General features: G+C 72.7%; 103 protein-coding genes, 7 tRNA genes and 1 pseudogene (2 of these 111 cut by a window edge). 77 read left to right on the top strand and 34 right to left on the bottom strand.

Annotation, left to right across the window (positions count from 1 at the left end):
• The 3 genes from OG556_RS06685 to OG556_RS06675 all read left to right on the top strand — a co-directional run.
• Positions 1-670, top strand: partial view of a nitronate monooxygenase gene (locus OG556_RS06685; protein WP_371516290.1) — the 3' portion only. The gene continues 353 nt to the left of window position 1, outside the view; 670 of the gene's 1,023 nt are visible here — the last part of the coding sequence; the start codon falls outside the window, past its left edge; it ends in the stop codon at positions 668-670.
• Positions 671-798: 128 nt separating this feature from the next.
• On the top strand, positions 799-1,143 hold the full coding sequence (locus tag OG556_RS06680) for a type II toxin-antitoxin system RelE/ParE family toxin (protein WP_371516289.1): 345 nt from the start codon (positions 799-801) through the stop codon (positions 1,141-1,143).
• On the top strand, positions 1,140-1,469 hold the full coding sequence (locus OG556_RS06675; RefSeq protein WP_371516288.1) for an XRE family transcriptional regulator: 330 nt from the start codon (positions 1,140-1,142) through the stop codon (positions 1,467-1,469). Before OG556_RS06680 ends, OG556_RS06675 begins: the two co-directional genes overlap by 4 nt.
• A gap of 22 nt (positions 1,470-1,491) precedes the next feature.
• Here the strand turns inward: OG556_RS06675 and OG556_RS06670 are convergent, their stop codons facing one another.
• Entirely contained in the window at positions 1,492-2,961 is a 1,470-nt protein-coding gene (locus OG556_RS06670) for an aminopeptidase P family protein (protein WP_371516287.1), read from the bottom strand.
• Between the two features lie 214 nt (positions 2,962-3,175).
• Here OG556_RS06670 and OG556_RS06665 point away from each other — a divergent pair, with 214 nt between their 5' ends.
• The 5 genes from OG556_RS06665 to OG556_RS06645 are packed head-to-tail and all read left to right on the top strand — an operon-like array spanning position 3,176 to position 8,887.
• Positions 3,176-4,927 (top strand): ABC transporter substrate-binding protein, encoded by a 1,752-nt coding sequence (locus OG556_RS06665; protein ID WP_371516286.1) that lies wholly within the window; start codon positions 3,176-3,178, stop codon positions 4,925-4,927.
• A 13-nt stretch (positions 4,928-4,940) separates the two neighbouring features.
• Complete coding sequence (locus tag OG556_RS06660) at positions 4,941-5,897, top strand: ABC transporter permease (protein ID WP_371516285.1); 957 nt, start codon at positions 4,941-4,943, stop codon at positions 5,895-5,897.
• A gap of 31 nt (positions 5,898-5,928) precedes the next feature.
• The gene (locus tag OG556_RS06655) at positions 5,929-6,915 is read left to right on the top strand and encodes an ABC transporter permease (RefSeq protein WP_371516284.1); all 987 of its coding nucleotides are present in this window, start codon (positions 5,929-5,931) and stop codon (positions 6,913-6,915) included.
• A complete protein-coding gene (locus tag OG556_RS06650) occupies positions 6,915-7,913 on the top strand; it encodes an ABC transporter ATP-binding protein (RefSeq protein WP_371516283.1) in 999 nt (332 codons plus the stop codon). The genes OG556_RS06655 and OG556_RS06650 overlap by 1 nt, the downstream gene beginning before the upstream one ends.
• Positions 7,910-8,887, top strand: a complete 978-nt coding sequence (locus tag OG556_RS06645) for an ABC transporter ATP-binding protein (RefSeq protein WP_371516282.1) — start codon at positions 7,910-7,912, stop codon at positions 8,885-8,887. Before OG556_RS06650 ends, OG556_RS06645 begins: the two co-directional genes overlap by 4 nt.
• Before the next feature lie 260 nt (positions 8,888-9,147).
• Here OG556_RS06645 and soxR read toward each other — a convergent pair whose 3' ends face one another.
• The 3 genes from soxR to OG556_RS06630 form a co-directional block, all read right to left on the bottom strand.
• Positions 9,148-9,639, bottom strand: a complete 492-nt coding sequence (soxR, locus tag OG556_RS06640; protein ID WP_371516281.1) for a redox-sensitive transcriptional activator SoxR — start codon at positions 9,637-9,639, stop codon at positions 9,148-9,150.
• Between the two features lie 254 nt (positions 9,640-9,893).
• Positions 9,894-12,254 (bottom strand): immune inhibitor A domain-containing protein, encoded by a 2,361-nt coding sequence (locus OG556_RS06635; protein ID WP_371516280.1) that lies wholly within the window; start codon positions 12,252-12,254, stop codon positions 9,894-9,896.
• Positions 12,255-12,445: 191 nt separating this feature from the next.
• Complete coding sequence (locus OG556_RS06630) at positions 12,446-14,536, bottom strand: prolyl oligopeptidase family serine peptidase (protein ID WP_371516279.1); 2,091 nt, start codon at positions 14,534-14,536, stop codon at positions 12,446-12,448.
• Between the two features lie 82 nt (positions 14,537-14,618).
• On the opposite strand from OG556_RS06630, the gene OG556_RS06625 reads away from it, so the two are divergent.
• Positions 14,619-15,791 carry an aminotransferase class V-fold PLP-dependent enzyme gene (locus OG556_RS06625; protein ID WP_371516278.1) on the top strand — a complete coding sequence of 391 codons (1,173 nt, stop codon included), beginning with the start codon at positions 14,619-14,621 and terminating at the stop codon, positions 15,789-15,791.
• Positions 15,792-15,894: 103 nt separating this feature from the next.
• On the opposite strand, the gene OG556_RS06620 is transcribed toward OG556_RS06625, so the two are convergent.
• Together OG556_RS06620 and OG556_RS06615 are read right to left on the bottom strand one after the other, a co-directional pair.
• Positions 15,895-16,272, bottom strand: a complete 378-nt coding sequence (locus OG556_RS06620) for an ArsR/SmtB family transcription factor (protein WP_371516277.1) — start codon at positions 16,270-16,272, stop codon at positions 15,895-15,897.
• Positions 16,273-16,301: 29 nt separating this feature from the next.
• Positions 16,302-16,676 carry a hypothetical protein gene (locus OG556_RS06615; RefSeq protein ID WP_350877952.1) on the bottom strand — a complete coding sequence of 125 codons (375 nt, stop codon included), beginning with the start codon at positions 16,674-16,676 and terminating at the stop codon, positions 16,302-16,304.
• Between the two features lie 355 nt (positions 16,677-17,031).
• Here OG556_RS06615 and OG556_RS06610 point away from each other — a divergent pair, with 355 nt between their 5' ends.
• Positions 17,032-19,884 (top strand): DEAD/DEAH box helicase, encoded by a 2,853-nt coding sequence (locus tag OG556_RS06610; protein WP_371522597.1) that lies wholly within the window; start codon positions 17,032-17,034, stop codon positions 19,882-19,884.
• A gap of 389 nt (positions 19,885-20,273) precedes the next feature.
• On the opposite strand, the gene OG556_RS06605 is transcribed toward OG556_RS06610, so the two are convergent.
• From OG556_RS06605 to OG556_RS06595, 3 genes are read right to left on the bottom strand one after another with little or no spacing between them, the layout of a single operon-like run.
• On the bottom strand, positions 20,274-20,960 hold the full coding sequence (locus tag OG556_RS06605) for a WbqC family protein (RefSeq protein WP_371522596.1): 687 nt from the start codon (positions 20,958-20,960) through the stop codon (positions 20,274-20,276).
• A 22-nt stretch (positions 20,961-20,982) separates the two neighbouring features.
• A complete protein-coding gene (locus OG556_RS06600) occupies positions 20,983-21,651 on the bottom strand; it encodes a YdcF family protein (RefSeq protein WP_371516276.1) in 669 nt (222 codons plus the stop codon).
• Between the two features lie 13 nt (positions 21,652-21,664).
• Entirely contained in the window at positions 21,665-22,750 is a 1,086-nt protein-coding gene (locus OG556_RS06595) for a hypothetical protein (protein WP_371516275.1), read from the bottom strand.
• A 156-nt stretch (positions 22,751-22,906) separates the two neighbouring features.
• Here OG556_RS06595 and OG556_RS06590 point away from each other — a divergent pair, with 156 nt between their 5' ends.
• The 6 genes from OG556_RS06590 (at position 22,907) to OG556_RS06565 (ending at position 27,237) form a co-directional block, all read left to right on the top strand.
• On the top strand, positions 22,907-23,227 hold the full coding sequence (locus OG556_RS06590) for a hypothetical protein (protein ID WP_371516274.1): 321 nt from the start codon (positions 22,907-22,909) through the stop codon (positions 23,225-23,227).
• A gap of 123 nt (positions 23,228-23,350) precedes the next feature.
• Positions 23,351-24,034 carry an ATP-binding protein gene (locus tag OG556_RS06585; protein ID WP_371516273.1) on the top strand — a complete coding sequence of 228 codons (684 nt, stop codon included), beginning with the start codon at positions 23,351-23,353 and terminating at the stop codon, positions 24,032-24,034.
• The gene (locus OG556_RS06580; RefSeq protein WP_371516272.1) at positions 24,031-24,978 is read left to right on the top strand and encodes a hypothetical protein; all 948 of its coding nucleotides are present in this window, start codon (positions 24,031-24,033) and stop codon (positions 24,976-24,978) included. The genes OG556_RS06585 and OG556_RS06580 overlap by 4 nt, the downstream gene beginning before the upstream one ends.
• A 22-nt stretch (positions 24,979-25,000) precedes the next feature.
• A complete protein-coding gene (locus OG556_RS06575) occupies positions 25,001-25,678 on the top strand; it encodes an AAA family ATPase (RefSeq protein WP_371516271.1) in 678 nt (225 codons plus the stop codon).
• Entirely contained in the window at positions 25,596-26,129 is a 534-nt protein-coding gene (locus OG556_RS06570) for a class IV adenylate cyclase (RefSeq protein WP_371516270.1), read from the top strand. Before OG556_RS06575 ends, OG556_RS06570 begins: the two co-directional genes overlap by 83 nt.
• A gap of 13 nt (positions 26,130-26,142) precedes the next feature.
• Positions 26,143-27,237, top strand: coding sequence for a radical SAM protein (locus tag OG556_RS06565; protein WP_371516269.1), 1,095 nt, complete (start codon positions 26,143-26,145; stop codon positions 27,235-27,237).
• 430 nt (positions 27,238-27,667) lie between these two features.
• Here OG556_RS06565 and OG556_RS06560 read toward each other — a convergent pair whose 3' ends face one another.
• The 5 genes from OG556_RS06560 to OG556_RS06540 all read right to left on the bottom strand — a co-directional run bounded on the left by OG556_RS06560 (position 27,668) and on the right by OG556_RS06540 (position 32,285).
• Positions 27,668-28,510, bottom strand: a complete 843-nt coding sequence (locus OG556_RS06560) for a helix-turn-helix domain-containing protein (protein WP_371516268.1) — start codon at positions 28,508-28,510, stop codon at positions 27,668-27,670.
• Positions 28,507-29,259 (bottom strand): DUF6879 family protein, encoded by a 753-nt coding sequence (locus tag OG556_RS06555; RefSeq protein ID WP_371516267.1) that lies wholly within the window; start codon positions 29,257-29,259, stop codon positions 28,507-28,509. The genes OG556_RS06560 and OG556_RS06555 overlap by 4 nt, the downstream gene beginning before the upstream one ends.
• Before the next feature lie 115 nt (positions 29,260-29,374).
• Positions 29,375-30,277 (bottom strand): 5'-3' exonuclease H3TH domain-containing protein, encoded by a 903-nt coding sequence (locus tag OG556_RS06550; protein ID WP_371522595.1) that lies wholly within the window; start codon positions 30,275-30,277, stop codon positions 29,375-29,377.
• A 58-nt stretch (positions 30,278-30,335) separates the two neighbouring features.
• On the bottom strand, positions 30,336-31,403 hold the full coding sequence (locus OG556_RS06545) for a cation diffusion facilitator family transporter (RefSeq protein ID WP_371516266.1): 1,068 nt from the start codon (positions 31,401-31,403) through the stop codon (positions 30,336-30,338).
• A gap of 153 nt (positions 31,404-31,556) precedes the next feature.
• Positions 31,557-32,285, bottom strand: a complete 729-nt coding sequence (locus OG556_RS06540; protein ID WP_371516265.1) for a gamma-glutamyl-gamma-aminobutyrate hydrolase family protein — start codon at positions 32,283-32,285, stop codon at positions 31,557-31,559.
• A 152-nt stretch (positions 32,286-32,437) separates the two neighbouring features.
• Between OG556_RS06540 and OG556_RS06535 the strand changes: the two genes are divergently transcribed.
• The 4 genes from OG556_RS06535 to OG556_RS06520 all read left to right on the top strand — a co-directional run bounded on the left by OG556_RS06535 (position 32,438) and on the right by OG556_RS06520 (position 37,346).
• Positions 32,438-33,823: a glutamine synthetase family protein gene (locus OG556_RS06535; RefSeq protein ID WP_371516264.1), complete on the top strand. Its 1,386-nt coding sequence runs from the start codon at positions 32,438-32,440 to the stop codon at positions 33,821-33,823.
• Between the two features lie 5 nt (positions 33,824-33,828).
• Positions 33,829-35,196, top strand: a complete 1,368-nt coding sequence (locus OG556_RS06530; RefSeq protein ID WP_371516263.1) for an aldehyde dehydrogenase — start codon at positions 33,829-33,831, stop codon at positions 35,194-35,196.
• A gap of 6 nt (positions 35,197-35,202) precedes the next feature.
• Complete coding sequence (locus OG556_RS06525) at positions 35,203-35,991, top strand: 3-oxoacyl-ACP reductase (protein WP_371516262.1); 789 nt, start codon at positions 35,203-35,205, stop codon at positions 35,989-35,991.
• A gap of 128 nt (positions 35,992-36,119) precedes the next feature.
• On the top strand, positions 36,120-37,346 hold the full coding sequence (locus tag OG556_RS06520; RefSeq protein ID WP_371516261.1) for a DUF2510 domain-containing protein: 1,227 nt from the start codon (positions 36,120-36,122) through the stop codon (positions 37,344-37,346).
• Positions 37,347-37,499: 153 nt separating this feature from the next.
• Here OG556_RS06520 and OG556_RS06515 read toward each other — a convergent pair whose 3' ends face one another.
• Both OG556_RS06515 and OG556_RS06510 read right to left on the bottom strand, forming a co-directional pair.
• Positions 37,500-38,423, bottom strand: coding sequence for a lytic polysaccharide monooxygenase (locus OG556_RS06515; protein ID WP_371516260.1), 924 nt, complete (start codon positions 38,421-38,423; stop codon positions 37,500-37,502).
• 292 nt (positions 38,424-38,715) lie between these two features.
• Positions 38,716-39,939 carry an alanine racemase gene (locus tag OG556_RS06510; protein ID WP_371516259.1) on the bottom strand — a complete coding sequence of 408 codons (1,224 nt, stop codon included), beginning with the start codon at positions 39,937-39,939 and terminating at the stop codon, positions 38,716-38,718.
• A gap of 91 nt (positions 39,940-40,030) precedes the next feature.
• Here OG556_RS06510 and OG556_RS06505 point away from each other — a divergent pair, with 91 nt between their 5' ends.
• Complete coding sequence (locus tag OG556_RS06505; RefSeq protein WP_371516258.1) at positions 40,031-40,804, top strand: SseB family protein; 774 nt, start codon at positions 40,031-40,033, stop codon at positions 40,802-40,804.
• Between the two features lie 78 nt (positions 40,805-40,882).
• Here OG556_RS06505 and OG556_RS06500 read toward each other — a convergent pair whose 3' ends face one another.
• Entirely contained in the window at positions 40,883-41,260 is a 378-nt protein-coding gene (locus OG556_RS06500) for a DUF1844 domain-containing protein (protein ID WP_350877933.1), read from the bottom strand.
• 482 nt (positions 41,261-41,742) lie between these two features.
• On the opposite strand from OG556_RS06500, the gene infC reads away from it, so the two are divergent.
• From infC to OG556_RS06460, 8 genes are all read left to right on the top strand, one after another.
• Positions 41,743-42,504 (top strand): translation initiation factor IF-3, encoded by a 762-nt coding sequence (gene infC / locus OG556_RS06495; protein ID WP_371522593.1) that lies wholly within the window; start codon positions 41,743-41,745, stop codon positions 42,502-42,504.
• 141 nt (positions 42,505-42,645) lie between these two features.
• A complete protein-coding gene (gene rpmI, locus OG556_RS06490) occupies positions 42,646-42,840 on the top strand; it encodes a 50S ribosomal protein L35 (RefSeq protein ID WP_030055648.1) in 195 nt (64 codons plus the stop codon).
• A gap of 109 nt (positions 42,841-42,949) precedes the next feature.
• The gene (gene rplT / locus OG556_RS06485) at positions 42,950-43,345 is read left to right on the top strand and encodes a 50S ribosomal protein L20 (protein WP_030055649.1); all 396 of its coding nucleotides are present in this window, start codon (positions 42,950-42,952) and stop codon (positions 43,343-43,345) included.
• 123 nt (positions 43,346-43,468) lie between these two features.
• Positions 43,469-44,335, top strand: a complete 867-nt coding sequence (locus OG556_RS06480; protein WP_350877932.1) for an RNA methyltransferase — start codon at positions 43,469-43,471, stop codon at positions 44,333-44,335.
• Positions 44,336-44,445: 110 nt separating this feature from the next.
• Positions 44,446-45,549, top strand: coding sequence for an ATP-binding protein (locus tag OG556_RS06475; protein ID WP_063346858.1), 1,104 nt, complete (start codon positions 44,446-44,448; stop codon positions 45,547-45,549).
• A gap of 258 nt (positions 45,550-45,807) precedes the next feature.
• On the top strand, positions 45,808-46,929 hold the full coding sequence (gene pheS / locus OG556_RS06470; protein WP_363372880.1) for a phenylalanine--tRNA ligase subunit alpha: 1,122 nt from the start codon (positions 45,808-45,810) through the stop codon (positions 46,927-46,929).
• Entirely contained in the window at positions 46,929-49,430 is a 2,502-nt protein-coding gene (gene pheT, locus OG556_RS06465; RefSeq protein WP_371516257.1) for a phenylalanine--tRNA ligase subunit beta, read from the top strand. Before pheS ends, pheT begins: the two co-directional genes overlap by 1 nt.
• Positions 49,431-49,637: 207 nt before the next feature.
• Positions 49,638-50,477: a chitosanase gene (locus OG556_RS06460; protein WP_350877928.1), complete on the top strand. Its 840-nt coding sequence runs from the start codon at positions 49,638-49,640 to the stop codon at positions 50,475-50,477.
• A 69-nt stretch (positions 50,478-50,546) separates the two neighbouring features.
• Here OG556_RS06460 and OG556_RS06455 read toward each other — a convergent pair whose 3' ends face one another.
• Positions 50,547-51,416, bottom strand: a complete 870-nt coding sequence (locus OG556_RS06455) for a 3-hydroxybutyryl-CoA dehydrogenase (RefSeq protein ID WP_363583810.1) — start codon at positions 51,414-51,416, stop codon at positions 50,547-50,549.
• 283 nt (positions 51,417-51,699) lie between these two features.
• Between OG556_RS06455 and OG556_RS06450 the strand changes: the two genes are divergently transcribed.
• Entirely contained in the window at positions 51,700-52,518 is an 819-nt protein-coding gene (locus tag OG556_RS06450) for an SDR family NAD(P)-dependent oxidoreductase (RefSeq protein WP_371516256.1), read from the top strand.
• 44 nt (positions 52,519-52,562) lie between these two features.
• On the opposite strand, the gene OG556_RS06445 is transcribed toward OG556_RS06450, so the two are convergent.
• On the bottom strand, positions 52,563-53,525 hold the full coding sequence (locus OG556_RS06445; protein WP_371516255.1) for a polysaccharide deacetylase family protein: 963 nt from the start codon (positions 53,523-53,525) through the stop codon (positions 52,563-52,565).
• A 277-nt stretch (positions 53,526-53,802) separates the two neighbouring features.
• Here OG556_RS06445 and OG556_RS06440 point away from each other — a divergent pair, with 277 nt between their 5' ends.
• Both OG556_RS06440 and OG556_RS06435 read left to right on the top strand, forming a co-directional pair.
• Positions 53,803-54,687 carry an SAM-dependent methyltransferase gene (locus tag OG556_RS06440; RefSeq protein ID WP_371516254.1) on the top strand — a complete coding sequence of 295 codons (885 nt, stop codon included), beginning with the start codon at positions 53,803-53,805 and terminating at the stop codon, positions 54,685-54,687.
• A 165-nt stretch (positions 54,688-54,852) separates the two neighbouring features.
• Positions 54,853-55,359 carry an FBP domain-containing protein gene (locus OG556_RS06435; protein ID WP_371516253.1) on the top strand — a complete coding sequence of 169 codons (507 nt, stop codon included), beginning with the start codon at positions 54,853-54,855 and terminating at the stop codon, positions 55,357-55,359.
• Between the two features lie 31 nt (positions 55,360-55,390).
• Here the strand turns inward: OG556_RS06435 and OG556_RS06430 are convergent, their stop codons facing one another.
• Positions 55,391-55,765, bottom strand: a complete 375-nt coding sequence (locus OG556_RS06430; RefSeq protein ID WP_371516252.1) for an RNA-binding S4 domain-containing protein — start codon at positions 55,763-55,765, stop codon at positions 55,391-55,393.
• 63 nt (positions 55,766-55,828) lie between these two features.
• Positions 55,829-56,254, bottom strand: a complete 426-nt coding sequence (locus OG556_RS06425) for a VOC family protein (protein WP_371516251.1) — start codon at positions 56,252-56,254, stop codon at positions 55,829-55,831.
• An 82-nt stretch (positions 56,255-56,336) separates the two neighbouring features.
• Here OG556_RS06425 and OG556_RS06420 point away from each other — a divergent pair, with 82 nt between their 5' ends.
• The 17 genes from OG556_RS06420 to cobA all read left to right on the top strand — a co-directional run bounded on the left by OG556_RS06420 (position 56,337) and on the right by cobA (position 78,348).
• A complete protein-coding gene (locus OG556_RS06420) occupies positions 56,337-57,539 on the top strand; it encodes a methyltransferase (protein WP_371516250.1) in 1,203 nt (400 codons plus the stop codon).
• Positions 57,540-57,701: 162 nt separating this feature from the next.
• A complete protein-coding gene (argC, locus tag OG556_RS06415) occupies positions 57,702-58,730 on the top strand; it encodes an N-acetyl-gamma-glutamyl-phosphate reductase (protein ID WP_371516249.1) in 1,029 nt (342 codons plus the stop codon).
• A 14-nt stretch (positions 58,731-58,744) separates the two neighbouring features.
• Positions 58,745-59,899, top strand: coding sequence for a bifunctional glutamate N-acetyltransferase/amino-acid acetyltransferase ArgJ (argJ, locus tag OG556_RS06410; RefSeq protein WP_371522591.1), 1,155 nt, complete (start codon positions 58,745-58,747; stop codon positions 59,897-59,899).
• 143 nt (positions 59,900-60,042) lie between these two features.
• The gene (argB, locus tag OG556_RS06405) at positions 60,043-60,918 is read left to right on the top strand and encodes an acetylglutamate kinase (protein ID WP_063350977.1); all 876 of its coding nucleotides are present in this window, start codon (positions 60,043-60,045) and stop codon (positions 60,916-60,918) included.
• Positions 60,915-62,120 carry an acetylornithine transaminase gene (locus OG556_RS06400; RefSeq protein ID WP_371516248.1) on the top strand — a complete coding sequence of 402 codons (1,206 nt, stop codon included), beginning with the start codon at positions 60,915-60,917 and terminating at the stop codon, positions 62,118-62,120. Before argB ends, OG556_RS06400 begins: the two co-directional genes overlap by 4 nt.
• A gap of 23 nt (positions 62,121-62,143) precedes the next feature.
• Positions 62,144-62,692 carry an arginine repressor gene (locus OG556_RS06395; RefSeq protein WP_063346843.1) on the top strand — a complete coding sequence of 183 codons (549 nt, stop codon included), beginning with the start codon at positions 62,144-62,146 and terminating at the stop codon, positions 62,690-62,692.
• 181 nt (positions 62,693-62,873) lie between these two features.
• Entirely contained in the window at positions 62,874-64,067 is a 1,194-nt protein-coding gene (locus tag OG556_RS06390; RefSeq protein WP_371516247.1) for an argininosuccinate synthase, read from the top strand.
• Between the two features lie 45 nt (positions 64,068-64,112).
• Positions 64,113-65,549 (top strand): argininosuccinate lyase, encoded by a 1,437-nt coding sequence (gene argH, locus OG556_RS06385; RefSeq protein ID WP_363618200.1) that lies wholly within the window; start codon positions 64,113-64,115, stop codon positions 65,547-65,549.
• 107 nt (positions 65,550-65,656) lie between these two features.
• Complete coding sequence (locus OG556_RS06380; protein ID WP_159398377.1) at positions 65,657-65,914, top strand: hypothetical protein; 258 nt, start codon at positions 65,657-65,659, stop codon at positions 65,912-65,914.
• A gap of 526 nt (positions 65,915-66,440) precedes the next feature.
• Positions 66,441-66,944: a GNAT family N-acetyltransferase gene (locus OG556_RS06375; protein ID WP_063346839.1), complete on the top strand. Its 504-nt coding sequence runs from the start codon at positions 66,441-66,443 to the stop codon at positions 66,942-66,944.
• Positions 66,945-67,523: 579 nt separating this feature from the next.
• The gene (locus tag OG556_RS06370; protein ID WP_063346838.1) at positions 67,524-68,549 is read left to right on the top strand and encodes a methionine ABC transporter ATP-binding protein; all 1,026 of its coding nucleotides are present in this window, start codon (positions 67,524-67,526) and stop codon (positions 68,547-68,549) included.
• Positions 68,546-69,283 carry a methionine ABC transporter permease gene (locus tag OG556_RS06365; RefSeq protein WP_350877913.1) on the top strand — a complete coding sequence of 246 codons (738 nt, stop codon included), beginning with the start codon at positions 68,546-68,548 and terminating at the stop codon, positions 69,281-69,283. The genes OG556_RS06370 and OG556_RS06365 overlap by 4 nt, the downstream gene beginning before the upstream one ends.
• Before the next feature lie 58 nt (positions 69,284-69,341).
• A complete protein-coding gene (locus OG556_RS06360; protein WP_371516246.1) occupies positions 69,342-70,166 on the top strand; it encodes a MetQ/NlpA family ABC transporter substrate-binding protein in 825 nt (274 codons plus the stop codon).
• A gap of 198 nt (positions 70,167-70,364) precedes the next feature.
• Entirely contained in the window at positions 70,365-71,015 is a 651-nt protein-coding gene (locus OG556_RS06355) for a GNAT family N-acetyltransferase (protein WP_371516245.1), read from the top strand.
• A 253-nt stretch (positions 71,016-71,268) separates the two neighbouring features.
• A complete protein-coding gene (gene cbiE / locus OG556_RS06350; protein WP_371516244.1) occupies positions 71,269-72,534 on the top strand; it encodes a precorrin-6y C5,15-methyltransferase (decarboxylating) subunit CbiE in 1,266 nt (421 codons plus the stop codon).
• 536 nt (positions 72,535-73,070) lie between these two features.
• The gene (gene cobT / locus OG556_RS06345) at positions 73,071-76,961 is read left to right on the top strand and encodes a nicotinate-nucleotide--dimethylbenzimidazole phosphoribosyltransferase (protein WP_371516243.1); all 3,891 of its coding nucleotides are present in this window, start codon (positions 73,071-73,073) and stop codon (positions 76,959-76,961) included.
• 109 nt (positions 76,962-77,070) lie between these two features.
• Positions 77,071-78,348, top strand: coding sequence for a uroporphyrinogen-III C-methyltransferase (gene cobA / locus OG556_RS06340; RefSeq protein ID WP_371516242.1), 1,278 nt, complete (start codon positions 77,071-77,073; stop codon positions 78,346-78,348).
• 85 nt (positions 78,349-78,433) lie between these two features.
• Here the strand turns inward: cobA and OG556_RS06335 are convergent, their stop codons facing one another.
• A complete protein-coding gene (locus OG556_RS06335; protein WP_371516241.1) occupies positions 78,434-81,037 on the bottom strand; it encodes a SpoIIE family protein phosphatase in 2,604 nt (867 codons plus the stop codon).
• Positions 81,038-81,275: 238 nt separating this feature from the next.
• Here OG556_RS06335 and OG556_RS06330 point away from each other — a divergent pair, with 238 nt between their 5' ends.
• On the top strand, positions 81,276-82,088 hold the full coding sequence (locus OG556_RS06330) for a TrmH family RNA methyltransferase (RefSeq protein WP_371516240.1): 813 nt from the start codon (positions 81,276-81,278) through the stop codon (positions 82,086-82,088).
• Positions 82,089-82,845: 757 nt separating this feature from the next.
• Here OG556_RS06330 and OG556_RS06325 read toward each other — a convergent pair.
• Positions 82,846-84,111, bottom strand: a pseudogene (locus tag OG556_RS06325) (serine/threonine-protein kinase); the annotation flags it as partial.
• Between the two features lie 408 nt (positions 84,112-84,519).
• On the opposite strand from OG556_RS06325, the gene OG556_RS06320 reads away from it, so the two are divergent.
• On the top strand, positions 84,520-84,717 hold the full coding sequence (locus OG556_RS06320; RefSeq protein WP_371516239.1) for a hypothetical protein: 198 nt from the start codon (positions 84,520-84,522) through the stop codon (positions 84,715-84,717).
• Positions 84,718-84,999: 282 nt separating this feature from the next.
• On the opposite strand, the gene OG556_RS06315 is transcribed toward OG556_RS06320, so the two are convergent.
• From OG556_RS06315 to OG556_RS06295, 5 genes are all read right to left on the bottom strand, one after another.
• A tRNA-Val gene (locus OG556_RS06315) sits at positions 85,000-85,071 on the bottom strand.
• 41 nt (positions 85,072-85,112) lie between these two features.
• Positions 85,113-85,184: transfer RNA gene (locus OG556_RS06310), tRNA-Val, on the bottom strand.
• Between the two features lie 41 nt (positions 85,185-85,225).
• Positions 85,226-85,297, bottom strand: a tRNA-Val gene (locus OG556_RS06305).
• Between the two features lie 38 nt (positions 85,298-85,335).
• A tRNA-Cys gene (locus tag OG556_RS06300) sits at positions 85,336-85,406 on the bottom strand.
• A 40-nt stretch (positions 85,407-85,446) separates the two neighbouring features.
• Positions 85,447-85,519 (bottom strand) — tRNA-Gly (locus tag OG556_RS06295).
• Positions 85,520-85,840: 321 nt separating this feature from the next.
• On the opposite strand from OG556_RS06295, the gene OG556_RS06290 reads away from it, so the two are divergent.
• The 4 genes from OG556_RS06290 to OG556_RS06275 all read left to right on the top strand — a co-directional run bounded on the left by OG556_RS06290 (position 85,841) and on the right by OG556_RS06275 (position 90,103).
• Complete coding sequence (locus tag OG556_RS06290; RefSeq protein ID WP_371516238.1) at positions 85,841-86,902, top strand: chorismate-binding protein; 1,062 nt, start codon at positions 85,841-85,843, stop codon at positions 86,900-86,902.
• Between the two features lie 82 nt (positions 86,903-86,984).
• On the top strand, positions 86,985-88,223 hold the full coding sequence (locus tag OG556_RS06285; protein ID WP_371516237.1) for an IS701 family transposase: 1,239 nt from the start codon (positions 86,985-86,987) through the stop codon (positions 88,221-88,223).
• A gap of 151 nt (positions 88,224-88,374) precedes the next feature.
• Positions 88,375-89,205, top strand: a complete 831-nt coding sequence (locus OG556_RS06280; RefSeq protein WP_371516236.1) for an aminotransferase class IV — start codon at positions 88,375-88,377, stop codon at positions 89,203-89,205.
• A gap of 55 nt (positions 89,206-89,260) precedes the next feature.
• A complete protein-coding gene (locus tag OG556_RS06275; protein WP_371516235.1) occupies positions 89,261-90,103 on the top strand; it encodes a GNAT family N-acetyltransferase in 843 nt (280 codons plus the stop codon).
• A 12-nt stretch (positions 90,104-90,115) separates the two neighbouring features.
• On the opposite strand, the gene OG556_RS06270 is transcribed toward OG556_RS06275, so the two are convergent.
• Positions 90,116-90,616: a DsbA family protein gene (locus OG556_RS06270; protein ID WP_371516234.1), complete on the bottom strand. Its 501-nt coding sequence runs from the start codon at positions 90,614-90,616 to the stop codon at positions 90,116-90,118.
• 110 nt (positions 90,617-90,726) lie between these two features.
• Here OG556_RS06270 and OG556_RS06265 point away from each other — a divergent pair, with 110 nt between their 5' ends.
• Positions 90,727-91,176, top strand: coding sequence for a hypothetical protein (locus OG556_RS06265; RefSeq protein ID WP_371516233.1), 450 nt, complete (start codon positions 90,727-90,729; stop codon positions 91,174-91,176).
• A 56-nt stretch (positions 91,177-91,232) separates the two neighbouring features.
• Here the strand turns inward: OG556_RS06265 and OG556_RS06260 are convergent, their stop codons facing one another.
• Positions 91,233-91,802, bottom strand: coding sequence for a CGNR zinc finger domain-containing protein (locus tag OG556_RS06260; RefSeq protein WP_371516232.1), 570 nt, complete (start codon positions 91,800-91,802; stop codon positions 91,233-91,235).
• Between the two features lie 373 nt (positions 91,803-92,175).
• Positions 92,176-92,589 carry an SsgA family sporulation/cell division regulator gene (locus OG556_RS06255; protein ID WP_030056266.1) on the bottom strand — a complete coding sequence of 138 codons (414 nt, stop codon included), beginning with the start codon at positions 92,587-92,589 and terminating at the stop codon, positions 92,176-92,178.
• Between the two features lie 195 nt (positions 92,590-92,784).
• On the opposite strand from OG556_RS06255, the gene OG556_RS06250 reads away from it, so the two are divergent.
• From OG556_RS06250 to OG556_RS06240, 3 genes are all read left to right on the top strand, one after another.
• A complete protein-coding gene (locus OG556_RS06250; RefSeq protein WP_371516231.1) occupies positions 92,785-93,222 on the top strand; it encodes a TIGR02611 family protein in 438 nt (145 codons plus the stop codon).
• A gap of 78 nt (positions 93,223-93,300) precedes the next feature.
• Positions 93,301-93,372, top strand: a tRNA-Val gene (locus OG556_RS06245).
• Positions 93,373-93,582: 210 nt separating this feature from the next.
• Positions 93,583-93,654: transfer RNA gene (locus OG556_RS06240), tRNA-Val, on the top strand.
• A gap of 78 nt (positions 93,655-93,732) precedes the next feature.
• On the opposite strand, the gene OG556_RS06235 is transcribed toward OG556_RS06240, so the two are convergent.
• Positions 93,733-94,500: an exonuclease domain-containing protein gene (locus OG556_RS06235; protein WP_371516230.1), complete on the bottom strand. Its 768-nt coding sequence runs from the start codon at positions 94,498-94,500 to the stop codon at positions 93,733-93,735.
• Between the two features lie 151 nt (positions 94,501-94,651).
• Here OG556_RS06235 and OG556_RS06230 point away from each other — a divergent pair, with 151 nt between their 5' ends.
• From OG556_RS06230 to OG556_RS06215, 4 genes are all read left to right on the top strand, one after another.
• Positions 94,652-95,206, top strand: coding sequence for a DUF4365 domain-containing protein (locus OG556_RS06230; protein WP_363583046.1), 555 nt, complete (start codon positions 94,652-94,654; stop codon positions 95,204-95,206).
• A gap of 43 nt (positions 95,207-95,249) precedes the next feature.
• A complete protein-coding gene (locus OG556_RS06225) occupies positions 95,250-96,437 on the top strand; it encodes a hypothetical protein (RefSeq protein ID WP_371516229.1) in 1,188 nt (395 codons plus the stop codon).
• A gap of 87 nt (positions 96,438-96,524) precedes the next feature.
• Entirely contained in the window at positions 96,525-98,504 is a 1,980-nt protein-coding gene (thrS, locus tag OG556_RS06220; RefSeq protein WP_371516228.1) for a threonine--tRNA ligase, read from the top strand.
• A 78-nt stretch (positions 98,505-98,582) separates the two neighbouring features.
• The gene (locus tag OG556_RS06215; RefSeq protein WP_371516227.1) at positions 98,583-99,143 is read left to right on the top strand and encodes an HIT domain-containing protein; all 561 of its coding nucleotides are present in this window, start codon (positions 98,583-98,585) and stop codon (positions 99,141-99,143) included.
• Positions 99,144-99,218: 75 nt separating this feature from the next.
• Here OG556_RS06215 and OG556_RS06210 read toward each other — a convergent pair whose 3' ends face one another.
• On the bottom strand, positions 99,219-100,859 hold the full coding sequence (locus OG556_RS06210) for a hypothetical protein (protein WP_371516226.1): 1,641 nt from the start codon (positions 100,857-100,859) through the stop codon (positions 99,219-99,221).
• Positions 100,860-101,066: 207 nt separating this feature from the next.
• On the opposite strand from OG556_RS06210, the gene OG556_RS06205 reads away from it, so the two are divergent.
• Entirely contained in the window at positions 101,067-101,492 is a 426-nt protein-coding gene (locus tag OG556_RS06205; protein ID WP_371516225.1) for a thiol-disulfide oxidoreductase DCC family protein, read from the top strand.
• On the opposite strand, the gene OG556_RS06200 is transcribed toward OG556_RS06205, so the two are convergent.
• Positions 101,480-103,528: an elongation factor G-like protein EF-G2 gene (locus OG556_RS06200; RefSeq protein ID WP_371516224.1), complete on the bottom strand. Its 2,049-nt coding sequence runs from the start codon at positions 103,526-103,528 to the stop codon at positions 101,480-101,482. The two genes, OG556_RS06205 and OG556_RS06200, sit on opposite strands and share 13 nt — an antisense overlap.
• 255 nt (positions 103,529-103,783) lie before the next feature.
• On the opposite strand from OG556_RS06200, the gene pgsA reads away from it, so the two are divergent.
• The 13 genes from pgsA to secD form a co-directional block, all read left to right on the top strand.
• Complete coding sequence (gene pgsA, locus OG556_RS06195; RefSeq protein WP_350877888.1) at positions 103,784-104,431, top strand: phosphatidylinositol phosphate synthase; 648 nt, start codon at positions 103,784-103,786, stop codon at positions 104,429-104,431.
• A 16-nt stretch (positions 104,432-104,447) separates the two neighbouring features.
• Positions 104,448-105,434, top strand: a complete 987-nt coding sequence (locus OG556_RS06190; RefSeq protein WP_371516223.1) for a phosphatidylinositol mannoside acyltransferase — start codon at positions 104,448-104,450, stop codon at positions 105,432-105,434.
• Between the two features lie 40 nt (positions 105,435-105,474).
• Positions 105,475-106,659, top strand: a complete 1,185-nt coding sequence (locus OG556_RS06185; RefSeq protein WP_371516222.1) for a glycosyltransferase family 4 protein — start codon at positions 105,475-105,477, stop codon at positions 106,657-106,659.
• A gap of 84 nt (positions 106,660-106,743) precedes the next feature.
• On the top strand, positions 106,744-107,109 hold the full coding sequence (locus OG556_RS06180) for a 5-carboxymethyl-2-hydroxymuconate Delta-isomerase (protein WP_371516221.1): 366 nt from the start codon (positions 106,744-106,746) through the stop codon (positions 107,107-107,109).
• Positions 107,110-107,183: 74 nt separating this feature from the next.
• Positions 107,184-107,684, top strand: a complete 501-nt coding sequence (locus OG556_RS06175) for a hypothetical protein (RefSeq protein ID WP_063350972.1) — start codon at positions 107,184-107,186, stop codon at positions 107,682-107,684.
• 128 nt (positions 107,685-107,812) lie between these two features.
• On the top strand, positions 107,813-108,724 hold the full coding sequence (gene pdxS / locus OG556_RS06170) for a pyridoxal 5'-phosphate synthase lyase subunit PdxS (RefSeq protein WP_063346811.1): 912 nt from the start codon (positions 107,813-107,815) through the stop codon (positions 108,722-108,724).
• Positions 108,725-108,814: 90 nt separating this feature from the next.
• Complete coding sequence (gene pdxT / locus OG556_RS06165; RefSeq protein ID WP_371516220.1) at positions 108,815-109,432, top strand: pyridoxal 5'-phosphate synthase glutaminase subunit PdxT; 618 nt, start codon at positions 108,815-108,817, stop codon at positions 109,430-109,432.
• 80 nt (positions 109,433-109,512) lie between these two features.
• Complete coding sequence (locus OG556_RS06160) at positions 109,513-110,271, top strand: YebC/PmpR family DNA-binding transcriptional regulator (RefSeq protein WP_350877883.1); 759 nt, start codon at positions 109,513-109,515, stop codon at positions 110,269-110,271.
• 165 nt (positions 110,272-110,436) lie between these two features.
• The gene (ruvC, locus tag OG556_RS06155; RefSeq protein WP_371516219.1) at positions 110,437-110,979 is read left to right on the top strand and encodes a crossover junction endodeoxyribonuclease RuvC; all 543 of its coding nucleotides are present in this window, start codon (positions 110,437-110,439) and stop codon (positions 110,977-110,979) included.
• On the top strand, positions 110,976-111,587 hold the full coding sequence (gene ruvA / locus OG556_RS06150; RefSeq protein WP_371516218.1) for a Holliday junction branch migration protein RuvA: 612 nt from the start codon (positions 110,976-110,978) through the stop codon (positions 111,585-111,587). The genes ruvC and ruvA overlap by 4 nt, the downstream gene beginning before the upstream one ends.
• A gap of 46 nt (positions 111,588-111,633) precedes the next feature.
• Positions 111,634-112,710: a Holliday junction branch migration DNA helicase RuvB gene (gene ruvB, locus OG556_RS06145; protein ID WP_371516217.1), complete on the top strand. Its 1,077-nt coding sequence runs from the start codon at positions 111,634-111,636 to the stop codon at positions 112,708-112,710.
• Positions 112,711-112,969: 259 nt separating this feature from the next.
• Positions 112,970-113,377 carry a preprotein translocase subunit YajC gene (gene yajC / locus OG556_RS06140; protein ID WP_363583076.1) on the top strand — a complete coding sequence of 136 codons (408 nt, stop codon included), beginning with the start codon at positions 112,970-112,972 and terminating at the stop codon, positions 113,375-113,377.
• Positions 113,378-113,523: 146 nt separating this feature from the next.
• Positions 113,524-114,672: the 5' portion of a protein translocase subunit SecD gene (gene secD / locus OG556_RS06135; RefSeq protein ID WP_371516216.1), read on the top strand. 642 nt of this gene lie beyond the right edge of the window; the window shows 1,149 of its 1,791 coding nt (coding positions 1-1,149); the start codon lies at positions 113,524-113,526; its stop codon lies off the right edge, out of view.

The raw sequence follows: 114,672 nt of genomic DNA, 5'->3' as shown, positions 1-114,672 counted from the left end.
GGAGCCGGTCCCGGTGGTCTCGTACACCTTCGGCCTGCCGACGCCGCAGGAGGCGGCGGCGGTCCGGGCGGCCGGGTCGTTCCAGGTCGGCACCGTCACCACGGCCGCGGAGGCGCGGGCGGCGGAGGCGGTCGGGATGGACGCGCTGTGCGTGCAGGGCCCGGAGTCCGGCGGGCACCGCGCCACCCACCGGATCGGGGACGAGCCCGGCGACGTCCCGCTGCTGGAGCTGCTGCCCGCCGTCCGGGCGGTGACGGCGCTGCCGCTGATCGCGGCCGGCGGGCTGGGCGACGGCCCGGCGGTCGCGGCGGCGCTGCGGGCCGGGGCGGCGGCGGCGCAGCTGGGGACGGCCCTGCTGCGCGCCGACGAGGCCGGCACCTCGGCCGCGCACCGGGCGGCGCTCACCGAACTCCCGGAGACGGCCGTCACCCGGGCCTTCACCGGCCGCCCGGCCCGCGGCCTGCGCAACGCCTTCATCGACCGCCACGGCCCGTACGCCCCGCCCGCCTACCCCGAGGTGCACCACCTCACCCAGCCGCTGCGCGCCGCCGCGACCCGCCGCGCCGACCTCCAGTCCATGCACCTCTGGGCCGGCACCGCCCACCGGAAGACCCGCACGGGCCCGGCGGCGGACCTGATCGCGGAGCTGTGGCGCTCCGCGCGGGGGTAGTGCGCCCGGCGCGCGCGAGGCCGTGGCGTGTCGTCCCTCGCCGGGGTGGATCAGGCCGGAAAGCGCGCGGTAACGTATAAGGGACAACTTAATTTTGCCCCATGTGGGAGATCACACTCGTTGGTCCAGTGAACGACTGGTTCCTGGACATCTGCGTCAAGGATCCGGACACCGCCAACCAGATTGCTGACGCGGTCACGCTGCTCGCCCGGAGAGGGCCGCTGCTCAGGCGCCCGATGGTCGACAGGATCCAGGGGAGCAAACTGCACAACCTCAAGGAACTCAGGCCTGGCTCGGCCGGGCAGTCCGAGATCCGGATGCTCTTCGTGTTCGACGCCGAGCGGGAGGCGATCATCCTGGTCGCCGGCGACAAGAACGGGGAGTGGTCCCGGTGGTACGACGTCAACATCCCGCTGGCAGAGGCCCGCTATGAGCAGTACGTCAACGAGAAGGACGAGGGAGTGCGCGCATGAAAGGCCGTAGTTGGACCGAGGTGTGGGCCGAGGCGCAGCGTCTCAACCCCGCGTTGGCGACGCCGGAGGCGGAGGCTGAGCGGGCGCGGATCCGGCAGGAGACGCTGGCGCGGATCCGTGGGTACGAGCTGGCTGAGCTGCGGAAGGGGGCCGGGCTGACGCAGAAGGAGGTGGCCGCGCTGATGGGGGTGAGTCAGGCGCGGGTGTCGCAGATCGAGCACGGGCAGGTGGACAGCCTGGACAACCTGCGGGCGTACGCCGCCGCGATCGGCGGGGAGGTCGAGGTGGCCGTTCGGCAGGGGGAGCGGACGATCAAGGTGGCTTGATCGTCCGCCCGGTTCGCACGGTTCAATCCAGCAGGCTCGCCATCCAGGATTCGATGGCGGGGGCGGTGCGGGGGAGGGCGTGGGACATGAGGTGGGCGCCGTCGGGGGTGATGACGAGGTCGTCCTCGATGCGGATGCCGAGGCCGCGGAGTTCGAGGGGGAGGGTTTCGTCGTCGGGCTGGAGGTAGAGGCCGGGTTCGACGGTGAGGACCATGCCGGCTTCCAGGGTGCCGTCGAGGTAGCGGTCGGCGCGGGCCCTGGCGCAGTCGTGGTAGTCGAGGCCGAGCATGTGGCCGCTGCCGCAGAGGGTGTAGCGGCGGTGGAGGCCGTTGTCCTCGGCGAGGGACTGTTCGGCGGGGATGCGCAGGACGCCCCAGTCGGCGAGGCCTTCGGCGATGACCCGCATGGCGGCGTTGTGGAAGTCGCGGAAGCGGGCGCCGGGGCGTAGCGCGGCGATGCCGGCGCTCTGGGCGGCGAGGACGAGGTCGTAGGCCTGCCGTTGGACGGGGGTGAAGGTGCCGCTGAGCGGGAGGGTGCGGGTGATGTCGGCGGCGTAGAGGGTGTCGGTTTCGACGCCGGCGTCCAGCAGGAGCAGGGAGTTCGGGTCGAGGGCGCCGTCGTTGCGGATCCAGTGCAGGACGCAGGCGTGGGCGCCGGAGGCGGCGATGGTGGTGTAGCTGGTGCCGTTGCCCTCGGCGCGGGCGCGCAGGTCGAAGACGCCCTCGATCCAGCGTTCGCCGCGGGGGTGGCGCAGGGCGGTGGGCAGGGCGCGGACGACGTCCTGGAAGCCGGTGACGGTGTGGTCGACGGCGAGTTGCAGCTGGTCGATCTCCCAGGTGTCCTTGACCAGGCGCAACTCGGCGAGGACGGCGGCGAGTTCGCCGTCCCGCGTGGTGTGGGCGCCGGGGCGTCCGGTGGCCTCGTCGACGAGGGGGTCGGCGCCGGCGAGGACGCGGGTGGGCGGCTGGGGGCCGGCGAGGAGTTTGTCGAGGTCGTCGAGGTGTTCGGTGCGCAGTCCGGTGAGCGCGGCGGCTTCGGCGAGGTCGGGGCGGCGGCCGACCCAGAACTCGCCGTAGCGGCGGTCGCGGTAGAACTCGGTGCCGTTGGCGTGCTGCCGGCCGCGGGGGGAGCGGGGGCGCAGGTACAGGACCGGCTCGTGGCCGTGGGGGCCGGCCGGTTCGAGGACGAGGACGTGGTCGGCCTGGTCCTCGCCGGTGAGGCCGGTGAGCCAGGCATAGGCGCTGTGCGGGCGGAAGCGGTAGTCGAGGTCGTTGCAGCGGACCTTCAGCCGGCCGGAGGGGACGATCAGCCGTTCGCCGGGGAAGGCGTCGGAGAGGCGTGCGTGGCGGCCGGGGAGGCGGTCGTGGCCGGGGGCGCGCTGGTCGGCGGGGAGGGGGGTGGCGGCCCAGCGGGTGCCCATGAAGGCGTCGAGGGCGGGGGAGACGGGGAGGTCGTGGCTCCCGGTGTTGAGGCCGGTCTGGCGGAGGGGCACCGGTGAACTCCTAGGTGGGGCGGTGGTGGTGTGGCCTGGACACAGCTCGGTAACGGGGGGCGTCACCTCTTGTGCAGTGCAATTTCACATTACTATGTTACGGGTCACACCGCGGGGCGGCCAGATCTCGAAGGTCGCCTCCCGGTCGGGTCCCGGATCACCTCCCGGGGCGGACCACGGGCTTCACGGCAGGCCCCCCACAGCGGAGTTGCACATGACCAGGCGCACCCACGCCGCCCTCGCGGCGGCCCTCGCGGCGACCCTCACCCTCGGCCTCGGGGCCTGCAAGAACGACAAGAGCGACAGCGGCACCGGCGCCGCGGCGGGCAGCACCAAGGGCCCGGGGGCGGAGTCCGGGTCGATCGTCGGCGGCACCCCGGTCAAGGGCGGCACCCTCACCGTCCTGTCCAACCAGGACTTCGCCCACCTCGACCCGGCCCGCAACTGGACCATGCCGAACATGGACTTCGGCATCCGGCTGCTCTACCGCACCCTGGTCACCTTCAAGGCCGAGCCGGGCGCCGCCGGCAGCGAGCTCGTCCCCGACCTCGCCACCGACCTCGGCCGCTCCTCCGACGGCGGGAAGACCTGGACCTTCACCCTCAAGGACGGCCTCAAGTACGAGGACGGGACGCCGATCAAGTCCGCCGACGTCAAGTACAACGTCGAGCGCTCCTTCGCCCCGGACCTCACCGGCGGCCCCGACTACGCCCAGCAGTACCTGGCCGGCGGCGAGAACTACAAGGGCCCGCTGAACGGCGAGCACCTGGCCAGCATCGAGACCCCGGACGAGAAGACCGTCGTCTTCCACCTGAAGCGCCCGGTCGCCGAGTTCTCCTCCACCGCGACGCTGCCGACCTTCGCCCCGGTGCCGCAGTCCCAGGACAAGGGCACCCAGTACGACCTGCGCCCGTTCTCCTCCGGCCCGTACAAGATCGAGACCTACGACCGAGGCAAGCAGCTGACGCTGGTCCGCAACACCAACTGGGACCAGTCCACCGACCCCGTCCGCAAGGCCTACCCGGACAAGATCGTCGTCGTCGAGGGGCTCAAGGCCGGCCAGATCGACGACCGGATCATCGCGAGCGAGGGCGAGGACGCCTCCACGATCGAGTGGGCGACGCTGCGCCCGGAGTCCATCTCCAAGGTGCTGCCGAAGCCGGACGTGAAGAGCCGGCTGATCGCGGAGCAGCAGGGCTGCACCGACATGCTCTACCCCAACACCTCCAAGGCGCCGTTCGACGACCCCAAGGTGCGCGAGGCCCTGATGTACGCGGTGGACCGGGACGCCCAGGTCACGGCGTTCGGCGGCCCGGCGACGGCCGACGTGGCCACCTCCTACCTGCCGCCCGCGCTGACCGGCGGCACCAAGCAGGACACCCTGAAGATCGCCCCGACCGGCGACCCGGAGAAGGCCAAGCAGCTGCTCAAGGAAGCCGGCAAGACCGACCTCAAGGTCTCGCTGACCGTCTCCTCCGGTGACAAGACCCGGGCCGAGGCCCTCCAGCAGTCGCTGGCCAAGGTCGGCATCCAGGTCACCATCACCACCGCCGACCCGTCGGTCTACTACGACACCATCGGCGACACCAAGAACGCGCCCGACCTGGCCATCCTCGGCTGGTGCCCGGACTACCCGTCGGGTGCCACCTTCCTGCCCCAGGTCTTCGACGGCCGCACCATCAAGGAGAAGGGCAACCAGGGCAACGTCGAGCAGTTCCGCGACCAGGCCACCTCGGACCGGATCGACCAGATCAACGCGATGAGCGACATCACCGAGGCCAACAAGGCCTGGATGCAGCTCAGCGACGACCTGCTGAAGAAGGCGCCCACCGTGCCGCTGCTCTGGCTGCGCCGCCCGCTGCTGGCCGGCACCAACGTGGCCGGCGCCTTCGGCCACCCGGTCTGGACCGGCCAGTGGGACTTCGCCACCATCGGCCTCAAGGACCCCTCGAAGAGCAAGGGCTGAGGGGCCGTCCACGATGAGCACACGCACTGAGCCCGCCGCGCCGGTCGCGGCGGCGGGCCCCGCGAAGGCCGCCGGCCGCGGGCCGTGGCGGCTGGTCTGGGACCAGCTGTGGGCCAGGGGCTCGGCCCGCTTCGGCCTGGTCACCGTCGCCCTCCTGGTCCTGCTGACCGCCCTGGCCGGACCGCTGAGCGCGCTCGGCGGCTGGACCCCCGACGAGTTCGACAAACGCGCGATCGACCCCTACCTCGGCGGCCTGCCGATCGGCGACTTCGGCGGGATCGGCACCCGGCACTGGCTGGGCGTCGAACCCGCGACCGGGCGCGACCTGTTCGCCCGGGTCCTGCACGGCGGCCAGACCTCGCTGCTGATCGCGTTCACCGCCACCGTGCTGGTCGTGGTCGCCGGCACCCTGACCGGCATCGCCGCCGGCTACTTCGGCGGCCGCACCGATGCCGTGCTCTCCCGGCTGATGGACCTCACCATGTCCTTCCCGTCCCTGATCTTCATGATCTCGATGATGTCGGTGGCCAAGGACGTCAACCGGATCCTGCTGATGACCCTGGTGATCGGCCTGTTCGGCTGGCCCGGCATCGCCCGGGTGGTCCGCGGCCAGACCCTCTCGCTCAAGCACCGCGAGTACGTCGACGCGGCCAAGGTCGGCGGCGCCCGCTCCTGGCGGATCCTCACCCGGGAGATCCTGCCGAACGTCTCCGGCCCGATCATCGCCTACACCACGCTGCTCGTCCCCGGCATGATCGCCACCGAGGCCGCGCTCAGCTACCTCGGCGTGGGCGTGCGCCCGCCGACCCCGTCCTGGGGCCAGATGATCGCCGAGAGCATCGTCCACTACGAGACCGACCCGACGTACTTCCTGATCCCGACGGTCTTCCTGTTCCTCGCCGTGCTCGCCTTCACCCTGCTCGGCGACGCGCTGCGCGACATCCTCGACCCCCGGGGAGGCCGGTCGTGACCCTCTCCCCCGACCTCCGAGGAGGCCGGCCGTGATCCTCTACCTCGGACGCCGACTGCTCGCCGCGGCCGGCATCCTGCTGGCCGTCTGCGCGATCACCTTCACCATCTTCTACCTGCTGCCCTCCGACCCGGCGGTGGCCGCCTGCGGCAAGACCTGCAGCCCCGAACGGGTCGCCGAGGTCAAGACGGCGATGGGCCTGGACAAGCCGGTCTGGGAGCAGTTCGCCACCTACCTCACCGGCATCTTCGCCGGGCGCGACTACGGCAGCGGCGCCAGCGCCACCCACTGCGGCTTCCCCTGCCTCGGCTACTCCTACGAGTACTCGCTGCCGGTCTGGGACCTGCTCACCGACCGCCTGCCGGTCTCCGTCTCGCTCGCCATCGGTGCGGCCGTGCTCTGGCTGGTCCTCGGCCTGGGCGCCGGCGTCACCTCGGCGCTGCGCAAGGGCGGGCTCACCGACCGGACGCTGATGGTGGCGTCGGTCGGCGCCGCGTCGCTGCCGGTCTACTTCACCTCGATCATGCTGATCTGGGGCGTCGTCCGGACAGCCGGCCTGCTGCCGTACCCGGCGTACCACGCGTTCACCGACGATCCGTTCGCCTGGGCCTCCAACCTGCTGCTGCCGTGGATCGCCCTGGCCCTGCTGTACGCGGCCATGTACGCCCGGCAGAGCCGCAACTCGATGATCGAGGCGATGGCCGAGCCGTACATCCGCACCGCCCGGGCCAAGGGCCTGCCGCCCGCCACCGTCGCCGTCAAGCACGGGCTGCGCTCCGGGATGACGCCGATCCTCACCATCTTCGGCATGGACCTCGGCGGCCTGCTGGCCGGCGCCGTCATCACCGAGTCCATCTTCGGCCTGCCCGGCGTCGGGCGGCTGTTCTACGACGCGCTGGTCCGCTCCGACCAGCCCGTCATCCTCGGCGTCACCCTGCTCGCGGCCTCCTTCATCGTCGCCGCGAACCTGCTGGTCGACCTGCTCTACGCGTACGTCGACCCGAGAGTGAGGTACTGATGACTCTGTTGGAGGTCGACGACCTCAGGGTCTCCTTCGACACGCCCCGGGGCGTCGTCCGGGCGGTGGACGGCATCTCCTTCGCCGTCGAGGCCGGGCGGACCCTCGGCCTGGTCGGCGAGTCCGGCAGCGGCAAGTCCGTCACCTCGCTCGCCGTCATGGGCCTGCACCGCGGCGCCGCCGTCACCGGCTCGATCCGGCTCGACGGGATGGAGCTCAACGGGCTCGGCGAACGGGAGTTGGGCACCGTCCGGGGCCGCCGGATCGCGATGATCTTCCAGGACCCGCTGTCCAGCCTGCACCCCTTCTACACCGTCGGCGAGCAGATCGCCGAGCACTACCGGGTGCACTTCAAGGCCAACCGCAAGGCGGGCCGCGCGCGGGCGGTCGAGATGCTGGCCGAGGTCGGCATCCCGGAGCCGGCCCGGCGGGTCGACGAGTACCCGCACCAGTTCTCCGGCGGCATGCGCCAGCGCGTCATGATCGCCATGGCCCTCGCCTGCGAGCCCGAACTGCTGATCGCCGACGAGCCCACCACGGCCCTCGACGTCACCGTCCAGGCGCAGATCCTCGACCTGATCGCCCGCATCCAGCAGGAGCGCGGCCTCGGCGTCGTCATGATCACCCACGACCTCGGCGTGGTCGCCCGGGTCGCCCACGAGGTGCTGGTCATGTACGGCGGCCGGGCCGCCGAACAGGCCTCGGTGGACCGGCTGTTCGCCGCCCCCGGGCACCCGTACACCCGCGGCCTGCTGGACTCGCTGCCGCGCCTGGACGACACCGACGACGCCCCGCTGCGGGCCATCCCCGGCAGCCCGCCGTCGCTGATCGCCCCCGCCCCCGGCTGCTCCTTCGCCCCGCGCTGCGCCCGCACCGACGCCGCCACCGCCGAGGAACACGCCCGCTGCCTGGCCGAACGACCCGAGCTCGGCCCGCTCGCCCCCGGCCACCAGGCCGCCTGCCACCTGCCGCTGGTGCCGGAAGGAGCCCGGCCATGACCGAAACCCTGTTGTCCGTGAGGGACTTGGTGAAGACCTTCCCCGGCCGGCGCGGGCGCACCGGCCGCGCCGGCGCCCTGGTCCGGGCGGTCGACGGCGTCAGCTTCGACGTCGGCAAGGGCGAGACGCTCGGCCTGGTCGGCGAGTCCGGCTGCGGCAAGTCCACCACCGGGCGGATGATCGTCCGGCTGCTCGACCCGACCTCGGGCACCGTCACCTTCGACGGCACCGAGATCGGCGGGCTCTCCCAGGCCCGGCTGCGACCGCACCGGCGGCACCTGCAGATGGTCTTCCAGGACCCGTACTCCTCGCTCAACCCCCGGCAGACGGTGGCCCGGATCATCTCCGAGCCGCTGATGCTCCAGGGGGCGGGCGCGGCCGACGCGCGCAAGCGGGCCGGCGAGCTGATGGAGCTGGTCGGGCTGATCCCCGAGCAGATCGACCGCTACCCGCACGAGTTCTCCGGCGGCCAGGCGCAGCGCATCGGCATCGCCCGCTCGCTCGCCACCTCGCCGAAGCTGGTCATCGCCGACGAGCCGGTCTCCGCGCTCGACGTCTCCATCCAGGCCCAGGTGGTCAACCTGATGGAGCGGCTCCAGCAGGAGCTCGGCCTGGCGTACGTGTTCATCGCGCACGACCTCTCGGTGGTCAAGCGGGTCTGCGACCGGGTGGCGGTGATGTACCTCGGGCGGATCGTCGAGATCGGCGACAAGGCCGAGGTGTACGGCAGCCCGGCGCACCCGTACACCAGGGCGCTGCTGTCCGCCGTCCCGCTGCCCGACCCGGCGGCGGAGCGCGCGCGGGAGCGGATCGTGCTGCTCGGCGACCCGCCGAGCCCGGCGAACCCGCCGTCCGGCTGCACCTTCCACCCGCGCTGCCCCAAGGCGCAGGAGATCTGCCGCACGGACCGCCCGCTGCTGCAGATCGCCGGGCCGGGCAGCCGGGAGGCGGCCTGCCACTTCCCGGAGGCCTGATTCCCGGAGGTCTTCGGGGAGCGACCGAGCCCGGCTGAGGCCGGGCACACAGAGCCGCCGTACCGCCCAGTTGCCCCCACGCCGGGCGGTACGGCACCCAACGGGCGAGGGACGCGATCCCTCGCCGCAGACGCCCGGTCGGGCGCGGCGGGGAACCTCACGAGGGCCGCGTCCGACCGGGTTCCGCCGTGTTCACGGTCGGGCCGTTCTCGCGGTCGGGCTGTTCTCATGGCCCGGCCGCTTTCGTGGCCCGGCCGTTCTCACGGTCCGGACGACCCGCTCGCCTCGCCCGCCGTGCCCGCCGTGCCCGGCAGCAGCCGGCGCGGGCCGGGCCCTTCGGCGGCCAGTTCGTCCCCGGGGTTGAGCACCCGGCAGCGGCGCAGCGACACGCAGCCGCAGCCGATGCAGCCGGTCAGCTCCTCCTCCAGTCGCTCCAACTCGGCACGCCGGGCGCGCAGTTGTTCGGCCCAGCGCCGTGAGATGCGGTCCCAGTCGTGCTTGCCCGGCATCCGGTCCTCGGGGAGCCCGGTGAACACCTCGGCCACCTCGGAGAGCGGGATGCCGAGCCGTTTGGCGACCAGGATGAGTGAGATCCGGCGCAGCACGTGCCGCCGGTAGCGGCGCTGGTTGCCCGGCGACCGCTCGGAGGAGATCAGCCCCTGGTCCTCGTAGAAGCGCACCGCCGAGGTGGCGATCCCGGCCCGCCGGGCCACCTCGCCGACGCTCAGCAGGTCGACCGGTGCGGTGTCCATGCCTGCTCCTCGACTCCTCGGCTTCTTGACTTCTTGACTTCAAGTCCTGTTGAAGATCCAGCGTACCGGACGTGGCCGTACCGGTCGCTGCGCAGAGCGTTACTGCCCTTTCTGAGCAGGACAGTTACCCTCTGGAGCCGGTGCCGAAAGGCCTCGCCGGAGGTCGGCGTGAACCGCTCGCCGGGTGGGCTGGGACCCATGAGCCGGCCCCGGGCCCCTTTTCGTCGGGGGCCCGGGGCCTTCGCCGCGGGTTCCTACGAGGCCGGGCCGACCCGGACGGTGGTGATCCGCCCGCCCTGGGACTCCCGGACGACCTCGATCCTGGTGTTGGTGTCCGGGACCTTCACCGCGAGCTGCGGGAGGGCCGGGTCGGTGTACGTGCCGGTGTGGTCGTTGAAGACCGGGACGGCCGGCTCGGACGGGATCCGCACCGCGACGCCGCCCTTGTGCAGGGTGAACGCCGTGGTCGGCTTGAGCGAGAACGGCGCGTCGTAGGTCTGCGCCCGCCCGTTGACCAGGGTGCCGTCGGCGAAGCGGACCGCGGCCGGGTGGGCGTCGATCGGCAGGATCAGCCCGCCGCCGGGGTGGTCCTTGGTGTTGTTGTCGCCGTACGCGGTGTCCCACAGCCAGAGCAGGACGCCCTCCTGGTACGGGTAGGTGTCGACGACGTCGGCCTTGCCCGCGACGCCGCTGTACCCGAAGTTGTACGGGCCGGTCTTCAGGAACGCGCCGTAGCCGGTGTAGCGGCGGTTCTCGGCGAGGTAGGCGCGCGGGTGCTGCTTGACGGCGGTGCGGCCGGTGATGACGGTGAAGCCGGTGGCGGTCCAGCCGTTGGCGCCGTTCTCGGCGCCGTCGGCGAAGAGCTCGGTGCCGCCGGCGGTGATCCTGACGGCGTCGACGAGCGCGCCCCGGCCGTGGGTGTTGTTGTCCGAGGTGGCGTGGAAGCGCAGCCGGACCTGCCGGCCGAGGTAGCCGTCCAGCGGGATGTGCAGCTTCCGGTAGGTGCCCGAACTGCCGCTGAGGCCGGGGGTGTTGGCGCTGGTGTTGCCGATCGGCGCGCCGTCGACGGTGCCGCCCAGGGCCGTCCAGTGCTTGCCCTGGTCGGTGGAGGCCTCGACGGTGAGGAAGTCGTAGTCCTGCTCGGTGTCGTACCAGGCGGCGGCGTCCAGGGCGGCCGGGCCGGTGGTGGTGCGCAGGTCGACGTCCCGGCTGAGCGAGTTGTCGAGGTTGTCGCCGGTGTCGCTCCACCACTGCCTGGCGCCCTCGTACGGGTCGGCGAGGTCGGTGCTGGTGGTGCTGTCCGGCAGGTGGACGAGCAGCGCCTGGGCCTGGTCGGTGTTGTAGCCGCTCACGCCGAGGGCGTGGCTGGACCGGGTGGCGGCCTGCGCCTCGTCGTAGTCGAGCCAGCCGAACTGGAGCTTGCTCCAGGCGTCGAGGTCGCCGGGGTAGCCGCCGGTGGTGTTCGGCCCCTTGCCGAGGTAGGAGCCGGAGGACATCAGCGACCAGAAGTTGACGCTGTTGTCGCCGCCGTTGGTGCTGTACAGGTCGGGCAGGCCGAGGTTGTGGCCGTACTCGTGGGCGAACAGGCCGACGCCGCTGTTCTCGCCGGCCTGGACGTAGTCGTAGACGTAGAGGCCGGTGTCGCCGACCGGTGCGCCGCCGATCTTGTTGCCCTCCGGGCCGGTCTGGCCGGTCGCGTCGGGGAAGGTCCAACTGCGGTGCGCCCACAGCGCGTCGGCCCCCTGGGCGCCGCCGCCCCAGGTCTCGTCGACGCCGGCGTGCACCACGATGACGTTGTCGAGGTAGCCGTCGGGCTGGTTGAACTCGCCGGTCTTGGTGTGGTCGTAGCGGTCGTAGGCGTCGTACTGGGCGAGCTGCGCCTTGATGTCGGCCACGCTGCGGCCCTTGGCGATCTCGCCGTCGTACCAGGCCTTGACGGCGTCCCGGATGAACTCCTGCCCCTGTGTCCAGGCGCCGGAGCCCTGCGGGCCCTTGTTGCTGCCGTATCGGGCCTCGTTGTACGGGACGGTGACCCAGTCGCTGACGGTGCCCTGGACGTCGTAGCGGCCGGAGGACTGGGTGCGGTAGTAGTTGCGCATGGACACGGCGCCGGGCGTGTCGTCGAAGAACATCTTCTGGTAGTAGTCGCGGCTGAAGTCCGGCTCCCACAGCGTGTGGTTGTCGCCCTTGCCCGGCTTGGGGATCTGGTCGTGGCGCGGGCCGGGGGTGCCGCCGTAGCGGGGCTGGCCGTTGTACTGGGTGGTGTTGTCGACCTGGTCGCCGAACTGGGCGAGGATCACGAAGACCTTGTCCGTGCGCTGGTGCGCCAGTTGGACGTAGTCGTTGCCGACCTTCACCTTGGCGGGGGCCCGCTTGCCGGCGGTCTTGGCGACGGCGCCCTGGTTGAGCTGTTCCAGGGCCTTGGTGCGGAGCGCCTGGCGCTCGCGCTCCTGGGGGGCGAGCGGTGCGGGCGGGGCTTCGGCACCCTGCTCCGCCGGGGCGGCGGCGATCGTGGCGGGGGCGGGGGCGGCGGCCTGGGCGGGGGTGCCCAGCAGGGTGGCGGCTATCGCGCTCGTGGTGAGCGCGGCCGCGAGAGCGGCGGACAGTCTGCGCAACTGACCGGTCCTTTCGGGGGGATGGGGTCTCGGGCTTCCGGGCTACCGGGCTTTCGGGCGGTCCGGGTGGGAGTAATCGTTCGGTGAAGCGCAGGTAATATTTCACATGTCACGGGTCACGTGGAAGAGGTGGAGGCAAGGCGAAGGGCGCCGCACCACCGGTGCGACGCCCTTGTCCGGAATCCGGCGAATCAGCCCAAGGATGCCCGCAGGAAGGCGAGTTCGGCCTGGGTGACCTGCTCGTTCACTCCGCCCGGGGTCATGTGGGTGACGCCCGGCAGCGGCAGCACGCTGTGCGGCCGGCCCGCCTTGGTGAGCGCCTCGGAGAGCAGCAGGGTGTGCGAGGGGTGGACGTTGTCGTCGGCCAGCCCGTGGATCAGCAGCAGCGGCCGGGTCAGCCCGGGCGCGTCGGTGACCAGGCAGTCGTCGGCGTAGCCCTCCGGGTTGTCCTGCGGCAGCGCGAGGTAGCGCTCGGTGTACGCGGTGTCGTAGTGCCGGAAGTCGGTGGGCGGGGCGCCCGCGCAGGCGGCGTGGAAGACGTCCGGGCGGCGCAGCACGGCGAGCGCCGCGAAGTACCCGCCGTACGACCAGCCGCGCACGCCGACCCGGTCGAGGTCGAGGTCGGGGTGCTGCCCGGCGAGCGCCTGCAGGGCGTTCACCTGGTCGTCCAGCGCCACCTGGGAGAAGCGGCGGAAGATCGCCCGGGTGAACTCCGGCGAGACGAACGGGGTGCCGCGGTTGTCGGTGGTGACGACGGCGAAGCCCTGGTCGGCCCACCACTGGCGGAGCTGCCAGCGGCGCGGTTCGGTCGCCACGGCCTGGAAGCCGGGCCCGCCGTAGACGTCCAGCAGCACCGGCAGCCGGCGGCCGGGGACGTGGTTGCGGGGGTACACCACGGCGGTGGGCAGGCCGAGTTCGGTGACCCGGGCGAGCCGTGGGCGCACCCGGTAGGGCAGGGCGGCGCTCAGGTCGGTGAGCGGCAGCGCGGGGCCGTCGGGCGAGGCGTCGAGCGAGCCGTCGCGCAGCAGTCGGCGCCGGATGCCGTCGGCGTCGGCGGTGGTGAGCAGCAGAGTGCGGCCGGCGGCGAGTGCGGAGTGCACGCCGGGGCCGGTGGTGACGGGTTCGGGTGCGCCGCCGTCCGGGTCGACCAGGTGGACGTACTGGTCGGCCGGGTCGCCCTGGCCGGTCTCGCAGAGCAGCCGGCCGTCCGACTGCCCGACCACCCGGCGGATCTGGAGCCTGGTGGTGTCCAGCGGCTTGCCGTCCAGGGCGAGGCCGCGGGCCTGCGGGCTGTCGTGGGCGGTGAGCAGTCGGCCGTCGGCCAGCCGGGCGGGGGTGCCGGGCAGGTCGTCGACCCAGAACTCGTCGGTGGTGCGGGAGAGTTCGCGGGTCTCGCCGGTGGCCGGGTCGGCGGTCAGCAGCAGGACGTGCTGCTGGAGCCGGTCGGCGACGGTGAGCAGCAGCTCCTGGTCGGAGGCCCAGGTGGCGGCGCAGAGGTACGGGAACGCAGCGGCGTCCCAGCGGAGCCGTACCCGGCTGCGGTCGAGGCCGAGCACCCAGAGCTGGACGTCCGCGTTGGGGCCGCCGGCCTGCGGGTAGGCGAAGTCCTCGGCGGGCTCGCCGGGGTGGGCGGGGTCGGCGAAGTAGCGCCGGGGGAGGGCGGATTCGTCCACCCGGGCGGCCAGCAGCGCGCCGCCGTCGGGGCGCCACCAGTGGCCGCGGGAGCGGCCGAGCTCCTCGGCGGCGGCGAACTCGGCGACGCCCCAGCGGGCGCCGTCGGCGGGGGAGAGCGGTTCGAGGTCGGGGGTGACGTACAGGGTGTCGTCGGCGACGTAGGCGACGCGTTCGCCGGCGGCGTCCGGACGGGGGTCGAACGCGGGCCCGGCGACGGGCAGTTCGGTGCCGGTGCCGGTGGCGGTGTCGATCCGGAACAGCCGGCCGTCGAGGACGAGGACGGCGGTCGCGAGGTCGGCGGTGGCCGCGTAGGTGCCGATGCCGGCGGCGACCAGGCGGGTGCGTTCGCGCAGCCGTCGTTCGACGGCGGGCAGGTCGTCGCGGCGGCCGGCGCGCCCGGGGGCGAGGACCGCCGGGTCGGCCACGAGTCGTTCCTCGCCGGTGGCGGTGTCGAGCAGGTGGAGGCGGTCGACCGGATCCTCGGAACCGGTCGAGCGGAGCAGCAGCAGCCGGGTACCGTCCTCGGCGAGGGTGAACGCGCGCGGCGCACCGAAGGTGAACCGGCCGGTGCGGGCGCTGAGCGACAGGAAGGGGTCGGTGATGGTCACGGCCCGATCGTCGTCTCGGGGCACGCCACCCGACCAGTACCCTGTCATGTGAAATGTCACACATCACAATGCGGAGGATGCCGTGATCGAGGACCTGTGGACCGCCGAACCCCCGGCCCCGCTGCCCGCGGCCGACGGGCTGTTCGGCGTCTCACCGGACGCGGCGCACCTGAACCACGGTTCGTTCGGCGCGGTGCCCGTCCCCGTGCAGCGGGCGCAGCAGCGGCTGCGCGCCGAACACGAGCTGGACCCGGACGGCTTCTTCGCCGACCTGCCGGCCCGGGTCGGGGCGGCGCGGACCAGGATCGCCGCCGACCTGGCCGTCGACCCGGACCGGCTCGCCCTGGTCTCCAACGTCACCGAGGCGGTCGCGATCGCCCTGGACACCATCCCGTTCGCGCCCGGCGACCGGATCCTGGTCACCGACCACGGCTACGGCGTGGTCACCCGGGCCGCCGAGCGCCGGGCCGCCGAGACCGGCGCCGAGGTGGTCGAGGTCGAACTGCCGCTGGACACCCCCGACGAGCAGGCCGTCCGGGAGGCGGTGCTCGCCGCCGTCGACGAGCGCGTCACCGTCGCGGTGCTGGACCAGATCACCTCGCCCACCGCCCGTCTGGTCGCCGGAGCGGGCCTGCTCGCCGACCTGCGCGAGCGCGGCGTGACCACCGTCGTGGACGGCGCTCACGCCCCCGGCATGCTGCCCGCCCCGGTCGACCCGAACGCCGACTTCTGGTTCGGCAACCTGCACAAGTGGGCCTTCGCCCCGCGCGGCACCGGCGTGCTCGCCGTCCGCCCGGAGTGGGTGGACCGGGTGCGCCCGCTCACCTTCTCCTGGGAGCACGACCGGGGCTTCCCGTGGAACGTCGAATGGCGCGGCACCTGCGACTACACGGGCTGGCTGGCCGCCCCGGCCGGGTTCGAGCTGCTGCGCGAGCTCGGCCCCGAGGCGGTGGCCGCGCACAACGCCGCGCTCGCCGGGTACGGCCAGCGGATGCTCGTCGAGCGGGCCGGCCTGTCGCCGCTGCCCGCGACGCCCGGAGTCTCGATGCGCTCCGTCCGGCTGCCGGCCGGGTGCGTCGAGGCCGAGCAGGACGTGAGACCGCTGCGGGACGAGGTGTGGCAGCGGCTCGGCACCCGGATCGCGATCCGGCCGTGGGCCGGCGGCGGGGTGCTGCGGGTCAGCGCGCAGCTGTACAACCGGCCGCGGGAGTACGAGCGGCTGGCGGACGGGCTGGCCGACCTGCTGAAGGGCTGACCGGCGCGCGGGGCCGGCCTGCGCGCGCGGCTGGTCCGGGCCGGTCCGCACGTGGCTGGTCCGGGCCGGTCCGCACGTGGCTGGTCCGGGCCGGTCCGTACGGCTACTCCGGGCCGGCCCGCTCGGAGTTGCCTCGGTCGGAGCCGGCCCGCTCGGAGCTGGCCCGCAGCTCGGCGAGCAGCAGGTTCTGGTCGGCGAGCAGCCCGGTGAGGATCCGCCGGGCCGCTCGCAGCAGGTCGGCGACGTCGCCGCCGGCCAGCGCGTACACCACCGTGCTGCCCTCCCGGGTGGCGGTGACGATGCCGGACCGGCGCAGCACCGCGAGCTGCTGGGAGAGGCTGGAGGGTTCGACCTCCAGCTCGGCGAGCAGCCCGCGGACGGGCGTCGGTCCGGCCTGGAGCAGTTCCAGCACCCGGATCCGGACGGGATGGCCGAGCATCCGGAAGAACTCGGCCTTGGCCTGGTAGAGCGCTACCGCCACGAGTCCCCCCTTCCCTGGTGTCGGTCCGCTCAGATCTCCAGCGAGAGTTCGATCCGCTTGAGCTGGTGGCGGGCCATCGCGAGGTTGGAGCGGCCGCGGTTGAGCGCCAGGAAGAGGAAGAGGCCGCGTCCGGTGGGCGTCGTGATCGGTCGGACCATGTGGTACTGGTTGGTGAGGCTGATCAGGATGTCCTCGATCTCGTTGTCGTGCAGGTTGAGCATCTCCATCGCCCGCATCTTGGCGCGGACCACGTCGGTGTTCCCGGCGGCGGCGACGTTGAGGTCCAGTTCGCCGCCGTCGCCGAGGCTGCCGAGCGCCATGCCGCTGCCGTAGTCGACCAGGGCCACGCCGATCGCCCCGTCGATCCCCATGGCCTCTTTGAGGGACGTCTCCAGGTTCGCCATCGTCGGTGTCCTCCCGTGAGTTGGTGGCGGTCGCTCCGCCGTGGCAACGACGGTAGGGAGACCGGCGGCGGTCCACCGGGGATGACCGGAGACGTCCGAAGCTGGTCGGACTCCGATCACTTGAAGATGTTTGCAACTATGGATGTGAGAGGAAAGCGATCCCGGAATGATCCCGCGGCCGATCCCGCCGTGCGGAAGCCCCACGGAAGCCGCACGGAAGCCGCAGGGAAAGCCGTACGGAAGCCGTGGGGAAGCCGCACGGAAAGTCGCACGGAAAAACGGTGCTATCGATGTCAGTGCCGCCGGGTAACCTCTCGCTGAGATGCGAGATCACACCAACCACACCCGGACGGCGATGAACACCCCTGAGCCCCAGCCCCACGACGACCAGGAGCTCAGCCCCGCCGAGGCGTACGCGGCCAGCCGCCGCCGGGCCAAGGAGCAGGCGACCGCGCTCCACGGCTTCCAGCAGCTGTACGACTTCCCGCTGGACGACTTCCAGCTGGAGGCCTGCGAGGCGCTGGAGGCCGGCTCGGGCGTCCTGGTCGCCGCGCCCACCGGCTCGGGCAAGACCATCGTCGGCGAGTTCGCCGTGCACCTGGCCCTCCTGGGCGGCCGCAAGTGCTTCTACACCACGCCCATCAAGGCGCTGTCCAACCAGAAGTACGGCGACCTGGTCAAGCGCTACGGCGCCGCCAAGGTCGGCCTGCTCACCGGCGACAACACCGTCAACGGTGACGCCCCCGTGGTGGTCATGACCACCGAGGTGCTGCGCAACATGCTCTACGCGGGCTCCAGCACCCTCGACGGCCTCGGCTACGTCGTCATGGACGAGGTGCACTACCTCGCCGACCGCTTCCGCGGCGCCGTCTGGGAGGAGGTCATCATCCACCTCCCCGAGTCGGTCACCCTCGTCTCGCTCTCCGCGACCGTCTCCAACGCCGAGGAGTTCGGCGACTGGCTGGACACCGTGCGCGGCGGCACCCGGGTGATCGTCTCCGAGACCAGGCCCGTGCCGCTGTGGCAGCACGTGATGGCCGGCAACCGGATGTACGACCTGTTCGCCAACCCCGACCGGGACGGCCGCCCCAAGGACGGCCCGCGCAACCCCGGCAAGGCCGTCAACCCCGAGCTGGTCCGGCTCGCCCGCTCCGAACTGGACCGCAACCCGCGCGACCGGTTCGGCCGCGGCCGGGGCCGCAGCATGCCCAACGGGCGCCCCGGCCGGGTCTGGACGCCGGGCCGGGTGGACGTCATCGACCGGCTCGACGCCGAGGGGCTGCTGCCCGCGATCACCTTCATCTTCAGCCGGGCCGGCTGCGAGGCCGCCGTCCAGCAGTGCCTCAGCTCCGGCCTGCGGCTCAACAAGGACGCCGACCGCGCCGTCGTCCGGGCCTTCGTCGAGGAGCGCTGCGCCGACATCCCCGACGAGGACCTGCACGTCCTCGGCTACTTCGAGTGGCTGGACGGGCTGGAGCGCGGCATCGCCGCCCACCACGCCGGGATGTTGCCGCGGTTCAAGGAGGTGGTCGAGGAGCTGTTCGTGAAGGGCCTGGTCAAGGCCGTCTTCGCGACCGAGACCCTGGCCCTCGGCATCAACATGCCCGCCCGCTCGGTGGTCATGGAGAAGCTGGTCAAGTGGAACGGCGAGACCCACGCCGACATCACCCCCGGCGAGTACACCCAGCTCACCGGCCGGGCCGGGCGCCGAGGCATCGACGTCGAGGGCCACGCCGTGGTGCTCTGGCAGCGCGGACTCGACCCGGAGGCGCTGGCCGGCCTGGCCGGCACCCGCACCTACCCGCTCAAGTCCTCGTTCCGGCCGTCCTACAACATGGCCGTCAACCTGGTCTCCCAGTTCGGCCGGCACCGCTCGCGCGAACTGCTGGAAACCTCCTTCGCCCAGTTCCAGGCCGACCGCTCGGTGGTCGGCATCGCCCGCCAGGTCCAGCGCAACGAGGAGGGGCTGGAGGGCTACCGCGAGTCGATGACCTGCCACCTCGGCGACTTCGACGCGTACATGGACCTGCGCCGCCGGCTCAAGGACCGCGAGAACGAACTCGCCCGCGAGGGCAGCAGCCAGCGCCGCGCGGCCGCCGTCGAGTCGATCGAGCACCTCAAGCCGGGCGACGTCATCCACGTCCCCACCGGCAAGTTCGCCGGCCTCGCCCTCGTCCTCGACCCGGGCCTGCCGCCGGTCAGCCGCAACGGCCGGGTCGGCCGCCACCCCGACTTCCAGGACGGGCCCCGCCCGGTGGTGCTCACCGCCGAGCGGCAGGTCAAGCGGCTCGCCATGATCGACTTCCCGTACCCGGTCGCCGCCGTCGAGCGGGTGCGCATCCCCAAGTCCTTCAACCCGCGCAGCCCGCAGTCCCGCCGGGACCTCGCCTCCGCGCTGCGCACCAAGGCCGGCCACCTCGAACCCGAGCGGTTCCGCCGGGGCCGCGCGGCCGCCGCCGACGACCAGGAGATCACCCGGCTGCGCACCGAACTGCGCCAGCACCCCTGCCACGGCTGCGACGAGCGCGAGGACCACGCCCGCTGGGCCGAGCGCTACCACCGCCTGCACCGCGACACCGAGGTGCTGGAACGCCGGATGCGCTCCCGCACCCACACCATCGCCCGCACCTTCGACCGGGTCTGCGGGCTGCTCACCGACCTCGGCTACCTGAGCGGCGACACCGTCACCGACGACGGCAAGCGCCTCGGCCGGCTCTACGGCGAACTCGACCTGCTCGCCTCCGAGTGCATCCGCGAAGGCGTCTGGAGCGGCCTGGACGCCGCCGAACTCGCCGCCTGCGCCTCGGCGTTGGTCTACGAGGCGCGCCAGTCCGACGACGCCACCGCCCCCCGGGTGCCGGAGGGCGCGGCCAAGGAGGCGCTCGGCCAGATGGTCCGGATCTGGGGCCACCTGGACGCCCTGGAGGAGCAGCACCGGATCAACACCGCCGAGGGCGTCGGCCAGCGCGAGCCCGACCTCGGCTTCGCCTGGGCCGCCCACCGCTGGGCCCTCGGCCACAGCCTGGACCAGGTGCTGCGCGACGCCGACATGCCGGCCGGCGACTTCGTCCGCTGGACCAAGCAACTGATCGACGTCCTCGGCCAGATCCAGGACGCGGCCGGCGAGGACGCCGAACTGCGCCGGACGGCCCGCAAGGCCGTCGACGGCCTGCGCCGCGGCATCATCGCCTACTCCTCGGTGGGCTGACCCCTCACCCCCGCAAGGGCCCGCCCGCTCCCCGAGCGCGCGGGCCCTCCGCTTTTCCACCTCCCTGACAACGAAGGTGGGGAAGCGCCAGGCCGTCGGCCACGGCGCTTCCCCACCCCCACCCCCCTGAGCGGCTTCGGCTTCGCCTCGCCGCCTGGGCTTCGACGACATTGCGTAGGAAGTCGGCCCAGCCGACTTCCTACGCAGAAGAAATGCTCCTGCCCCGCCGATGGCAGGGGCAGGAGCTTTCCGATGACGGAAGCGACACCGGGTTGGTGAGGGGTGCGTAGGAAGTCGATACGGTCAACTTCCCGTGGAGAAGAGGAACTCGACTGCCACGCTGAACCCCGGCGCCCTCGCTCCACCCGAGCGAGGGCGCCGAACACCTCTCATGCCATTTCGAGGGCCGCTTTCACCTTGTCGGGCCCGTGCACCATCAGGTTGTGCACTGCGCTGACCTGCCGGGCACCGGCCCACACGCCCGTGCTCGGTACGCCGAACTGTCGCAGCTCGACCCGTCCAGCCGTGAACAGGTCCGGCTCGACGTACCTGCTGCCGCCTGTGCCGCACAGGTACGTATCCGCGCCGACTGCCTGACACAGGTCCACGAGGCGCTGCGTCCGCCCGGAATCGGCGGACAGGGTGCTGCTGCGCACGGTCGCTCCCGACCAGCCGAGGACATGGAGCAGTAGCAGGGTGGATGCTTCGGCGATCTCCGCCGTCCGGTCGGTACTCCTGAAGAGCGTCAGGAGCCCCGGCAGGTCAGCCGCCAACCGAGGCCAGAAGGGACTGACCCCGTAATGCCGGCGGAGGACGTGTTCCACCCGGCGGATGCTGCGCGGGGCGTCGACGGTGCGGGCGTCGCGGATCAGTGTCGATCTTCCGTCCGGCAGGTGCGTGGGGACGGACAGCCACCGGGCCGGGCCAGTGCCGTCGACCGGCCCCGTCCTGGCCCGGTGCTGGTAGTCACGGCGGCTGAACTGGACATCGTCGAGGACCACCCAGACGTCCGCGGCGGCCAGCTTCGCCACGGTGGACAACCGGGGGAGGAAGTTGGGTTGGTGGACAGCGCACACCAGCCCGGAGGGCGGCGCCGCGTCAGTTGAGGGTCTTGCTGTCGAATCCGTCGGCCAGAAGCCGCTGGTACGCATCATGAACCGTCTCCGGGACCTCCTGGGCAACGGCGAACCCGCGCCTCGGGTACTCGATCACCCGCTGGAGGTCGCCCACGAGGCTGTCGATCACGAGCTTGTCGTCGCCGATGCTCTTCACGTAGTCGTTCAGGCTCATCGGGGTCGAGGCGCACACCACCTCGGCCTCCGGCCACACCTTGCGGCACGTCGCGAACGCCCGGCGCTCCATGTACGGCATGGTCACGAGCAGCACCGACCGTGCCTCGATGTCGGCGGCCTCCAGAACGTCACGGGAGAACTGGATGTTCTGCCCGGTGTTGCGGGCGCGGGGCTCCTGGTGGATCGCATGCTCGGGGACCCCGAGGGCGATGGCGTGCTCGGTGAAGTGCACGGCCTCACCTCGGGGGAAGAGCTCCGGCCGGGACGGGTTCGGCCCGCCCGTGAACACGATCCTCCGCACCAGGCCGTCCAGGTACAGGGCTGCCGTCTCGGCCGCCACTCCGAGGTCGTGGCAGCCCAGACCGATCGCCACATCGCACGGCCGACGCTCGTGCCCCATCTGGTGGTATTCCCAGATCAGCGTGGCGTCCGCCCACTGTCGGTCGGTGATCTCGCGCTGCTGAGTGTCCGCCACGTTCTTCTCCTGCTCACTGAAGGCACCGTTCCCGCTGGAATCCGGACCGGATGCCTCGGATGCTCCTCCGCTGGTGGGTCATACCGTACTTGTCCGCCATCACCTCGGCCCTTTCCAGCAGGGCGAGCCCCTCCCCGGCAGTCGCGCGGTCGGTCAGCAGAATGTGCCCGTGCGCGGTGGTCAGCCGGACGTCCTGCATCGGTGCCGAACCGTTGGTGTTCGTCCTCGCCACCTCGATCAACCGGACCGCCTCCCCGAGATTCCCTGCACCGCGGTACGCGAGAGCAAGCTTCTGGTTGCCTGTCGCCCAGTCGTCCGCCTCACCCAGGTTCTCGAACGCCCGGATCGCCGACTCGGCGATGCCGATGGCCTGTTCGTGTGAGCCCTGCTTGTCGAGCGAGGTTCCCACCCATAGGGCCGCCCGAGTCCGATCCCGTGCGCTGAGGCGAACGTCACCGGAAAGGTCCGAGTATCGATCCGCCGCAGCCGAGAGCTGTCCGGACATCTCAGTCACCACGGCCAACGCCAGGTCCAACTGAGCCGTCCGCCTGGGGATGTCGAGCTGGGTGTACAACAATCGGGCCTTGGCGTACGAGGCCGACGCTGACAGCGGGCCGAGCAGTGCGCCCTGATCACGGCGGAGGTCTCCCACCAAGGCCGTCGAGCGGGCCAGCAGGTAGAGGCCGCGGTCGTCGAGTTCGACCGTCGGCCAGCGTGACCGCCAACGTTCCAGCAGGACTCCCGCTGATGCGAACTCCTGCCGGGACGCCGCCAGAACCGCCCTCTCGATGTCCTCCGCCCACGTCTCGTACTCCCATGCCCGCGGCCCGGCCTGGATCTCCGCGAGCACCGGAGCGCCGACCTGTTGCGCCACCAGTGCCTCGAATCGCATACGAGCATCGGGATCGCACTGGCGCAGCACTGTGTCGAAGATCGCCTGGGTGTCCGGCCTCGGCCTGGTACTCACGCCCAGCTTCTCCCAGTTCGACACCGCGCGGACCGACATGCCCAACTGCGCTGCCCAGTCCCGGACGGACTTGCGGCACGCCAGCCGCAGAGCCCTCGCTTCGAGCCCGGTCCACACGATCACTGCCGCCATTGCCATACCTCCGCTCCGGGGTGCCATCGAAGCACCGCAGGTCGTGGTGGTGCGGCGAAACTGCCACGGAACTGCCACGGCACGCGATTCCGCGACGACGGAGCCTCCCGCAGTCTGGAAGCCGACAACCCCGCTGACCGGAAGGAACCGTCCAGCATGCTCACCGAGCAACTATCGGTCCCACCGCCCGTCGTCATTGGGCTGCTCCGCACAGCGGTCGCTGCGGGGCTACCTCGTCGGCGAGCTCTGACCGGGGTCCTCGACGCCTTCTGCGAGCGGCAGGAACTCCACCTCGTCGATGTGATCACCGATGAGGGTGCCGAGCCGGATGCCCTCATCACCGGCATCGAAGAGCAGCGCGATGTGTACGCCGTCGTATTGCCCACGATCGCGCACCTCGGCGACCAGGCTGCCGCCGACAGACGGCGCAAGCACCTTGAGGACGTCGGCATACGCCTCTTGGTCACTCGGACCTAGAAAACTGCCCCCCCCGGCCCCTGGCGCGGCGAGTCTCCGCGAGCACGCGATGACTGACCATCACTCGCCACCCCCGCCAACGGCCCGGGACCGTCTCCCCACGTCCAGCCCGGAGGAACAGCCATGCACCGTGTCCTGGAGGTCAAAGCCACAGTCACCACCGCGTCCCTCGGCGCGATGCGCGACCTGATGTCCGAGGAGGTCGCGAGAGTCGGCATCGTCCTCGACGAATCCCGGGCGTACGCGCTTCGCGTGTGTTCGTCGGAGTTCATCGACAACGCGATCAAGCACGCCACCGGTCCAGGACCCGGCGGTGAAGCCGAGCTGTCGATCGAGATCGACGTCGACTGGGAACGGGACCGTCTGCGAATCACCGTCACGGACCCGAGCGTGGTCGAACCGGCGATGAACAGCAGCATCGACGACCTCGACGCGACCAGCGGCCGCGGACTGGTGGTCGTCGACGGCTACGCGGACGACATCGGATGGCACCAGCGGATCGACCTTCAGGGGCGGCCCACCGGCTGGTCCGTCTGGTTCGAACTCGACGTGGAACCGGCGACCTTCGGCCAGGCCACCGCCGCTGAGGCGGAAGTGCAGCCGAAGACCGTCGTGCGGCCCCCCGAGCGTTGCCTGATGGTCGGCCCCGGGCACGCACCCGGGAATGCGCCGAGGCCGAACCGGCCGGCTCAACGGCATGGGGAGCGCACCGCCGTGCCGACGGCCGCGAGCCGACGTCTCCACGGGCCGGGCCGGGCCGCGACTCCCGTCCACCCTTCCACTCCGTACCCGAGGACTGCTCCGTGAGCGTCGGAACGCGCACCAGAGCGCTGCTCAAGACCATCGGCCCCGCCCGCAGACTGGACATCGCGGCCTCCTACGAGGCCCTGACGCAGGCCTGCGTGGCCACCGGCGACGACCCCGCGAAAGCCGAGTTGCTCAGCGACAGCCCGAATCACCTGTGGTCGCTCGGCTCGCGCGCACTCGCCATCGTCCACCCGGACGTGGACGAGGCCTGGGCGCTCATCAAGGGCGCGCAGTTCCTCCGGGAGCACCGACTCCCCGTCACCTCCGCCTACTACACCGAGGTTCGCGCGGCCGCCGACGGCCGGGCCGTGACCTTCTGGCAGGACCCCGGGAAGCCGAGCACCGACACATCCCTGTCCGCGTGGGTGACCGCCCTCACCCACCGCATCGTCCCCGGGACGGCGTTCTGGCTGCGAGAGCACGACCCGTTCGCCGGCTTGCTGGACGGCCTGGACGAAGCGCCGTTGGACGAATCCGCCCGCCGGTTCCTGCGCGAACGCGCCGCCCAACTGCGAGAAGAGTGGGACTACCTCGACTGGCCGACACGGGACACCGTCGTCCTCGGTGCCCTCGGCATGGTCCCCGTCCACGACGACGGCACCCACGTCGGACTCCTCCTGCGCCGCCCGCTCAGACGCGGCCACCGCGAGTGGGACCTCGTTGCCGCCCGCTGGCGCTCCGAACTGCTCACCGGCCCGCGTCAGGACCACCGCACCTACGCCGACACCTACCTCTCCTACGAGCGGGAGGACCGGCTCCCGGACCACCCCTATATCGGTGCCTGGTCCGGCTATCAGGTCGTGCGCGACATCGTCGTCCTCACCGCAGTGATGGACACGGTGCGCCGCGCCCACCTCGACGCCAACCTCCGCCAGAAGGCGGCCCACCGGGTCGCATGCCTGCGCGGTGCCCACCCGGCCCCGTGGAACTGGGGGCTGCGATGACAAGACCGAACGAGGAGTTCACATGGACGTGACCCGAGGGTTCTTCGTCACCGTCGACGGACTCAGCGCGAGCGGGAAGACCACCGTCGCCCCGCTGGTCGCCAGCCTTCTCGGTGGCGTTCACCTCACGGACGACACCTTGCCGACGTTCCCCCGCATGCGTGCGGAAGTCGACGCCGCCGACATCCTGCCGGCGCGGTTCCACTGGTGGATGATGGCCAACCACATCAAGTCCGAGACCGCCAGGGCGCTCATCGGGAGCGGTCGGACGGTGGTGGTCGAGTCCTACTTCCCGCGCACCATCGCCACACACAGGGCGATGGGTCACGGCTGCTTGCCGGAGTACCCGGAGGGAGCCCTCGTCCCGCACGTGCCGATTCTGCTGGAGGTGGACGAACGCGTCCGCCAGGAGCGGCTTCGTCGGCGGGCCGAGCTGGGAACGCTGAGCTCCTGGCACCGGCGGGAGGAGCTGAACGTGGCCGAAAGCTCCCGCGTGTACCGGGCGTTCGGACTGCTGCGGGTCGACGGCACCGGCCGCACGCCTGATGAGGTGGCTCGCAGCATCGCCGATACCGTGCGCTCATCTGCCCGTATCACGCTGAGGAAGGCAATTCCCCATGACCGCAACCGAGTTCGAAGCGAAGATCCTCAACGTCGATCCGGAGAAGATCCGCGTGCTCCTGACCGAGGCTGGGGCTGAGCATGTGGTCGACCGCTTCCAGCGCCGCTACGTCTACGACATCCCCGGCCGGCCGGGCGCGTGGGTCCGGCTGCGTGACACCGGTACCGACGTCACGTTGTGCGTCAAGGAGATCCACTCCGATGCGATCGACGGCGTGACCGAAACGGAGACGACGGTCGGTGGCTTCGACGCCACGAACACGCTCCTCGGCAAGCTCGGCTACCAGCCGAAGGCGTACCAGGAGAACCGTCGGTCCTCCTGGACGCTGGGCGGCGCGGCCGTCGAGATCGACCACTGGCCGCTGATCCCCCCGTACCTGGAGATCGAGGGCGACAGCGCCGAACACGTCCACGCGACCGCCCGCGCGCTCAAGCTTCCTCTGGAGGAGCTGACGAGCGAGAACACGACCAAGGTCTACCGCCGGTACGGGATCGACATCGACGCGATTCCCCGGCTCACGTTCGAATGACAGGAGACGAGCCTTGTCAGCTACCCAACGCCCGGCAGTCCGGGTCGTCCGGGACAGGACCATCCGCATCAAGGTGATCGACGACTGCGGGTTGGCCTGCACGTTCTGCCACAACGAGGGAACCCCGGTCACCGTCGACAATCAGGGCCGCGCCGAACTGCCCTTCGTCGCGGGCCCGGGCAGGACCGGGCGCGTGTCGATCTACAGTGAGACGAACGGCGTCGGTTTCCTCGCCGGCAGGATGGCCCCGGACATGGCCTTCCGGCGGGCGGTGCGAACCGTGGCGAGGGCGTTCGATGCCGACGAGGTTCATCTCACGGGAGGGGAGCCCACCCTCCACGCGGAGGTGCCCGCGCTGGTCGCGGCGCTCACCGGCATGGGGTTGAGCGTCGGGATGACCAGCAACGGGGAACGCGGTCGGCAGGTCATCCCGGAGTGTTCGGCGGCCGGCCTCAACCGGGTCAACATTTCGGTCTTCGGTACCACCGCCGAAGAACTCCAGGCCGTCCAGTCCGAGCGTTTCAGGTCGGCGGGCCTGGCCGAGGCGAAGATCCGGGCAGCGGAACAGACCGTCCGGTCCGCCGTCTCCAACGGTGTGAAGGTCTCCGTGAACATCGTCGTTCCCGGAATGGCCCACGTGGACCGGGTCGTCAACCTGGTCGAGTCGTACGGCCAGTTCGCCGACGTGCGGATGCTCACCAGCATCCAGGACGGCGCGGAGTCGATCGCGGCGATCTCCGAAGTGCTGGCCCGGGTCGGCGCGGAACCGGTGCTTCGGACGTTCACCGCCGGCACCTCCGACGAGCGCACCCTGTACCGGGCGCTCGGCGGCCGAGCGGTCTACGTGAAGCGGCTGCTGCCCGTAAGGCTCCCGTACACGTGCGCGTCGTGCCGGTTCAACAACGACACGGACTGCGAGGAAGGCTACTACGGCATCCGCCTGTACCTCGCCGAACAGGGGGAGTACATGCTCGGCGTCTGCATCCAGCGCATGGACCTCTGCGTCCCCGTGGCCGATCTGTCGGAGAGCGGGATCGTGGAAGAGGTGCGGGCCTTCAAGGACGCCGAAGTCCGGCGGTTGACGAGCGAGTACGGTGCCGCGGCCTGAGTCTCTGGCTGTCGGTCGGGTATCCAGGGCCCGCACGTTCGACTCGAACGTGCGGGCCCTTCGCATGTCCGGCGGCTTCCACCCCCACCCTGGCTTCGGCTGCGCCTCGCCGTCGTACGTCACTACCGTGTGGTACCTGAGGGCCGAGTCCTGGAGATGTATCAACGGAGTTAGGGAGTTGTGGCTGGTGGCCTCGCTCGGGTCGAGCGATCTCACGCAAGAACGTCGCCGACCGCCTTCCAGCGCTGCTGGTTGGCATCGACGCTCACTCCGACGTGTGAACCAGTCGCCAACCACTGCGAGTTCGTGATCATCACTCAACTCTCGTGCCGATCAAAGCCATCGGCAGGACGTTAAGCGGTCGAGATTCGCCGGCGGGAGCATGATTCTCGAATATTCCAGCCCTGGCAGCTTGGGTGCGTGGGAATTCTCAGGCAGAGCCGAGTGCCCTGCGGCAGCGCGTGATGATGCGGTGGGCGTCCGGTCCGTAGACGGCCGCGCCGGCCAGCATCTCCCAGGCACGCAGGTACAGCGATACGTTGTCGGGCTGGTCCAACCACAGCTCCGCGTGCCAGTCCTCGACGATGACAAGCCGTTCGTCATAGATCCAGAAGCCGTTGGCAGGAGGCAACTTGAGCGAGGCTTCGAACGGCACGATGCCCAGGCGGACGGTATCCAGTCCGATCACGCCGCTGAGTCGGTCAAGTTGTGCGGCCATCACGGCGGGCGGGCATACCAAGGCACGTAGCGTGGACTCCCACATGATGAAGTGGTACTGCTTGCCTGGCCGGTACAGGCTTTCCTGCCGCCGGACACGGGCGCGTACGGCATCCTCTACGTCGCGCGGTGACTGGTGGAGGTCTACGTACGCGCTGAAGACGTGCCGCGCGTAGTCGGCCGTCTGGAGCATGCCGACGATCATGGAATTCTGCCACGCGCGCATGACGCGTGAACGCTCGTGCTCGGCGGTCAGCGTGTCCTGCACCGGTTTGTGTCCGGCGGCCAACTGCCGTCGCCAGGTGCGGGTCCCCGACTCGAAGGCCCGCAGCCTGGCCGACAGCTCGGGTGCTGTGTGGGGTTGTCCGACGCCGTCGGCCCAGGCCTTGAGGTCCTCGTGGGTGGCCGTCTGTCGGCCGGTCTCCAGCTTGCTGACCTTGGATTGCGTCCAGCCCAGACGGTCGGCCAGCTGCCTGCCTGTGAGACCGCCCTCGGCGCGCAGCTCACGGAGCCGCAGACCGAGGGCGATTCTTGCCTGTTGGAAGTCGGTGCTCACACGGCGGACGGTACCTCAGCGCCGAATTCACGGCTCGGCATGGCGAAGTGCCAGGTAGCGTCCCGTACCTGGCAGGCGCGGGCCACCTGCGCAGGGTCGGTGATCAGTTCGATGCCGGTCAGGTCGTCGTCGGTGTCGAAGTGCAGCAGGGCGATGACGCGCGAGTCGAACAGCCAGGCGTCCTCCTGCGGAAGACCCAGGCGTTCGGCGTCGGCCCGCCAGAGGTACCGGATGTCCTCGCCGACGGAGTTGTTCCGCTCGGCGTTGTCGAGCAGGTACCGCTGCCCCGGGGTGGGCGGGTTGTCCATGATCCGCACCCGCTCGAACCGCTTGCCCAGGGCGGCCTGTTCGCGGCGCGAGCGGCACCAGGGGTCGTCCAGGTCCCATCCGGGCGCCAGCCCGGCAGCGAACCGGCGGTAGGTTTCGGTCTGCTCGTCGGAGCGGTACCGGCGGCGGGTCTCCAGCCGGAAGGCCGTGTGCTGGAAGCTCTTGAACATGTTCTCGAACTCTTCGTAGCCGATCAGCACGGGTGCTCGGTCCACGTCGCGCGGCGCGAAGTCGGCGAGCAGCGCGCGCGGCACGATCACGAACCCTTCGCCGGGCTTGATGTTGCGGAGCTGGGCGATCTCGTCGGGGTCGGTCACGACATCGCCCTGCACCAGCACCTCCCCGGTTTCGACGTCCTCGTAGAGCGTCGGGCATCCGTCGTTCCCTGAGGTGCTCCCGATGTACCGCAGTCGTCGGCTCACAGCCGCTCCCCTCGCCGTCGGTCAGGCGGAACCAGGATGCCCGGGGACCAACGCGGGGGGAGTGCCGATTCGCGAATATTCGCCTGGGGCAGCGAAAGGCCCCACCGCGTGGTGCTCAGCGGGTGGCGAGGGATTCCAGGAGGCGGTCCAGGGAGGTGCCGAGGCCCCAGCGGGTGGCGAGGTCCTCGAGGGTCATCGGGTCGAGCGGTTCGTGGGGGAGGGCCGGATCGAAGGGAGGGAGGGGGGCGTCGGGGGCGACGCGGACGACGGTGGGGGCGACGTCGAGGTAGGCGGCGCCTTCGACGAGGTTGTGGCGGCGGGCCGGGGTGAGTTTGGAGGAGAGGTCGAGGGCGGCGGCGCGGATGGTGGTGAGGTCGCCGTACTCGTTGATGAGCTGGGCGGCGGTCTTCTCGCCGATGCCCTTGATGCCGGGCAGGCCGTCGCTCGGGTCCCCGCGCAGGGCGGCCATGTCGGCGTACTGGGCGCCGCGCACGCCGTACTTCTCCAGGAGCAGCGCGTCGTCGGTGATCTGCAGGTTGCCCATGCCCTTGACCGGGTAGAGCACGGTGATCCCGCGGGCGTCGTCGACCAGTTGGAACAGGTCACGGTCGCCGGTGACGATCTGCACGGGCCCCTCGGCGCGGGCGGTGAGGGTGCCGATCACGTCGTCGGCCTCGTAGCCGGGGGAGCCGACGCGGGCGATGCCGAGCGCGTCCAGCACCTGTTCGATCACCGGGACCTGCGGGGCCAGCGTGTCGGGCACCTCCTCCTCGCCGTCCTGGGCCGCCTCGGCGACCCGGTGGGTCTTGTACGAGGGGAGGAGGTCCACCCGCCACTGCGGGCGCCAGTCGGCGTCCATGCAGGCGACGAGCTGGTCGGGGCGGTGGTCGTGGACGAGCCGGGCGATGAAGTCCAGCAGGCCGCGGACGGCGTTGACGGGTTCGCCCTGCGGGGAGCGCAGGGTGTCCGGCACGCCGTAGTAGGCCCGGAAGTACAGGCTGGCGGAGTCGAGGAGCATCAGTCGCGGTGCGGTCACGTGTCAGATCATGCCGCACCGCGACGACAGGAGGGCGGCTTCAGTGCTCGTGCGGGCCGGCGCGGTGGACCGGGCCGTGCGCGTCGGCGCAGTGTTCGGCGGGCTGTTCGCCGGGGGCGGCGATCTGGAGCAGGGCGCCGGCCTCGTCCTCGCCGACGTGGTCGACCTGGAGCGTGCTGTGGGTGATGCCGTACTCGTCGGCGAGTCCGCGCTGGAGTTCGCGCCGGACGGCGTGGCAGTCGCCGCCGGGGGTGACCAGGATGTGCGCGGACAGGGCCGGCTGGTTGGAGGTGATCTCCCAGATGTGCAGGTCGTGGATCTCCTCGACGAGCGGCTGGGCGACCATCCGGTCGGCCACCGCGTCCGGGTCGATGCCGGCCGGGGCGGCCTCCAGGAAGATCCGCCCGGAGTCGCGGACCAGGCCGATGCCGGCCTTGAGCATCAGCGCGACCACGATCAGCGAGGCGATCGCGTCGGCCCGGACGAAGCCGGTGGTCAGCATGACGGCGCCGGCGACGGCGGTGGCGATGAACGCGTACAGGTCGGTGAGCACGTGCTGGAAGGCGCCCTCGACGTTCAGCGAGCTGCGGTTGGCCTTCGACATGCACCAGGCGGCGGCCAGGTTGACCACGATCCCGATCAGCGCGGTGACCAGCACCAGCGAGCCGGCGACCTCCGGCGGCTCGAACAGCCGGGTGACGGCCTCGTAGCCCAGCCAGGCGGACAGCACCAGCAGGGTGACGCCGTTGGCCTGCGCGGACAGGATCTCGGCGCGCTTGAGGCCGTACGTGTAGCCGCCGCGGGCCGGGCGGGCGGCGAGGCGCATCGCGACCAGCGCGAGGACGATCGAGGCGGCGTCGGTGAGCATGTGCGCCGCGTCGGAGATCAGGGCCAGGGACTTCGCGGCGAAGCCGACCACGACCTCGCCGGCCATGAAGACGACGATGAGGGTGAGGGCGCCGAGCAGCCAGCGGCGGTCGGCGTCGGCGGCGACACCGTGCGAGTGGCCGCTGTGCCCGCCGTGTCCGCCGTGCCGGTGTCCGCCGTGGTCGTGCGCCTGCTTGTGGTCATGCGCATGATCAGTGTGGGAATGCTCGTGCCCGGCCATCGAAGTCCTCTCTGGACGCACGGGTGGGGAGGGGAGGGGCGCGATCGCCCTGCACCCGAAGTGAACCGCAGAACGGACAAAGATCCAAAGGCTGTACTGGTGACCGTTGTCGTTGCCGTTGAGCGGTCGTTCCGAGGGGCGGGCGCGCCTCGGCTACCCGATCAGCGCGGTGTCCAACTGCGCCGCGGTGGCCGCCCGCACCAGGGCCCGCATCACCCGCAGGTCGTCCCCCTGTTCCGGGTGCCACTGCACGCCCAGGGTGAAGCCCGGGCCCTCGACCGCCTCGACCGTCCCGTCCGGCGCGTGGGCCGAGACCCGCAGGCCCGCCCCGATCCGGTCGACGGCCTGGTGGTGGAAGGTCGGCACCTCCACCTCGCTCTCCGGCAGCAGCCCGCCGAGCAGCGTCCCCGGCACCGGCCGCACCAGGTGCGTTCCGTAGCCGCCGTCCGCGCCGCCGTGGACGTCCACCGGCACGACGTCCGGCAGGTGCTGGACGAGGGTCCCGCCGCAGACGACGTTGAGCACCTGCATGCCCCGGCAGATCCCCAGCAGCGGCATCCCGGCCGCCAGGGCCGCCCGCAGCAGGGCCGACTCCCACCGGTCCCGTTCGGGGGAGTCGACCTCGGTGCGGGGGTGGGCGGGCTGGCCGTAGTAGGCGGGGTCGATGTCGGGCCCGCCCGCGATGACGAGGGCGTCGAGCCGGGCGAGCACCTCGGGTGCGCGGTCGGGGGAGTCGGGCGGGAGCAGCACCGCGATCCCGCCGGACTCCTGGACGTACGCGGTGTACCGCTCGGGCACCAGGGCCACCCGGCGGCCCTGCCAGTTGCTCCAACTCGCGTCGACCAGGTAGGTGCTGACGCCGATGAAAGGCCTGCGATCCATGGCGGGCATTCTCCACCCGCACCGCCAGATCCCCCGTCAACCACGCATGTCGGCGCGCCACACCTGCCCGCCCTCTTCCGCGCCGTCCGCCGCAGGCCGTACGGTTCGCTGTGACCGCTTGAACTCGAAGAGTGATCGTGGAGGGTTCCGTCATGCCCGAGAACGCCGCCGCGGGCGTGCCGCCCCGGGCGCCGCTGACCCTGGACGAACTGCGCATGCTGGTGGACACCGGCGAGGTCCACACCGTGGCGCTGGCGTTCACGGACATGCAGGGGCGCTTGCAGGGCAAGCGCTTCGCCGCCCGCTTCTTCCTGGACGAGGTGGTCGAGCACGGCGCCGAGGCCTGCGACTACCTGCTCGCCGTGGACGTCGACCTGAACACCGTCGACGGCTACGCCTTCTCCTCCTGGGCCACCGGCTACGGCGACTTCGCGATGCGCCCCGACCTCGGCACCCTGCGGCTGACCCCCTGGCAGCCGGGCACCGCGCAGGTGACCGCGGACCTGGCCCGGCACGGCGGCCACCCGGTGGACGCGGCCCCCCGCCAGCTGCTGCGCCGCCAGATCGCGCGCCTGGCGGAGTACGGGCTGGCCGCCGACATCGGGACCGAGCTGGAGTTCCTGGTGTTCCGGGACACCTACGAGCAGGCCTGGCTGGGGGGTTACCGCGGCCTGACGCCGGCGAACCTGTACAACGTGGACTACTCGATGCTGGGCACCGCCCGGGTCGAGCCGCTGCTGTCCCGGATCCGCAACGAGATGGCGGGCGCCGGGCTGGTGGTGGAGTCGGCCAAGGGCGAGTGCAACCTCGGCCAGCACGAGATCGCCTTCCGCTACGCGGACGCGCTGACCACCTGCGACCAGCACAGCGTCTACAAGACGGGCGCGAAGGAGATCGCCGCGCAGCAGGGGTGCGCGCTGACCTTCATGGCCAAGTACAACGAGCGCGAGGGCAACAGCTGCCACATCCACCTGTCGCTGCGCGACGCGGTGGGCGCGCCAGCCTTCGCCGACCGGGACGGCCGGATGACCGACACCATGCGGCACTTCCTGGCCGGCCAGCTGACGGCGCTGCGCGAGTTCAGCCTGCTGTACGCGCCGAACATCAACTCCTACAAGCGCTACCGCCAGGGCTCGTTCGCCCCGACGGCGGTGGCGTGGGGTCGGGACAACCGGACCTGCGCCTACCGGGTGGTCGGCCACGGCCCGGGCCTGCGGATGGAGAACCGGGTGCCGGGCGGGGACGTCAACCCGTACCTGGCGGTGGCCGGGATGATCGCGGCCGGCCTGCACGGGCTGCAGCGGAAGCTGGAGCTTCCGGCGCCGTGCCTGGGCAACGCCTACGCCGTCGAGGAGTACGCCCGGGTGCCCGGTTCGCTGCGCGAGGCCGCGGAGTTGTGGTCGGACAGCGAGCTGGCCCGGGTGGCCTTCGGCGACGACGTGGTCGAGCACTACCTGAACATGGCCCGGGTGGAGCAGTGCGCCTTCGACGGCACCGTCACCGACTGGGAGCGCTACCGATCCTTCGAACGGATGTGAGGCCGATGACCGACCCCACCGTCAGCACCGTCCGCAATCCCGCCACCGGCGAGGTGCTCGCCACCGTCCCGGACACCACCGCGGGGCAGGTGGACGCGGCGGTCCAGCGCGCGTCGAAGGCCCAGCCGGCCTGGGCGGCGCTGGCACCGGGCGAACGGGCCCGGCTGCTGCGCCGGTTCGCCGACCAGGTCGAGGTGCACGTGCCGGAACTGGCCGCACTGGAGGTGCGCGAGGCCGGCCACACCGTGGCCAACGCCCGCTGGGAGGCCGGCAACGTCCGGGACCTGCTGGAGTACGCGGCCGGGGGAGTGGAACGCCTGACCGGCCGCCAGATCCCGGTGGCCGGCGGCCTGGACGTGACCTTCCACGAACCGGTCGGCGTGGTCGGGGTGATCGCGCCGTGGAACTTCCCGATGCCGATCGCCGCCTGGGGCTTCGCGCCGGCCCTGGCGGCGGGCAACGCCGTCCTGCTCAAGCCCGCCGAGGCGACCCCGCTCACCGCGCTGCGGCTGGCCGAACTCGCCCTGGCGGCAGGGCTGCCGGAGGGCCTGTTCCAGGTGCTGCCGGGCCCGGGCGGGACGACCGGCCGGGCCCTGGTGGACCACCCGGCGGTCCGCAAGATCGTCTTCACCGGCTCGACCGTGGTCGGCAAGGAGGTGGCCGCCCGCTGCGCGGCCCGGGCCAAGCGGGTCACCCTGGAGCTGGGCGGCAAGAGCCCCAGCATCGTCTTCGCCGACGCCGACCTCGCCCGCGCCGCGGACCCGATGTCCTTCGCCGACAACAGCGGCCAGGACTGCTGCGCCCGCAGCCGGATCCTGGTCCAGCGCGAGGCGTACGACGACTTCCTGGCGCTGCTGCTGCCCGCCGTCGAGGCGCTGCGCACCGGCGACCCGGCGGACCCGGAGACCCGGCTGGGCCCGCTGATCTCGGCCGCCCAGGTGCGCCGGGTCGCCTCCTACGTCACCCCGGACCTGCCGGTGCTGGCCCGCGGCGCGGTGCCGGACGGGCCCGGCTACTGGTACCCGCCGACGGTGGTCGCGCCGGCCGACCCGGAGGTGCCGGCGGTCACCGAGGAGATCTTCGGCCCGGTCGCCGCCGTGCTGCCGTTCACCGACGAGGCGGACGCGCTGCGGCTGGCCAACGCCACCCGCTACGGCCTGTCCGGCTCGATCTGGACCAGGGACCTCGGCCGGGCGCTGAGGCTGGCCCGCGGCGTCGCGGCGGGCAACCTGTCGGTCAACTCGCACTCCTCGGTGCGGTACTGGACGCCGTTCGGCGGCTACGGCGAGTCCGGGGTCGGCCGGGAGCTGGGGCCGGACGCGCTGCGCCACTTCACCGAGACCAAGAACGTCTTCATCCACAGCGAGGAGTAGCAGCCGATGACGGAGAACGACGCCCCGGTGTGCCGCCGCCTGGTCGGCCGCACCGCCGTGGTCACCGGCGCCGGCAGCGGGATCGGCCTGGCGGCCGCCCGCCGGCTCGCCTCGGAGGGCGCGAAGGTGGTCTGCGCGGACCTGGACGAGCAGTCCGGGCGGGCGGCCGCCAAGGAGGTCGGCGGCCTGTTCGTGCACACCGACGTCACCGACCCGTACATGGTCGAGGCGCTGTTCGACGAGGCGTACGAGACGTACGGGAGCGTGGACGTCGCGTTCAACAACGCGGGCATCTCGCCGCCGGAGGACGACTCGATCCTGACCACCGGCCTGGACGCCTGGCGCAAGGTCCAGGACGTCAACCTGACCTCGGTGTTCCTCTGTTGCAAGGCCGCGCTGCCGTACATGCGGCGGCACGGGCGGGGCTCGATCATCAACACGGCCAGCTTCGTGGCCCGGATGGGCGCGGCCACCTCGCAGATCTCGTACACCGCCTCCAAGGGCGGGGTGCTGGCGATGTCCCGGGAACTGGGCGTGCAGTTCGCCCGGGAGGGGATCCGGGTGAACGCGCTGTCACCGGGGCCGGTGGACACCCCGCTGCTGCGGGAGCTGTTCGCCACGGACCCGGAGCGGGCGGCCCGCCGACTGGTGCACATCCCGCTGGGCCGGTTCGCCCGGGCCGAGGAGATCGCCGCCGCGGTGGCCTTCCTGGCGAGCGACGACTCGTCCTTCATCACGGCGAGCGAGTTCCTGGTGGACGGCGGCATCTCGGGCGCCTACGTGACCCCGCTGTAGCCCCGGGCGGGCGCGGCGGTCCTGAGCGTGCCCGACGCACCCCTTCTCACCGTAATCTCATCGAAAACCACCGGAATTCGAGGCCGCGCTGATTTCGCGTTTATCCGCGTGCCTTTAGATTCTCTGTTGTGAGCGAGCAGATTCCCGCCGGGTGGTACCCGGACCCGAAGGACACCGGCGGCGACCCGAGGCCGCAGCGCTGGTGGGACGGCAGGGGTTGGACGGCCAGCACCCGGCCCGCACCCTCGGACGCCCCGGAGCCGGTGCCCCCGGCGGCCGGGGCTCCGGGGCCGGTGCCGGCCGACGAGCCCACGGTGCTGCAGGGCGAGGTGCTGGACAGCGGGCCGACCGTCCGCTACCCGGAGCCGCCGCCCTTCGGCACCGCCTACGGCTCCGAGGCGCCGCCGCCGCGCAAGCCCCGGCGCCGACCGTCCCCGATGGTGGTCGCCGCCACCGTCGCGGCGCTGCTCGGCCTGGGCGCCGGCTCCGGGATCACCTACCTGGCGATGAACGGCCACAGCGACAACCGCCCGCAGCGCAGTGCCCGGCAGGCCGTGCCGAACGGCGAGAACGGCCCCTGGAACGGCTTCCCGGGCCTCGGCGGCAACGGGAACGGCGGGAACGGGAACGGGAACGGCAACAACGGGAACGGCAACAACGGGAACGGGAACAACGGGAACGGCGGCAACAACAACGGCGGCAGCGGCGACGGCAGCAACGGGACCGGTGGCAACGGCGGGCCCGGTGGGAACGGCGGGAGCGGCGGCAACGGGAACGGCGGCAGCGGCAAGACCAGGCCCGGCGGCGGGCCCGCGATCGACCTGGTGAACGGGCTCACCCTGCCCGTCCCCTCCGGCTGGCAGGGCGGCTACACCCCCGACGGCTACGCCTCGGTCGTCGTCGGCTCGTACCAGTGTCCGGACGGCAACGGCTCGTGCAGCCTCGGCGGGGTGACCACCGGCCGGATCGACGGCGGCGGCACCGACGTCCAGGCGGCCGCCAAGGCCGACATCGAGAAGGCGGCCAAGGACTCGTACGGCGCCATCACCGGGCACCAGGAGCTGAAGTCCGAGGCGGTCAAGGTCAACGGCCAGGACGGCTACCTGGTCCGCTGGAAGGTCGACGCTCCCAAGGGCAACAACGGCTACGTGCAGACGGTGGTCTTCCCGTCCACCGACGGCAAGGCGCTGATCTCCGTGCACTTCGGCTTCGACATCGCCGACAAGGCGCCGGACCTCGGCCTGATGGACACCATCGTCAACGGCATCGCCGACTTCAAGGGCAAGCTGCCGTCCATCCCGGGCGGCGGGCTCCCCGGCGGCGCCACCGGTGGCACCGGCGGCACCAGCACCTGAGCGGCACCAGCACCTGAGCCACCCGCTCCTCACACGGCGGCGGCCCACCCGGAGAGCACTCTCCGGGTGGGCCGCCGCCGTTCGTTCCGGACGGGGTGGAGCCGCGGAACCGGGCCGGACGGGGGTTTGGCCGCCCCGGCCCCGCGTCCGGCGTCAGGAGTCGCGTCGAACAGCCTCGACGCGACGGCGCCGGAGTACCATGCCGGCCCAGCCGACGCTGATCGCGGCGGCGCCGGCCAGCAGCAGCGGGCCGGTGGCCGACGTGCCGACGGCCGCGGCGGCGGTCGGGATCACGGCGCCGGCCGGGGAGTTGGGGTCGCCGCCGTGGCCGTGGTGGGCGACCGTGGACTTGGGCGCGTCGGCCGCGATCTGCGCGTCGCTGGGCGCGGCCGGGGCCTGCGCGGCGAGCGCCGAGACCGCCGGGGCGCCGGCCGCGGTGGCCGCGCCGAAGTCGACGTCGGAGCAGCTGTAGAACGCCTCCGGGCTGTCGCTGCGCTGCCAGACCGTGTACAGCACCTGGCGGCCGGTGCGCTGCGGCAGGGTGCCGGCGTAGGTGTAGAAGCCGTTGGTGGCGGTGCGGTCGACCTGCACCTGGGCGACCGGCGTCGGGTCGAGGTCCGACCACTTCAGCGGCTTGGTGGGGTCGTAGCCCGGCTTGGTGATGTAGACGGTCTGGGTGCCCACGTGCGGCGCGGTGGTGCGGAACTGGAAGGTGAAGGCGCCCGCCTTGACCGCGGTGGCCGGCCAGTCGGTGCGCGGCCAGTCCAGGGCCTGGTACTTGTCGCGGTTGGCCGAGCAGAGCTTGCCGTCCGGGATCAGCGCCTTGTGGTTGCCGGCCGCGTTGGCGATGTTGACCTCGTTCCAGTCGTACAGCGGCTGGGTGCCGCTCGCGGCGACGAGATCCTTGCAGATCTGGGACACCGGGTGCTCGGGGCCCTCGGCGTAGCAGGCGGCGACCCGGCTGACCGGGTTGGTCATGGTGCCGTGGGCGCTGGCGGTGCCTGCGGTGGAAACGGCCACCGCGAGGGCCGCGGCGCCGACCGCGCCGACGGACAGGGCACTTCGCTTGATGGACATGGGGTGGGGACTCCTTGACCGTCGTTCCGGGCGGGTGTGGGGGGAGCGGACACGCCTGCCCGTTCGGGGGCCGCCGGCCCGGACCGCGGACCCCTGGCCAGAGCGTATGATTGGTCTGGACCAGCTGGCAATAGTCGCGCGTGCCACGCTTTCTGACGGACTGTAGGCGCCCGAACAGGGCAAAGGCCCGACGGAACGGCCGGGTTAGGCGTTCCATCGGGCCCGCTTAAGGCTCCGGAAAGGTCGTCGGACGGCCGTTCGGACGGTCAGGCCGCCGCCGGCCGCCGACCGCTCACAGGAACGCCTTCCCCTCGCCCCGGTACGTCGGGACGGTCCGGACGATCCGGTCGCCCTCGATCAGGTGCAGTTCGGCGAAGCGCTCGCACAGTTCGCCCGCCTTGGCGTGCCGGAACCAGACCCGGTCGCCGATCAGCAGGTCGTCCGCGGCCGCGCCGAGCAGCGGGGTCTGCACCTCCCCGGCGCCCTCCATTGGGTCGTAGCGCAGCCCCTGCGGCAGGTACGGCACCGGCGAGCGGTCCGGGCCGGCCGGCCCGGAGGCGGGGTAGCCGCCGCCGAGCACCGTCACCACGCCGACGCCGGGGCGGCGCACCACCGGCTGGCCGAACAGTGCGGCCGGACGGCCCTGGAACGAGCGGTAGTTGTCGAACAGCCGGGGCAGGTAGAGCCCGGAGCCGGCCGCGACCTCGGTGACCGCGCGCTCGGCCACGGTGGACTCCACGCTGCCGGTGCCGCCGCCGTTGACGAACTCCAGCTCGGCCACCCGCCGCAGCCGCCGGACCACGGCCGCCCGCCGCTCGGCCAGTTCGGTCCTGGCCCTGGCCTGCATCAGCCGGATCAGCTGCGAGCGCAGCGGCCGGCCGGGCACCCGGTCGCCCACCCCGGCGACGTGCCCCTCGTAGGCCATCAGGCCGACCACCCGGAAACCCCGGCGGTGCTGGACGAGTTCGGCGAAGGCGCCGAGGTCCTCGGGGGTGCGCAGCGGGGAGCGCCGGGCGCCCACCCGGACCCGCCCGCCGAGCAGGTGCAGCGCGGTGTCCAGCTCCAGGCAGACCCGCACCTCGGCGTCGCCGCCGCGGGCCTTGTCGATCAGGTCCAGCTGGGCGGGGTCGTCGAGGACGACGGTGACCTCGCGGGCGAGCGCCGGATCGGCGGTCAGCTCGGTGTACCCGGCCCGGTCGGCGGAGGGGTAGGCGAGCAGGACGTCGCGCACGCCGGTGCGGGCCAGCCAGAGCGACTCGTCGAGGGTGTAGCTCATCACCCCGGCGAAGCCGTCCACGGCCAGCGCGCGGTCCAGCAGCGCCCGGCAGCGCACCGACTTGCTGGCCACCCGGATCGGCTTGCCGGCGGCCCGGCGCACCAGGTCGGCGGCGTTGGCGTCGAAGGCGGCGAGGTCGACGACGGCCACCGGACCGTCCAGGTGCGCGGTGGCCCGGTCGTACCGGAGGCGGTCGGAGACCGGAGCGGGAGCGGTCGCGGGTGCGTCGAGGATCACCATGGGCGCAGGGTGCCACACCGCACTACCGGTGGGTAGGCCCCGCGTGCAGGGAAATGGGGCGGCTCGCACGCGGTGGCATAGGGTCGGGCGGGTGGACCGCAAAGACTTCTCCAACCCGGCGTTCGTCGGCAAGGGCATCCCGAACCCCGGCTTCTCCGACGACGACGGCACCGCCGACCCGGCGCTCGCCGAGGCCCTCGCCCGCTGGTCGCAGGACCGCGCGGCCGAGCCGGAGGTGCTGGCGGCGCTGACCCCCACCCGGCTGATGGTCCCGATCGTCGCGATCCTCGGCGAGGTCGAGGTGGACGAGCACGGGCACAAGCACGAGAAGACCAGCGACATGGCCGTCCCGGTGCTGGAGGCCCCGGACGGGCGCCGCGCGCTGCCGGCCTTCACCTCGCTCGACTCGCTCGCCCGCTGGCGTGCCGACGCCCGCCCGGCGCCGACGGCGGCCCCGCAGGCCGCGATGGTGGCCTTCTCCGAGCGCGCCGACACCCTGCTGGTCGACCCGGCCGGGCCGGTGCCGTTCCAGCTGAGCGGCGCCCGGCTGCGGGCGCTCGCGGAGAACCGCCCGTTCCTGCCGCCGGTCCGGGACCCGGAGGTGCGCGAGGCGGTCCGCGGGCTGCTGGCGGCCGAGCCGCAGGTGCTCACCGGGCTGCTGGCGGCCTCGGAGGGCTCGGACGGGGTGCTCGCGGTGGTGTTCGACCCGGCGCTGGACCAGGACGGGCTGCAGGCGGCCGTGCAGCGGGTCGGGCGGGCGGTGGCCGCCGACCCGGTGCTGCGGGTGCGGCTGGACCGGGGGCTGGACCTCGCGGTGCTGCCGGCGAGCGCGGAGCTGCCGGGGGAGCCGCTGTACCAGCGGTAGGAAACCCCGCTACGAGCGGTGGGAAAAGCGTCGGGGGCGGTGCGTCGTGTGACGCACCGCCCCCGAGTCGCGTCCGGGTCAGGAGTAGACCGGCCCGGTGAACTTCTCGCCCGGGCCCGTGCCCGGCGCGTCCGGGACGATGGAGGCCTCGCGGAAGGCCAGCTGCAGCGAGCGCAGGCCGTCCCGCAGCGGAGCCGCGTGGAAGTTGCTGATCTCCGGGGCGCCGGCGGTGACCAGTCCGGCCAGCGCGGTGATCAGCTTGCGGGCCTCGTCGAGGTCCTTGTCCTTGTCCCCGCCCTCGGCCAGGCCGCACTTGACCGCGGCGGCGCTCATCAGGTGCACCGCGACGGTGGTGATCACCTCGACGGCCGGGACCTCGGCGATGTCCCGGGTGAGGTCGTCGAAGCCGATCGCGTCGTCGTCCGCGCCGGGGGTCTTGGTGGGCTCGCTGCTCAAGGGGGGCTCGTTCCGTCGTGCCGGTGTCCGTACCCCTGGAGCGTACAAGGGCCCTTCCGGAGGCGGACAAAGGTGGTGAGGTGGGGCGGAATAGCGTTCGACTCCGCGGCGCTGTATGCTTCGAGACTGACCGGCCGGGATCCCGTATGGGCACCTGGCCAGCAAGAGGAGGCTCCACCCAGGAGGCCCGAGAGGGCAACCGCGAAAGTCTCCCACCTGGTCGACCTCAGGGTCGACGGGTCCCGGTCCGCGACGGGCGCCACGGCGCCGAGTCGCAGCAGCGCTCCTCACCAGGGTGTTGCCCCCGGATTGTGTGGAGCCCCGCTTGTACCGAGCGGGGCTTTTTTCGTGTCGCGGTGCACACGGTGCCGAACAGGTGCCGGGCAGCGCAGCACGAATGAAGCCCCGCCCAGTGGTCGAGTCCACTACGTGCGTCCGCCGTCCGACGGCCGCATCGCAGAAGGTGCAACCGAGGAGGCCCCATCAGCACCGAGCCCCGCATCAACGACCGGATTCGCGTCCCGGAGGTGCGACTCGTCGGTCCCAGCGGCGAGCAGGTCGGCATCGTGCCGCTTGCCAAGGCGCTGGAGCTCGCGCAGGAGTACGACCTCGACCTGGTCGAGGTCGCGGCGACCGCCCGGCCGCCGGTGTGCAAGCTCATGGACTACGGCAAGTTCAAGTACGAGTCGGCCATGAAGGCCCGTGAGGCGCGCAAGAACCAGGCGCACACGGTCATCAAGGAGATGAAGCTCCGGCCGAAGATCGACCCGCACGACTATGACACCAAGAAGGGTCACGTCGTCCGGTTCCTCAAGCAGGGCGACAAGGTCAAGATCACGATCATGTTCCGTGGTCGTGAGCAGTCCCGCCCCGAGCTGGGCTTCCGCCTGCTGCAGCGGCTCGCCGACGACGTCCAGGACCTGGGCTTCATCGAGTCGTCGCCGAAGCAGGACGGCCGAAACATGATCATGGTTCTTGGCCCGCACAAGAAGAAGACCGAGGCGATGGCCGAGGCCCGCGCCCTCGCCGACGCCCGCAAGGCCGAGCGTCAGGGCCGTACCCCCGGCTCCGACGCCGCCGCGGACGACGACCTGGCGGACGACGACCTGCTGGTCGACGACGAGGTCGCCGAGGACGAGGTCGCCGACGACGAGGCGACCGAGGCACAGGACGCCCCGGCCGAGGCGCCGGCCGTCGAGGCCGACGCTCCGGTCGAGCAGCCGGCCGCCTCCCAGGGCGCCTGAGCCTTCACCGGCCAGGGCGGCCCGGGAGACCGGCCCCAAGGTGACGGGGCGCCCCGCCCGGTCACACAGATCCATCCAGTTCACGCCCGCGTGGCGCAGGCCGCGCGGGCGCGGACGGGACCGACGAGGAGATACGGCGAAATGCCGAAGCAGAAGACGCACAGTGGCGCCAGCAAGCGCTTCAAGATCAGTGGCTCCGGCAAGGTGCTCCGCGAGCGCGCCGGCCGCCGCCACCTCCTGGAGCACAAGCCCTCGACGCTGACCCGCAAGCTGGCCGGGACCGTCGAGCTGGCCCCCGCTGACGCCAAGAAGATCAAGAAGCTTCTCGGCAAGTGATCGCCCTCCCGCCCGGCGCGAGCCGTGAGCGGGGCAGCTGATCCTTCCCGACCCATTCGAATGACGGACCACGTGAAGTAGTCCGTGGTCCAACCCAAGGAGTAATCAAGTGGCACGCGTCAAGCGGGCAGTCAACGCCCACAAGAAGCGCCGGGTCATCCTGGAGCGCGCCAGCGGCTACCGTGGCCAGCGCTCGCGCCTGTACCGCAAGGCCAAGGAGCAGGTCACCCACTCGCTGGTCTACAACTTCAACGACCGCAAGAAGCGCAAGGGCGACTTCCGTCAGCTGTGGATCCAGCGCATCAACGCTGCGGCCCGTGCCAACGGCATCACCTACAACCGCTTCGTGCAGGGCCTGAAGGCCGCCAGCGTCGAGATCGACCGCAAGATGCTGGCCGACCTGGCCGTCAACGACCCGGGCGCGTTCGCGTCGCTGGTCGAGGTCGCCCAGAAGGCGCTGCCGGCCGACGTGAACGCCCCCAAGGCTGCCGCCGACGCCGCCTGATCTTCCGAGATCAGTTGAGCTCTGACCGGACCCGCAGGCTCCCTGCGGGTCCGGTTCTGCGTTTCCCCGGATCTTCAGCGCCGCCCGCGATCCTCAGCGCCGCCTGCCACAGAGAACGAGACCATGCCGAGCACCGACACCCCCCTGCTCACCTCCCTGCGCTCGCCGCGCGTCGTCGCCGCCCGCCGGCTCGCCAAGCGGAACCAGCGCACCAAGGAACGCCGCTTCCTGGTCGAGGGCCCGCAGGCCGTCCGGGAGGCCGTCGCCTTCGGCCAGCTGCCGGGCTCGGCCGAGCACGCCGTGGTCGAGGTGTACGTGACCCCGGAGGCCGCCGAGCGGCACGCCGCCATCGTCGAGGCGACGCTGGCCGAGGGGCTGCCGGTGCTGACCGCCACCGACGAGGTGATCGCCGACATCTGCGACACGGTGACCCCGCAGGGCATCGTGGCGCTCTGCCGCTTCATCGACACCCCGTTCGCCGAGGTGCTCAAGGCCCGCCCCAAGCTCGTCGCGGTGCTCGCGCACGTCCGCGACCCCGGCAACGCCGGCACCGTGCTGCGCACCGCCGACGCGGCCGGCGCGGACGCCGTGGTGCTCACCGACGCCTCGGTGGACCTGTACAACCCGAAGGCCGTCCGGGCCTCCGTCGGCAGCCTGTTCCACCTGCCGGTGGCGGTCGGCGTGCCGGTCGAGGAGGCCGTCGCGCAGCTGCGCGCGGCCGGGGTCCGGGTGCTCGCCGCGGACGGCGCGGGGGAGCGCGACCTGGACCAGGAGCTCGACGAGGGCACCTTGGGCGCGCCCGGCGCGTGGGTGTTCGGCAACGAGGCCTGGGGGCTTCCGGAGGAGACCCGCGCGCTGGCCGACGAGGTCGTGCGCGTCCCGATCCACGGGCACGCCGAGAGCCTCAACCTGGCCACCGCCGCGGCCGTCTGCCTGTACGCCTCGGCCCGGGCGCAGCGCTCGCCCGGCGGCTGCCGCTCGAACGCCTGACCCGCACGCTCCCGGCGCCACCGGCCGAGGGCCTACTACAGGGGGCTGCGAGGCGCTAGGGTCTGCCTCTGTGGGGGGAACGGCACGGTGGGTAATCGGGGAGGACACCCATGGTCGGCAGCGGGCCAGAGCTCGACCCGGACGACCTACCGGACGGCCTGGTGGTCGCGGATGCGCTGGGCCGGGTGGTCTGCTTCAACCGGGCCGCGGCCCGGCTCACCGGCCTGCCCCCGGAGGCCGCGCTCGGTAGCGGGCTGGAGGACGTCCTCCCGCTGGAGGACCTGGACGGCCGCCGCTGGTGGCAGTTGACCGACCCGTACGGCGGCCTGGCCACCCGCACCGGCCAGCCGGAGCGCAACCTGCTGCTGCCCGGCGGCCGCGAGGTGCTGGTCTCCGCCCGGTACGTCCGGGACGTGCCGCTGGGGCCGCCGCAGCGGGTGGTGGTCGCGCTGCGCGGCACCGAGGCCCGGCGCCGCACCGAGCGCAGCCACGCCGAACTGATCGCCACCGTCGCCCACGAGCTGCGCTCGCCGCTCACCAGCGTCAAGGGCTTCACGGCGACGCTGCTGGCCAAGTGGGAGCGGTTCACCGACGGGCAGAAGCGGCTGATGCTGGAGACGGTGGACGCCGACGCCGACCGGGTCACCCGGCTGATCGCCGAGCTGCTGGACATCTCCCGGATCGACGCCGGGCGGCTGGAACTGCGCAAGCAGGTCGTCGACCTGGCCGCCGCGGTGCGCCGGCACGTCGAGCGCAAGGTCGCCACCGGCATCCCCGAGGAGCGCTTCGACGTCCGGATCAGCGAGTCGCTGACCGTCCTGTGGGCCGACCCGGACAAGGTCGACCAGGTGCTGGCCAACCTGCTGGAAAACGCGGTGCGCCACGGCGAGGGAACTGTCACGATCGAGGTGGCACCGGCCAAGGAGGTCGTCGAGGCGCCCCTCTGGGAGCGCTCGGGCACCCCTCCCCGCATCGTGGAAGGAACCGCGGTCACCGTGAGCGACGAAGGAAGCGGCATCCCCGAGGAGTCGATGCCGCGCGTCTTCACCCGCTTCTGGCGCGGCTCCAAGCGCGGCGGCACCGGCCTGGGCCTGTACATCGTCAAGGGCATCGTGGAGGCCCACGGCGGCTCGATCCGGGTCGACCGGGCCCCCTGCGGCGGCGCCCGGTTCCGATTCATCCTGCCCGCCAGCGTTCCGGACTTCATGCTCTGAAAGAGCATGAACGACAAGCAGAGCATGCTCTGAAAGAGCTCCGGGGTTCCGCTGGACGGGCTTCCAGACAGCCGCGCTACGCGCTGCGACTACACTCGACCTTTGGCGTCGTGGGACGCCCTGTGCGGCTGAGCCGCGGACACCCCTCTTCCCCGTCGTGCGGAGATCGGCTGCCCGTGCCCCGGCCACACCGGGCGTACCGCAGTGGAGAGCCACCCTTACCTGAGCACGGACGAGCAGGAGCACGGGAAGATAGAGATGTCGGCACCCAACAAGTCGTACGACCCGGTCGAGGTCGAGGCCCTCAAGCCCGAGGTGGTGGAGCAGGCGCGGGACGAGGCCGTCGCCGCCTTCGCCGCCGCCAGCACGCTCGACGAGCTGAAGGAGGCCAAGGTCGCCCACACCGGCGACCGTTCCGCGCTCTCCCTCGCCAACCGCGAGATCGGCGCCCTGCCCCCGCACGCCAAGGCCGCCGCCGGCAAGCTGATCGGCCAGGCCCGCGGCGCCGTCAACAAGGCCCTCGCCAAGCGGCAGGCCGAGCTGGAGGCGGAGCGCGACGCCCGCGTGCTGGTCGAGGAGGCGGTGGACGTCACGCTGCCGTACGACCGCGCCCCGCGCGGCGCCCGGCACCCGCTGACCACCCTGGCCGAGCGCATCGAGGACACCTTCGTCGCGATGGGCTACCAGGTCGCCGAGGGCCCCGAGGCCGAGGCCGAGTGGCTGAACTTCGACGCCCTCAACCTGGGCCCGGACCACCCGGCCCGCTCGATGCAGGACACCTTCTTCGTGCAGGCCCCGGACGGCTCCGCCGACTCCGGCGTGGTGATGCGCACCCAGACCTCCCCGGTCCAGGCCCGCACCCTGCTCGACCGCGAGCCCCCGGTCTACGTGGTCTGCCCCGGCCGTGTCTACCGCACCGACGAGCTGGACGCCACGCACACCCCGGTGTTCCGCCAGGTCGAGGGCCTCGCGGTGGACGAGGGCATCACCTTCGCCGACCTCAAGGGCACCATCGAGGTGCTGGTCGAGAAGCTGATCGGCGGCGGCCTGGAGCTGCGCTGGCGCCCCTCGTACTTCCCGTTCACCGAGCCGAGCGCCGAGATCGACCTGCAGTGCTTCGTGTGCCGCGGCGAGAGCGTCGGCAACCCGGACCGCCCCTGCCGGACCTGCTCCTCCGAGGGCTGGATCGAGCTCGGCGGCTGCGGCGTGGTCAACCCGCGCGTGCTGGTCGCCTGCGGCGTCGACCCCAACCGCTACAGCGGGTTCGCCTTCGGCCTGGGCCTGGAGCGGATCCTGATGAATCGTCACAACGTCGCCGACATGCGCGACATGGTCGAGGGTGACGTGCGCTTCACCCTCCCGTTCGGGATGGAGATCTGATGCGCGTCCCGCTTTCCTGGCTGCGTGAGTACGTCGACCTGCCGGCCGGCGAGACCGGCCGTGACGTGGCGGAGCGCCTGGTCCGGGCCGGCCTGGAGGTCGAGACCGTCGAGCAGCTCGGCGGCGACCTCAAGGGCCCGCTGGTGGTCGGCGAGGTGCTCTCCATCGAGCAGCTGACCGGCTTCAAGAAGCCGATCCGGCACTGCCTCGTCAACGTCGGCGACGCCAACGGCACCGGCGAGCCGCAGGAGATCGTCTGCGGCGCCAGCAACTTCGCCGTCGGCGACAAGGTCGTCGTGGTGCTCCCGGGCGCCGTGCTGCCCGGTCCCTTCCCGATCGCGGCCCGCCAGACCTACGGCCGCACCTCGGCCGGCATGATCTGCTCGGCCCGCGAGCTCGGCATGGGCGACGACCACGACGGCATCATCGTGCTCCCGCCGGAGTTCGAGCCCGGCACCGACGCGATCGAGCTGCTCCAGCTGGTCGACGAGGTGCTGGACATCGCCGTCACCCCGGACCGCGGCTACTGCCTGTCGCTGCGCGGCGTCGCCCGCGAGGCCGCCGCCGCGTACGGGCTGCCGCTGGCCGACCCGGCGCTGCTCGACGTGCCGCCGGCCAACTCCTTCGGCTACCTGGTCAAGGTCAACGACCCGGCCGGCTGCGACCGCTTCGTGGCCCGCACGGTCGTCGGCATCGACCCGACCGCCAAGTCCCCGATCTGGCTGCAGCGCCGCCTCCAGAAGGCCGGCATCCGCCCGATCTCGCTGACCGTCGACATCACCAACTACGTGATGCTGGAGGTCGGCCAGCCGCTGCACGCCTACGACAAGCAGCGCGTGAGCGGCCCGATCACGGTCCGCCGGGCGGAGCAGGGCGAGAGCCTCACCACCCTCGACGGCGTGCAGCGCAAGCTCTCCGCCGAGGACCTGCTGATCTGCGACAACAGCGGCCCGATCGGCCTGGCCGGCGTCATGGGCGGTGCCTCCACCGAGATCCTCGACCCGGCCGCCGGCCCGGGCACCACCGAGGTGATCATCGAGGCGGCGCACTTCGAGCCGGTCGCCATCGCCCGCGCCGCCAAGCGGCACAAGCTGCCCTCCGAGGCGTCCAAGCGCTTCGAGCGCGGCGTCGACCCGGAGGCCGCCCGCGCCGCCGCCCAGCGCGCCGTCGACCTGCTGGTCCTGATCGCCGGCGGCACCGCCGAGGCCGGGGTCACCGACATCGCCGCCCCGCACCCGGTGCGCACCATCACCATCTCCGCCGACCTGCCCGACCGGGTCGCCGGCACCGTGTACGGCCGCGAGACCGTGACCCGGCGCCTGCAGGAGATCGGCTGCTCGGTCGCCGGCGCCGACGTCCTGGAGGTCACCCCGCCGACCTGGCGCCCCGACCTCACCGACCCGTACGACCTCGCGGAGGAGGTCATCCGGCTGGAGGGCTACGACAACGTCCCCGCCCGGATGCCCAACGTGCCCCCGGGCAAGGGCCTGACCGAGGCCCAGCGCGTCCACCGCCGGATCGGCGTCGCGCTGGCCGGGGCCGGCTACGTCGAGGTCAACAACTACCCGTTCCTCGGCGAGAGCGCCTTCGAGGCGCTCGGCCTGGAGCCGGACGACCGGCGTCGGCGCACCGTCAAGCTGGTCAACCCGCTCAACGACGAGGAGCCGGCGCTGCGCACCACGCTGCTGCCGGGCCTGCTCGGCTCGCTGCGGCGCAACATCGGCCGCGGCAACACCGACCTGGCGATCTACGAGACCGGCACCGTCTTCCTGCCCAGGGACGAGCTGTCCGTGGCCCCGCGCCCGGCCGTCGACCGCCGGCCCAGCGCGGAGGAGCTGGCCGCGCTGGACGCCGCGCTGCCGGACCAGCCGCGCCGGATCGCCGTCGCCCTCGCGGGCGAGCGGCTGCCGTCCGGCTGGTGGGGCCAGGGCGCCGGGGCGTCCTGGGCGGACGCCGTCGAGGCGGCCCGTACGGTGGCCCGCGCGGCCGGCGTCGAGCTGACCGTCCGGCAGGGGCAGCGGGCGCCGTGGCACCCGGGCCGCTGCGCCGAGCTGGTCGTCACCGGCACCGACCGGGTGGTCGGCCACGCCGGTGAGCTGCACCCGCGCGTCGTCAAGGCGCTCGGTCTGCCGGCCCGCACCAGCGCGATGGAGATCGACGTCGACCTGCTCACCGCGGACGGCGCCGAGAAGGTCAACGGCCCTGCGGTCTCCGGCTTCCCGGTGGCCACCCAGGACGTCGCGCTGATCGTCGACGCCGCCGTGCCGGCCGCCGACGTGGAGGCCGCGCTGCGCTCCGGCGCGGGCGAACTGCTGGAGGCCATCCGGCTGTTCGACGTCTTCACCGGCGAGCAGGTCGGCGAGGGCCGCAAGTCGCTGGCGTACGCGCTGCGCTTCCGCGCCGCGGACCGCACGCTGACCGCCGACGAGGCGACCGCCGCCCGCGAGGCGGCCGTCGCCGAGGCCGTCGCCCGCACCGGCGCGGTGCTGCGCGGCGCCTGATCCCGCCAGGCCCGAAGGGCCCCGTCCGGACCTCGGTCCGGACGGGGCCCTTCGCGTTGTCCGGAGCCCGCCCCTGGGCCTGCGGTCTGACCTGCGTCTTTGAAGAGTCTTGAAGAGAGTTTGTCAAAACCCTTGCGGGGACGGGGAAGGAGGGCCTTAATTCTCGTTAGGAAAGTTTCCTAACCCCCCGAGGAAACGGAGCATCGTATGCGTCCCCAGCACCACCGTGCCCTCCGCATCGCCCTCGCCGCCGCCCTGGTGGCCGCGCCCCTCACGGTCGCGGCCGGCGCCGCCACCGCCGCGCCGACGTCCGCGACGTCCGTCCAGCTCAAGGGAGTCGGGCTGGACGACCCGCACAAGAAGGACATCGCGATGCAGCTGGTGTCCAGCGCGGAGAACTCCTCGCTGGACTGGAAGGCCCAGTACAAGTACATCGAGGACATCGGCGACGGGCGCGGCTACACCGCCGGCATCATCGGCTTCTGTTCCGGCACCGGCGACATGCTGGACCTCGTCCAGCACTACACCGACCTCAAGCCGGGCAACGTCCTCGCCAAGTACCTGCCGGCCCTGAAGAAGGTCAACGGCAGCGCCTCGCACACCGGCCTCGGCACCCCGTTCGTCAACGACTGGGCCGCCGCCGCCAAGGACACGGTCTTCCAGCAGGCCCAGAACGACGAGCGCGACCGGGTGTACTTCAACCCCGCCGTCAACCAGGCCAAGTCCGACGGCCTGCGCGCGCTCGGCCAGTTCGCCTACTACGACGCCATCGTCATGCACGGGCCCGGCAACAGCTCGGACAGCTTCGGCGGCATCCGCGCCGCCGCCCTGAAGAAGGCCAAGACCCCCGCCCAGGGCGGCGACGAGGCCACCTACCTCAAGGCCTTCCTGGACGCCCGCAAGGTGGTCATGAAGAAGGAGCAGGCCCACTCCGACACCAGCCGGGTCGACACCGAGCAGTCGGTCTTCCTCAACGCGAAGAACTTCGACCTCAACCCGCCGCTCAAGTGGAAGGTCTACGGCGACAGTTACGCCATCAACAGCTGACGGAACGCCGAGCGGGGCCCGGGAGCAGCACCTCGCTCCCGGGCCCCGCCGCCGTCCACCGGCCGGTGCTCAGGCGCTCGCGGTGTAGTCGTAGAAGCCGCGGCCGGACTTGCGGCCCAGCAGGCCCGCGTCGACCATCCGGGAGAGCAGCGGGGGAGCGGCGTACAGCGGCTCCTTGTACTCGTCGTACATCGACTCGGCGATCGAGACGATGGTGTCCAGGCCGATCAGGTCGCACAGCCGCAGCGGGCCCATCGGGTGGGCGCAGCCGGCCTCCATGCCCTTGTCGATGTCGGAGGCGGTGGCCACGCCCGACTCGAACATCCGCACCGCGGACAGCAGGTAGGGCACCAGCAGCGCGTTGACCACGAAGCCGGCCCGGTCGCGGGCGCGGATCGGCTCCTTGCCGAGCTCCTGGGAGGCGAAGGCCTCGACCCGCTCGGTGGTTACCGCCGAGGTGGTCAGCGTCGGGATGACCTCGACCAGCTTCTGCACCGGCGCCGGGTTGAAGAAGTGCAGGCCGATCACCTGCTCGGGGCGGGAGGTGGCGGCGGCCAGCTTCACGATCGGGATCGACGAGGTGTTGGAGGCGAGGATCGCGTCCCGGCGCTCGACCACCTGGTCCAGGGTCTGGAAGATCTTGACCTTGATGTCCTCGCGCTCGGCGACCGCCTCGACCACCAGGTCGCGGTCGGCGAAGTCGGACAGGTCCACGGTGAAGGTCAGCCGGGCCAGCGCCTCGTCCCGCAGCTCCGGGCTCAGCTTGCCGCGCTTGACCGCCGTGTCCAGGGAGTTGGTCAGCCGGGTGCGGCCGAACTCCAGCGCCTCGCCGCTGGCCTCCGCCACCAGGACGTCCAGCCCGGCCCGGGCGAAGACCTCCGCGATGCCCGACCCCATCAGGCCGCAGCCGATCACTCCGACGCGCGCGATGTCACTCACTCAGTTGCCCTTCGGTGGTGCTGGGGGTCGCCCAGCGAACTGGTGGCCCAGCGAGCTGCTGGTCAACGGGCCGGTGTGCCGGAATGGGTGCACCGGTCACCGTCCCGACGACGTTACTACTCCGTACCGGCCAGTAGGTCACCCCCTCCCCGGCCGGGTGCCAGTGCGAGACGTCGTCCGAACGGGTGAGGCCGGGCCCGCCGCCCGTGCGCCCGGGGCCGCGCCCGTGCGGCGGCCGGAAGAATGCCGCAGACGGGGGCCGGGGACGGGAAGGGAGCACACGGTGCCGACGGGATCGCTCGCAGGACAGGTCGCCCTGATCACCGGCGCGGGCCGGGGAATCGGCCGGGAGATCGCCATCGGCCTGGCCGCCGAGGGCATGGCCGTCGGCCTGGTCGGCCGCACCCACGGGACGCTGACCGACACCCTCAAGGAGTGCGCCCGGCACGGCTCCCGCGGCGTCGCCGTCACCGCCGACGTCACCCGTGCCGGCGCCGTCCGCGAGGCCGTCCGGGTCGTCGAACGCGACCTCGGCCCGATCGACCTGCTGATCAACAACGCCGGCCTGGTCGACCGCGCCGAGGTGCCGCTCTGGGAGACCGACGCCAACCAGTGGTGGCAGGTGATCGAGACCAACCTGCGCGGCCCCTACAACCTGCTGCGCTGCGTCCTGCCCGGCATGGTGTCCCGGGAGCGCGGCCGGGTGGTCAACCTCAACTCCGGCTTCGCCCTGCGCCCGGACGGCGACTACACCGCGTACGCCACCTCCAAGGGCGCGCTGCTCCAGCTCTCCGACAACATGGCGGACTCACTGGCCCGCCACGGCATCGTCATCCTCGACATCAGCCCCGGCGCGGTCGAGACCGACATGACCGCCGCGATGCCGATGTTCAAGGACACGACGACCTGGGGCTCCATCCCGTACATGGTCGCGGTCACCGTGGACGCCGCCCGGGGCCGCTTCGACGGCCTGCACGGCCGGTTCATCCACGCCGGGCGGGACGACCTGGAGGAGCTGGTCAACCGGGCCGCGGAGATCCGCGCGGCGGACGCCCGGACGCTGCGGATGCGCCCGTACAAGGCGGACGACCCGATGGGCTGAACGGGCCCCTCGGCCGGCGTGCTCCTCCCTGGTCCGCAGAGCGGTCAGGCGCACAGCTGACTGGCGGTCACCGGCTTCAGGCCCGCCTTGGCGAGGCCGTCCAGGATGCCCGGCAGCGCGTCCACCGTGCACTGGTGGCCCATGTGCAGGGCGACCACCGAACCGCCGCGCACCGACTTCAGCACCCGGCGCTGCAACTCGGCGGCCGACGGGTCGTTGTAGTCGCGCGGGTCGACGTCGAAGGACAGCACGTGCTCGTAGCCGACCGCCTTCGCCTGCTCGCGCACCGTCCGGGTGGCGTACTGGGCGGCGGACGGGCGGAACCAGCGGCCGATCGAGCCGGTGAGCCGCTGCAGCCGTTCGGCGCACTGGGCGATCTCGTCGTGCACCTGGGCGGCCGTCATCGTCGAGAGGTCGAGGTGGTTCTGGGTGTGGTTGCCCAACTCGTGGCCGGCGTCCAGGATCCGGCGGGCCATCTGCGGCTGCTGGTCGAGCCAGCTGCCGACCGCCATCACGGTCAGCTTGATGCCGCGCTGCTCGGCGGCCTCCAGCAGCGCGGTGGCCTGCTTCGGATCGCCGCTGCCGTGGCAGGTCAGCGCCACGAACTTGCTGGTGCGCGGCCCGTTCACCACCTCGACCGGGGTGCCGGCGGCGAGCGGCGGCAGCACCGGCGGGGTCGGAGGCGTCGGCGGTGTCGGCGGGGGCGTCGCGGCCCCGGCGGCCGGCTCCGCGCCGGTGGCCGGGTCGGTACCGCCGCTCGGGTCGGTGGTCCCGGTGGGCTGCGGCTCCGGCGGGGCGGACGGCACGGGGGAGGCCGGGCCCTCGCCGCCGTTCCAGGCCGGGTCGGTGGTGTGCTGCGGGTCGAGGGTGCCCGGGTGCACGGCGAGCACCCCGGCGTCGGCCCGGCGCGGGGCGCCGGAGGCACACGCGCTGAGGAACCCGCTGGCGGCGGTCAGGGCGGCCAGCTGGACGGCGGTGCGCAGTACGGTGCGGCGGTCGGCAGTCATCGGCAGTCAGCATAGAGACGGCGGCCACCCACGGCGATCCGAGGAGCGGCCCGGTACCGCCATTGACGTGCACACACACCACCGTCCGGGCGTTGCGTAAACCTGAACTGCCGGTGTTTCACCGGCGTGTCGTCGGATACGATCACGGCGCACCGCACGCCACGGGAGGGTGGCCGGGCCGGACGCGGGGTGACCCCCGTGGTACCGGGCGGGCCCGCCGGCCGCCGAGGCGGTGCCATCGACCGGCAGTGAGCACGGCAGAGGGGGGCGGAACAGGATGCACGAGGACAGCGCGACCGTCGGCGAGGCCACCGGCACCGACTGGGACTGGGCCAGAGCGGACGACTGGCAGCCGCCGAGCGAGCTCGACACCGGCGTCCCGCACACCGCCCGGATGTACGACTACTACCTGGGCGGCAAGGACAACTTCGAGGCCGACCGCAAGGCCGCCCAGGCCGCCATAGCGGCCTACCCCGCGCTGCCGCTGCTGGCCCGCACCAACCGGCAGTTCCTCGGCGACGCGGTGGAGTTCGCCGCCGGCCGGGGCATCCGCCAGTTCGTCGACATCGGCACCGGCATCCCGGCCGTCGGCTCCACCAGCGAGGTCGCCCAGCGGGTCGCCCCGGACGTCCGGGTGGTGTACGTCGACAACGACCCGATCGTCGCCACCCACGCCCGCGCCCTGCTGGCCGGCCACCCCGCCGGACACACCTCGGTCATCGAGGCCGACCTGCGCGACCCGGCCGCCATCCTCGGCCACCCGGGCCTGCTCGCCGCCGTCGACCTGTCCCGGCCGGTCGCGCTGATGCTCGTCGCCGTGCTGCACTTCATCCGCGACGAGGACGGCGCCCAGCAGATCGTCCGCACCCTGCGCGACGCGCTCGCCCCCGGCAGCGCGCTGATCCTCTCCCACGGCAGCCCCGACTTCGCCTCCCGGGAGAGCGCAGCCGAAGGCACCCGCATCTACCGCAGCGCCAGCGCCCCCCTGGTGCTGCGCCCGCGCGCCGGCGTCGAACCCTTCTTCGGCGACTTCGAGTTCGCCGGCCCCGGCCTGGTCCAACTCCCGCTCTGGCGCCCCACCCCCGGTCACGTCCCCAGCACCGAACTCCCCGAAGGCTGGCAGGACGTCTCCGCCTACGCGGGCGTCGCGTTCAAGCCGTAGCCCCGGTTCACGAGGCGTCGGCCCCGGCGCCTCCCTCCTACGCCGGGACCGGCCTCGCACACCACGAACCCTAGGCCCGGCCACTGACAGCCCGTCACCCTCCCCGGTGCGTACCGGGAGAAATTGGCACGACAGCGCGGGCGGGCCGGTGTTAGCTTCCGCGCCATGGAACCCCTGAGCGAGAACGAGATCCGCGCGTCCTTCGTCAACTGCTCCAAGGGCGAGGCCCGTCGGCTCAACCTCCCCCGGGGCATGGCGGAACTGCCCTGGGAGAACCTGGACTTCCTCGGCTGGCGGGACCAGGGCGCGCCCGACCGGGCCTACCTGGTGGCGCCGTACGGCGGCGAGCCGGTCGGCGTGACGCTGCGGGTGCCGACGGTCCGCCGCAGCCTCACCAAGACCAATGTCTGCTCGCTGTGCATCACCGCGCACGCGGGCTCCGGCGTCGCGCTGCTCGCCGCCCGCCGGGCCGGGGCGGCCGGGCGGGAGGGCAACACCGTCGGCACGTACATCTGCGCCGACCTCGCCTGCTCGCTGTACGTGCGCGGGCTGAAGAAGTCCGCCCTGGTGACCAGGCCCGACGAGTCGCTGCCGCTGGAGCGGCAGATCGACCGGACGGTGGGGAACCTGGCGGCCTTCCTCGCCAAGGTGCTCGCCGACACCGCGCACTGACGGGAGTCGCCGACAGCGCGGGCCGGCGGGATCAGTGCCCGCGCAGCTGGTCGAGGTCGCGCCGCTCCCGCTTGGTCGGGCGCCCGGCGCCCCGATCCCGCTCGCCGGCCGCTGCGACGAGTTCGCGCGGCGGCCGCGGCGGGCTGTTGTCGATCAGGCAGTCCGCCGCCACCGTCGCGCCGACCCGCTTGCGGATGAGCTTCTGCACCACGACGACCCGCTCGTAGCCCTCCTCGCGGACCCGCACCTCGTCCCCGGGGCGCAGCGCCTGGGCCGGCTTGACCCGTTCGCCGTTCACCCGCACGTGCCCGGCCCGACAGGCGGCCGCCGCCAGCGCCCGCGTCTTGGTGAGCCGGACCGACCAGATCCAGCTGTCCACCCGCACGCTTCCCTCGTGTTCAGCCATCCCTGGAGCCTACCCAAGCCGCCCGGACCGGCCCGGGTTCGGACCCGGGCCGGTCGGCGCCCGCTACGCCGCCTCCGGCACCCTGCGGGCCGCCTGCGGGGCCTCCTGGACCGCCCAGCCGTTGCCGTCCGGGTCGTTGAAGAACACGAAGGAGTTCCAGGCCTCGCCGTGCCCGTCCACCCGGCTGCCCGCCTCGAAGTGCTGGACCGGGCTGACCTCGACGCCCCGGGCCGCGAGTTCGGCATGCGCCTTGTCGATGTTCGGCACCACCAGCTGGAGTCCCTTCACGGATCCGGGCGGCGCCCCGATGACCCCGGCGCCCACCACGATGGAGCACGTCGAGCCCGGGGGAGTCAGCTGGACGACCCGGACCCCGTCGCGCAACCGGGTGTCGTGGTCGACCGTGAAGCCGACCCGCTCCTCGTAGAACAGCTTCGCGCGGTCCACGTCCGACACCGGGACCACCACGACTTCGAGCTTCCAGTCCATCGCCCTCACCCCTCTCGGCCGGGCTCTTCCAGTATCCGTCGAAACGGTTCCCCGTCGGGCCGTCGGATAGCCTGAGAACACGATGAATCCCGAGATCACGCCCGCCGCGGCGACCCAGTTCAGCACGCCGTGGGGCGCCTTCGACCTCACCCGCTTCCCCGAGGACCCGCGTGAGCGGCTGCGGGCCTGGGACGCGGCCGACGAGTACCTGCTGCGCCACCTCGCGGGCGAGGCGGACAGCGCCGCCGGCACCGCGACCGACCTGGCCGGCCGCCGGATCGTCGTCCTGGGCGACCGCTGGGGCGCGTTGACCACCGCGCTGGCCGCCCACGATCCGGTGCAGATCGTCGACTCCCACCTCGGCCGGCAGGCCACCCTGGCCAACCTGGCGCGGGCCGGCGCCACCGTCGACCCGGCCCGGCTGCTGACCACCCGGGACGCCCCGCCGGAGCGGATCGACGTCCTGCTGGTGCGCGTCCCCAAGAGCCTGGCCCTGCTGGAGGACCAGCTGCACCGGCTGGCCCCGGCCGTCCACCCGGGCACGGTGGTGGTCGGCACCGGCATGGTCGCCGAGATCCACACCTCCACGCTCCAGCTCTTCGAGCGGATCCTCGGCCCGACCCGCACCTCGCTCGCCGCCCGCAAGGCCCGGCTGATCTTCTGCACCCCGGATCCGGCGCTGGACCCCGGCCCCAGCCCGTGGCCGCACCGCTACGCGCTGCCGCCGGACGTCGGGGCGGTCTCCGGGCGCACGGTGGTCAACCACGCCGGCACGTTCTGCGCCGAGCGCCTCGACATCGGCACCCGCTTCTTCCTCGGCCACCTGCCGACCCCGGCGCCCGGGGCCCGGGTGGTCGACCTGGGCTGCGGCAACGGCGTGGTCGGCACGGCCGCCGCGCTGGCCGGGCCGGGTGCGGAGCTGGTGTTCGTCGACGAGTCCCACCAGGCGGTGGCCTCGGCCGAGGAGACCTTCCGCGCCAATCTGGGCCCGGACGCCCGGGCGGAGTTCCTGACCGCCGACGCGCTGGCGCCGGAGGTGGCGCCCCCGGGCTCGGTGGACCTCGTCCTGAACAACCCGCCGTTCCACTCGCACCAGGCCACCACGGACGCCACCGCTTGGCGGATGTTCACCGGTTCCCGGCGGGCGCTGCGGCCGGGCGGGGAGCTGTGGGTGGTCGGCAACCGCCATCTCGGCTACCACGTCAAGCTGCGGCGGCTCTTCGGGAACTGCCAGCTGGTGGCGGGCAACCCCAAGTTCGTGGTGCTGCGCGCGGTCAAGCGGTAGTCCGGCGTCCGCCCGGTCGGTGGCGGTTCGGTCGCGAGCCGGTGGCGGCCCGGCCGGGCGGACGCAGGGCGGTTTTCGGGCGTTCTTCGGGGTCCTGACCGCAGCTTCTTGCATGAATGTTCCGTGCTGCGTATATTCATGCCACAACAAAGGAGGAACGCCATGGCATTGCGAGTCGCCGTCGCCGGCGCGAGCGGATACGCGGGCGGCGAGGTGCTGCGTCTGCTGCTCGGCCACCCGGAGGTGGAGATCGGGGCGCTGACCGGCGGCTCGAACGCGGGCACCCGGCTGGGCGTGCTCCAGCCGCACCTGATCCCGCTCGCCGACCGCGTCCTCGAACCCACCACCCCCGAGGTGCTGGCCGGCCACGACGTGGTCTTCCTGGCGCTGCCGCACGGCCAGTCCGCCGCCGTCGCCGAGGCGCTCGGCGACGACGTCCTGGTGGTCGACTGCGGCGCCGACTTCCGGCTCCGCGCCGCCACCGACTGGGAGCAGTTCTACGGCTCCGCGCACGCCGGCACCTGGCCCTACGGCCTGCCCGAACTCCCCGGCCACCGGGCCGCGTTGAAGGGCAGCAACCGGATCGCCGTGCCCGGCTGCTACCCGACGGCCGTGTCCCTGGCGCTGTTCCCGGCGTACGCGGCCGGACTCGCCGAGCCGGAGGCCGTCGTGGTCGCCGCCTCCGGCACCTCCGGTGCGGGCAAGGCCGCCAAGACCCACCTGCTGGGCAGCGAGGTCATGGGCAACGTCAGCCCGTACGGCGTCGGCGGCGTGCACCGGCACACCCCGGAGATGGTGCAGAACCTCACCCCGGTCGCGGGCGAGCCCGTCACCGTCTCCTTCACGCCGACCCTCGTCCCGATGCCGCGCGGCATCCTCGCCACCTGCTCCGCCAAGGCGCGCCCCGGCGTGACCGCCGAGAGCCTGCGCGCCGCCTACGCCGAGGCGTTCGCGGACGAGCCGTTCGTCCACCTGCTGCCCGAGGGGCAGTGGCCGCAGACCAGCAGCGTCTACGGCGCCAACACCGCCCTCGTCCAGGTCGCGCTGGACGCCACCGCCGGGCGGATCATCGCGATCAGCGCGATCGACAACCTCGTGAAGGGCACCGCGGGCGGCGCGGTGCAGAGCATGAACATCGCCCTGGGCCTGCCCGAGGAGCTGGGCCTTCCCGTGAACGGAGTCGCACCGTGAGCAACAGTACGAACGTGGGCGTGACGGCAGCCAAGGGCTTCCGGGCCGCCGGCGTGACCGCGGGCATCAAGGCCTCCGGCACCCCGGACCTCGCCCTGGTGGTCAACGACGGCCCCGCGCTCGCCGCCGCCGGCGTCTTCACCGCCAACCGCGTCAAGGCCGCGCCGGTCGTCTGGTCCGAGCAGGTCCTCAAGGGCGGCCAGGTGTCCGCCGTGGTCCTCAACTCCGGCGGCGCCAACGCCTGCACCGGCCCGCTCGGCTTCCAGGACACCCACGCCACCGCGGAGAAGGTCGCCGAGGAGCTGGAGCTCAACGCCGGCGAGGTCGCCGTCGCCTCCACCGGCCTGATCGGCGAGCGCCTCCCGATGGACGTCCTGCTGCCCGGCGTCGCGCTGGCCGCCCGGGAGCTGAGCGCGACCGGCGGCGAGGCCGCCGCGATCGCCATCAAGACCACCGACACCGTGCACAAGACCGCCCAGGTCACCAGCCCGTCGGGCTGGACGGTCGGCGGCATGGCCAAGGGCGCGGGCATGCTCGCCCCGAGCCTGGCCACCATGCTGGTCGTGATCACCACCGACGCCGACCTGGACGCCGCCGCCCTGGACACCGCGCTGCGCGGCGCCACCCGCACCACCTTCGACCGGATCGACTCCGACGGCTGCATGTCCACCAACGACACCGTGCTGCTGCTGGCCTCGGCCGCCTCCGGCGTCGTCCCGGACGCGGCCGAGTTCGCCGAGGCGGTCCGCACCGTCAGCGCCGACCTGGCCCGCCAGTTGATCGCCGACGCCGAGGGCGCCAGCAAGGACATCCGGATCGACGTCACCGGCGCCGCCACCGAGCAGGAGGCCGTCGACGTCGCCCGGACGATCAGCCGCAACAACCTGCTCAAGTGCGCGATCCACGGCGAGGACCCCAACTGGGGCCGGGTGCTGGCCGCGATCGGCACCACCGACGCCGCCTTCGACCCGGACCGGCTGGACGTGGCCATCAACGGCGTCTGGGTCTGCAAGGACGGCAGCGTCGGCGAGGACCGCACCCTGGTGGACATGGCCGGCCGCGAGGTCGTCATCACCGCGAACCTCAACGCCGGTACGGCGAGCGCCTCGTTGTGGACCAACGACCTCACCGCCGACTACGTCCACGAGAACAGCGCCTACTCGACCTGATGCCCGACAGGTGACGCGCGCCACCGATGCGCGACACCTGACCCGCGACACCCGATGCGCGACACCCGTTCGGACGAGGGACACCCGTGAAGATCGCACCCAAGGGCGAACAGGCCCGCAACAACACCGCGTTGCCCAAGGCGATGACGCTGATCGAGGCGCTGCCGTGGCTGGAGCGCTTCCACGGCAAGACCGTCGTGATCAAGTTCGGCGGCAACGCCATGGTGGACGAGAGCCTCAAGTCGGCCTTCGCCCAGGACGTCGTCTTCCTCCGCTACGCCGGCCTGCACCCCGTCGTGGTGCACGGCGGCGGCCCGCAGATCAGCGCCCAGCTGGAGCGGCTCGGCCTGGAGTCCAGCTTCACCAACGGCCTGCGGGTCACCACCCCCGAGACCATGGACGTGGTCCGGATGGTGCTGGCCGGCCAGGTGCAGCGCGAGCTCGTCGGCCTGCTCAACGAGCACGGCCCGTTCGCGGTCGGCATGACCGGCGAGGACGCGCACACCATGACGGCGGTCAAGCGGTACGCGGTGGTGGACGGCGAGCAGGTCGACATCGGCCTGGTCGGCGACATCGTCAACATCGAGGCCGGCGCGGTGAAGGCGCTGATCGCCGACGGCCGGATCCCGGTCATCTCCTCGATCGCGCGCGGCGCCGACGGCCACGTCTACAACATCAACGCCGACACCGCCGCGGCCGCCCTGGCGGTCTCGCTGGGCGCCGAGATGCTGGTGGTCCTGACCGACGTCGAGGGCCTCTACGCGGACTGGCCGAACTCCGACGACGTGATCAGCCAACTCGCCGCGAGCGAGCTGGAGGAGCTGCTGCCGAGCCTGGCCAGCGGCATGCTCCCCAAGATGGAGGGCTGCCTGCGCGCCGTCCGCTCCGGGGTGGGCACCGCCCGCGTCCTGGACGGCCGGGTGCAGCACAGCCTGCTGCTGGAGATCTTCACCGACGAGGGCATCGGCACGATGGTCGTGCCGGACGACGAACAGACCGTGACCGGGGGACTGGCATGACCGCGAACGAGCAACTGACCGGCCGGTGGCAGCACGCCTTCACCGACAACTACGGCACCCCGCGGATCGCGCTGGTGCGCGGTGCGGGCGCCAAGCTCTGGGACGCCGACGGCAAGGAGTACACCGACCTGCTCGGCGGCATCGCCGTCAACGCCCTCGGCACCGCCCACCCGGCGGTCGTCGAGGCGGTCAGCCGGCAGATCGCCACCCTGGGCCACGTCTCCAACCTCTTCATGGCCGAGCCGACCATCGCCCTCGCCGAGCGGCTGCTGCGGCTGGACGGCAGGGAGGGCGGCCGGGTGTTCTTCTGCAACTCCGGCGCCGAGGCCAACGAGACCGCGTTCAAGATCAGCCGCCGGACCGGCCGCACCCACCTGGTCGCCCTCCAGGGCGCCTTCCACGGCCGGACGATGGGCGCCCTCGCGCTCACCGGCCAGCCGGCCAAGCAGGAGCCGTTCCGCCCGCTGCCCGGCGACGTCACGCACGTCCCGTTCGGCGACGTCGAGGCGCTGCGCGCGGCCGTCACCACCGAGACCGCGGCGGTCTTCCTGGAGCCGGTCCAGGGCGAGAACGGCGCCGTCCCGCTGCCCGAGGGCTACCTGAGGGCGGCCCGCGAGATCACCCGGGCCACGGGCACCCTGCTGGTCCTGGACGAGATCCAGACCGGCGTCGGCCGCACCGGGTACTGGTACGCCCACCAGGCCTTCGAGGGCGTCGAGCCGGACGTCGTCACCCTCGCCAAGGCGCTCGGCGGCGGGCTGCCGATGGGCGCGGTGCTGGCCTTCGGCGAGGCCGCCGACCTGCTCACCCCGGGCCAGCACGGCACCACCTTCGGCGGCAACCCGGTGGCCGCGGCGGCCGGGCTCGCGGTGCTGGACACCATCGAGTCCGAGGGCCTGCTGGAGCACGTCCGCAAGCTGGGCGAGCGGCTGCGCCAGGGCGTCGAGGCGATCGGCGACCCGCTGGTCTCGCACGTGCGCGGCGCCGGACTGCTGCTCGGCATCGTGCTCACCGAGCCGGTGTCAGTGCGGGTGCAGGCCGCCGCGCAGGAGGCGGGCTTCCTGGTCAACGCGGCCGTCCCGGACGCCGTCCGGCTGGCCCCGCCGCTGGTGTTGACCGAGCAGGAGGCGGACGCCTTCCTCGCCGCTCTGCCGGGCGTCCTGCGGGCGGTGCGCGAGAGCGCCCCGGCCGATGCGAGCTGACCGTTGTCCGGGAGAATGACCACATGACCGTTTCCCACTCCGGCCCGTCCGCCGCAGGCCCGTCGCCGCAGGTGCCGCAGACCCGCACCGCGCGGCACCGGCGGATCGTGGACCTGCTCACCCGCCAGCCCGTGCGCTCGCAGAGCCAGCTCGCCAAGCTGCTCGCCGACGACGGACTCGTGGTCACCCAGGCGACGCTCTCCCGGGACCTGGACGAGCTGGGCGCGGTCAAGATCCGCAACCGGGACGGCGCGCTGATCTACGCCGTCCCGGCGGAGGGCGGCGACCGCACGCCGCGCGCGCCGATGGGGGAGTCGGCCAGCGAGGGCCGGATGGCCCGGCTGGCCGGCGAGCTGATGGTCTCGGCGACGGCCTCCGGCAACCTGGTGGTGCTGCGCACCCCCCCGGGGGCCGCGCAGTTCCTCGCCTCGGCGATCGACCAGGCGGAGGTGTTCGAGATCATCGGCACCATCGCCGGCGACGACACCGTCCTGCTGATCAGCCGGGACCCGGCGGGCGGCCAGGCGCTCGCCGACCACCTCATGCAACTCGCCCAGGCGAAGGCCCAGTAGCGCGCGACGACGCGAGATCCCGACGCGCCACGACGAGCAACGACGCGCCACGACACGAAACCCCGACCGGTGGAGACTTCCCCGGCCGGGGTTTTGTGTTTCATACGGACTGGTGCATACTTATGCCTGTCGCCGTAAACCTGTACGGAAACCCTGTACGTAGAGCTGTTAGGAGAAAGCCGTGGCCGAGCGCGTCGTACTCGCCTACTCGGGCGGACTGGACACCTCCGTCTGCATCGGCTGGATCGCCGAGGAGACGGGCGCCGAGGTCATCGCCGTCGCCGTCGACGTCGGCCAGGGCGGCGAGGACCTGGAGGCGATCCGCCGGCGCGCGCTGGACTGCGGCGCCGTCGAGGCCGAGGTCGCGGACGCCCGCGACGAGTTCGCCGACGAGTACTGCCTCCCGGCGATCAAGGCCAACGCGCTCTACCAGGGCGAGTACCCGCTGGTCTCCGCGCTGTCCCGGCCGGTCATCGTCAAGCACCTGGCCGCCGCCGCCCGCAAGCACGGCGCCACCACCGTCGCGCACGGCTGCACCGGCAAGGGCAACGACCAGGTCCGGTTCGAGGTCGGCATCAACTCCCTGGCCCCCGGCCTGAAGTGCATCGCCCCGGTGCGCGACTACGCGATGACCCGGGACAAGGCGATCGCCTTCGCCGAGGCCAAGGGCCTGCCGATCGCCACCACCAAGAAGTCCCCGTACTCGATCGACCAGAACGTCTTCGGCCGGGCCGTCGAGACCGGCTTCCTGGAGGACATCTGGAACGCCCCGATCGAGGACGTCTACGACTACACCCAGGACCCGGCCGCCCCGCGCGAGGCCGACGAGGTGGTCATCACCTTCGACGCCGGCGTCCCGGTGGCCGTCGACGGCCGCAAGGTCACCGTCCTCCAGGCCATCGAGGAGCTGAACAAGCGGGCCGGCGCCCAGGGTGTCGGCCGGCTGGACATGGTCGAGGACCGGCTGGTCGGCATCAAGTCCCGGGAGATCTACGAGGCCCCCGGCGCGATCGCCCTGATCACCGCCCACCAGGCCCTGGAGAACGTCACCGTCGAGCGCGAACTCGCCCGCTACAAGCGGCAGGTGGAGCAGCGCTGGGCCGAACTCGTCTACGACGGCTTCTGGTTCTCCCCGCTCAAGCGCGCGCTGGACGGCTTCGTGAACGAGGCCAACCAGCACGTCTCCGGCGAGATCCGGATGGTCCTGCACGGCGGCCGGGCCGTGGTCAACGGCCGCAAGTCCGACCAGTCGCTGTACGACTTCAACCTCGCCACCTACGACACCGGCGACACCTTCGACCAGTCGATGTCCAAGGGCTTCATCGAGATCTTCGGGATGTCCTCGAAGCTCGCCGCCCGCCGCGACCTCGCCTGATCCCCTCCCCGTCCCCAACCCCCTTCCCCGTCAGGAGCCCACGCGATGTCCGCCGACCAGCACGCCGACCAGACCGCCGACGTCCGCCTCTGGGGCGCGCGCTTCGCCGACGGCCCGTCCGAGGCGCTGGCCAGGCTCTCCGCCTCGGTCCACTTCGACTGGCGCCTCGCGCCGTACGACATCGCCGGCTCCAAGGCCCACGCCCGGGTCCTGCACAAGGCCGGCCTGCTCTCCGACGACGAGCTCGCCGCGATGCTGGCCGGCCTCGACCAGCTGCTCGCCGACGTCCAGGCGGGCACCTTCACCGGGACGGTCGCCGACGAGGACGTGCACACCGCCCTGGAGCGCGGCCTGCTGGAGCGCCTCGGCGCCGACCTCGGCGGCAAGCTGCGGGCCGGGCGCTCGCGCAACGACCAGATCGCCACCCTGTTCCGGATGTACCTGCGGGACCACGCCAGGACCATCGGCGCCCTGGTGCTCGACCTCCAGCACGCCCTGGTCGGCCTCGCCGAGGCGCACCCGGACACGGCGATGCCGGGCCGCACCCACCTCCAGCACGCGCAGCCCGTCCTCTTCGCCCACCACGTCCTCGCGCACGTGCAGGCCCTCGGCCGGGACGCCGAGCGGCTGCGCCAGTGGGACGCCCGCACCGCCGTCTCCCCGTACGGCTCCGGGGCGCTGGCCGGCTCCTCGCTCGGCCTCGACCCGCAGGCCGTCGCCGCCGACCTCGGCTTCGAGGGCGGCTCGGTCGGCAACTCCATCGACGGCACGGCCTCGCGCGACTTCGTCGCCGAGTTCGCGTTCGTGACCGCGATGATCGGCATCAACCTCTCCCGGATCGCGGAGGAGGTGATCATCTGGAACACCAAGGAGTTCGGCTTCATCACGCTGCACGACGCCTTCTCCACCGGTTCCTCGATCATGCCGCAGAAGAAGAACCCGGACATCGCCGAGCTCGCCCGGGGCAAGTCCGGCCGGCTGATCGGCAACCTGACCGGCCTGCTGGCCACCCTCAAGGCCCTGCCGCTCGCCTACAACCGGGACCTCCAGGAGGACAAGGAGCCGGTGTTCGACTCCTGCGACACGCTGGAGGTGCTGCTGCCCGCGTTCACCGGGATGATGGCCACCCTCACCGTGCACCGGGAGCGGCTGGAGGAGCTGGCCCCGGCGGGCTTCTCGCTCGCCACCGACATCGCCGAGTGGCTGGTCAAGCAGGGCGTGCCGTTCCGGGTCGCGCACGAGGTGGCCGGCGCCTGCGTCAAGGTCTGCGAGGCCGAGGGCATCGAGCTGTCCGACCTGACGGACGAGCAGTTCGCGGCGATCTCGGTGCACCTGACGCCCGAGGTCCGGTCGGTGCTCAGCGTGCACGGCGCCATCGCCTCGCGCAACGGGCGCGGCGGCACCGCGCCGTCGGCGGTGGCGGTCCAGCTCGCCGAGGTGAAGGCGGACCTGGCGCGGCAGCAGGAGTGGATCCAGGGCTGACCACCGGTCTGCGGGGGAGGGGCGTGACGGTCCGACCGTCGCGCCCCTTCGGCGTCCGCACCCCCGGTCGGGCGTAACCCGGCCCGCCTCGGCCCGTCATGCACGGTGTGTGCACAACCCTTCCGCCCGTCCCCTCCGCCGAGGACGTCTTCCTCGCCGAACGCCGCCGCCGCGTGGTCCGCGAGACCGTGGCCGGCCTGCCGGGCCGCTGCCCCGAGCTGGTCGCGGCCCTCGCCGAGGACCCGCCGCCGACCTACCGGGAGCTCTCCGAACGCCTCGGCATGCCGCGCGGCTCGATCGGGCCCACCCGCTCCCGGTGCCTCGCCTGCCTGCGGATCCTCCTGCACGCCGAGCGGTACCCGTGAGCGGTGCCCGTCAGCGGCACCCGTGCGCGGTTCTCGTGAGAGGCCGGTGACGCTCCGCATGCAGATCACCCCGGAGGAGGCTCCGCCCGGGTGACGTTCCGCACGTCCGGCCGCCGTCGTCGGCCGCCGTCGTCGGCCGCCGCCATCGGCCTCCGCCCCCGGGTGACCCTCGCCACGTCGGGCCGTCGCCGCCCCCGGCCACGCCCCGCGTGCGGGGCCCGCCACCGGCCCCACCACCCGCCCGACTCCCGCGTGACCCTCGCCACGTCGAACGCCCCGAAGGTTGAGAGCAGCTGACGCGCGGGTAGAGCGCTGGCGAACGTAGCTCTTGACGGTGCCGCGATCACTCGGATACTGAGCGTGAGCGCGTCGCCGTCGACCCGGTCACTTCCGGGCCGCGCGGCTGGTACGTTCGTGCGCCACCCCCGGTCAGGGAAGATCCCCGGCCGGGACATCTCCGGCAGGGCATCCGGTGCGTCACCCTCACGTTTGCGCGCCGGGCACGACGATGGGGAGGCCCCAGCACATGGGCATGAGCGTGATCATCTCGGCGGCGGACGCCGAGGACGCGGAGCAGATCCTCAAGCTCCAGTACCTCGGCTACCAGCCCGAGGCGGAGCTGTACGGCGACTGGGCGATCGAGCCCCTGACGCAGAGCCTGGAGAGCCTGCGCGCCGAACTGTCCGGGCAGTACGTCCTGGTCGCCCGGCTGGGCGACGAGGTGGTCGGCACCGTCCGAGGTCACGTCGACGCCGAGGGCGTCGGCCGGATAGGGCGCCTGGTCGTCCACCCGAGGATGCAGCGGCACGGCCTGGGCGGCCGGCTGCTGGACGCGCTGGAGCGCCGCCTCGCCGAGGACGGCCGTCCGGTGACCTCCTACCGCCTGTTCACCGGCCACCGCAGCCTCGGCAACCTGCGGCTGTACACCCGCCTGGGCTACCGGCAGTCCGCGGTCGAGCCGGTCACCGACCGGCTCAGCCTGGTACACCTGGAGAAGCCCGCCGTGGTGTCGCTCGCCGCGACCGCCTGAGCCCTCCGCCCGTTCCGGCCCGCACGGCGCCGCCACCATCCGGACAGTCCGGTGGCGGCGCCGAGGCGCATCGTCGCTGGTGGCGGCGTCGAGTGTCCGCATTGCGGACATCACATCCAAGTAATTGGGTCCAAATCGACCCATCTGATTTACTGGCTCACATGACTGCGACGACGAAATGGACCCCCACCGGCACCATGCCGGCAGGTGAGCGCGCCATGTGCCGTCGAATGTGTCACCGCTGAGGGCCACCGCCCCCGGCACCCCGTTGAGGGTGCCCCCACCTCGCGCCCCGAAGCGAGACCCGGCGTCGTTCCCGTCCGTGCGAGCGCGCCCAGCCTGCCACACCCCTCCTCCCCGCCTGCCCACCCATGGGCGGGTGGTCGTCCACGACGACTCGTGCCGGTGACCCGCGCCCGATGACTCGTAAGGGCCACGCCGTCGCGCGGCCCGGCCGCCCAGCGGCCACGATCAAGGGGTGGCAGGTCCGGATCCCCCTGGCGAAGCGCCGTGCACGTCGCCGACCGCACCCCGGTCGGGCGGCCGCCCGCCGCCCGCCCCCGACCCACGGAAGCAGCTGTGATCACCACCACGGACCTCACGAAGGTCTACCGCTCCCGAGGCCGCGAGGTGAGCGCCCTCGCCGGCGTCGACCTGCACGTCCGTCCTGGCGAGGTCTACGGCGTCGTCGGCACCAGCGGCGCCGGCAAGTCCACCCTCATCCGCTGCGTGAACATGCTGGAGCGTCCGACCTCCGGCACCGTCACGGTGGACGGGGTCGAGCTGACCGCGCTGTCCGGCGGCGAGAACCGGGCCGGCCGGGAGCTGCGGGAGGCGCGGCGCCGGATCGGCATGGTCTTCCAGCACTTCAACCTGCTCTCCTCGCGGACCGTCCAGCAGAACGTCGAGCTCCCGCTGGAGATCATCGGACTGGACCGCACCCAGCGCCGCCGCAAGGCCGCCGAACTGCTCGACCTGGTCGGCCTCGGCGACAAGGCCCGCAGCTACCCCAACCAGCTCTCCGGCGGCCAGAAGCAGCGCGTCGGCATCGCCCGGGCCCTGGCCGGCGACCCCAAGGTGCTGCTCTCCGACGAGGCCACCTCGGCGCTCGACCCGGAGACCACCCGTTCGATCCTCAAGCTGCTGCGCGACCTCAACCAGCAGCTCGGCCTCACCGTCCTGCTGATCACCCACGAGATGGACGTCATCAAGTCCGTCTGCGACTCCGCGGCCCTGATGCGCGGCGGCCGGGTGGTCGAGTCCGGCAGGCTGACCGACCTGCTGGCCGAGCCCGGCTCCGAGCTGGCCCGCGAGCTGTTCCCGCTCAGCGAGTTCGGCACCGGCCACCCCGGTTCGACCGTGCTGGAGATCACCTTCCAGGGCGACTCCTCGGCCCAGCCCTTCGTCTCCCAGCTGGCCCGCACCTACCAGATCGACATCAACATCCTCGGCGCCGCGGTGGAGACCATCGCCGGCCGGATGGTCGGCCGGATGCGGGTCGAGCTCTCCGGCGGCCACCAGGACAACGTGGTGCCGATCGGCTACCTGCGCGAGCAGGGCCTGCAGGTGGACGTACTGGGCGCGGCGGACGGAGCGGTGGCATGACCTGGGACCAGATGTGGGCCCTGATGGGGCCCGCCACGCAGGAGACCTTCCAGATGGTCGGCGTCTCCACCGCCGTCACCGTGCTGCTCGGCCTGCCGCTGGGCATCCTGCTGGTGCTGACCGACAAGGGCGGGCTGCTGGCCAACCGGGCCGTCAACAAGTCGATCGCCTTCGTGGTGAACATCGCCCGCTCGGTGCCGTTCATCATCCTGATGATCGCGCTGATCTCCTTCACCCGCTGGCTGGTCGGCACCTCCATCGGGTGGCAGGCGGCGACCGTGCCGCTCACCATCGGCGCCATCCCGTTCTTCGCCCGCCTGGTCGAGACCTCCGTCCGCGAGGTCGACCGCGGCCTGGTCGAGGCCGTCCAGGCGATGGGCGGCAGCACCTGGACGATCGTCCGCAAGACGCTCCTCCCGGAGGCGCTGCCCGGCATCGCCGCCTCGGTGACCACCACGATCATCACGCTGATCAGCTACTCCGCGATGGCCGGCACGGTCGGCGGCGGCGGCCTCGGCACGCTCGCCGTCAACTACGGCTACCAGCGCTTCGAGACGGCCTTCATGTGGGTCATCGTGGCCGAGCTGGTGATCCTCGTCACCGCCGTCCAGCTGATCGGCGACTTCGCCGTCCGGCGCCTCGCCAACCGCGGCGGCACCGGCGGCCGGACCCGCCTGCTGGGCCGCACCCCGGCCGGACCGGCCGCCCCCGACGCGGACCTCGTCGCCCCCTAGACCTCCCGGGTCCGACACCGGACCACGGCTCCCCGTATCACGCAGAAAGGCACTTTTCGTGCGCAACGCCCTGAAGTTCACCAGCATCCTCGCCACCGCCGGCATCGCCCTCTCGCTGGCCGCGTGCGGCAGCTCCGGGTCCTCCTCCTCGGACCCGAACGCGCCGCTCAAGGTCATCGCCAGCCCCACCCCGCACGGGCAGATCCTCAAGTACGTCAAGGACAACCTCGCGGCCAAGGCGGGCCTCAAGCTCGACATCAAGGAGGTCACCGACTACGTGACCCCCAACACGGCGGTGCAGGACGGTTCGGCCGACGCCAACTACTTCCAGCACGTCCCGTACCTGGAGGACTTCAACAAGAAGCACGGCACCGACATCGTCTCGGTCGAGCCCGTGCACCTGGAGCCGCTCGGCGTCTACTCCAAGAAGGTCAAGTCGATCGCCGACCTGCCGGACGGCGCCACCGTCGGCCTGCCCAACGACGCCACCAACGAGGGCCGCGCGCTCAAGCTGCTCGCCGACAACAAGCTCATCACGCTGAAGGACGGCGTCACCACCGCCGCCACCCCGGCCGACGTGACGGGCAACCCGAAGAACCTCAAGTGGAAGGAGCTGGAGGCCGCCCAGCTGCCCCGCTCCATCGCCGACCTCGACGCCGGCGTCATCAACGGCAACTACGCGCTCGACTCCGGCCTGAAGCCCGCCACCGACGCGCTGGTGCTGGAGAAGGCCGAGGGCAACCCGTACGCCAACATCCTCGCCGTGAAGAAGGGCAAGGAGAACGACCCGCGCGTGAAGAAGCTGGCCGAGCTGCTGCACTCCGACGAGGTCAAGAAGTACATCGACGACACCTTCCAGGGCTCGGTCATCCCGGCCTTCTGAGCCGCGGTCCGATCCACGCCCTGACCCCGACCGGGCCCCCGCCGCACCTCGGCGCGGGCCCGGTCGGGCAGGATGCACCCGGGGCGCCCTGGTCGGCGGCGTTCTGACGTACCGTCGTGCGGGCGGCGCACCGCGTGACACCCGGGGCACGGCGGGGGCGTACGGTGTTGTGTTCACGACCCGGCGAGGAGAGACGGCATGGCAGCGAGCTTCCCCGAGACCGCCATCAGCACCGAACGGCTTCTGCTGCGGCCCCTTGCGGAGGACGACGCGCCCGGCCTGGCCACGATGATGGCGGACGAACTCGTCCTGGCCTGGACCGATCTGCCGCACCCCTTCACCGAGGCGTACGCGACCGAACTCGCCCGCACCCTCGCCCCCGCCCACCGGGCCGCCGGCCGCGGCATCGTCTTCGCCGTCACCGAGCACCTCACCCAGCGCCTGGTCGGCCTGGTCGAACTGCGCAACACCGACTGGCGCCTGCGCAGCACCGAGATCTCCTACGTCACCGCCTCCTGGGCCCGCGGCGAGGGCTACGCGCCCGAGGCCGTCCTCGGCGTCAGCCAGTGGCTGTTCGAGGACCGCGACTTCCTGCGCCTGGAGCTGCGCACCGCCGCCGGGAACACCGCCGCCCAGCAGGTCGCCCAGAAGGTCGGCGGGATCAGCGAGGGCGTGCTGCGCAGCGCCTGGATAGTCCGGGGCGAGTCCGGCGGGTCCGGCGAGGTCGTCGTGGAGAGCCGCAGCGACCTCATCCTGTGGAGCCTGCTCCCGGAGGACCTGGACGCGCCCGAGCCCGAGCCGCAGCGGACCGGCTGGCACGGCGACCACCGCTACGTGCTGCGCGACTGAGCCGCCCCGATCGCGCGTGCCGCCCGCGCCACCCGTGCCGCCTGAGCCGTTCGTGCCGCTGATCAGCCACCGGCTCGTCACGGACACGTGTACGAGATGTCGGCGCCGAGGGGATCACACCCGGTAGCCTCTGCTCCGGCGCCGCACACCGGCGCGGTTTGTCGGCGCACCGAGCCGCACACCGGGTGACACCACAGGGACACCCCGGGTCGCAGGCCGGTCCGCGCACCGAGTCGAGGGAGAACGGCCGCAGATGGCTGACCGGATCACGGTCATCGGGTGGGACGGCACGCCGCTGACCGAGGCCGCCGGCGCGGCCCTCGCCGCAGCGACCCTGGTGGCCGGCGCCCCCTACCAACTGAACGCCCTCCCGGTGCCGGACGCCGCCGAGCGGATCACCCTCGGCAACGTCCGGCAGGCCGCCCGGAAGATCGCCGAGCACCGCGGCGCCGCCGTCGTGGTCGCCGAGGGCGACCCGGGCTTCTTCGGCGTCGTGCGCACGCTGCGCCGCCCCGAGTACGGCCTCGAACTGGAGGTCCTGCCCGCCGTCTCCTCGGTCGCCGCGGCCTTCGCCCGGGCCGGCATGCCCTGGGAGGACGCCCAGGTGGTCAGCGCCCACGGCGGACGGCTGCGCCGCGCGGCCAACATCTGCCGGGCCCACCCCAAGGTCGCGGTGCTGACCGCGCCCGGCGCCGGTCCGAGCGAACTGGCCCTCATGCTGCGCGGGGTGCACCGGACCTTCGTGGTCTGCGAGGCCCTCGGCACCCCGGACGAGGACGTCACCGTCCTCACCTCCGACCGGATCGCCGACCACGTGTGGCGCGACCCCAACGTGGTGCTGGTGATCGGCGGCCACGGCGGTCCCCAGGCCGGCGGGGTCGACACGGCGGCCGGCTGGTTGGCCGGGCGCCCGGTCGGCTTCCCCGGCGCGGACCGCGGCTGGGCGCTCCCCGGTGACGCCTACGCGGGCGCCGGGCGCGCGGGGGGCGAGACCGGCGCATCGGAGGCACTCCCCGCGCACGTGCGCGCCCTGGTGCTGGCCCGTCTGGGTGCTCGTCCGGGGGACCTGGTCTGGTCGGTCGGCGCGGGCAGCGGCGCCCTCGCGGTGGAGGCGGCCCGCTTCGGCGCGGCCGTGGTCGCGGTCGAGGCGTCCCGCTCGGCCTGCGCCCGGCTGGCGGTGAACGCGCGCCGGTACGGCGTCGAGGTGGAGACCGTGCACGGGCAGGGCCCCGAGGTGCTGGGCGGCCTGCCCGAACCGGACGTGGCGGTGGTGGAGTCCGGCGGCCTCGACGTGGTGCGCGCGGTGCTGGCCCGCCGTCCGGAGCGGTTCGTCGCGGTGCCCCGGACCCTCGCCGAGGGGGAGCAGATCCACCGGGCGATCGCCGAGGCCGGCTACCGGGCGGACGGTGCGCTGCTGCAGTCCACCCCGCTGTCCATCGCCGGTGGCGCCGGTGGCGGGCTGGCTCTGGGGGCGGGCGGTACCGGTGTGCTGCTGCTCTGGGGTGAGCAGATCGCGTGAAGGACTGGGGTGCGTCCTGTGGATCCGGTCCGATCCGCCGGGCGCATTCTGCTCCCGCGCTGTGCTGCTGAGGGGGCGTGGTGGAGCCGGGCGGTGATCCAGGTCGCATCCGGACACCGATTCGAGAGGTGACCGTGCTGGGCCGGTAGTGTGGCGTCCTGGGCGGCTGCGGCGGTCGGCGACCCACCCGATTCAGTCGGTTTGTCGCCTTTTTGACGTGGTGCAACCCGGTTTTGCTCGGAGTGTGGGCAATTCGACGGGCCGCGTGCCGGACCTGGAGAATGCCGTAGGGTCCGGTGCGGTCGTGCCGGTTGCTCCGGGTTGTCGTTGTTTCAGATGGTGCGCCGCCCGGTGTGGGCGGCGCGCAGGCCGGGGTGCCGCAGTGCGCCGGAATGACTTGGGCCGCAGCGCCTCGGCGCGGCGGCCGCGTGTGGTTGAGGGACGGGCCGGTGCAGGCCCGGCCCGTGCGGATGGGCGCTGCGGTCGGTGATCGTGTCGCCAAGGGCGCGGCAGCGGCCTGGAAGGAGCGTTTGACAATGACCGATGGCGGCCACGTCCCGGGCGAGGGAATGCCGGAGCACCTGAACGCCGGGCCGGACCAGCTCGGCGGACCGGAGGGCGTCGCGGGCGTTGCACCCCTGCAGGGCGTCGCGACGGACGGCGGCATGATCCCGAACCCGACGGCGCCGGGCCACGGCCCGGCCGGTGGTGCGGTGCCCCCCGGCGCGGGAGTCATCCCGCCGCAGGGCCAGCCGCTCGGCGCGTCCGGCTTCGCCGTACCGGCCCCCGGCCTGTCGGCTCCCGGCATGCCCGGTGAGGGCTGGGGCGTCGACCCGGGCGCCCCGCGCCCGGCCTTCCACTTCCTCGACCAGGACGACGAGGACGACGTCCTGCTGATGCCCGGTCCGCAGGGCTCCTGGGGCGAGCCGCTGGCGCCCCTCCCGACCGAGCCGACGCCGCTCGCCCCGCAGCAGGACGGCACGCCGGTCGAGCCTTCGTGGCCGCCGCTGGAGCCGCCGGTGCTCGGCGCCGAGCAGGCGCAGCAGCCGTTCCACGCCGCCCCGGCGCACCCGCAGGCCGCGGAGGCGATGACGGCTGCTCAGCCGCCGCGCCGCCCGCTGCACGCCGGCCCGCCGATCCCGGACCCGTCGCTGATGACCGGCCAGGTCCCGGTGCGCTCGCTCGCCGACCGCGGCCCGTCGCACGGCGGCACGCCCGCGCACGGCATCCCGGTGGTCGGCCGGCCGCCGATGGCCGAGGCCGTCGCCCCGGCGCCGGCCGCCGCGCCGCAGGCCGTGCCGGCAGCGCCCGCGCCTCCGGTGGCGCCGGCGGCTCCCGCGACGGAGGCCCAGGAGTTCCAGCAGGTGCCGCTGGCCTCGCACCCGGTCGAGGCCCAGCTGGCCGTCGAGACGGTCGGGGCGATCGAGGTGATCGAGGTCGTCGAACTGCCGGAGGCCGTCGTCGCCGAGGCCGTGGTGGACGCGGCGCAGGCCGCGGTGGCCGAGCCCGTCCCGGCGGAGTCCGGCCAGCCGGTCGTCGACCCGAGCGGCACGCCGGTCGCTGGGTCCGTGGTGACGGCGCCTGCCGAGGTGCCGGTCGAGATCGCTGCCGAGGCTGCCGTCGAGGCCGCCGCGCAGGCCGCGCCCGCGGAGCAGACCGAGGCCCCCGCCCCGGCCGGCCCGCCGCGGCGCATCTCCGCGTTCCTCGCCGCGCCCACCCCGCACGGTCTGCCTCCGGTCGCGGCGGCCGCGCAGGCCCCGGTGGCCGAGGAGGCCGCCCCGCAGCAGCCCGCTCCCATAGCGGTCGAGGAGTCGGTCCAGGCCGCCCCGCCCGTCGAGGCCGCCGGCGCGGTCGAGACCGGCGAGCCCGCCGAGGCCGTGGCGCCCGCGCCGGAGGCGGTCGTCGAGCCCGTCGTCGAAACGGTCGTCGAGGCGGTCGCCGAGACCGCCGCCGGCACGGGCGAGATGCCCTCCGGCCAGGCCGTCGTCGAGCCCGCCGAACCCGTCGAGCCTGCCGCCGAGGTCGCCGCCGAGCCCGTCGTCGAGCCCACCGAGGGCGAGCAGCCGCAGGAGGCCGCGCCGGTCGTGGACCAGGCCGTCGAGGCCTCGGTCGAGCCCGTCGTCGAGCCGGTCGTCGCGGCTGAGACCGAGGCCGCCGCAGCGGAGGCCGCGCCGCAGCCGGTCGCGGACGCCACCCCGGCCGCCGAGGCCGCCGAGGCCACCGAGCCGGTTGCCGCACCCGTCGAGCCGGCCGCAGAGACCGCCGTCGAGACCGCCGTCGAGCCGGTCGCCGAGGTTTCCGAGGCCGTCGAGGGCGTCGAGCCTTCCGCGGCTCCGGAGGACCAGGCCCAGCCCGTCACCGAGCCGGCCGCAGAGTCCGCCGAGCAGGCCCCCGCCGCCGAGTCGGCCGCCGTCGAGCCCGTGGCCGCCGAGGCCGTCGCCGAGGAGGCCGCCGCGCCGGAGGCCCCCGCCGCCGACCAGGCCGCCGACGCGTCCGTGGCCGCCGAGGCCCCCGCCGCCGCCGAGCAGCAGCCGGCCGAGCAGGCCGCCGAGCCTCAGGCGGAGGCATCCACGGAGGCATCCACGGAGGAACCGGCGGAGGCCCAGGCGGAGCAGCCGGCCGAGGAAGCACAGGCCGAGGAACCGCAGGCCGAAGAGCCGGCCGAGCCCCGCGGCCCGGCCGCGCCCGGCTTCGACCAGGCCGAACGCGAGGCCGTCCACCAGGTGATCCGCGAGCGCCGCGACATCCGCAACGGCTTCCGCCCGGACCCGATCCCGCACGAGGTGCTGATCCGGGTCCTGGAGGCCGCCCACACCGCGCCCAGCGTCGGCTACTCCCAGCCCTGGGACTTCGTGGTGATCCGCTCGGCCAAGACCCGCCGGCGGATGCACGCCCTGGCCGAGCGCCAGCGCGAGGTGTACGCGGACTCGCTGCCCAAGGGCCGGGCCAAGCAGTTCAAGGAGATCAAGACCGAGGCCATCCTCGAGACGCCGGTCAACATCGTGGTGACCGCCGACCGCACCCGCGGCGGCCGGCACACGCTGGGCCGCCACACCCAGCCCCAGATGGCCCCGTACTCGGCCGCCCTGGCGGTCGAGAACCTCTGGCTGGCCGCCCGCGCCGAGGGCCTGGGCGTCGGCTGGGTGAGCTTCTTCGACGACGAGGAGCTGGTCCGCGAGCTCGGCCTGCCCGAGCACCTGGAGGTCGTCGCCTACCTGTGCGTCGGCTTCGTCGACTCCTTCCCAGACGAGCCCGAGCTGGAGCAGCAGGGCTGGGCCAAGAAGCGCCCGCTCTCCTGGGTGGTCCACGAGGAGCAGTACGGCAACCGCGCGCTGCCCGGCGAGGAGCCGCAGAGCCTGCTCGCCGAGACCCTGCGCGGCATCCGCCCGCTGGACGCCAAGGCGCTCGGCGAGGCCTGGGACCGGCAGAAGCGGATGACGAAGCCGGCCGGCTCGCTCGGCATGCTGGAGATCATCTCCGCCCAGCTGTGCGGCCTGTCCCGCAAGTGCCCGCCGCCGATCCCGGAGCCCGCCTGCGTGGCGATCTTCGCGGGCGACCACGGCGTGCACGCGCAGGGCGTCAGCCCGTGGCCGCAGGAGGTGACCGCCCAGATGGTCGGCAACTTCCTGGCCGGGGGAGCGGTGATCAACTCCTTCGCCAAGCAGATCGGCACCGAGGTCTGCGTGGTCGACGTCGGCGTCGTCGCCGAACTGCCGGAGGCCATCCAGCAGGGCCGCACCACCGGCCTGCTGCCGCGCAAGGTCAAGCCCGGCACCGACGACATGACCCAGGGCCCGGCGATGACCCGCGAGGAGGCCCTCAAGGCCATCGAGGTCGGCATCGAGACCGCCCGCGACCTCGTCGCAGCCGGCAACAAGGCGCTGGTCACCGGTGACATGGGGATCGCCAACACCACCGCCTCGGCCGCCCTGATCTCGGTGTTCACCGGCCTCGACCCGGCCGAGGTCACCGGTCGCGGCACCGGCATCGACGACGAGACGCACGCCCGCAAGATCGAGGTCATCCGGGCCGCGCTGGCCCTGCACCGGCCCGACCCGGCCGACCCGATCGGCGTCCTCGCCGCCGTCGGCGGCCTGGAGCACGCGGCCCTGGCCGGCTTCCTGCTGGGCGCGGCCTCGCTGCGCACCCCGGTGGTCCTGGACGGCGTCATCGCGGGTTCGGCCGCGCTGGCGGCCAAGGCGATCGCCCCCGAGGTGCTGGCGGCCTGCATCGCCGGCCACCGCTCCGCCGAGCCCGGCCACCAGGCCGCGCTGGCGAAGCTGGGCCTGCGTCCGCTGATCGACCTGGACCTGCGGCTCGGCGAGGGCACCGGTGCCCTGCTGGCCCTGCCGCTGGTGCAGAGCGCGGCCCGGGCGATGCACGATGTAGCCACCTTCGACTCCGCCGGGGTCACCGAGAAGGGCTGACGTTCTCCGTCACCACTCCGCGGACCGGCCCGAGGGCGCGCCGGTCCGCGGAGCGGCGTCACGCCGCACCCGCACCCCGGACCCTCACCCCCGATCAGGAGCACCGCCGATGACCGCGCCCACCCCGCACCCCAGCACCGAAGGCCGTACCCCGTACCCGGCCGGCCTGCTGCTCGCCGGCCGCCGCGTGGTCGTGGTCGGCGGCGGACAGGTCGCGCAGCGCCGGCTCCCCGCGCTGATCGCCACCGGTGCGGAGCTGCACCTGATATCGCCGGCCACCACCCCGGCCGTGCAGGCGATGGCCGACGCGGGCGAGCTCACCTGGCACGCCCGCCCGTACCGGGACGGCGACCTGGCCGACGCCTGGTACGCCCTGGTCGCCACCGACGACCCGGCGGTCAACGCTGCCGTCAGTGCCGAGGCCGAGCGCGAGCGGGTGTTCTGCGCCCGCAGCGACGACGCCTCCGCCGCCACCGCCTGGACCCCGGCCAGCGGCCGCGACGCGGGTGCCACCGTCGCGGTCCTCACCGGTGACCCGCGCCACTCCGCCGCGCTGCGCGACGCCATCGTGGACGGCCTGCGGGACGGCTCGCTGGCCGTCCGGCAGTTCCGCGCGCACGGCGTCGGCGGCGCCTCGGGGCAGCCGGGCCAGGGGAGCGTCGCCCTGGTCGGCGGCGGCCCGGGCGACCCGGACCTGATCACCGTGCGCGGCCGCCGCCTGCTGGCCGACGCCGACGTGGTGGTCGCCGACCGCCTCGCCCCGCGCGAGCTGCTCGCCGAACTGCCCGAGCACGTCGAGGTGATCGACGCGTCCAAGATCCCCTACGGCCGGTTCATGGCCCAGGAGGCGATCAACCGGACGCTGATCGAGCACGCCAGGGCCGGCAAGTTCGTGGTCCGGCTCAAGGGCGGCGACCCGTACGTCTTCGGACGCGGCGGCGAGGAACTGCTCGCCTGCGCCGAGGCCGGGCTGCCGGTCACCGTCGTCCCGGGCATCTCCAGCTCGATCAGCGTCCCGGCGGCGGCCGGCGTCCCGGTCACCCACCGGGGCATGACGCACGAGTTCACCGTGATCTCCGGTCACGTCGGCCCGGACGACGAGCGCTCGCTCACCAACTGGGAGGCCGCCGCGAAGATGCGCGGCACCCTGGTGCTGCTGATGGCCGTGGACAAGATCGGCGCGATCGCCGCGAAGCTCGTCGAGCACGGCCGCCCGGGCGACACCCCGGTCGCGATCGTCCAGGAGGGCACCACCGCCGCCCAGCGCCGGGTGGACGCCACCCTGGCCACCGTCGCCGCGACCGTCGAGGCCGAGGGGATCAAGCCGCCGGCCGTGATCGTGGTCGGCGACGTGGTCAACGTCCTGGCGGCCGCCTTCCAGCGCTGAGCGCCCGGAGTGGGAAGTCGGGCCCGTCGACTTCCCACTCCGATTCCCTCCCCGGCTTCCCCCGTCGGCCGGCCGCTCCGGGCGGCTACTCCAGCGGCTGTTCCGTCCAGATCACCTTCCCCGTCGCCGTGTAGCGCGTCCCCCAGCGGTCCGCGAACTGCGCGACCAGGAACAGCCCGCGCCCGCCCTCGTCCGTGGTCGCCGCGTACCGCAGGTGCGGCGAGGTGCTGCTGCCGTCCGACACCTCGCAGATCAGCGCCCGGTCCCGCAGCAGCCGCACCCGGATCGGCCCGGTGCCGTACCGGATGGCGTTGGTCACCAGCTCGCTCAGGATCAGCTCGGTGACGAACGCCGCCTCGTCCAGCCCCCAGGCCGCCAGCCGCTCCGCCACCTCGGCCCGGACGGCGCCCACCGCCGCAGGTTCGGGCGGCACCTCCCACTCCGCGACCTGGTCCGGCGCCAGCACCCTGGTCCGCGCCACCAGCAGCGCGATGTCGTCCAGCGGACGCTCCGGCAGCATCGCCCCGAACACGTCCGCGCAGGTCTGCTCCGGCGTGCGCGGCGGCCCGGTCAGCGCCGCCCGCAGCAGTTCCAGCCCCTCACCGATGTCGCGCTCGCGGTCCTCCACCAGCCCGTCGGTGTACAGCACCAGACGGCTGCCCTCCGCGAGGTCCAGCTCGACGTTCTCGAACGGCAGCACCGCCAGCCCCAGCGGCGGCCCGGTCGCCAGCTCCGGGAACACCACCCGCCCGTCCGGGCCCACCACGGCGGGCGGCGGATGCCCGGCGCTGGCCAGCGTGCACCGCCGCGCCACCGGGTCGTAGATCGCGTACAGGCAGGTCGCCCCGGTCAGGGCCGCGCCCTCGCCGCTCCCGGCCTCGTCCTGGTCGATCCGGTTCACCAGGTCGTCCAGGTGCCCCAGCAGCTCGTCCGGCGGCAGGTCCAGCGTCGAGAAGTTGTGGATCGCCGTCCGCAGCCGGCCCATCGTCGCCGCCGCGTGCAGGCCGTGCCCCACCACGTCCCCGACGACCAGGGCGACCCGCGCGCCCGGCAGCGGGATCACGTCGAACCAGTCGCCGCCCACCCCGGCCTGGGCCGGCAGGTAGCGGTGCGCGACGTCCAGCGCGCTCTGCGGCGGCAGGTTGCGCGGCAGCAGGCTGTGCTGGAGCGTCACCGCCATCGCGTGCTCCCGGGTGTAGCGGCGCGCGTTGTCGATGCACACCGCGGCGTGCGCCACCAGTTCCTCGGCCAGCACCAGGTCGTCCGCCTCGAACGGATCCGGGCGGTCCGCCCGCCAGAACCGGGCCACTCCCAGCAGCACCCCGCGCGCCCGCAGCGGCACCCGCACCATCGAGTGCACCCCGTACGCCAGCACCTGGGCCGACCGCTCCGGATCCTGCTCCCGCCACCCCGGGGCCTGGGCCAGCCAGGGCTCCAGCCCCGACTCCCCGCTGTGCAGCGCCCCGGCCAGCGGGGTGGCCGGCACCACGTCCAGCACCGTGTCCACCGGGTAGAACGGAGCGTCGTCCCGGATCCCGGCGAGCGCGACGCGGCGCATCCGCCCCAGCGAGGTGCCCGGCGGCGGCTCCTCGCCCGTCAGCACCTGGTCCGCCAGGTCCACCGTGACGAAGTCCGCGAACCGGGGCACCGCGACCTGCGCCAGCTCCTCCGCCGTCCGCGTCACGTCCAGCGAGCTGCCCACCGTCACCCCGGCGTCGTACAGCAGCCGCAGCCGCCGCTGCGCGCCCTCGGCCCGGCCGGACAGCGCCAGCAGCTCGGTGGAGTCACGCAGCGTGGCGACGCAGCCCGGCGGGCCGCCCACCTGGTCGGTCAGCCGGACGTTCACCGCCAGCAGCCGCTCCCCGGCCAGCACCACCTCGTCCGTCACCGGACGGTTGGCGGTCAGCAGTTCCTCGGGCGCGGGCTCCAGGCCCAGCTCGGTCACCGGCCGGCCCTCGGCGTCCGGCGGCAGGTCCAGCAGCCGCCGCGCCTCGTCGTTGCAGAGCAGCAGCCGGCCGTCCGCGCCGACGATCATGACGCCCTCGCGCACCGCGTGCAGCACGGCCGCGTGGTGCTCGTACATCCGGGTCATCTCGGCCGGGCCCAGCCCGTGGGTCTGGCGCCGCAGCCGCCGACTGATCAGCGCCGTGCCGAGGGTGGCCAGCCCGACCGCGCCCGCGGCGGCGCCCAGCACCACCGGCAGCTGCCGCTCGCTCGCGCTGCTGACGCTGCGCACCGTGACGCCCGCCGAGACCAGCCCGGCCACCGAGCCGTCCGGCGCGTACACCGGGACCACCGCCTGGACGAGCGGGCCGAACGAGTCGGTGACGCGCTCGGTCACCACCTGCCCGTGCACCGCGGGCAGGTAGGTGCCGACGAACTTGTGGCCGATCAGGGCCGGATCGGGGTGGGTGTAGCGGATGCCGTCGTCGCTCAGCACGACGATGAAGCCGACGCCCGACGACATCCGCGCGGCCTCCGCCTTGGGCTGCAGGACCGCGGTCGGGTCGGGGGAGCGCAGCGCGTCGACGATGCCCGGCGAGTTGGCGAAGGTCTGCGCGACCGCCACCGACCGGTTGCGGGCCTCGTGGTCGGCGTCGGTGCGCGACTGCACCACCAGCGCCACCGCGGCCGCCGCCACCAGCAGCAGGACGACGAGGACCTGCAGCGCGAACACCTGCCCGGCCACCGACCGGTTCCGCACGGGCCACGGCCGCTTCGCGCGTGGCAGCTTCAGCCGACCGTTTGGGCGCCCACCGGAGGAGCCGGCGGAACCAGTAGCACCAGAGGCCGACGGAGCCCAGGATCGGCCCGGAAAACGGGCCATACGGCCATGTTTGCACCATGGCTGGCACAGGGCCAAGGCCAGCCCGCCCCGAGGCTTGGGCCGTTTGGCCTTCCCCGCCCCGCCTTGGCAAGATCGCAGGGTGTCCGAACCCAGCGCCATCACCGACCCCGCCGACCCCCGCCTCGGCGACTACACCGGCCTCACCGACGTCGAACTGCGCCGTCGGCGCGAACCCGCCGAAGGCCTGTTCATCGCGGAGGGGGAGAAGGTCATCCGCCGCGCCCTCGCCGCCGGCTACCGGATGCGGTCGATGCTGCTGACCTCCAAGTGGCTGGAGGTGATGGCCGACGTCATCGCCGAGGCGGACGCCCCCGTCCACGTCGTCGAGCCGGGGCTCGCCGAAGCCGTCACCGGCTACCACGTCCACCGCGGCGCGCTCGCCTCGATGGAGCGCAAGCCGCTGCCGCAGGCCGCGGACCTGCTCGCCGGGGCCCGCCGGGTCGCCGTCCTGGAAGGCCTGGTCGACCACACCAACCTCGGCGCGATCTTCCGCAGCGCCGCCGCCCTCGGCATGGACGCCGTCCTGCTCTCGCCCGACTGCGCCGACCCGCTCTACCGGCGCGCCGTGAAGGTCTCCATGGGCGCCGTCTTCGCCGTGCCCTACGCCCGACTCGATCCCTGGCCGGCCGCCCTGGAGACCGTCCGCACCGCCGGATTCACCCTTCTGGCCCTCACCCCCGCCGACGGCGCCGTCGACCTCGCGGGCCTCGCCCCGCACCGCCTCCCCAAGGCGGCCCTCATGCTCGGGGCCGAAGGCGACGGCCTGACCGGTCCCGCCCTCGCCGCCGCCGACCACGCCGTCCGCATCCCGATGGCCCACGGCATCGACTCCCTCAACGTCGGCGCCGCCGCCGCCGTCTCCTTCTACGCCGTCACCGCCCCCACCGCCTGACGGCGGCGGCTCGCGTCGGAGGAGCCTCCACGCAGGAAGCAGGAAGTCGGCCAGGCCGACTTCCTGCGCCGCAGCCGTCCCGTGCTCAGCCCGCCGCGGCGGTGGGCGGAGCCGGGGCGGCGGCCGGGGGCTGGGTGGCGGGGCCGGAGGCGCCGGGCCAGGACTCGTCCAGGGTGCCGTCGGCACGGACGGTGTAGCGGGTCGAGGTGGTCGCACCGGTCGCGGCGACCCGCTCCTCGCGGACGACCGTCCCGCCGTCGAGCCGCCAGGTGGCCGTCGCCTGCGGGTCGGCCGCCGAGGTGCGGGAGGTGGTGGCGACCGGAGTGTCCCCGGTGAAGGAGAAGAGCTGGACGAGGTCGACCGGCACCGAGCCCTCGGCCCGCCGCAGGACGACGACCGCTGCCGGGGCGCCCTTGTACCGGGCGGGCAGCACGGAGCTGAGCACGACCTGCGGGCCGGCCCCGACCGACCGGCCGTCCCGGAGCGCGATGCCGGGCCCGCCGGTCCCGTCGGGGTAGCTGCGGTTGGGCCAGTCCACCACCGGCCCCGGTCCGTACGGGGGCGCCAACGGGCTGTCGCCCGCGCCGCCGTGTGCGGCCGCGGCCGCGGCGGACGGGGTGGCCGGCGGCTGGGCGGCGGGGGGCTGGGCCGCGGCGGCCCCGTCCGCCGAGGTCCCCGTCACGGCCTGCGCGCCGCCCGCGGCGGGCGCACTGACGGTGGACCCGCCGGAGGGCCGCAGGCCCTGCTTGCTGCGGTTTTCGCACCCCTGGGCGGCCGCGATGGCCAGCGCGACGCCGAGCGTCACGGTGACGAAGACCACGAGCCGCTGCCGCAGCAGCCGCTGCCGCGCGTTGCCGGGCCGCCCGCCGGGGGCGGGGGTGTGCTGGCGGTCCCGGGGGTGCCCGCGGTCGCGGGTGCCGGGCCGGCCGGGGGGCGGGGTGTGCGGCCGCTCCCGCACCGGGCGGGTCACAGGTGTGGCCTCGGGCCGGGGGAGCGGGGCGGTGGCCGCCTGCGAGCGCCGGGCCGCGGCCGCCGCGGCGGCCCGGGACCGTGCCGGGGCGGCGGGCTCGGGGGAGCGCCCGGGCGCGGGCACGCCGTGCCGGGCGCCGTCGGGGGCGGGCTGGGCCGCCGGTGCCGCCGGGGCGGGCGCCGCCGCCCGCCCGTGGCCGGGCCGCGCGGTCCGGGTGGCGGTTCCGGCGGCCGCCCCGCGCGCCGCGAGTTCGCTGAGGCGCTCGTGCAGCGCGGCCGCGCCGGGCCGTTCGGCGGGTTCCTTGGCGAGGCAGGCGCGGATGAGCGGTGCCAGCGGCGTCGGTACGGCGGACAGGTCGGGTTCCTCGTGGACGACCCGGTAGAGCATGACCTCGGAGGACGCCCCGGATCCGAACGGGGTGTCCCCGGTGAGCGCGTAGGCGAGGGTGGCCCCGAACGCGAACACGTCGGTGGCGGGGGTGACGGCGGCGCCGCGGACCTGCTCGGGCGCGAGGAAGCCGGGGGAGCCGACGGCGGTGCCGACGTGGGTGAGGGTGCTGGCGCCGCGCGACCAGGCGATGCCGAAGTCGATGATGCGCGGGCCCCGCGGCGAGAGCAGGATGTTGGAGGGCTTGAGGTCGCGGTGGACGACCCCGGCCTCGTGCACCTTGACCAGCCCGTCGGCGAGTGCGGCGCCGATCCGGGCGGCCTCGGGCCAGCTCAGCGGCCCTTCGTCGCCGACCTGCTTGTAGAGGGAGGGCCCGGGTACGTAGGCGGTGGCGAGCCAGGGGCGGTCGGCCTCGATGTCGGAGCCGACGACGCGGGCGGTGCAGCCGCCCCGGATGCGGGAGGCGGCGGCGATCTCGCGGGCGAAGCGGGTGCGGAACTCCTGGTCCTCGGCGAGTTCGGCGCGGATCAGCTTGAGGGCGACGCGCTGTCCGCGGCGGTCGGAGCCGAGGTAGACCACGCCCATGCCGCCGGCGCCCAGTCGCCGGTGCAGGCGGTACGGCCCGACGATGCGGGGGTCCTCACGCCTCAGCCGCATCATCGCCATGTTCCGTTCCCCGTCAGCCTGTGGGTGAGGCCCCATCGGTTGGGGCATCGTCAGTTCCTGTCTGGCACAGCTTACGGACTGCCCCCTGCGGTGTGCTGATACGCAACACCTCAAGCAGCCGTGTGATTGTCGGATCGTGCGTTGACCCGCAGGTCATAGGGGTGCCGGAGCGTTTCTCGGGGTTGCCCCTCAGGGTTCCCCCGGGGGTGCGGCCAAGGCTCCCTCCCCCTGCGGTAGTACGCCTGAAGTCTGAGCGTCATCCTCCGGGATGCCCGAGGAACAGTACGACGGCATGACGCCCGGAGGGCCCCCTGAGCAATAGCGTTGTGTTCAGCGGTGGACGGGGAGCTCGTCCCCCGAGGTAAGCCGTTCACCGCGCCAACTCGACCGGACCACAGGAGTAAGGGCATGGCACCGCAGCTCACGGGAAACCCCCGCCGTCGGTCGGCCGTCGTCCAGTCCCGGTCGGCCGAGCAGCCCACCAGGCACCCGGCCGTGGCACTGGCCATGGCCCTGCCGTGCGCGGTGGTGCTGGTGCTGCTCTTCGGCGGTTGGGATCAGATGGCGAACCAGGCCCAGGCCGTCGCCGATCTGATCGGCCGCTGAGATCACGCCGGCCCCGACGGGGTCGGCCACAGAACGGGCACTGGTCCCCTGGGGACGGGGAACAGTGCCGCCGGGGAGGCCGCGGCCGCGATGACACGCGGACGGGCGTGTGTGGCGCGCAGAGCGCCCCGGCAGGCGGAGACGCCGCGTACGGACGTCGGTGAGGGCGACCGTACGCGGCTCTTCTCTTTTTCCCGTAGCCGTCGTCTTTCCCCGGAACCACCGTCAACGCCAAACGGCCGGGGCCGCGATCCTGACGGATCGCGGCCCCGGCCGTTACTGTGCGCGATACTGGGATTGAACCAGTGACCCCTACCGTGTCAAGGTAGTGCTCTCCCGCTGAGCTAATCGCGCCTGGTGTGGCGTTCCTGCAGCAGACCCCGAAGGGCCCGACGTGCGCGATACTGGGATTGAACCAGTGACCCCTACCGTGTCAAGGTAGTGCTCTCCCGCTGAGCTAATCGCGCCTGGTGTGGCGTTCCTGCAGCAGACCCCGAAGGATCCGACGTGCGCGATACTGGGATTGAACCAGTGACCCCTACCGTGTCAAGGTAGTGCTCTCCCGCTGAGCTAATCGCGCGGGGAGGTCTTCCGGCCGGAACCGGTCGAACCTCTCGGAGGTGGAGACGGGATTTGAACCCGTGTACACGGCTTTGCAGGCCGTTGCCTCGCCTCTCGGCCACTCCACCAGGCAACACACGAAGAACGATCTTACACTGTTCTCCATCGAGCGGACGACGAGATTCGAACTCGCGACCCTCACCTTGGCAAGGTGATGCTCTACCAACTGAGCCACGTCCGCCTGTCTCCCGGGACCTTCACCGCTTTTCTTCGGCTGCGCTCCCTGGCGACGTGTTGAACTCTAGCGGATTCCTGGGCCAGCTAAAAATCCGTTCCCGCAGCGTGCCGATGGGATGCCCGCCGAGCGCCTCCCCGCCGACCCCTCGGCCCGGCCACCGGCCGCCACCTGCGGCGCTTCCGGACGATCATCCGCAGGCCACCCGGCGCACACCCGCGCGACGCCGGGCAGTGCTCACGCCCCCGCGTCACACCCCCGCGCCGGGCCCGCACCCCCGACCTACACTTCAGGCACCGCCGCCCAGGACCACCGCGCAGGAGAACCGTGTCCGGCCCCACCGATCCCAGCACCCCGCTCGCCCGCTTCGGCGGCCGCCTGGCCACCGGTCTGCGTGACGTCACCTCGGACCCGGCCGCCCTGGACTCCACCGGCTACTGGGCCGTCGCCTACGACTTCGAGGGCCGGCTGACCTGCGCCCGCTTCGACGACGTCCGCCCCGCCCCCGCGCCGCCCTCGGGCGCCGGCTGGCGCGGACCGGAGGCCGGCGACTGGCGCAGCTCCCTGGACCGCTCCGCCTACACCGCGGGCGTACGCCGCATCCGCGAACACATAGCCGCCGGCGAGGTCTACCAGGCGAACCTCTGCCGGGTGCTGTCCGCACCGCTGCCCGACCCGGCCCGCAGCGACGTCGACGCCCTCACCGGCCTCCTCGCCCACGGCAACCCCGCCCCCTACGCCGGCACCATCCGCCTGCCCGGGCACGGCGTCGAGATCGCCACCGCCTCGCCCGAGCTGTACCTGCGCCGCACCGGCCGCACCGTCTCCTCCGGCCCGATCAAGGGCACCGGCCGCACCGAGGACGACCTCCTCGACAAGGACCACGCCGAGAACGTGATGATCGTGGACCTGGTCCGCAACGACCTCGGGCAGGTCTGCGCGACCGGCAGCGTCACCGTCCCCGACCTGTGCGCCGTCGAGAAGCACCCCGGCCTGGTCCACCTGGTGTCCACCGTCGAGGGCACCCTGCGCGAGGGCGCCGGCTGGCCCGAGCTGCTCGCCGCCACCTTCCCGCCCGGCTCCGTCACCGGCGCCCCCAAGTCCAGCGCCCTGCGGATCATCGACGCCCTGGAGACCGCCCCGCGCGGCCCGTACTGCGGCGCCGTCGGCTGGGTCGACGCCGACCGCGGCGAGAGCGAACTCGCCGTCGGCATCCGCACCTTCTGGCTCGACCGGACCGACCCCGAGGCGCCCGTGCTGCGCTTCGGCACCGGAGCCGGCATCACCTGGGGCTCCGACCCCGACCGCGAGTGGGCGGAAACCGAACTGAAGGCCGCCCGCCTGGTCGCGATAGCGTCGGGCAGCGACACCGACCCGACGGGCGCGTGAACCGCCCCGCCCCCACCCCGCCCTAGTAGTACTTCGTTAGGTTGATTTGATCTTGTGGTCGTGGCGGTGCATGCTGCGGTCTGTGGATCTTGGTGAGGTGGAGAAGCTTCGTGGGGACCTCGGCGACTTCGTGGCCGAGGTCTTCGCATCGCTCGCGCGCAAGGATCAGCGCCGGCAAGGGGATTGCTATCTGCGCGGGCTGATGTTGGACGGGCGGCGCAAGTCGATCCAGCCGATGGCCGAGCGGCTGCCGGACGGGAACATGCAGGCGCTGCAGCAGTTCGTCAGCCAGTCGCCGTGGGACCACACGCCGGTTCTGCGGCAGATCGCACGGAAGATGACCGCCGCCCTCGCGCCGGAGGCGTGGGTGATCGACGACACCTCGTTCCCGAAGGCCGGCGACCAGTCCGTGGCCACGTCTCGGCAGTACTGCGGCGCGCTGGGCAAACGCTCTCTCTGCCAGGTCGGGGTGAGCGTCCACGCCGTCACCGACCAGGCCTCCGGCCCGCTGTCCTGGCGGCTGTTCGTGCCGCCGGAGTGGGACGATCGTGACGATGCCCGCCGCCGTCGCACCGGCCTGCCACCGGAGGTCGGGCACGTCGAGAAGTGGCGCCTGGCCGTCGACGCCCTCGAAGAGTTGATCTCCTGGGGGCTCGCCCCGCAGGTCGTGGTCGCCGACGCGGGCTACGGCCAGTCCGCCGCGTTCCGCCATGCCCTGCGCTCACGGGGCCTGGACTACATCGTGGCGGTGCGCGGCGACGAGACCGCGCACCGCCACGACGCCGAACCGGTGGCGCCCGCCTATGGCGGTGCCGGCCGCAGGACACTGCCCCGTTACCGCACGGATTCCGTCGCCCTGCACGAGCTCGCCACCGAAGGCGGGCGCCGTGCGTTTCGGCAGGTCACCTGGCGTCAGGGCAGCCGCGGGGCGATGCGCTCGCGCTTTCGCGTCCTGCAGGTGCGGCCCGCGGGGAAGATCCCCCGGACGCTCGCCGCCGCCGAGGCCGGCGGCGGCGCCGCATGGAACGGCGTCCTACCGGCCGAGACCCTGCTGGTCGAATGGCCTCCCGGCGCGACCGCGCCCACCGACTACTGGCTCACCAACCTGCCACCCGACACCGTGATCCGCCGCCTCGTGCGCCTGGCCAAGATCCGCTGGCGCATCGAGCACGACTACCGCGAGATGAAACACGGCCTGGGCCTGGACCACTTCGAGGGCCGCACCTGGCGCGGCTGGCACCACCACGTCACCCTGGTCACCGCCGCCCACGCCTTCCTCACCCTCCGGCGCCTCGACCCAAAAGTCGAGACGCCGGCCTGACCTTCTACCGAGTCCTCGACACCATCCAGGACCTGATACGGGCCTGGACCGGCGAATGCCCCACCTGCCAACGCGAGTTACCCACCACACGCCGACCGGGACGCACCCGACCACGCCAGACCTAACGAAGTACTACTAGGAGCAGCCCTCGATGCAGAACCCGACCACGAGCTGGGTCAACGGGGCGCTCGTCGACTCCGCCGACGCCGCCGTCTCGGTCCTCGACCACGGACTCACCACCGGCGACGGGGTGTTCGAGACCATGAAGGCCACCGACGGCCGGGCCTTCGCCGTCACCCGGCACCTCGACCGGCTCACCCGCTCCGCCCGCGGCCTCGGCCTGCCCGACCCGGACCACGACCTGGTCCGCGAGGCCTGCGCCCAGGTCCTCGCCGCCAACCCGGCCCCGCTCGGCCGCCTGCGCGTCACCTACACCGGCGGCACCTCCCCGCTCGGCTCCGAGCGCGGCACCGCCGGCCCCACCCTCGTCGTCGCCCTCGGCGCGATCAACCGCCGCCCCGACGAGACCGCCGCCGCCGTCGTCCCGTGGCGCCGCAACGAGCACAGCGCCGTCGCCGGCCTCAAGACCACCTCGTACGCCGAGAACGTCGTCGCCCTGGCCGCCGCCCACCGCACCGGTGCCTCGGAGGCCCTGTTCGCCAACACCGCCGGCCTGCTCTGCGAGGGCACCGGCTCCAACGTCTTCGTCGTCCTCGGCGGCCGCCTGCTCACCCCCACCCTCGGCTCCGGCTGCCTGGCCGGCATCACCCGTCAGCTGGTCATCGACTGGTGCGGAGCCGAGGAGACCGACCTGCCGCTCAGCGCGCTCCAGGACGCCGACGAGGTCTTCCTCACCTCCACCACCCGTGACGTCCAGGCCGTGACCCGGGTGGACGACCGCGAGCTGCCCGGCATCGGCCCCGTCACCGCCAAGGCCATGGCCGTCTTCGCCGAACGCAGCGGCGACGACCTCGACCCGTGATCCCCGGAACGGCAACCAGGGCATAGGGGCCCGGGCGCGGGGAAGGGACCACCACATGACCACGACGCTGCGCCCCGAGGGCCCGGAGACACCCACCGACGCCGGCGGCCGCACCAGGCGCTGGCAGATCTGCGCCAACGGCCGCCAGGTCGGCGCGCTGCGCACCACCGCCATCCCGCACGGCAGCCAACTCTGGGGCGAAATAGCGGAGTTGGAGGTCAGAGAAGGCCGGGGCCGGGGCCGCGGCACGTTCGGCGCGCTGGCCGCGGAGGAGGTGCTGCGCACCTGGGACTGCACCCGGGTGGACGCCAACATCCCCGAGACGGCGCGGATCGCCCGGGGGCTCGCCACCACCCTCGGCTACACCGAGCGGATGCGGAACCTGGCCAAGCGGCTGACCACCGCCCCCGCCCTGCCCGCCGGCACCACCGCCGACCGGATCGAGCCCCCGGAGTTCCAGGCCTGGCTCGACCGGGCCGCGCGGGGCTACCTCCGCTCGCTCGTGGAGTCCGGGCTCAGCGAGGAGCAGGCCCGCGCCCGGTCCCACCTGGACCACCAGCGCCAGCTCCCGCAGGGCGCCGACAGCCCCGGCGTCGCCCTGCGCCGCCTGCGCGCGGACGGCGAAGCCGAGCCGCTCGGCTCGCTCTGGGTGGACTTCCACCGGCGCGACCTGCCGAACGGCGGGCCGCTCGCCTGGGTGATGACCGTCGAGGTGTCCCCGACCCACCGGGGCCGGGGACACGGCCGCACGCTGATGCTGCTCGCCGAGCGCGAGTGCCTGGCCGCCGGCGTGCGCGACCTCGGCCTCAACGTGTTCACCGGGAACGAGGTCGCGATCCGCCTCTACGCCTCGCTCGGCTACCGGGTCACCAACCGCATCTACGGAAAGCCGCTGTGACCCGACATGGCGTCAGGAAGCCGCCGCCGCCTCGATGGCGGCCACGATGCGGTCCCGCAGGCCGTCCTGGCTCTGCCCGCCGTCCAGCCGCTGCCCGCCGATCACGTACGTCGGCGTGCCGGTGACCCCGATCGCCCGGCCCTCGGCCTGGTCGGCGTCCACGGTGAGCATGTGCCGGCCGTCGATCAGCGCGGTGTCGACCTCCTCGGCGTCCACCCCGACCGTCCGGGCCACCTCCAGCAGCACCTGCTGCCCGCGGGCGTCCAACTCCTCGACCCGGGCCAGCAGCGCCTCCACGAACGGCCAGCCCAGCCCCTGCGCGAACGCCTCCTCGGCGGCCTCCGCGGCCGCGTAGGCGTGCTTGTGCTTCTCCAGCGGGAAGTGGCGGACCTCGACGGGCAGCGCGTCGCCGTACCGCGCGCGCAGCGCCCGTACGTCGTCCAGCGCGGTGCGGCAGTCCGGACACTGGAGGTCGCACCAGAACTCGAGCCGGGGGAGGGAACCATCGATCATTCCCCCAGTGTTCCACTAGTGGGCGCCCGCTCCGGCCGACGGTGCGCCCCTGCGAAGGCCGACAGGGAGGCAGTGATGACCAGGACGACCGGAAGCGAAGGAGTACTGCCGTGCTGACGGCGGCGATCAGCTTCGCGCTCACGGCGGGCGGTGTGGCCGTGGCCGGCCTGCGGGCCTACCGGCGGCGGTTCCTGTCCGCGACCCGCTGGTTCGCGGTGGCCCTGGTGCCCGCAGGGCTCTACCTGACCGGCCTGTTCCCGGTGGCCCGGACGATCGGCGGCGAGTTCGCCGACTGGGCGACGAGGCTGGTGTTCGACCCCCGGGTCTGGACCGGCATCGTGCTGCTCGGCCTCTCCGCGCTCCTGCTGGTGACGACCCGCTGGGTGGGCCGCCGGGGCGCCGTGGACGCCGCTCCGGACCGCCCGGCGGCCGCCGGTGCCGCGCCCGAGCGCCCGGCGGTGGCGGCCACCCCGCCGAAGAAGCCGGCGGCGGGCAAGCGGGACGACGGCCTCGGCGACTTCTCCGACATCGAGGAGATCCTCCGCAAGCGCGGCATCTGAGCGGCATCCGGACGCGGCATCCGGACGCGGGATCCGGACCCCCGCGGGGGTCGGCGTCAGGCGGAGGGCACGGCCTCCGCCGAGCGCTGCCGTGCCCGGTAGGCGGCGACGTGCAGCCGGTTGCCGCAGGTGCGGCTGTCGCAGTAGCGCCGGGAGCGGTTGCGGGAGAGGTCGACGAAGACCCGGGCACAGTCCGGCGCCTCGCACCGGCGCAACCGCTCCCGCTCGCCCGCCATCAGGATGAAGGCCAGCGCCATGCCCAGCTCGGCGGCGAGGTGGTCGCCGAGCGCGGCGTGCGGCGCGAAGTAGTGGATGTGCCAGCCGTGGTGGTCGTGGTTGGTCAGCCGCGGCGTCGTACCGGCGGCCGCGACGATCCGGTTGACCAGTTCGGCGGCCTCGGCGGTGGACTCCGTCCCGAACACCTCGCGCAGCCGGGTGCGCAGCTCGTGCACCTTGTGCAGGTCGTTCTCGGTGAGCGAGTCGATCTCGCTGATCTCCTGGCCGACCACGAAGGCGTCCAGTGCGGCCACGTCCGGCAGCCGCTCGGTGCCGCACACCTCGGGCGCGGTGTTGAGCAGCTCGACGAGGATGCTCAGTGCGCACTCGGTGTCATGGGTGATCAGCACGTTGGGGACTCCTCGCGCAGGGGGACTCCGGAACCCCGCGTCCACGGTTACCCCAGACCATACCGGGCCGTGCGGCGGAAGGGCGGCGGGTTCTTTCGAAGGCGTGTACGGATTCCGCCAGAGTGCCGTGGAGCGGACGGCGTCCGGGCGGCCGGGCCCGCGAAGGACCCCCCGAAATGCCGAACGGCGCCCGGCAGCGAGGCCGGCCACCCGTATGGATGGCCGGCCTCGCTGCCGGGCGCCTGCGGTGTCGCGGGCCCCGAGGCCGCGTCGCGCGCGGCTGAGTGCTGCCGTGCCCCCGAGTAGGACGGCAGCGGTGACGGCAGGAGGTACCACCCCGCCGATGGCGGGGCGTGACCGCCTCCGGGCGGGATCAGCTTTCGGCGAGGATGTGGGACAGCTCCCGGTCGAGGTCGAAGTGGCGGTGTTCGGTGCCGGGTGGCACCGCGGCGTCCGTCCGCTTGAGAAATGACTCAAGCGCTCGGGCCGGGGCTTCCAGCAGGGCTTCTCCTTCCGGAGAGCTCAGCGCGATGCAGACCACCCCTTGCCCGTGGCTGCGGGACGGCCAGACCCGGACGTCGCCGGTACCGGTCGGTCGGTGCAGCCCCTCCGCGAGGAGATCTCGGGCGAACACCCACTCCACGGTCTCGTCGGCGCCCGTGTGGAACGTGGCGTGCACGGCGTAGGGGTCGGCGGTGTCGTAGCGCAGGCCCGCGGGGACGGGCAGTGAGGACTCGCTGGACACGATGAGGCGCAGGTGCAGCTCGCAGCTGACCGTGGTGTTCATAAGCGCCATGGCCTTTCGCTCAGTGTGCGCTCGGGGAATCGCACGTCGGCGAACGGACCATCCCACCCCCAAGCCCGATGTAAACCCCTCTGTCCCGATTCGGGCGCGAGTCGTACCCCTTACGGCGCATTGCGGAATCATCCCGGAGTGGCCCGGTCGGGCATTACCGGGCCGCTTCTTGGTTAGTTTCCTGGCATGACTGTGCGAAACGACAAGACGGCCAAGAACACGGGATCGGGTGAACCGGTCACGGCGGATGACGCGGCCGGCTCCCGCGCCCCGGCGTTCGTCCGCCGCTCGCGGCCGCTGCACCTCGCCTGGCAGGTGGCGATCTTCCTGGCCGGCGTCGCCGTGGTCGTCCTCGGCGTGATCATGCTGCCGCTGCCCGGCCCCGGCTGGGTGGTGATCTTCCTGGGCATGGGGGTCTGGGCCACCGAGTTCGACTGGGCCCGGCTGGTGCTGCGGTGGAGCCGCCGCAAGGTCGCCGAGGCCGCCCAGCGCGCCCTGGACCCGCGGGTGCGCCGCCGCAACCTCACCGTCACCGCCATCGGCCTCGCCGCGGCCGTCGGGATCGGCGGCTGGTACTTCGCCCGCTACGGCCTGGACGTCCCCTGGACGGCGGGCGAGAGCTGAGCGGCCCGGGGCCGGGGGCCGCCGTGACCAGGGTGTTCGGACCACCCTCCGGGATGCGGTAATGTTTTCCCTGCACCCGGGCGATTAGCTCAGCGGGAGAGCACTTCGTTCACACCGAAGGGGTCACTGGTTCGATCCCAGTATCGCCCACCGGAATGCATTGTGATACGTGAGGCCCAGCCGATTATCGGCTGGGCCTCACGTGTATTTCCGGAATCCATCCGAAGAACCGTCCGGAATGCGACTGAGGCGCAGTCATCTTCCGCGTGGAGCGCGAGTTCTGCGGATGCGCCAGCAGTACCCGGAAGGGACGAGTTGTACGACGACCGCCAAATGGTGCTACAGTTCTTCTCGTTGCCCGGGCGATTAGCTCAGCGGGAGAGCACTTCGTTCACACCGAAGGGGTCACTGGTTCGATCCCAGTATCGCCCACCGGACAGCACGCAGGCCCTGACCAGGAAACCGGTCAGGGCCTGCGGCGCGTTCGGGGTCGGCACCTGCCGGCCGCCGCTACGCCGCCGCCTCGCAGCCGTGTTCGGGCTCCAGCCGGCGGCCGCAGCCGCACCGGGCCGGCCGCAGCGGCCAGGAGAGGTCCACCCGCTCCGGCGTCCCCGACCGGTCGAACCAGTTCTGCAGCCCCCGCGCCTGCGCCGCGTGCCAGACCGCCTGCCGCAGGTGCAGCTCCGCCGCCGTCAGTCCGCCCAGCGCCGCCGGGTATCGGGCGCCTATCCGCCGGGTCAGCGCCAGCGCCGCCGTCGCGTCCGCCGCCGCGTCGTGCGCCCCGGCCAGCTCCACGCCGTAGTGCGCGCACAGGTCGGTCAGCGTCCGGCGGCCCTTGCGGTAGCGGTCCACGTGCTTGTCGAGCACCCGCGGATCCAGCACCACCAGCCCGGCCGTGTCCACCCCGCCGGTCAGCGTCAGCCCGTGATGGCGGCGCAACTCCCGGTCCAGCAGCGTCAGGTCGTACGGCGCGTTCATCACCACCACCGGGTGCCCGGCCCGGGCCTGCTCCGCCAGCGCGCGGGTGACCTCCGCCACCACCGCGCCGACCGGGCGGCCGTGCGTCCGGGCGTGCTCGTCGGTGATGCCGTGCACCGCCCGGGCGCCGTCCGGGATCGGGACGCCCGGATCGGCGAGCCAGGTGGTGGTCTGCACCGGCCGACCCGGGGCGAGTTGGACGACCAGGGCGGCCGAGACGATCCGATCGGTCTCGACGTCCACGCCGGTAGTCTCGGTGTCGAAGGAGGCGAGTGGGCCGGTGTACCAGTGCTGCTGCATGACTGCCCCTCAGGCGAGCGTTCCGCGCGCCCGGTTGATACCCGGTTCTGACACCCGTTCAACCGTTTGGCGCAAGCCCGACCGGGGATCCTGCCCGTGGGCCCGCCGTTCCGATCCGGACGGGCCCGGAGCAGGGGGAGGCCACGGGGCGATGGCACTGACGCAGCCGCAGCCCGAGGAGGCGGCGGCCGTTCTACGGGGGAACCTGGCGGTCACCGCCTGCATGGAGACGCTGCAGGTCGGCTACCTGCACGCGGTCGCCGCCGCGGCGGGCTGCTCGCTCTCCCAGCCGTTCCCGGACAACGGGATCGACTGGCAGGTCAGCCACGGCTCCCGGGCGCACGAGGTGGACGACGAGGTCACCATCAAGATCCAGCTGAAGGCCACCCAGCAGATCGCGGCCGATCCGACCGGGCCGTTCTTCAGCTTCACCCTCGACAACGACCACCTGCGCAAGCTCGCCCGGGCGAGGGTCGCCGTGCCGCGCATCCTGGTCGTGATGCTGCTGCCGCGGCGGGTCGACCGCTGGCTGCACGCCCGCCCGGACGCGCTGGAACTGCGGCACTGCTGTTACTGGGTCAACCTGGCCGGCCACCCGGTCACCGGACAGCGGCGCACCAACGTGCGGGTGCCCACCGGCAAGGTCTTCGACGACCGCGCGCTCTGCGACATCATGGCCCGGGTCGGCGCGGGTGGCAGCCCGTGACCGCCCGCCCCGGTCCCGGCCCCCGGCAGCGAGGAGCAGCACCATGACACCGCCGCACGCACCCGGCGAGCCGGCCCAGGCCCTGCCCGACCCCGCCGCCGTCGACCCGGCGGTGCTCGCCACCCTGCTCGCCCGGCACGGCTGGGTCCGGCGAGGCGGCCCCGCCGCCCGCTACGGCCGCTGGACGCCGCCCGACGACGAGTCCGGCACCAGCGTCCTCGTCCCCGCCGGGGACGGCTTCGACGACGCCGTCGACCTCCTCGCCGACGCCGTCACCGCGCTGTCCCGCTCCTCCACCCCGTCCGCCCGCGCCATCCTGCTCGCACTCGCCGTCCCCGGCGACGAACTGCGCTGGCACCGGGAGCCGGCCGGCCCCGCCGAGGCCGCCACCTGGGACGACGCCGAACGGCTCCAGCGGGCGGCCCGCGCGATGCTCGCCGCCGGGGCCAAGGCCGGCCGGGCCACGGCCGCCTACTTCGGCGCCAGGCTGGACGCCCACGCCGGGGACTTCCTGGACCGCGTCCTGGTCGTCGAGCAGGGCGCCGCCCTCACCGCCTACACCCCCGCGCCCGAGGGCCGGGCCGCCGTCACCACCCTGGTCCGCGCCCTGGAGGCACTGCGCGACGCCGTCGACTACCGCCGGGTCAGCGGGGGGCCCGAGGCCTTCGAGAACGCCGTCCAGGCCGGAGTCAGCCGGGAACTCGTCCAGTCCGTGGAGGACCTGGTCCGCGGCGCGACGGCGGCCCGGCTGACCGTCGCCTGGTCCGCCACCGCCGGGACCCCGGGCGGCTTCGGGGACCGCCGGGTCGTCCTCGACTTCTCGCCCGGCGACCTGCCCGCCCTCACCGAGGCCGCCGAACTGCTCGAACGGATCGAGCCCGCCGTCGCCGTCACCGTCGTCGGCGTGGTCGTCCGGCTCAAGCGCGCCGACCCGGCCGGACCGGGCGCGGTACGGCTGCGCGTCCTCGGCGGCGCCGAGGTCCGCGAACTCAAGCTCCGCCTGCCCGACCCCGACTACCGGCTCGCCGCCGAGGCCCACCTCGCGGGCCTGCCGGTCCGGGTCGCCGGCCGGCTGGAGAGCCGCGGCGGCTTCCGCCGGCTCACCCGGCCGCATGGCCTGGAACTGTGCGGCTGGGAGGACGCCGACCGCGAGCGACTGCTGAAGTCCCTCGGCGAGGCACTCGGCGAAGAGCTCGACGGAGGCCTCGGGGAAGGGGGGGAGGGGGCGTAGGTGCGCGGCCGGGTCGACGCGCTCGGTACCATCGTCACGCGCAGCGCAGTGTTGCGTCCTCTGAATCCAGCACGTCAGGAGAGACCGGTGACGGACGTCCGGGTAATCATCAACCGCGAACCCGATCGGGAAGAGCGCGTGGTGACCACGGGCACTACGGCCGCCGAGCTCTTCGCCGACGACCGCTCGATCATCGCCGCCCGCGTCGGCGGCCAGCTCAAGGACCTCGCGTACGCCGTCCAGGACGGCGACGAGGTCGAGCCGGTCGCGATCGGCAGCAAGGACGGCCTGGACATCCTGCGCCACTCCACCGCGCACGTCATGGCGCAGGCCGTGCAGCAGCTCTACCCCGAGGCCAAGCTCGGCATCGGCCCGCCGGTCAAGGACGGCTTCTACTACGACTTCGACGTCGAGAAGCCCTTCCACCCCGATGACCTCAAGGCCATCGAGAAGCGGATGCAGGAGATCATCAAGCGCGGGCAGAAGTTCTCCCGCCGCGTGGTCACCGACGAGTCCGCCCGCGAGGAGCTGGCCGCCGAGCCGTACAAGCTGGAGCTGATCGGCCTCAAGGGCTCCGCCGCCACCGCCGGCGAGGGCGCCGACGTCGAGGTCGGCTCCGGCGAGCTCACCATCTACGACAACCTGGACGCCAAGACCGGCGAGCAGTGCTGGGGCGACCTCTGCCGCGGCCCGCACCTGCCCAGCACCCGGTACATCCCGGCGTTCAAGCTGATGCGATCGGCCGCCGCCTACTGGCGTGGCAGCGAGAAGAACCCGCAGTTGCAGCGCCTGTACGGGACCGCCTGGCCGACCAAGGACGAGCTCAAGGCCCACCTCGACTTCCTGATCGAGGCCGAGAAGCGCGACCACCGCAAGCTCGGCAACGAGCTCGACCTCTTCTCCATCCCCGAGGAGATCGGCTCCGGCCTCGCCGTCTTCCACCCCAAGGGCGGCATCATCCGCCGGGCGATGGAGGACTACTCGCGCAAGCGGCACGAGGAAGAGGGCTACGAGTTCGTCTACACCCCGCACGCCACCAAGGGGAAGCTCTTCGAGAAGAGCGGCCACCTCGACTGGTACGCGGACGGTATGTACCCGCCCATGCAGCTCGACGAGGGCGTGGACTACTACCTCAAGCCGATGAACTGCCCGATGCACAACCTGATCTTCGACGCGCGCGGCCGCTCGTACCGTGAACTGCCGCTGCGCCTCTTCGAGTTCGGGACGGTGTACCGCTACGAGAAGTCCGGCGTCGTGCACGGCCTGACCCGTGCCCGCGGCTTCACGCAGGACGACGCGCACATCTACTGCACCCGCGAGCAGATGGCGGAGGAGCTCGACTCGACGCTGACCTTCGTGCTCAACCTGCTCCGCGACTACGGTCTGACCGACTTCTACCTGGAGCTGTCGACCAAGGACCCGGTCAAGTACGTCGGCTCGGACGAGACCTGGGAGGAGGCCACCGCCGTCCTCGCCAGCGTGGCCGAGAAGCAGGGGCTGCCGCTGGTGCCGGACCCGGGCGGCGCGGCCTTCTACGGCCCGAAGATCTCGGTCCAGGCGCGCGACGCGATCGGCCGGACCTGGCAGATGTCGACGATCCAGCTCGACTTCAACCTCCCCGAGCGTTTCGATCTCGAGTACACGGCGGCGGACGGCTCGCGTCAGCGGCCGGTCATGATCCACCGTGCGCTGTTCGGCAGCATCGAGCGGTTCTTCGCGGTGCTGCTGGAGCACTACGCCGGCGCCATGCCGCCGTGGCTGGCCCCGGTCACCGTGACCGGCATCCCGATCACCGACGAGCACGTGCCGTACCTGCTGGAGGTCGCGGCCGAGCTGAAGAAGCACGGGATCCGGGTCGAGGTGGACACCTCGGACGACCGCATGCAGAAGAAGATCAGGAACGCTCAGAAGAGCAAGGTTCCGTACATGCTGATCGCGGGCAACGACGACGTCGAGGCGGGTGCGGTGTCCTTCCGCTACCGCAACGGCGAGCAGAAGAACGGCGTGCCGGTGGCGGATGCCGTCGCCGAGATCGTGGAAGCGGTGAAGAACCGCATCCAGGTGTGACGCCTTCGGACCACCACGCGCGGGGCGGGCTCTCGATGAGTCCGCCCCGCGCGGCTTTGCAAGCAGCGTTGGGCGAATATGCTGATCAGCATGACGACTGAGCCGGAACTGCAGCGGGGCGTCGGGGAGCCGGACGGCTTCCGCCGCCTGTGGACCCCCCATCGGATGGCCTACATCCAGGGTGAGAACAAGCCCACCGGTCCGGCTCCGGACGACGGTTGTCCGTTCTGCTCGATCCCCGCGCTGAGCGACGAGGACGGGCTGGTCATCGCCCGGGGCGCCGCCGTGTTCGCGGTGCTGAACCTGTACCCGTACAACGGCGGCCACTTGATGGTGGTCCCGTACCGGCACGTGGCGGACTACACCGACCTGGACGAGGCGGAGACGGCCGAGCTGGCCGACTTCACCAAGCGGGCGATGACCGCGCTGCGGGCGGCCTCGGGGGCGCACGGGTTCAACATCGGGATGAACCAGGGCGCGGCGGCCGGTGCCGGGATCGCGGCGCACCTGCACCAGCACGTGGTGCCGCGCTGGGGCGGGGACACCAACTTCATGCCGGTGGTCGGCCACACCAAGGTGCTGCCGCAACTGCTGGCGGACACCCGGAAGATGCTGGCCGAGGCCTGGCCGCAGGACTGATCGGGAACGCCGGAGGGGCCCGTCACCGCTGAGTCGGTGGCGGGCCCCTCCGGCATGTTCGGGCCGGGGTCGGGGTCACTCGAACTGGTCGACCTTGTACGGGCGGGTGCCCTGGGCCTCGGACTTGATGATCGAGGCGCGGTTCTTGAAGCGGTCGGTGTCCAGGTCGTGCTCCTCCAGGAACTCCAGGGTGGCGGCGTGCACGGCGCCGAGGACCGGGACGGAGGCGTTGAGCGCGTTGTCGGTCATGAACCGGCTGCCCCACGGCGGGCTTGCCCAGGCGTGCCGGAAGCCGAACGGCTCGGGCAGGCCCAGGCCGCCGCCGAGCCAGGAGAGCAGCCCGGGGAGGCGGGTGAGCGGCGCGCGCAGGGCCTGGCGGACCACCTCGTCGTTGTCGATCAGGGGGAGCTTGACGGTGCGCTCCTCCCAGAACTTGCCGGTCTTCTGGACGGTCTTCTCCCTGGCCGAGGGCTTGTCGGAGAAGACGCCGTTGACCGGGCCGAGCGCGTAGCCGGCGACGGTGACGGTGAGGGTGTTGGCGAGCAGGGTGACGGTGACGGTGAAGGTGATGATCAGCTTGCCGTCGAAGGTGATGAACTGGGTGGCGAGGTAGTGCCGGGGGCCGCCGCCGGCGAAGGTCTGCTTGTCGGCGATGGTCTGGAGGGCGAAGTCGCGCATCCGGTCGCCGTCCATGTCGGCGTTGCCGGGGCGGGAGATCTCGTCGGCGTTCTCGCCGATTTCGAGGACTGCCCACTGCTTGACCGTGATGTTGGTCATCCCGCTGTTGGCGACCTCGCTGACGGCGAGCCCCTTGAGGTGCGAGGAGATCTTCCGGACGAGGTCCCAGGGGTGGAAGGCGCGGAAGTCGGAGTGGCCCGCGGCGGGGCGCATCACGTCGACCAGGCGCCATTCGCCCCAGCGCTTGCCGACGCCGAGGATGCCCTTGGGGCCGGCGTAGTGCTGGACGTTGGTCTCCTGCTCGCCCTCCATGCGGGCGAGCTTGTCGCGCAGGTCGACGGCCTTCTTGTCGAGGTCGTCGCGGGGGACGGCCTTGGACACGGTGGCGGCGACGGAGCTGCCCTCGGCGAGGGCGAGCCAGCGTTCGCGGAGCTCCTTGGTGGAGCGCAGCACGATGCGCCGGGCGAGGATCCCGCCGATGATGGGCGGGATCATGGCGACGCGCAGGTAGATGCCGAGCGGGCCGTGGGCGGGGGGCTTGACGAGGAACAGGACGGAGACCACGGCTGCGGCGAGGAGCGCGAGGGCGCCGTAGAGCTCGTCCTGGAGGGCCTTGCCCTTCATGAGGTAGATGCGCAGGTAGAACGCACCGATCCAGATCAGGGTGCCGGGCAGGGCGAGCAGGCCGAAGAGCACGGTGACCACGGTGAGCTTGCGGTCCCGCGCGGCCCGCAACTCCTGTGCGGCCAGGCAGTGTTCGACGATCTGGCGGGTGTCGGTGCCGAACGAGGGCACGAGCGGCTTGCGTCCGGCGCCGACGGTGCGGGAGATGACGGCGGCGCTGAACGCCTCGCCGAGGTTCGCCTCGAAGAGCTTGAACCGGGGCTTCTTGTGGGTCGCGGCGGTGACCTTGCCGACGAAGTCCTCGATCTTGCCGTCGCGGTACGCGACCGAGGAGAGCGCCGGGGTGACTCCGGTTTGCGGCCCGGCGTCGGTGCGGGGTATCTGCGCACCCGGAGTCATGTCGAGTGTGGTCACGGTGGCGTCCCCTCCTCCCCTTGTCAGCGGCAGGTTATCGTGCCGCGGTGTCGCCGCGCGCATGATCGTCTGAAGTGCCGTCACGATCGGGCCGCGCCCGGGCCTGAGAGGCATGATGCCCAGCTTCGGGCTGGTCGATACCCGGGCGGCGCCGGGTCGTCGGGGTGGTGCAGGATGGCCGCGACGGCTAGGAAGGGAGCCCAGGCGATGGATCCGGTGCTGGTGTTCGACGGGGACTGTTCGTTCTGTTCGTCCTGCGTGCGCTGGGCGGAGCGCTATCTGCGGCAGACGCTGGCCTCGGGGGGCTGGGAGGCGGTGCCGTTCCAGTTCGAGGACCTGGCGGCGCTGGACGCGCGCGCGGGCGGGCTGGGCGAGGTGACCGCGGAGCGGGCGGAGCGCGAGGTGCTGTGGGTGACGCCGGCGGGCCGGGTGTACGGGGGCGCGCAGGCGGTGGCGCGGCTGCTGATGCGTTCGGGCGGCGCGTGGGCGTACCTGGGGGCGGTGCTGGCGCTGGCGCCGGTGCGGCCGGTGGCGGGTCTGGCGTACCGCTGGGTGGCGCGCAACCGGCACCGGATGCCGGGGGGTACGGCGGCGTGCTCGCTGCCGCGGCGGCAGGGCGCTCAGTCGGTGTAGCGGCCGGCCAGGGCGGTCGGCATGGGTTCGTGGCGCAGGTAGGCGCGGGAGAACTCGGCGGTGCCGTGGGTGAGTGAGCGCAGGTCGACCGGGTAGCGGACGAGTTCGAGTTCGGGGACCTCGGCGCGCAGCAGGGTCAGGCCCGGGCCGCCGGTCTCGGTGCCGAGGACGCGGCCGCGGCGGGCGGAGAGGTCGCCGAGGACGGCGCCGAGGTAGTCGTCGGGCAGCAGGACGGTGACGGCGGCGACGGGTTCGAGCAGCCGGATGACGGCGTGTTCGGCGGCGTCGCGCAGGGCGAGGGCGGCGGCGGCCTGGAAGGACGCGTCGGAGGAGTCCACGGAGTGGGCCTTGCCGTCGGTGAGGGTGACCCGGACGTCGACGAGCGGGTGGCCGGTGGCGACTCCCTTGGCGAGCTGGGCGCGCAGGCCCTTCTCGACGGAGGGGATGAAGTGCTTGGGGACGGCGCCGCCGACGACGTGCTCCTGGAACTCGAAGCCGGAGCCGGCCGGGAGGGGTTCGACCTCCAGGTCGCAGATGGCGTACTGGCCGTGGCCGCCGGACTGCTTGACGAGCCGGCCGTGGCCGGCGGCGGCGGTGCCGAAGGTCTCGCGGAGGGCGACCTGGGGTTCGACGGTGTCGACGTGGACGCCGTGCCGGGTGCGCAGGCGGTCGAGGACGACCTCGGCGTGGGCCTCGCCGGTGCACCAGAGGACGAGCTGGTGGGTGTCGGGGTTCTGTTCGAGGCGTAGGGCCGGGTCCTCGGCGGTGAGGCGGGTGAGGGCCTGGGAGAGCTTGTCGTCGTCGGCCTTGCTGTGGGCTTCGACGGCGATCGGGAGCAGGGGCTCGGGGAGGGGCCAGCCGTCGAGGTCGACGGGGTGGCCGGGGTCGTGGACGGTGTCGCCGGCGCGGGCGGTGGTGAGCTTGGCGATGCAGACGAGGTCGCCGGCGACGGCGTGCGGGACGGGCCGCTGGAGCTTGCCGAAGGGGCTGCTGAGGGCGGTGACGCGTTCGTCGCCGTTCTGGTCGGCGCTGTGGGCGGGGCCGGCGAGGTGGATGCGGGTGTCGGGGCGCAGGGTGCCGGCGTACAGGCGCAGCAGGCTGATCCGGCCGACGTAGGTGTCGCCGGTGACGCGGACGACCTGGGCGGCGAGCGGGGCGTCGGGGTCGCAGTCGGGGGCGGGGCGGGTGCGTTCGCTGGGGTCGGGGAAGGTGTGGACGATCAGGTCGAGGAGTTCGGTGGCGCCGAGGCCGTTCTCGCTGGTGGGGACGGCGGGGTGGAGGGCGCAGCCGAGGACTTCGCGGCGCAGGCCGGCTTCGAGGGCGTCGGTGTCGAGGGTGTCGCCGGAGAGGTAGCGCTCCATGAGGGTGTCGTCCTGGCCGGAGATGGCCTCGACGAGGCTGTCGTGGGCGGGCCCGGTGTCGGGCAGCGGGGCGGCCCGGCCGTAGGTGTCGCCGGTGAGCAGGTCGACGCTGCCGTCGGGGCGGCCGTCGTGGAGGACGGGCAGGAAGAGCGGGCGGAGGGTGTCGGGGCCCAGGTCGAAGGCGTCGTGGCAGGCGGTGAGGATGTCGTCGAAGCCGGTGCGGGCGAGGTCGAGTTTGGCGACGGCGATGGCGCGCGGGATGCCTTCGGCGGCGCACTCGCGCCAGAGTGCGCGGGTGGGGGCGGTGACGGGGTCGGTGGCGGAGACGACGAAGACGGCGGCGTCGGCGGCGTGCAGGGCGGCGTGCAGGTCGGCGGTGAAGTCGGGGTGGCCGGGCGGGTCGATCAGGTTGATCTTGACGCCCTTCCATTCGAGCGGGAGCAGCGAGAGCTGGACGGAGCGCTGCTGGTGGTGCTCGATGTCCTCGTGGTCGGAGACGGTGGTGCCGTCGGTGACGCGGCCGGCCCGGCCGGTGGCGCCGGCGGCGAGGGCGAGGGATTCGGCGAGCGTGGTCTTGCCCACACCGCTGGAGCCGATGAGGACGACGTTGCGCAGGTCCCGGGGGGCGGTGACGGCGGGTGCCTGGGCGGCTCGGGCCGTGCTGCGGTCGGGCATCGGGGTCTCCTCCCGTCGCGCCGGGGCTGTCCTTCGAAAGTGTAGGTGCGGGTGCTGCGGAGGCGCGTGTCGTACGGGTGGGCGGTGACCGTCCGTGTGTGGGACGTGGTCGGGGTGTCGTCGGGCGGTGCGTGCGACGGAGCGTGCCTCCGGCCTGGCTACGATGGGTGGGCCGGACGGGCTGATCCGTCCGGCCGTCTGCCGCGCGTGTTGCGCCAGGCGGGTACCAGGGAGATCGGAGCGGTCGGGAAGGCCATGCTCAACAAATACGCGCGTGCCTTCTTCACACGTGTTCTGACCCCGTTCGCCGCGTTCCTGATCCGGCTGGGCGTGAGCCCGGACGCCGTGACGCTGATCGGTACGGCCGGTTCGGTGGCCGGTGCGCTGGTGTTCTTCCCCCGCGGGGAGTTCTTCTGGGGCACCATCACGATCACGCTGTTCATCTTCTCGGACCTGGTGGACGGGAACATGGCCCGCCAGTTGGGCCGGAGCACCAGGTGGGGGGCGTTCCTGGACTCCACGCTGGACCGGGTCGCGGATGCGGCGATCTTCGGCGGTCTGGCGATGTGGTACGCGGGCAAGGGTGACAACAACCTGCTGTGCGCGGTGGCGATCTGCTGCCTGGCGAGCGGGCTGGTGGTGTCGTACACCAAGGCGCGGGCGCAGAGCCAGGGGCTGCCGTGCGACGTGTCGGGGCTGGTGGAGCGGGCCGAGCGGCTGGTGGCCAGCCTGGTGGCGGCCGGGGTCGCGGGTCTGCACAAGTTCGGGGTGCCGTACGTGGAGTGGCTGCTGCCGGTGGCGCTGTGGCTGGTGGCGGTGGGCAGTCTGGTGACGGTGTTCCAGCGCATGCTGACCGTGCGCCGGGAGGCGTTCGAGGCCGACCGAGCGGCGGCCGGGAGCTGATGGGGGGCGTCCTGCGGTGACGGACCGACTGGTGTACTGGGCGTACGCGCTGGGCTGGGCGGTGCTGAAGCACCTGCCGGAGCGGGTGGCGCGGGGCCTGTTCGACCGGCTGGCGGACTACGCCTGGCGTCGGCGGGGCAAGCGGGTGCTCCAGTTGGAGGCGAACCTGCGCCGGGTCCGTCCGGGACTGGACGAGGCGGGCCTGCGGGCGCTGTCCCGGGCCGGGATGCGCTCGTACCTGCGGTACTGGATGGAGTCGTTCCGGTTGCCGGTCTGGAGCCGGGAGCGGGTGGCCCGGGACGTCAGGTCGGACGGTGTGGAGAACCTGCGCGCGCCGATCGAGGCCGGTCGGGGCGCGGTGATCGCGCTGCCGCACATGGGCAACTGGGACCTGGCGGGCACCTGGGTGGCGCAGCTGGGCTTCCCGTTCACCACGGTCGCGGAGCGGTTGAAGCCGGAGCGGCTGTTCGACCGGTTCGTGGAGTTCCGGGAGGGTCAGGGCATGGAGGTCCTGGCGTTGACCGGGGGCGGGGTGAACGTGATCGGCACGTTGGCGCGGCGGCTGCGCGAGGGTCGGCTGGTCTGCCTGGTGGGGGACCGGGACCTCTCGGAGGCGGGCGTGGAGGTGTCGTTCTTCGGGGAGGCGACCCGGATGCCGGCCGGTCCGGCGGCGCTGTGCCAGCGCACCGGGGCGGCGCTGCTGCCGGTGACGCTCTGGTACGAGGGCTCGGTGATGCGGGCGCGGATCCACCCCGAGGTGCCGGTGCCGCAGGAGGGCGACCGCAAGGAGCGGACGCAGGTGATGACGCAGGCGCTGGCGCAGGTGTGGGAGCAGGCGATCCGCGAGCACCCCGAGGACTGGCACATGCTGCAGCGGTTCTGGCTGGCCGACCTCCCGGTCCGTGAGACGGTGGAGGAGGCGGCCGCGCCGCACTCCGAGGCGGCCCGGGCGGCCGTGCCGGAGCCGGCCGGCGAGCCGGCGGCCGAGGCCTCCGGGTCCTGATCCCGGCCAGCAGGAGTACCCGAAGGAGCATGAGGAACCCGTGAAGATCGGCATCGTCTGCCCGTACGACTGGGACGTCCCCGGTGGGGTGCAGTTCCACATCCGGGACTTGGCCGAGCACCTGATCGGCCTGGGCCACGAGGTCTCGGTGCTGTCGCCGGCCGAGGACGAGGAGGCGTTGCCGCCGTACGTGGTCGGTGCCGGGCGGGCGGTGGCGGTGCCGTACAACGGGTCGGTGGCGCGGCTGAGCTTCGGCGTCCTGTCGGCGGCGCGGACGCGGCGGTGGTTGCACGAGGGCCGGTTCGACATCCTGCACGTGCACGAGCCGGCCGCGCCGAGCGTGTCGATGCTGGCCGCCTGGTCGGCGTCCGGGCCGATGGTGGGGACGTTCCACACCTCCAACCCGCGCTCGCGGGCGATGATCGCGGCCTCGCCGATCCTGCAGCCCGGTCTGGAGAAGATGCGGGCCCGGATCGCGGTGTCGGAGTACGCCCGGCGGACGCTGGTGGAGCACCTGGGCGGCGACGCGGTGGTGATCCCGAACGGCGTGGACGTCGGTTTCTTCGCGGACGCCGAGCCGGACGAGCGCTGGTGCGGCGGTGCGGCGGCCGGGGAGCCGGGCACGATCGGCTTCGTCGGCCGCATCAACGAGCCGCGCAAGGGCCTGCCGACGCTGCTGGCGGCGCTGCCGAAGATCCTGGCCGAGCGGCCGGGCGTGCGGCTGCTGGTGGCGGGCAAGGGGGACGAGGAGGAGGCCGTCGCCGGCCTGGCGCCGGAGGTGCGCCGGCAGGTGGAGTTCCTCGGCATGGTGAGCGACCGCGACAAGGCCCGGCTGCTGCGCAGCGTGGACCTGTACGTGGCGCCGAACACCGGTGGCGAGAGCTTCGGGATCATCCTGGTCGAGGCGATGTCGGCGGGTGCCCCGGTGCTGGCCAGCGACCTGGACGCGTTCAAGCAGGTGCTGGACGGCGGGGAGGCGGGCGAGCTGTTCCCGGTGGAGGACGCGGACGCGCTGGCCGGTGCGGCGCTGCGGCTGCTGGGCGATCCGGGGCGGCTGGGGGAGTTGAGCAAGGCCGCCTCGCGGTACGTGCGGCGGTTCGACTGGTCGACGGTCGGCGCGGACATCCTGGCGGTGTACGAGACGGTGGCGGCGGGGGCCGCGGCGGTGGTCGAGGAGGACGTGCGCAGCGGCCGGCGCGGCCGGTTCGGGCTGGCCCGGGACTGAGCCCGGCGGCCCCGGGACTTTTCCGGGGTGTCGGCGGCGTTAGGGTCGGTCGACCGTATTCGGGCACGACGCATGGGGGCACCGATGCCGCAGATCTCCGTCGACTACTCGCCGAGCCTGGCCGGCTCCTTCGACCGCCGGGCGCTGGGCTTGGCGATCAACCGACTCGCGGTGGGGACGATCGACGCGAAGCCGGAGGCGTGCAAGACGCTGTTCCGGCAGAACGACGACTTCGTGGTGGGGGAGGACGAGGGGGCCGCCGCGCAGGTGTACGTCGAGTTCCAGATCTTCCCGGGCCGTACGCCGGAGGCGAAGGCGGCGCTCAGCGAGGGCGTGCTGGCGCTGCTGGCGGAGCACGTCGCGCCGGCGCCGGGCACCCGGCTGTACACGGCGGTGAACGTCTCCGACGTCGACCGCGGGTCCTACCGGAGCGCGAGCGCGGAGGGCTGAGCCGGTGACACCCGGTAGCGTTGCGCCCCGTGACTACCTGGATCTGGGCCGGCGTGGCCGTGGTGCTCTTCGGCATGTACCTGAGTTGGACGGCTGGTCGGTTGGACCGGCTGCACGCCAGGATCGACGCCGCGCGGGCCGCGTTGGACGCGCAGCTGGTCCGTCGGGCCTCGGTGGCGATGGAGCTGGCCACGTCCTCGCTGCTGGACCCGGCGGCCTCGCTGCTGCTGCTGGACGCGGCGCACGCGGCCCGGCAGGCCGAGGACGATCAGCGTGAGGTGGCGGAGAGCCAGCTGAGCCTGGCGCTGCGGGCGGTGTTCGCCGAGCCGGAGCAGGTGGCGGCGCTGGTGGCGGAGCCGGGCGGCGAGGACGCGGTGCGCGACCTGACGGCGGCGGTGCGCCGGGCGCCGATGGCGCGCCGGTTCCACAACGACGCGGTGCGGGCGGCGCGGGCGGTGCGCGAGCACCGTCTGGTGCGGTACTTCCGGCTGGCGGGGAAGGCTCCGTTCCCGCTGGCGTTCGAGATGGACGATGCTCCGCCGCCCGCGCTCACGCCCGAAGGGGCACCCGCCTAGGCTGTGCTCGGATACGGCCCGTTTGTCGCATCCCGTCGTCCGGGCTGGACTTGGTGGCGCATGGTTGCGTCACCCGTTCCGCCTACCATAGGGCGATAGCACTGGTTCATCTTCGAGTGAGGTCTCACGTGTCCACCACCCCCACCACCGCAGACCAGCCGCAGATCGGTACCGCCCGGGTGAAGCGCGGCATGGCCGAGCAGCTCAAGGGCGGTGTGATCATGGACGTGGTCAACGCCGAGCAGGCCAAGATCGCTGAAGACGCCGGCGCGGTGGCCGTCATGGCGCTGGAGCGGGTTCCGGCCGACATCCGCAAGGACGGCGGCGTGGCCCGGATGTCCGACCCGAACATGATCGAGGAGATCATCGAGGCGGTCTCCATCCCGGTGATGGCCAAGTCGCGGATCGGTCACTTCGTCGAGGCCCAGGTCCTCCAGTCGCTCGGTGTCGACTACATCGACGAGTCCGAGGTGCTGACCCCGGCCGACGAGGTCAACCACTCCGACAAGTGGGCCTTCACCACCCCCTTCGTCTGCGGCGCCACCAACCTGGGCGAGGCCCTGCGCCGCATCGCCGAGGGCGCGGCCATGATCCGCTCGAAGGGCGAGGCCGGCACCGGCAACGTCGTCGAGGCCGTCCGCCACCTGCGCCAGATCAAGAACGAGATCGCCAAGCTGCGCGGCTTCGACAACAACGAGCTGTACGCCGCCGCCAAGGAGCTGCGCGCCCCGTACGAGCTCGTCAAGGAGGTCGCCGAGCTCGGCAAGCTGCCGGTCGTGCTGTTCTCCGCCGGTGGCGTGGCCACCCCGGCCGACGCCGCGCTGATGCGCCAGCTCGGCGCCGAGGGCGTCTTCGTCGGCTCGGGCATCTTCAAGTCGGGCGACCCGGCCAAGCGCGCCGCCGCCATCGTGAAGGCCACCACCTTCTTCGACGACCCGAAGATCATCGCGGACGCCTCCCGCAACCTCGGCGAGGCCATGGTCGGCATCAACTGCGACACCCTGCCGGAGACCGAGCGCTACGCCAACCGCGGCTGGTAGTCGCCCCCTGTGCCGGCCCGTCGCAGCGCCTCGGCGCGCGGCGGGCCGCGTCACGTACATCCGTAGAACGATCTAACGAGGTTGAAGACCGTGAGCACTCCAGTCATCGGCGTCCTCGCCCTCCAGGGTGACGTCCGCGAGCACCTGGTCGCGCTGGCCGAGGCCGACGCGCTCGCCCGCCCGGTGCGCCGTGCCGAGGAGCTGGCCGAGGTCGACGCGCTGGTGATCCCCGGCGGGGAGTCCACCACCATGTCCAAGCTGGCGCTGCTGTTCGGCGTGATGGACCCGCTGCGCGAGCGGGTCGCCGCCGGGATGCCGGTGTACGGCACCTGCGCGGGAATGATCATGCTGGCCGACAAGATCCTGGACGGCCGGGACGACCAGGAGACCGTCGGCGGCATCGACATGACCGTGCGCCGCAACGCCTTCGGCCGCCAGAACGAGTCGTTCGAGTCCGGTGTCGCCTTCGCTGGCCTGGGCGACGCGCCGGTGCACGGCGTCTTCATCCGGGCCCCCTGGGTCGAGGGCGTCGGCGCGGGTGTCGAGGTGCTGGCCGAGCTGCCCGCCGCGGACGGTCCGGAGAGCCGGATCGTGGCCGTGCGCCAGGGCAACCTGCTGGCGACCTCCTTCCACCCGGAGCTCACCGGCGACCACCGCGTGCACGCCTACTTCGTCGCGATGGTCGAGGAGCACCTGGGGCGGCGCTGACCGTGTGCGCCTTTCCGGTGACGACACCGGTAAGATCTCATCTGTTTCATTTCCCTTTGGCGACGTAAAGGAGCTGGCGAATGTCCGGCCACTCTAAGTGGGCTACCACCAAGCACAAGAAGGCCGTGATCGACGCCAAGCGCGGCAAGCTCTTCGCCAAGATGATCAAGAACATCGAGGTGGCGGCGCGCACCGGCGGTCCCGACCCGGCCGGCAACCCGACCCTCTACGACGCCATCCAGAAGGCGAAGAAGAGCTCGGTCCCGATCGACAACATCAACCGCGCCGTCAAGCGCGGTGGCGGCCTGGAGGCCGGCGGCGCCGACTACCAGACCATCATGTACGAGGGCTACGGCCCGAACGGCGTCGCCGTCCTGATCGAGTGCCTCACCGACAACCGCAACCGCGCCGCCTCCGACGTGCGCGTCGCGATGACCCGCAACGGCGGCTCGATGGCCGACCCGGGCTCGGTGTCGTACCTGTTCACCCGCAAGGGCGTCGTGATCGTCCCCAAGGCTGACGGCGTGGACGAGGACAAGCTCTTCGAGGTCGTCCTCGACCAGGAGCCCGAGGAGATCAACGACCTCGGCGACGCGTTCGAGATCGTCTCCGAGGCCGCCAAGATGGTCGCCGTGCGCACCGCGCTGGTGGACGCCGGCGTCGACTACGACTCGGCCGAGGCCAACTTCCTCCCGAGCATGCAGGTCGAGCTGGACGTCGACGGCGCCCGCAAGATCCTCAAGCTGATCGACGTGCTGGAGGACAGCGACGACGTGCAGAACGTCTTCGCCAACTTCGACATCTCCGACGAGGTCGGTGCGCAGCTCGACGCCGAGTGATCGTTCTCACTCCCCGGCCCGGCGGTCTCCCGACCGCCGGGCCGGTGTCTTTGCGGGCGCTGTCGGACCCGGACGGTAGCCTTCGCAGGTCGCCCGCCGTGGGCCGGAGGGCCTGCCCGGGCCGGTGCGCCCGGAGGCGGGCGGCGACCAACGAGAGGCGGGGCTGTGGTACGGGTACTGGGCGTGGACCCGGGGCTGACCAGGTGCGGGATCGGCGTGGTCGAGGGTGCGCCGGGGCGGCCGCTGCGGATGCTCGGGGTCGGTGTCATACGCACCCCCGCCGAGGACGAGATCGGGCGGCGGCTGCTGCTGGTGGAGCAGGGCATGGAGGCCTGGCTCGACGAGCACCAGCCCGAGCTGGTCGCCGTCGAGCGGGTGTTCGCCCAGCACAACGTCCGGACGGTGATGGGCACCGCCCAGGCCAGCGCGGTCGCGATGCTCTGCGCCACCCGGCGGGGCATCCCGGTCACCCTGCACACCCCGAGCGAGGTCAAGGCCGCCGTCACCGGCTCCGGCCGGGCCGACAAGGCGCAGGTCACGGCCATGGTGCAGCGCCTGCTGCGGCTGGACGCCCCGCCCAAGCCCGCCGACGCCGCCGACGCGCTGGCGCTGGCCATCTGCCACATCTGGCGCGGCGGGGCGGTCAACCGCCTGGAGGCCGCGGTACGGGCGGCCCGCGCCACCCCCCTGAAAGGAAGCAGCCGGTGATCGCCTTCGTGCAAGGGCCCGTGGCGGCCATCTCCTCCGGACTGGCCGTGGTCGAGGTCGGCGGGGTCGGCATGGCCGTGCAGTGCACGCCGAACACGCTGGCCGGGCTCCGGCTGGGTGAGCCCGCCCGGCTCGCGACCTCGCTGGTGGTCCGGGAGGACTCGCTGACCCTGTTCGGCTTCGCGGACGACGACGAGCGCGCCGTCTTCGAGATCCTCCAGGCCGCGCCGGGCGTCGGCCCGAAGCTGGCGCAGGCGATCCTCGGGGTGCACAGCCCCGACGCGCTGCGGGCCGCGGTGGCCGGCGGCGACGAGAAGGCGCTGGTGGCCGTGCCCGGCATCGGGAAGGCGAAGGCCGCCAAGCTGCTGCTGGAGTACAAGGACAAGCTGGGAGCCCCGCACGGCGCGGTGCCGGCGCAGAAGCCGATCGCGAGCGGTCCGGCCCCCTGGGGCGAGCAGCTGCACTCGGCGCTGACCGGTCTCGGCTACGCTCCGCGCGAGGCGGACGAGGCGGTCGTGGCCGTCACCCCCGAGGCGGAGGCCCAGCAGACGCCGGACGTCGGCGCACTGCTCCGGCTCGCCCTGCGCGGCCTCAACCGATCCCGCTAAAGCCATCTGGCGATCTGTCCTCTTGTCGACTTTGGAGCATGTGCTGATGAGTCCGTACGACTCGGACCCGGGCGACCGGCTGGTGACGGCCGCCGCCGACGGGGAGGACCAGGCGGTCGAGGCGGCGCTGCGCCCCAAGCTGCTGGACGAGTTCATCGGTCAGGAGCGGGTGCGCGAGCAGCTGTCCCTGGTGCTCCAGGCGGCCCGCAAGCGCGGCAGCGCGCCCGACCACGTGCTGCTCAGCGGGCCGCCCGGGCTGGGCAAGACGACCCTGTCCATGATCATCGCCGCCGAGCTGGGCGCCCCGATCCGGATCACCTCCGGTCCGGCGATCCAGCACGCGGGGGACCTCGCGGCGATCCTCTCCTCGCTCGCCGAGGGCGAGGTGCTCTTCCTCGACGAGATCCACCGGATGTCCCGGCCGGCCGAGGAGATGCTCTACATGGCGATGGAGGACTTCCGGGTCGACGTGATCGTCGGCAAGGGCCCGGGCGCCACCGCCATCCCGCTGGAACTGCCGCCCTTCACCCTGGTCGGCGCCACCACCCGGGCCGGCCTGCTGCCGCCCCCGCTGCGCGACCGCTTCGGCTTCACCGGGCACATGGAGTTCTACGCCCCGGCCGAGCTCGAACGGGTGGTGCGCCGCTCGGCCACCCTGCTGGACGTGGAGATCGACCCGGCCGGCGCCGCCGAGATCGCCGGCCGCTCGCGGGGGACGCCGCGCATCGCCAACCGGCTACTGCGCCGGGTCCGCGACTTCGCGCAGGTGCGGCACGACGGTCAGGTCACCGCGGAGATCGCCGCCCGGGCGCTGGACGTCTACGAGGTGGACGCCCGCGGTCTGGACCGGCTGGACCGCGCGGTGCTGACCGCGCTGCTGCGGCTGTTCGGCGGCGGACCGGTCGGTTTGTCGACTCTCGCGGTCGCGGTGGGGGAGGAGTCCGAGACGGTCGAGGAGGTGGCGGAGCCCTTCCTGGTCCGCGAGGGCCTGCTCGCCCGGACCCCGCGCGGCCGGATCGCCACGGCGGCGGCCTGGCAGCACCTCGGGCTGACCCCGCCGGTCCAGACCGGCCGGGGCGCCGTGCCCGTGCAATCCGAACTCCTCCGGGCCGACGAGGGCTGAACGGGTGATCGCCGCCCGACGGGTCCCGGGAGGCGTCCGATGCGCCACCCCGGTGAGCGGCCCGCGTGCGAGCCGGGGGCGAAGTCCGGGGAAACTGTGCAGGCGGAGGGTCGCCACTTTCGGCGGCAGGATGCGATGCTTGGCGTTGTCCGATCAGTTCGGGGTCGCCTAGACTCCGCCGGACCGCCCCGCTCACCTGACGGGCCGACCAATACCACACAGGCCGCCGGTCGGCGGCCCGTAAAGGACCCTGGCTGCAGTGAACTTCATCATCCTTCTCCTCCCGATCATCGCGATCGTGCTCATGTTCCGGTCGCAGAAGAAGCGCCAGTCGCAGATGCAGCAGATGCAGACCTCGCTGGAGCCAGGGGCGGGGGTGCGCACCATCGGCGGCCTGTACGCCCAGGTGAAGGCGGTCAACGAGGAGACCATCGAGCTGGAGATCGCGCCCGGCGTGGTCACCCACTTCACCAAGAGCGCGATCGCCGCTGTCCTGGACCCCCAGGAGTACGACGCGATCATCAACGGTCGCCCCGCCGATGACGAGCTGGCCGAGCCGGAGGCCGAGGACGCCGACGCCGAGCCGGTCGAGGACAAGCCGCTGACGCTCACCAAGGACGGCGGCGCCAAGGGCGACGTCGAGGGCGGGGCTCCCGCGAGCAAGTAGTACGGTCGGGCACCAGCCCGGCCGCGCGGCCCAGTGCCGCGAGCCCACAGGACCTCAGGGCCGCAGAACCGCCATGCCCCCGTCCCGCCACAAGCCGGACGGGGGTCCGGTTGGGGGAGTGGCATGGACAGGGAGAAACGAGCAAGGTGGCAACACCCAAGTCGCGCCCGCGCGACGGCTACCCAGGGCGGGCGCTGGCCCTCATCCTGGTCGTCACCGTCGGACTGGTCGCCCTCATGTTCGGGACGGGCCACACCAAGCCCCGGCTCGGAATCGACCTCGCCGGTGGCACCAGCATCACGCTGACCGCGAAGTCGACAGACCCCAAGGCGATCAGCAAGTCCAACATGGACATCGCCACCGGGATCATCGAGCGCCGCGTCAACGGCATGGGTGTCTCCGAGGCGGAGGTGCAGACCCAGGGCGACAACACGATCATCGTGAACATCCCCAAGGGCGGCAACCAGCAGAACGCGGCGGACCAGGTGGGTACCACCGCCAAGCTGTTCTTCCGCCCGGTCCTCGCGGTGGCGCCCAGCGGCTTCACGCCGCCGGCGCCCACCAGCTCCCCCTCGGCCACCGGCACCCCGAGCGCGGCCCAGTCCGCCGGGTCCACCGCCTCGCCCGGCGCGAGCGCGTCCGGCACGCCCAGCGCGAGCGGCACCAAGCAGGGCCGCCCGGCCGGTGAGGCGCTGGCCGCCGACGCCAGCCCGAGCGCCGCCGCCACGGGCGCGAGCACCGCCCCGAGCGCCGCGACCACGCCGTCCGCGCCCGCCACCCCGCCCAGCGCCGCGGACGTCAGCGCCGCGATGACCCAGGGCACCGTGCCGCCGGAGCTGGCCGCGGCCTTCACCGCCCTCGACTGCACCAAGCCCGAGGTCCGCGCGGCCCAGACCGGCGCCGAGGACAAGGCCGTCGTCGCCTGCTCGCAGAAGCCCGAGAACGGCTACTACGAGAAGCTCGCCCTCGGCCCCGTCGCCGTGAAGGGCTCGGACGTCTCCAAGGCCCAGCCGAGCCTCGACACCCAGACGGGTGCCGGCTGGCAGGTCCAGCTGCAGTTCAACGGCGCCGGCACCGACGCCTTCACCAAGGTCACCGGCCAGCTCGCCACCCAGACCCCGCCGAACAACCAGTTCGCGATCGTGCTGGACAACCAGGTCGTCTCGCACCCCGAGGTCAAGAACGTGATCCCCGGCGGCAGCGCCGTGATCACCGGCCGCTTCAGCCAGACCGAGGCGCAGGACCTGTCCAACGTGCTGGGCTACGGCGCCCTGCCGCTGGAGTTCAGCAAGAGC

The sequence above is a fragment of the Kitasatospora sp. NBC_01300 genome, from assembly GCF_041435235.1.
GTDB lineage: Bacteria > Actinomycetota > Actinomycetes > Streptomycetales > Streptomycetaceae > Kitasatospora.
Note: the sequence above shows the minus strand (reverse complement) of the source record. Positions and strands in the feature narration are given on the sequence as shown.

Bases quoted from the DNA above. Each gene is read 5' to 3' on its own strand.
- OG556_RS06180 (WP_371516221.1), top strand. From the start codon at position 106,744: ATGCCGCAGATCTCCGTCGACTACTCGCCGAGCCTGGCCGGCTCCTTC.
- OG556_RS06320 (WP_371516239.1), top strand. From the start codon at position 84,520: ATGGCACCGCAGCTCACGGGAAACCCCCGCCGTCGGTCGGCCGTCGTC.
- ruvB (WP_371516217.1), top strand. From the start codon at position 111,634: ATGAGTCCGTACGACTCGGACCCGGGCGACCGGCTGGTGACGGCCGCC.
- cobA (WP_371516242.1), top strand. From the start codon at position 77,071: ATGACCGCGCCCACCCCGCACCCCAGCACCGAAGGCCGTACCCCGTAC.
- OG556_RS06480 (WP_350877932.1), top strand. From the start codon at position 43,469: ATGCCGAGCACCGACACCCCCCTGCTCACCTCCCTGCGCTCGCCGCGC.
- pheT (WP_371516257.1), top strand. From the start codon at position 46,929: ATGCGCGTCCCGCTTTCCTGGCTGCGTGAGTACGTCGACCTGCCGGCC.
- OG556_RS06540 (WP_371516265.1), bottom strand. From the start codon at position 32,285: ATGGATCGCAGGCCTTTCATCGGCGTCAGCACCTACCTGGTCGACGCG.
- OG556_RS06270 (WP_371516234.1), bottom strand. From the start codon at position 90,616: ATGATCGATGGTTCCCTCCCCCGGCTCGAGTTCTGGTGCGACCTCCAG.
- pgsA (WP_350877888.1), top strand. From the start codon at position 103,784: ATGCTCAACAAATACGCGCGTGCCTTCTTCACACGTGTTCTGACCCCG.
- OG556_RS06645 (WP_371516282.1), top strand. From the start codon at position 7,910: ATGACCGAAACCCTGTTGTCCGTGAGGGACTTGGTGAAGACCTTCCCC.
- OG556_RS06230 (WP_363583046.1), top strand. From the start codon at position 94,652: ATGGCACTGACGCAGCCGCAGCCCGAGGAGGCGGCGGCCGTTCTACGG.
- OG556_RS06225 (WP_371516229.1), top strand. From the start codon at position 95,250: ATGACACCGCCGCACGCACCCGGCGAGCCGGCCCAGGCCCTGCCCGAC.
- OG556_RS06510 (WP_371516259.1), bottom strand. From the start codon at position 39,939: ATGGTGATCCTCGACGCACCCGCGACCGCTCCCGCTCCGGTCTCCGAC.
- OG556_RS06595 (WP_371516275.1), bottom strand. From the start codon at position 22,750: ATGGCGGCAGTGATCGTGTGGACCGGGCTCGAAGCGAGGGCTCTGCGG.
- OG556_RS06255 (WP_030056266.1), bottom strand. From the start codon at position 92,589: ATGAACACCACGGTCAGCTGCGAGCTGCACCTGCGCCTCATCGTGTCC.
- OG556_RS06660 (WP_371516285.1), top strand. From the start codon at position 4,941: ATGAGCACACGCACTGAGCCCGCCGCGCCGGTCGCGGCGGCGGGCCCC.
- argC (WP_371516249.1), top strand. From the start codon at position 57,702: ATGGCATTGCGAGTCGCCGTCGCCGGCGCGAGCGGATACGCGGGCGGC.
- OG556_RS06585 (WP_371516273.1), top strand. From the start codon at position 23,351: ATGCACCGTGTCCTGGAGGTCAAAGCCACAGTCACCACCGCGTCCCTC.
- argH (WP_363618200.1), top strand. From the start codon at position 64,113: ATGTCCGCCGACCAGCACGCCGACCAGACCGCCGACGTCCGCCTCTGG.
- OG556_RS06665 (WP_371516286.1), top strand. From the start codon at position 3,176: ATGACCAGGCGCACCCACGCCGCCCTCGCGGCGGCCCTCGCGGCGACC.
- OG556_RS06435 (WP_371516253.1), top strand. From the start codon at position 54,853: ATGGAACCCCTGAGCGAGAACGAGATCCGCGCGTCCTTCGTCAACTGC.
- OG556_RS06615 (WP_350877952.1), bottom strand. From the start codon at position 16,676: ATGGCGAACCTGGAGACGTCCCTCAAAGAGGCCATGGGGATCGACGGG.
- OG556_RS06460 (WP_350877928.1), top strand. From the start codon at position 49,638: ATGCGTCCCCAGCACCACCGTGCCCTCCGCATCGCCCTCGCCGCCGCC.
- OG556_RS06400 (WP_371516248.1), top strand. From the start codon at position 60,915: ATGACCGCGAACGAGCAACTGACCGGCCGGTGGCAGCACGCCTTCACC.
- OG556_RS06545 (WP_371516266.1), bottom strand. From the start codon at position 31,403: ATGGCCGGGCACGAGCATTCCCACACTGATCATGCGCATGACCACAAG.
- OG556_RS06515 (WP_371516260.1), bottom strand. From the start codon at position 38,423: ATGTCCATCAAGCGAAGTGCCCTGTCCGTCGGCGCGGTCGGCGCCGCG.
- OG556_RS06250 (WP_371516231.1), top strand. From the start codon at position 92,785: ATGACTGTGCGAAACGACAAGACGGCCAAGAACACGGGATCGGGTGAA.
- OG556_RS06375 (WP_063346839.1), top strand. From the start codon at position 66,441: ATGGGCATGAGCGTGATCATCTCGGCGGCGGACGCCGAGGACGCGGAG.
- OG556_RS06445 (WP_371516255.1), bottom strand. From the start codon at position 53,525: ATGACTGCCGACCGCCGCACCGTACTGCGCACCGCCGTCCAGCTGGCC.
- argB (WP_063350977.1), top strand. From the start codon at position 60,043: ATGACGCTGATCGAGGCGCTGCCGTGGCTGGAGCGCTTCCACGGCAAG.
- OG556_RS06215 (WP_371516227.1), top strand. From the start codon at position 98,583: ATGCTGATCAGCATGACGACTGAGCCGGAACTGCAGCGGGGCGTCGGG.
- OG556_RS06650 (WP_371516283.1), top strand. From the start codon at position 6,915: ATGACTCTGTTGGAGGTCGACGACCTCAGGGTCTCCTTCGACACGCCC.
- OG556_RS06525 (WP_371516262.1), top strand. From the start codon at position 35,203: ATGACGGAGAACGACGCCCCGGTGTGCCGCCGCCTGGTCGGCCGCACC.
- OG556_RS06550 (WP_371522595.1), bottom strand. From the start codon at position 30,277: ATGCTCCTCGACTCCGCCAGCCTGTACTTCCGGGCCTACTACGGCGTG.
- OG556_RS06535 (WP_371516264.1), top strand. From the start codon at position 32,438: ATGCCCGAGAACGCCGCCGCGGGCGTGCCGCCCCGGGCGCCGCTGACC.
- OG556_RS06395 (WP_063346843.1), top strand. From the start codon at position 62,144: ATGACCGTTTCCCACTCCGGCCCGTCCGCCGCAGGCCCGTCGCCGCAG.
- OG556_RS06160 (WP_350877883.1), top strand. From the start codon at position 109,513: ATGTCCGGCCACTCTAAGTGGGCTACCACCAAGCACAAGAAGGCCGTG.
- cobT (WP_371516243.1), top strand. From the start codon at position 73,071: ATGACCGATGGCGGCCACGTCCCGGGCGAGGGAATGCCGGAGCACCTG.
- OG556_RS06675 (WP_371516288.1), top strand. From the start codon at position 1,140: ATGAAAGGCCGTAGTTGGACCGAGGTGTGGGCCGAGGCGCAGCGTCTC.
- OG556_RS06275 (WP_371516235.1), top strand. From the start codon at position 89,261: ATGACCACGACGCTGCGCCCCGAGGGCCCGGAGACACCCACCGACGCC.
- OG556_RS06175 (WP_063350972.1), top strand. From the start codon at position 107,184: ATGTACCTGAGTTGGACGGCTGGTCGGTTGGACCGGCTGCACGCCAGG.
- OG556_RS06440 (WP_371516254.1), top strand. From the start codon at position 53,803: ATGCACGAGGACAGCGCGACCGTCGGCGAGGCCACCGGCACCGACTGG.
- rpmI (WP_030055648.1), top strand. From the start codon at position 42,646: ATGCCGAAGCAGAAGACGCACAGTGGCGCCAGCAAGCGCTTCAAGATC.
- OG556_RS06425 (WP_371516251.1), bottom strand. From the start codon at position 56,254: ATGGACTGGAAGCTCGAAGTCGTGGTGGTCCCGGTGTCGGACGTGGAC.
- pheS (WP_363372880.1), top strand. From the start codon at position 45,808: ATGTCGGCACCCAACAAGTCGTACGACCCGGTCGAGGTCGAGGCCCTC.
- soxR (WP_371516281.1), bottom strand. From the start codon at position 9,639: ATGGACACCGCACCGGTCGACCTGCTGAGCGTCGGCGAGGTGGCCCGG.
- OG556_RS06610 (WP_371522597.1), top strand. From the start codon at position 17,032: ATGAACACCCCTGAGCCCCAGCCCCACGACGACCAGGAGCTCAGCCCC.
- OG556_RS06280 (WP_371516236.1), top strand. From the start codon at position 88,375: ATGCAGAACCCGACCACGAGCTGGGTCAACGGGGCGCTCGTCGACTCC.
- OG556_RS06570 (WP_371516270.1), top strand. From the start codon at position 25,596: ATGACCGCAACCGAGTTCGAAGCGAAGATCCTCAACGTCGATCCGGAG.
- OG556_RS06205 (WP_371516225.1), top strand. From the start codon at position 101,067: ATGGATCCGGTGCTGGTGTTCGACGGGGACTGTTCGTTCTGTTCGTCC.
- OG556_RS06420 (WP_371516250.1), top strand. From the start codon at position 56,337: ATGAATCCCGAGATCACGCCCGCCGCGGCGACCCAGTTCAGCACGCCG.
- OG556_RS06530 (WP_371516263.1), top strand. From the start codon at position 33,829: ATGACCGACCCCACCGTCAGCACCGTCCGCAATCCCGCCACCGGCGAG.
- OG556_RS06475 (WP_063346858.1), top strand. From the start codon at position 44,446: ATGGTCGGCAGCGGGCCAGAGCTCGACCCGGACGACCTACCGGACGGC.
- OG556_RS06355 (WP_371516245.1), top strand. From the start codon at position 70,365: ATGGCAGCGAGCTTCCCCGAGACCGCCATCAGCACCGAACGGCTTCTG.
- cbiE (WP_371516244.1), top strand. From the start codon at position 71,269: ATGGCTGACCGGATCACGGTCATCGGGTGGGACGGCACGCCGCTGACC.
- OG556_RS06235 (WP_371516230.1), bottom strand. From the start codon at position 94,500: ATGCAGCAGCACTGGTACACCGGCCCACTCGCCTCCTTCGACACCGAG.
- OG556_RS06590 (WP_371516274.1), top strand. From the start codon at position 22,907: ATGCTCACCGAGCAACTATCGGTCCCACCGCCCGTCGTCATTGGGCTG.
- OG556_RS06430 (WP_371516252.1), bottom strand. From the start codon at position 55,765: ATGGCTGAACACGAGGGAAGCGTGCGGGTGGACAGCTGGATCTGGTCG.
- OG556_RS06200 (WP_371516224.1), bottom strand. From the start codon at position 103,528: ATGCCCGACCGCAGCACGGCCCGAGCCGCCCAGGCACCCGCCGTCACC.
- OG556_RS06575 (WP_371516271.1), top strand. From the start codon at position 25,001: ATGGACGTGACCCGAGGGTTCTTCGTCACCGTCGACGGACTCAGCGCG.
- OG556_RS06365 (WP_350877913.1), top strand. From the start codon at position 68,546: ATGACCTGGGACCAGATGTGGGCCCTGATGGGGCCCGCCACGCAGGAG.